General features: G+C 50.1%; 105 protein-coding genes, 1 tRNA gene, 2 pseudogenes and 1 CRISPR repeat array (2 of these 109 running past the window's edge). Of the genes and pseudogenes, 40 read left to right on the forward strand and 68 right to left on the reverse strand.

Annotated elements, in window-relative coordinates; translation table 11 throughout:
- Window positions 1–590, reverse strand: partial view of a glutamate 5-kinase gene (gene proB / locus DW817_RS01975; RefSeq protein ID WP_009016024.1) — the 5' portion only. It extends 535 nt beyond the left edge of the window; 590 of the gene's 1,125 nt are visible here — the first part of the coding sequence; it begins with the start codon at window positions 588–590; its stop codon lies off the left edge, out of view.
- Window positions 591–640: 50 nt separating this feature from the next.
- Entirely contained in the window at window positions 641–1,921 is a 1,281-nt protein-coding gene (obgE, locus tag DW817_RS01980; protein WP_009016023.1) for a GTPase ObgE, read from the reverse strand.
- Window positions 1,922–2,192: 271 nt separating this feature from the next.
- Between obgE and DW817_RS01985 the strand changes: the two genes are divergently transcribed.
- From DW817_RS01985 to DW817_RS02010, 5 genes are all read left to right on the forward strand, one after another.
- Window positions 2,193–2,269 (forward strand) — tRNA-Arg (locus tag DW817_RS01985).
- 147 nt (window positions 2,270–2,416) lie between these two features.
- Window positions 2,417–2,677 carry a heavy-metal-associated domain-containing protein gene (locus DW817_RS01990; RefSeq protein WP_009016022.1) on the forward strand — a complete coding sequence of 87 codons (261 nt, stop codon included), beginning with the start codon at window positions 2,417–2,419 and terminating at the stop codon, window positions 2,675–2,677.
- 3 nt (window positions 2,678–2,680) lie between these two features.
- The gene (locus DW817_RS01995) at window positions 2,681–3,463 is read left to right on the forward strand and encodes a ZIP family metal transporter (RefSeq protein WP_009016021.1); all 783 of its coding nucleotides are present in this window, start codon (window positions 2,681–2,683) and stop codon (window positions 3,461–3,463) included.
- 312 nt (window positions 3,464–3,775) lie between these two features.
- Window positions 3,776–5,197, forward strand: a complete 1,422-nt coding sequence (hydG, locus tag DW817_RS02005) for a [FeFe] hydrogenase H-cluster radical SAM maturase HydG (RefSeq protein WP_009016265.1) — start codon at window positions 3,776–3,778, stop codon at window positions 5,195–5,197.
- A gap of 140 nt (window positions 5,198–5,337) precedes the next feature.
- Window positions 5,338–5,859, forward strand: a complete 522-nt coding sequence (locus DW817_RS02010; RefSeq protein WP_021736412.1) for a hypothetical protein — start codon at window positions 5,338–5,340, stop codon at window positions 5,857–5,859.
- Between the two features lie 110 nt (window positions 5,860–5,969).
- Here DW817_RS02010 and DW817_RS02015 read toward each other — a convergent pair whose 3' ends face one another.
- The 6 genes from DW817_RS02015 to DW817_RS02040 form a co-directional block, all read right to left on the reverse strand.
- Window positions 5,970–6,758 (reverse strand): YgcG family protein, encoded by a 789-nt coding sequence (locus tag DW817_RS02015; protein WP_009016263.1) that lies wholly within the window; start codon window positions 6,756–6,758, stop codon window positions 5,970–5,972.
- A 26-nt stretch (window positions 6,759–6,784) separates the two neighbouring features.
- Window positions 6,785–7,339, reverse strand: a complete 555-nt coding sequence (locus DW817_RS02020; RefSeq protein ID WP_009016262.1) for a LemA family protein — start codon at window positions 7,337–7,339, stop codon at window positions 6,785–6,787.
- A 146-nt stretch (window positions 7,340–7,485) separates the two neighbouring features.
- Window positions 7,486–8,451 carry a GTP-binding protein gene (locus DW817_RS02025; protein ID WP_120110779.1) on the reverse strand — a complete coding sequence of 322 codons (966 nt, stop codon included), beginning with the start codon at window positions 8,449–8,451 and terminating at the stop codon, window positions 7,486–7,488.
- 54 nt (window positions 8,452–8,505) lie between these two features.
- Window positions 8,506–9,564 carry an NAD(P)-dependent alcohol dehydrogenase gene (locus DW817_RS02030; protein WP_009016260.1) on the reverse strand — a complete coding sequence of 353 codons (1,059 nt, stop codon included), beginning with the start codon at window positions 9,562–9,564 and terminating at the stop codon, window positions 8,506–8,508.
- Between the two features lie 212 nt (window positions 9,565–9,776).
- The gene (serC, locus tag DW817_RS02035; RefSeq protein WP_009016259.1) at window positions 9,777–10,862 is read right to left on the reverse strand and encodes a 3-phosphoserine/phosphohydroxythreonine transaminase; all 1,086 of its coding nucleotides are present in this window, start codon (window positions 10,860–10,862) and stop codon (window positions 9,777–9,779) included.
- Window positions 10,846–12,111, reverse strand: coding sequence for a DUF1015 domain-containing protein (locus DW817_RS02040; protein WP_120110783.1), 1,266 nt, complete (start codon window positions 12,109–12,111; stop codon window positions 10,846–10,848). Before DW817_RS02040 ends, serC begins: the two co-directional genes overlap by 17 nt.
- A 1,059-nt stretch (window positions 12,112–13,170) precedes the next feature.
- Here DW817_RS02040 and DW817_RS02050 point away from each other — a divergent pair.
- A pseudogene (locus DW817_RS02050) lies at window positions 13,171–13,421 on the forward strand (AzlD domain-containing protein).
- A gap of 51 nt (window positions 13,422–13,472) precedes the next feature.
- Here the strand turns inward: DW817_RS02050 and DW817_RS02055 are convergent.
- Complete coding sequence (locus DW817_RS02055; protein WP_009016255.1) at window positions 13,473–14,258, reverse strand: IclR family transcriptional regulator; 786 nt, start codon at window positions 14,256–14,258, stop codon at window positions 13,473–13,475.
- Window positions 14,259–14,432: 174 nt separating this feature from the next.
- Here DW817_RS02055 and DW817_RS02060 point away from each other — a divergent pair, with 174 nt between their 5' ends.
- On the forward strand, window positions 14,433–15,398 hold the full coding sequence (locus tag DW817_RS02060; protein WP_009016254.1) for an agmatinase: 966 nt from the start codon (window positions 14,433–14,435) through the stop codon (window positions 15,396–15,398).
- 15 nt (window positions 15,399–15,413) lie between these two features.
- Entirely contained in the window at window positions 15,414–15,926 is a 513-nt protein-coding gene (locus DW817_RS02065; RefSeq protein WP_009016253.1) for a folate family ECF transporter S component, read from the forward strand.
- Window positions 15,927–16,038: 112 nt separating this feature from the next.
- On the opposite strand, the gene DW817_RS02070 is transcribed toward DW817_RS02065, so the two are convergent.
- From DW817_RS02070 to DW817_RS02100, 7 genes are all read right to left on the reverse strand, one after another.
- Window positions 16,039–18,159, reverse strand: a complete 2,121-nt coding sequence (locus DW817_RS02070; RefSeq protein WP_021737361.1) for a heavy metal translocating P-type ATPase — start codon at window positions 18,157–18,159, stop codon at window positions 16,039–16,041.
- A 35-nt stretch (window positions 18,160–18,194) separates the two neighbouring features.
- Window positions 18,195–18,485, reverse strand: coding sequence for a DUF6110 family protein (locus tag DW817_RS02075; RefSeq protein WP_014128069.1), 291 nt, complete (start codon window positions 18,483–18,485; stop codon window positions 18,195–18,197).
- A gap of 284 nt (window positions 18,486–18,769) precedes the next feature.
- Window positions 18,770–19,150 carry a RidA family protein gene (locus DW817_RS02080; RefSeq protein WP_016459829.1) on the reverse strand — a complete coding sequence of 127 codons (381 nt, stop codon included), beginning with the start codon at window positions 19,148–19,150 and terminating at the stop codon, window positions 18,770–18,772.
- A 15-nt stretch (window positions 19,151–19,165) separates the two neighbouring features.
- The gene (locus DW817_RS02085; RefSeq protein ID WP_014128068.1) at window positions 19,166–20,236 is read right to left on the reverse strand and encodes an ABC transporter ATP-binding protein; all 1,071 of its coding nucleotides are present in this window, start codon (window positions 20,234–20,236) and stop codon (window positions 19,166–19,168) included.
- A gap of 18 nt (window positions 20,237–20,254) precedes the next feature.
- Window positions 20,255–21,937, reverse strand: coding sequence for an iron ABC transporter permease (locus DW817_RS02090; RefSeq protein ID WP_009015048.1), 1,683 nt, complete (start codon window positions 21,935–21,937; stop codon window positions 20,255–20,257).
- Window positions 21,938–22,029: 92 nt separating this feature from the next.
- Window positions 22,030–23,079 carry an ABC transporter substrate-binding protein gene (locus DW817_RS02095; RefSeq protein ID WP_009015049.1) on the reverse strand — a complete coding sequence of 350 codons (1,050 nt, stop codon included), beginning with the start codon at window positions 23,077–23,079 and terminating at the stop codon, window positions 22,030–22,032.
- Window positions 23,080–23,132: 53 nt separating this feature from the next.
- On the reverse strand, window positions 23,133–24,014 hold the full coding sequence (locus DW817_RS02100) for an NAD(P)-dependent oxidoreductase (RefSeq protein ID WP_009015050.1): 882 nt from the start codon (window positions 24,012–24,014) through the stop codon (window positions 23,133–23,135).
- Window positions 24,015–24,379: 365 nt separating this feature from the next.
- Between DW817_RS02100 and DW817_RS02105 the strand changes: the two genes are divergently transcribed.
- Window positions 24,380–25,819 carry a sodium/glutamate symporter gene (locus DW817_RS02105; protein WP_014128066.1) on the forward strand — a complete coding sequence of 480 codons (1,440 nt, stop codon included), beginning with the start codon at window positions 24,380–24,382 and terminating at the stop codon, window positions 25,817–25,819.
- A 74-nt stretch (window positions 25,820–25,893) separates the two neighbouring features.
- On the opposite strand, the gene DW817_RS02110 is transcribed toward DW817_RS02105, so the two are convergent.
- From DW817_RS02110 to DW817_RS02125, 4 genes are all read right to left on the reverse strand, one after another.
- Entirely contained in the window at window positions 25,894–26,691 is a 798-nt protein-coding gene (locus DW817_RS02110) for a hypothetical protein (protein WP_009015052.1), read from the reverse strand.
- 95 nt (window positions 26,692–26,786) lie between these two features.
- Window positions 26,787–27,962 carry a type III PLP-dependent enzyme gene (locus tag DW817_RS02115; protein ID WP_009015053.1) on the reverse strand — a complete coding sequence of 392 codons (1,176 nt, stop codon included), beginning with the start codon at window positions 27,960–27,962 and terminating at the stop codon, window positions 26,787–26,789.
- Between the two features lie 503 nt (window positions 27,963–28,465).
- Window positions 28,466–29,740 (reverse strand): serine--tRNA ligase, encoded by a 1,275-nt coding sequence (gene serS / locus DW817_RS02120; protein ID WP_009015054.1) that lies wholly within the window; start codon window positions 29,738–29,740, stop codon window positions 28,466–28,468.
- Between the two features lie 71 nt (window positions 29,741–29,811).
- On the reverse strand, window positions 29,812–30,549 hold the full coding sequence (locus DW817_RS02125; protein WP_009015055.1) for an NAD-dependent protein deacylase: 738 nt from the start codon (window positions 30,547–30,549) through the stop codon (window positions 29,812–29,814).
- A 220-nt stretch (window positions 30,550–30,769) separates the two neighbouring features.
- On the opposite strand from DW817_RS02125, the gene ggt reads away from it, so the two are divergent.
- Entirely contained in the window at window positions 30,770–32,518 is a 1,749-nt protein-coding gene (ggt, locus tag DW817_RS02130) for a gamma-glutamyltransferase (protein WP_120110786.1), read from the forward strand.
- 51 nt (window positions 32,519–32,569) lie between these two features.
- Here ggt and DW817_RS02135 read toward each other — a convergent pair whose 3' ends face one another.
- Both DW817_RS02135 and DW817_RS02140 read right to left on the reverse strand, forming a co-directional pair.
- Complete coding sequence (locus tag DW817_RS02135; RefSeq protein ID WP_120110790.1) at window positions 32,570–33,994, reverse strand: FAD-binding oxidoreductase; 1,425 nt, start codon at window positions 33,992–33,994, stop codon at window positions 32,570–32,572.
- A gap of 292 nt (window positions 33,995–34,286) precedes the next feature.
- Window positions 34,287–35,351 (reverse strand): OmpA family protein, encoded by a 1,065-nt coding sequence (locus DW817_RS02140; protein WP_009015058.1) that lies wholly within the window; start codon window positions 35,349–35,351, stop codon window positions 34,287–34,289.
- A 352-nt stretch (window positions 35,352–35,703) separates the two neighbouring features.
- Here DW817_RS02140 and DW817_RS02145 point away from each other — a divergent pair, with 352 nt between their 5' ends.
- Window positions 35,704–36,729: a branched-chain amino acid aminotransferase gene (locus DW817_RS02145; RefSeq protein ID WP_120110794.1), complete on the forward strand. Its 1,026-nt coding sequence runs from the start codon at window positions 35,704–35,706 to the stop codon at window positions 36,727–36,729.
- A 120-nt stretch (window positions 36,730–36,849) separates the two neighbouring features.
- On the opposite strand, the gene DW817_RS02150 is transcribed toward DW817_RS02145, so the two are convergent.
- Both DW817_RS02150 and DW817_RS02155 read right to left on the reverse strand, forming a co-directional pair.
- Window positions 36,850–38,289, reverse strand: a complete 1,440-nt coding sequence (locus DW817_RS02150; RefSeq protein ID WP_009015060.1) for a carbon starvation protein A — start codon at window positions 38,287–38,289, stop codon at window positions 36,850–36,852.
- Between the two features lie 203 nt (window positions 38,290–38,492).
- Entirely contained in the window at window positions 38,493–39,818 is a 1,326-nt protein-coding gene (locus tag DW817_RS02155; RefSeq protein WP_016459833.1) for a hypothetical protein, read from the reverse strand.
- Window positions 39,819–40,184: 366 nt separating this feature from the next.
- On the opposite strand from DW817_RS02155, the gene DW817_RS02160 reads away from it, so the two are divergent.
- Window positions 40,185–40,490, forward strand: a complete 306-nt coding sequence (locus DW817_RS02160; RefSeq protein WP_009015062.1) for a LysM domain-containing protein — start codon at window positions 40,185–40,187, stop codon at window positions 40,488–40,490.
- A 200-nt stretch (window positions 40,491–40,690) separates the two neighbouring features.
- Here DW817_RS02160 and DW817_RS02165 read toward each other — a convergent pair whose 3' ends face one another.
- From DW817_RS02165 to DW817_RS02175, 3 genes are all read right to left on the reverse strand, one after another.
- Window positions 40,691–41,089, reverse strand: coding sequence for a DUF190 domain-containing protein (locus DW817_RS02165; protein ID WP_014128062.1), 399 nt, complete (start codon window positions 41,087–41,089; stop codon window positions 40,691–40,693).
- A gap of 121 nt (window positions 41,090–41,210) precedes the next feature.
- Complete coding sequence (locus DW817_RS02170) at window positions 41,211–42,023, reverse strand: hypothetical protein (RefSeq protein WP_014128061.1); 813 nt, start codon at window positions 42,021–42,023, stop codon at window positions 41,211–41,213.
- A complete protein-coding gene (locus DW817_RS02175) occupies window positions 42,023–43,522 on the reverse strand; it encodes a class I adenylate-forming enzyme family protein (RefSeq protein WP_009015065.1) in 1,500 nt (499 codons plus the stop codon). Before DW817_RS02175 ends, DW817_RS02170 begins: the two co-directional genes overlap by 1 nt.
- A gap of 152 nt (window positions 43,523–43,674) precedes the next feature.
- Here DW817_RS02175 and DW817_RS02180 point away from each other — a divergent pair, with 152 nt between their 5' ends.
- Complete coding sequence (locus tag DW817_RS02180) at window positions 43,675–44,070, forward strand: thioesterase family protein (protein WP_120110799.1); 396 nt, start codon at window positions 43,675–43,677, stop codon at window positions 44,068–44,070.
- On the opposite strand, the gene DW817_RS02185 is transcribed toward DW817_RS02180, so the two are convergent.
- The 7 genes from DW817_RS02185 to DW817_RS02215 form a co-directional block, all read right to left on the reverse strand.
- Window positions 44,071–44,892 carry a bifunctional 5,10-methylenetetrahydrofolate dehydrogenase/5,10-methenyltetrahydrofolate cyclohydrolase gene (locus DW817_RS02185; protein WP_009015067.1) on the reverse strand — a complete coding sequence of 274 codons (822 nt, stop codon included), beginning with the start codon at window positions 44,890–44,892 and terminating at the stop codon, window positions 44,071–44,073. It lies immediately after the preceding gene.
- 147 nt (window positions 44,893–45,039) lie between these two features.
- Window positions 45,040–47,232, reverse strand: a complete 2,193-nt coding sequence (locus DW817_RS02190) for a penicillin-binding protein (RefSeq protein WP_022227209.1) — start codon at window positions 47,230–47,232, stop codon at window positions 45,040–45,042.
- Window positions 47,229–48,437: an FtsW/RodA/SpoVE family cell cycle protein gene (locus DW817_RS02195; RefSeq protein ID WP_021736723.1), complete on the reverse strand. Its 1,209-nt coding sequence runs from the start codon at window positions 48,435–48,437 to the stop codon at window positions 47,229–47,231. The genes DW817_RS02190 and DW817_RS02195 overlap by 4 nt, the downstream gene beginning before the upstream one ends.
- Before the next feature lie 15 nt (window positions 48,438–48,452).
- A complete protein-coding gene (gene trmB, locus DW817_RS02200) occupies window positions 48,453–49,091 on the reverse strand; it encodes a tRNA (guanosine(46)-N7)-methyltransferase TrmB (RefSeq protein WP_009015070.1) in 639 nt (212 codons plus the stop codon).
- Window positions 49,092–49,236: 145 nt separating this feature from the next.
- A complete protein-coding gene (locus tag DW817_RS02205; protein ID WP_009015071.1) occupies window positions 49,237–51,117 on the reverse strand; it encodes a sigma-54-dependent Fis family transcriptional regulator in 1,881 nt (626 codons plus the stop codon).
- Window positions 51,118–51,137: 20 nt separating this feature from the next.
- Window positions 51,138–51,836: a C40 family peptidase gene (locus DW817_RS02210; protein ID WP_016459837.1), complete on the reverse strand. Its 699-nt coding sequence runs from the start codon at window positions 51,834–51,836 to the stop codon at window positions 51,138–51,140.
- Window positions 51,837–51,920: 84 nt separating this feature from the next.
- Window positions 51,921–52,829: a radical SAM protein gene (locus DW817_RS02215; RefSeq protein ID WP_081690364.1), complete on the reverse strand. Its 909-nt coding sequence runs from the start codon at window positions 52,827–52,829 to the stop codon at window positions 51,921–51,923.
- A 283-nt stretch (window positions 52,830–53,112) separates the two neighbouring features.
- On the opposite strand from DW817_RS02215, the gene rsxC reads away from it, so the two are divergent.
- The 14 genes and pseudogenes from rsxC to cas2 all read left to right on the forward strand — a co-directional run bounded on the left by rsxC (window position 53,113) and on the right by cas2 (window position 66,738).
- A complete protein-coding gene (rsxC, locus tag DW817_RS02220) occupies window positions 53,113–54,480 on the forward strand; it encodes an electron transport complex subunit RsxC (protein WP_016459839.1) in 1,368 nt (455 codons plus the stop codon).
- Window positions 54,481–54,506: 26 nt separating this feature from the next.
- Window positions 54,507–55,517, forward strand: coding sequence for an RnfABCDGE type electron transport complex subunit D (locus DW817_RS02225; RefSeq protein WP_009015075.1), 1,011 nt, complete (start codon window positions 54,507–54,509; stop codon window positions 55,515–55,517).
- Window positions 55,514–56,083 carry an RnfABCDGE type electron transport complex subunit G gene (locus tag DW817_RS02230; RefSeq protein ID WP_009015076.1) on the forward strand — a complete coding sequence of 190 codons (570 nt, stop codon included), beginning with the start codon at window positions 55,514–55,516 and terminating at the stop codon, window positions 56,081–56,083. Before DW817_RS02225 ends, DW817_RS02230 begins: the two co-directional genes overlap by 4 nt.
- Before the next feature lie 5 nt (window positions 56,084–56,088).
- Complete coding sequence (gene rsxE, locus DW817_RS02235; RefSeq protein ID WP_014128056.1) at window positions 56,089–56,682, forward strand: electron transport complex subunit RsxE; 594 nt, start codon at window positions 56,089–56,091, stop codon at window positions 56,680–56,682.
- Window positions 56,682–57,260 (forward strand): electron transport complex protein RnfA, encoded by a 579-nt coding sequence (locus tag DW817_RS02240; RefSeq protein WP_009015078.1) that lies wholly within the window; start codon window positions 56,682–56,684, stop codon window positions 57,258–57,260. The genes rsxE and DW817_RS02240 overlap by 1 nt, the downstream gene beginning before the upstream one ends.
- Before the next feature lie 17 nt (window positions 57,261–57,277).
- Complete coding sequence (locus DW817_RS02245) at window positions 57,278–58,183, forward strand: RnfABCDGE type electron transport complex subunit B (protein WP_009015079.1); 906 nt, start codon at window positions 57,278–57,280, stop codon at window positions 58,181–58,183.
- 48 nt (window positions 58,184–58,231) lie between these two features.
- On the forward strand, window positions 58,232–59,224 hold the full coding sequence (locus tag DW817_RS02250; RefSeq protein ID WP_243634044.1) for an FAD:protein FMN transferase: 993 nt from the start codon (window positions 58,232–58,234) through the stop codon (window positions 59,222–59,224).
- Window positions 59,225–59,235: 11 nt separating this feature from the next.
- Complete coding sequence (locus DW817_RS02255; protein WP_009015081.1) at window positions 59,236–59,613, forward strand: NusG domain II-containing protein; 378 nt, start codon at window positions 59,236–59,238, stop codon at window positions 59,611–59,613.
- Window positions 59,594–60,127: a Gx transporter family protein gene (locus tag DW817_RS02260; protein WP_226828445.1), complete on the forward strand. Its 534-nt coding sequence runs from the start codon at window positions 59,594–59,596 to the stop codon at window positions 60,125–60,127. The genes DW817_RS02255 and DW817_RS02260 overlap by 20 nt, the downstream gene beginning before the upstream one ends.
- A 13-nt stretch (window positions 60,128–60,140) precedes the next feature.
- On the forward strand, window positions 60,141–60,779 hold the full coding sequence (locus DW817_RS02265; protein ID WP_021736734.1) for a uracil-DNA glycosylase family protein: 639 nt from the start codon (window positions 60,141–60,143) through the stop codon (window positions 60,777–60,779).
- Between the two features lie 238 nt (window positions 60,780–61,017).
- A pseudogene (gene cas12a / locus DW817_RS02275) lies at window positions 61,018–64,940 on the forward strand (type V CRISPR-associated protein Cas12a/Cpf1).
- 3 nt (window positions 64,941–64,943) lie between these two features.
- The gene (gene cas4, locus DW817_RS02280) at window positions 64,944–65,504 is read left to right on the forward strand and encodes a type V CRISPR-associated protein Cas4 (protein WP_051296780.1); all 561 of its coding nucleotides are present in this window, start codon (window positions 64,944–64,946) and stop codon (window positions 65,502–65,504) included.
- Window positions 65,501–66,469, forward strand: a complete 969-nt coding sequence (gene cas1, locus DW817_RS02285) for a type V CRISPR-associated endonuclease Cas1 (RefSeq protein WP_165851865.1) — start codon at window positions 65,501–65,503, stop codon at window positions 66,467–66,469. The genes cas4 and cas1 overlap by 4 nt, the downstream gene beginning before the upstream one ends.
- On the forward strand, window positions 66,466–66,738 hold the full coding sequence (gene cas2, locus DW817_RS11000) for a CRISPR-associated endonuclease Cas2 (protein WP_120110819.1): 273 nt from the start codon (window positions 66,466–66,468) through the stop codon (window positions 66,736–66,738). The genes cas1 and cas2 overlap by 4 nt, the downstream gene beginning before the upstream one ends.
- 124 nt (window positions 66,739–66,862) lie before the next feature.
- A CRISPR array of direct repeats spans window positions 66,863–67,818; the repeat unit is 35 nt; unit sequence GTCAAAAGACCTTTTTAATTTCTACTCTTGTAGAT.
- 170 nt (window positions 67,819–67,988) lie between these two features.
- On the opposite strand, the gene DW817_RS02295 is transcribed toward cas2, so the two are convergent.
- Window positions 67,989–69,089, reverse strand: coding sequence for an ISL3 family transposase (locus DW817_RS02295; protein WP_243634045.1), 1,101 nt, complete (start codon window positions 69,087–69,089; stop codon window positions 67,989–67,991).
- 109 nt (window positions 69,090–69,198) lie between these two features.
- Here DW817_RS02295 and amrA point away from each other — a divergent pair, with 109 nt between their 5' ends.
- Both amrA and DW817_RS02305 read left to right on the forward strand, forming a co-directional pair.
- The gene (amrA, locus tag DW817_RS02300) at window positions 69,199–70,593 is read left to right on the forward strand and encodes an AmmeMemoRadiSam system protein A (protein WP_021737371.1); all 1,395 of its coding nucleotides are present in this window, start codon (window positions 69,199–69,201) and stop codon (window positions 70,591–70,593) included.
- A 268-nt stretch (window positions 70,594–70,861) separates the two neighbouring features.
- On the forward strand, window positions 70,862–71,695 hold the full coding sequence (locus DW817_RS02305; RefSeq protein WP_009015085.1) for a radical SAM protein: 834 nt from the start codon (window positions 70,862–70,864) through the stop codon (window positions 71,693–71,695).
- Between the two features lie 59 nt (window positions 71,696–71,754).
- Here DW817_RS02305 and DW817_RS02310 read toward each other — a convergent pair whose 3' ends face one another.
- From DW817_RS02310 to DW817_RS02395, 16 genes are all read right to left on the reverse strand, one after another.
- Complete coding sequence (locus DW817_RS02310) at window positions 71,755–73,218, reverse strand: cell wall metabolism sensor histidine kinase WalK (protein ID WP_243634046.1); 1,464 nt, start codon at window positions 73,216–73,218, stop codon at window positions 71,755–71,757.
- Window positions 73,202–73,876: a response regulator transcription factor gene (locus DW817_RS02315; protein WP_009015087.1), complete on the reverse strand. Its 675-nt coding sequence runs from the start codon at window positions 73,874–73,876 to the stop codon at window positions 73,202–73,204. Before DW817_RS02315 ends, DW817_RS02310 begins: the two co-directional genes overlap by 17 nt.
- Before the next feature lie 450 nt (window positions 73,877–74,326).
- Entirely contained in the window at window positions 74,327–75,787 is a 1,461-nt protein-coding gene (locus DW817_RS02325) for a GDSL-type esterase/lipase family protein (protein WP_009015088.1), read from the reverse strand.
- A gap of 404 nt (window positions 75,788–76,191) precedes the next feature.
- Window positions 76,192–76,821 (reverse strand): V-type ATP synthase subunit D, encoded by a 630-nt coding sequence (locus tag DW817_RS02335; RefSeq protein ID WP_009015089.1) that lies wholly within the window; start codon window positions 76,819–76,821, stop codon window positions 76,192–76,194.
- Between the two features lie 3 nt (window positions 76,822–76,824).
- Window positions 76,825–78,216 carry a V-type ATP synthase subunit B gene (locus DW817_RS02340; protein WP_009015090.1) on the reverse strand — a complete coding sequence of 464 codons (1,392 nt, stop codon included), beginning with the start codon at window positions 78,214–78,216 and terminating at the stop codon, window positions 76,825–76,827.
- Window positions 78,209–79,981 (reverse strand): V-type ATP synthase subunit A, encoded by a 1,773-nt coding sequence (locus DW817_RS02345; protein WP_009015091.1) that lies wholly within the window; start codon window positions 79,979–79,981, stop codon window positions 78,209–78,211. Before DW817_RS02345 ends, DW817_RS02340 begins: the two co-directional genes overlap by 8 nt.
- An 11-nt stretch (window positions 79,982–79,992) precedes the next feature.
- Complete coding sequence (locus tag DW817_RS02350; RefSeq protein ID WP_009015092.1) at window positions 79,993–80,319, reverse strand: V-type ATP synthase subunit F; 327 nt, start codon at window positions 80,317–80,319, stop codon at window positions 79,993–79,995.
- A 25-nt stretch (window positions 80,320–80,344) separates the two neighbouring features.
- A complete protein-coding gene (locus DW817_RS02355; RefSeq protein WP_009015093.1) occupies window positions 80,345–81,340 on the reverse strand; it encodes a V-type ATPase subunit in 996 nt (331 codons plus the stop codon).
- Window position 81,341: 1 nt separating this feature from the next.
- On the reverse strand, window positions 81,342–81,950 hold the full coding sequence (locus DW817_RS02360) for a V-type ATP synthase subunit E (protein WP_009015094.1): 609 nt from the start codon (window positions 81,948–81,950) through the stop codon (window positions 81,342–81,344).
- Window positions 81,951–81,967: 17 nt separating this feature from the next.
- A complete protein-coding gene (locus tag DW817_RS02365; RefSeq protein ID WP_009015095.1) occupies window positions 81,968–82,444 on the reverse strand; it encodes a V-type ATP synthase subunit K in 477 nt (158 codons plus the stop codon).
- Window positions 82,445–82,468: 24 nt separating this feature from the next.
- On the reverse strand, window positions 82,469–84,325 hold the full coding sequence (locus DW817_RS02370; RefSeq protein ID WP_021737370.1) for a V-type ATP synthase subunit I: 1,857 nt from the start codon (window positions 84,323–84,325) through the stop codon (window positions 82,469–82,471).
- Window positions 84,319–84,630, reverse strand: coding sequence for a hypothetical protein (locus tag DW817_RS02375; RefSeq protein WP_009015097.1), 312 nt, complete (start codon window positions 84,628–84,630; stop codon window positions 84,319–84,321). Before DW817_RS02375 ends, DW817_RS02370 begins: the two co-directional genes overlap by 7 nt.
- Window positions 84,631–84,982: 352 nt before the next feature.
- Window positions 84,983–85,657 (reverse strand): energy-coupling factor transporter transmembrane component T, encoded by a 675-nt coding sequence (locus DW817_RS02380; protein ID WP_120110823.1) that lies wholly within the window; start codon window positions 85,655–85,657, stop codon window positions 84,983–84,985.
- The gene (locus tag DW817_RS02385; protein ID WP_035224771.1) at window positions 85,654–86,466 is read right to left on the reverse strand and encodes an energy-coupling factor ABC transporter ATP-binding protein; all 813 of its coding nucleotides are present in this window, start codon (window positions 86,464–86,466) and stop codon (window positions 85,654–85,656) included. The genes DW817_RS02380 and DW817_RS02385 overlap by 4 nt, the downstream gene beginning before the upstream one ends.
- A complete protein-coding gene (locus DW817_RS02390) occupies window positions 86,459–87,325 on the reverse strand; it encodes an energy-coupling factor ABC transporter ATP-binding protein (protein ID WP_016459843.1) in 867 nt (288 codons plus the stop codon). The genes DW817_RS02385 and DW817_RS02390 overlap by 8 nt, the downstream gene beginning before the upstream one ends.
- Window positions 87,318–87,887 carry a tryptophan transporter gene (locus tag DW817_RS02395; RefSeq protein WP_021737364.1) on the reverse strand — a complete coding sequence of 190 codons (570 nt, stop codon included), beginning with the start codon at window positions 87,885–87,887 and terminating at the stop codon, window positions 87,318–87,320. Before DW817_RS02395 ends, DW817_RS02390 begins: the two co-directional genes overlap by 8 nt.
- Before the next feature lie 472 nt (window positions 87,888–88,359).
- Between DW817_RS02395 and DW817_RS02400 the strand changes: the two genes are divergently transcribed.
- On the forward strand, window positions 88,360–89,700 hold the full coding sequence (locus DW817_RS02400) for an MATE family efflux transporter (RefSeq protein WP_120110826.1): 1,341 nt from the start codon (window positions 88,360–88,362) through the stop codon (window positions 89,698–89,700).
- A gap of 46 nt (window positions 89,701–89,746) precedes the next feature.
- Here the strand turns inward: DW817_RS02400 and DW817_RS02405 are convergent, their stop codons facing one another.
- The 8 genes from DW817_RS02405 to rpsF all read right to left on the reverse strand — a co-directional run bounded on the left by DW817_RS02405 (window position 89,747) and on the right by rpsF (window position 97,516).
- Window positions 89,747–90,862: an ABC transporter permease gene (locus tag DW817_RS02405; RefSeq protein WP_021737363.1), complete on the reverse strand. Its 1,116-nt coding sequence runs from the start codon at window positions 90,860–90,862 to the stop codon at window positions 89,747–89,749.
- A complete protein-coding gene (locus DW817_RS02410) occupies window positions 90,859–91,968 on the reverse strand; it encodes an ABC transporter permease (RefSeq protein ID WP_014128042.1) in 1,110 nt (369 codons plus the stop codon). Before DW817_RS02410 ends, DW817_RS02405 begins: the two co-directional genes overlap by 4 nt.
- The gene (locus DW817_RS02415; RefSeq protein ID WP_021737372.1) at window positions 91,968–93,716 is read right to left on the reverse strand and encodes an ATP-binding cassette domain-containing protein; all 1,749 of its coding nucleotides are present in this window, start codon (window positions 93,714–93,716) and stop codon (window positions 91,968–91,970) included. Before DW817_RS02415 ends, DW817_RS02410 begins: the two co-directional genes overlap by 1 nt.
- Before the next feature lie 13 nt (window positions 93,717–93,729).
- Window positions 93,730–94,758, reverse strand: a complete 1,029-nt coding sequence (locus DW817_RS02420) for an efflux RND transporter periplasmic adaptor subunit (protein WP_243634047.1) — start codon at window positions 94,756–94,758, stop codon at window positions 93,730–93,732.
- Window positions 94,739–96,337: an efflux transporter outer membrane subunit gene (locus DW817_RS02425; RefSeq protein WP_021737381.1), complete on the reverse strand. Its 1,599-nt coding sequence runs from the start codon at window positions 96,335–96,337 to the stop codon at window positions 94,739–94,741. The genes DW817_RS02420 and DW817_RS02425 overlap by 20 nt, the downstream gene beginning before the upstream one ends.
- 181 nt (window positions 96,338–96,518) lie before the next feature.
- On the reverse strand, window positions 96,519–96,755 hold the full coding sequence (rpsR, locus tag DW817_RS02430) for a 30S ribosomal protein S18 (RefSeq protein WP_026385409.1): 237 nt from the start codon (window positions 96,753–96,755) through the stop codon (window positions 96,519–96,521).
- Between the two features lie 17 nt (window positions 96,756–96,772).
- Window positions 96,773–97,213, reverse strand: a complete 441-nt coding sequence (locus DW817_RS02435) for a single-stranded DNA-binding protein (RefSeq protein ID WP_035224766.1) — start codon at window positions 97,211–97,213, stop codon at window positions 96,773–96,775.
- Between the two features lie 18 nt (window positions 97,214–97,231).
- Complete coding sequence (gene rpsF / locus DW817_RS02440; protein ID WP_009015739.1) at window positions 97,232–97,516, reverse strand: 30S ribosomal protein S6; 285 nt, start codon at window positions 97,514–97,516, stop codon at window positions 97,232–97,234.
- Window positions 97,517–97,795: 279 nt separating this feature from the next.
- Between rpsF and DW817_RS02445 the strand changes: the two genes are divergently transcribed.
- The 5 genes from DW817_RS02445 to DW817_RS02460 are packed head-to-tail and all read left to right on the forward strand — an operon-like array spanning window position 97,796 to window position 101,733.
- Window positions 97,796–98,950: a cysteine desulfurase family protein gene (locus DW817_RS02445; RefSeq protein WP_035224763.1), complete on the forward strand. Its 1,155-nt coding sequence runs from the start codon at window positions 97,796–97,798 to the stop codon at window positions 98,948–98,950.
- Window positions 98,937–99,293, forward strand: coding sequence for a hypothetical protein (locus DW817_RS02450; protein WP_120110833.1), 357 nt, complete (start codon window positions 98,937–98,939; stop codon window positions 99,291–99,293). The genes DW817_RS02445 and DW817_RS02450 overlap by 14 nt, the downstream gene beginning before the upstream one ends.
- 3 nt (window positions 99,294–99,296) lie before the next feature.
- Window positions 99,297–99,473 carry a hypothetical protein gene (locus tag DW817_RS10585; RefSeq protein WP_014128038.1) on the forward strand — a complete coding sequence of 59 codons (177 nt, stop codon included), beginning with the start codon at window positions 99,297–99,299 and terminating at the stop codon, window positions 99,471–99,473.
- Window positions 99,470–100,543 (forward strand): tRNA 2-thiouridine(34) synthase MnmA, encoded by a 1,074-nt coding sequence (gene mnmA, locus DW817_RS02455; RefSeq protein ID WP_120110836.1) that lies wholly within the window; start codon window positions 99,470–99,472, stop codon window positions 100,541–100,543. The genes DW817_RS10585 and mnmA overlap by 4 nt, the downstream gene beginning before the upstream one ends.
- Entirely contained in the window at window positions 100,540–101,733 is a 1,194-nt protein-coding gene (locus DW817_RS02460) for a DNA polymerase IV (RefSeq protein WP_120110840.1), read from the forward strand. The genes mnmA and DW817_RS02460 overlap by 4 nt, the downstream gene beginning before the upstream one ends.
- Before the next feature lie 37 nt (window positions 101,734–101,770).
- Here the strand turns inward: DW817_RS02460 and DW817_RS02465 are convergent, their stop codons facing one another.
- The 6 genes from DW817_RS02465 to DW817_RS02490 all read right to left on the reverse strand — a co-directional run bounded on the left by DW817_RS02465 (window position 101,771) and on the right by DW817_RS02490 (window position 106,636).
- On the reverse strand, window positions 101,771–102,325 hold the full coding sequence (locus tag DW817_RS02465; protein WP_009015734.1) for a manganese efflux pump MntP family protein: 555 nt from the start codon (window positions 102,323–102,325) through the stop codon (window positions 101,771–101,773).
- Window positions 102,325–102,642 carry a hypothetical protein gene (locus DW817_RS02470; RefSeq protein WP_009015733.1) on the reverse strand — a complete coding sequence of 106 codons (318 nt, stop codon included), beginning with the start codon at window positions 102,640–102,642 and terminating at the stop codon, window positions 102,325–102,327. Before DW817_RS02470 ends, DW817_RS02465 begins: the two co-directional genes overlap by 1 nt.
- Before the next feature lie 65 nt (window positions 102,643–102,707).
- The gene (locus tag DW817_RS02475; protein ID WP_014128037.1) at window positions 102,708–103,943 is read right to left on the reverse strand and encodes a Xaa-Pro peptidase family protein; all 1,236 of its coding nucleotides are present in this window, start codon (window positions 103,941–103,943) and stop codon (window positions 102,708–102,710) included.
- A 73-nt stretch (window positions 103,944–104,016) separates the two neighbouring features.
- Window positions 104,017–105,357: an adenosylmethionine--8-amino-7-oxononanoate transaminase gene (gene bioA, locus DW817_RS02480; protein ID WP_120110844.1), complete on the reverse strand. Its 1,341-nt coding sequence runs from the start codon at window positions 105,355–105,357 to the stop codon at window positions 104,017–104,019.
- A 15-nt stretch (window positions 105,358–105,372) separates the two neighbouring features.
- Window positions 105,373–106,059, reverse strand: a complete 687-nt coding sequence (gene bioD / locus DW817_RS02485; protein WP_120110848.1) for a dethiobiotin synthase — start codon at window positions 106,057–106,059, stop codon at window positions 105,373–105,375.
- Window positions 106,060–106,084: 25 nt separating this feature from the next.
- Complete coding sequence (locus DW817_RS02490) at window positions 106,085–106,636, reverse strand: biotin transporter BioY (protein WP_009015729.1); 552 nt, start codon at window positions 106,634–106,636, stop codon at window positions 106,085–106,087.
- Window positions 106,637–106,830: 194 nt separating this feature from the next.
- Here DW817_RS02490 and larE point away from each other — a divergent pair, with 194 nt between their 5' ends.
- Genes larE through larC form a run of 3 tightly spaced genes read left to right on the forward strand, consistent with a single transcriptional unit; the run spans window position 106,831 to window position 109,648 of the window.
- On the forward strand, window positions 106,831–107,574 hold the full coding sequence (gene larE / locus DW817_RS02495) for an ATP-dependent sacrificial sulfur transferase LarE (RefSeq protein WP_243634048.1): 744 nt from the start codon (window positions 106,831–106,833) through the stop codon (window positions 107,572–107,574).
- Window positions 107,574–108,329, forward strand: coding sequence for a nickel pincer cofactor biosynthesis protein LarB (gene larB / locus DW817_RS02500; RefSeq protein ID WP_120110854.1), 756 nt, complete (start codon window positions 107,574–107,576; stop codon window positions 108,327–108,329). Before larE ends, larB begins: the two co-directional genes overlap by 1 nt.
- Window positions 108,326–109,648, forward strand: coding sequence for a nickel pincer cofactor biosynthesis protein LarC (gene larC, locus DW817_RS02505; protein WP_009015726.1), 1,323 nt, complete (start codon window positions 108,326–108,328; stop codon window positions 109,646–109,648). Before larB ends, larC begins: the two co-directional genes overlap by 4 nt.
- A gap of 213 nt (window positions 109,649–109,861) precedes the next feature.
- Here the strand turns inward: larC and pepV are convergent, their stop codons facing one another.
- Entirely contained in the window at window positions 109,862–111,238 is a 1,377-nt protein-coding gene (gene pepV / locus DW817_RS02510) for a dipeptidase PepV (protein ID WP_009015725.1), read from the reverse strand.
- A 570-nt stretch (window positions 111,239–111,808) separates the two neighbouring features.
- Here pepV and DW817_RS02515 point away from each other — a divergent pair.
- Together DW817_RS02515 and DW817_RS02520 are read left to right on the forward strand one after the other, a co-directional pair.
- Window positions 111,809–112,999, forward strand: coding sequence for an amidohydrolase (locus DW817_RS02515; RefSeq protein WP_021736999.1), 1,191 nt, complete (start codon window positions 111,809–111,811; stop codon window positions 112,997–112,999).
- 3 nt (window positions 113,000–113,002) lie between these two features.
- Window positions 113,003–114,415, forward strand: a complete 1,413-nt coding sequence (locus DW817_RS02520; protein WP_120110857.1) for a YfcC family protein — start codon at window positions 113,003–113,005, stop codon at window positions 114,413–114,415.
- Window positions 114,416–114,813: 398 nt separating this feature from the next.
- On the opposite strand, the gene DW817_RS02525 is transcribed toward DW817_RS02520, so the two are convergent.
- Entirely contained in the window at window positions 114,814–115,017 is a 204-nt protein-coding gene (locus DW817_RS02525) for a DUF951 domain-containing protein (RefSeq protein WP_009015722.1), read from the reverse strand.
- On the reverse strand, window positions 115,007–115,343 hold the 3' portion of the coding sequence (locus DW817_RS02530; RefSeq protein WP_009015721.1) for a CBS domain-containing protein. The gene runs 332 nt beyond the window's last position; 337 of the gene's 669 nt are visible here — the last part of the coding sequence; the start codon falls outside the window, past its right edge; its stop codon occupies window positions 115,007–115,009. Before DW817_RS02530 ends, DW817_RS02525 begins: the two co-directional genes overlap by 11 nt.

Genomic DNA, 115,343 nt, shown 5'->3' on the forward strand with positions numbered 1-115,343 from the left:
GGCACCTCCGAAATGAGGCGGGCATCAGGATGGCTCTGAGGATTGGCAGTATAAAGACCGTCCACATCAGAAAGAAGGATATCGACATCAGCGTCGACGATTCCGGCTACCAAGGCGGAAAGATTGTCATTGTCACCAATCTTGAACTCATCAATAGCGACAACGTCGTTTTCATTGACAACCGGAATGACGCCCCATTCAAGCAGTTTTTGGAAGGTATTGCGGGAATTGGCATAATGATGGCGGTCAAGCGTGTCCGCACGGGTCAGGAGGACCTGGGCCACGGTCTGGCCATACTCGGCAAAAAGCCGCTCATAAATATGCATCAAAATACCCTGTCCCACGGCGGCGCAGGCCTGTTTACCTGGCATGTCCTTGGGCTTTCCCTCAAATTTTAGGCGGCCAACGCCAACAGCACCGGCACCGCTGGAAACAAGGATCATTTCATGGCCGCTGTTCTGCAGATCCGCCATAATCCTTGCCAGCTTTTCAATCTTTTCGTAATTGACCTTGCCATTGGGGTAGGTAATGGTACTCGAACCTACCTTGATGACAATCCGTTTTGCCTTTGCCAGTTTTTCCCTTTCCATCTGCTCACCTTCCTATTCCTACTCGTTTGGGATACCTGCGTTGGGGACCCTCAGTAACGATCCTCAAACTCAAAGATCATGTCACCGATCTTGACTGACTGTCCTTCTTCAATGCCCTTTTCCTTCAGGGCCTTTTCAATGCCGAGACGGCGCCAGATGAGCTGGAACCGGTACACCGCTTCTTCGTTATCAAAATTGGTCATGGCCACAAGGCGCTCAATGTTCTTGCCCTTGACTTCAAAATCAGCGTCCTCTGCATCCGTAAGGATCTCAAATGAATCGGGATCCACTTCCTTGAGGTGCCCCACTTCCAGCATCTCCTCGTCCCGCGGGGCCTTTTGAAGCATTTCAAAAGCCTTATACATGACGGTACGCAATCCATCACCCGTTGCAGCTGATGCTTTCATGATGGGATAGCCCTTTTCCGTAACATATTTTTCCAAGGCAGGATAATTTTCTTCTGCTCCAGGCAAATCCATCTTATTGGCAACGACAAGTTGGGGCCGTTTGACCAGTTTGTCACTGTAAAGGGCCAATTCCTCATTGATTTTCTTGAAATCTTCCACAGGGTCACGTCCTTCACTGCCGCTTGTATCGACAATATGAAGGATGACCCGCGTCCGTTCTATATGACGCAGGAAGTCATGCCCCAGACCGACCCCTTTGCTGGCCCCATCAATAAGTCCAGGCAGATCGGCAAGGACAAATGAGTTTTCCTCATCAAGGCGCACCACGCCAAGGACAGGAGTCAGCGTCGTAAAATGATAGGCCGCAACCTCTGGTCGTGCCGCTGAAACACGGGCAACAATGCTTGATTTGCCCACACTGGGATAGCCCACCATACCGACATCGGCCAATAGTTTCAGCTCTAGGCGCAGCCAACCTTTAGTCCCCGGCTCACCTTTTTCCGCGAAGGTCACGCCCTGTTTGGTACTTGTCACATAGCAGGCATTGCCTTTACCGCCGCGTCCGCCCTTAGCAGCAAGGAAACGGTCCCCTTCGTGGGAAAGGTCCGCCAAGACGACCCCCGTTGCATCATCAATGACAACAGTGCCCATCGGTACCTTGACTTCCACATCGGGAGCCTTGGGACCTGTGCAGTTTTTGGCCGAACCATTGCCGCCGCGGGAAGCAACAAATTTTCGTTTATAGCGAAAATCAACAAGGGTATTGAGATCCTTATAGGCTACCAGATAAACACTCCCACCGCGTCCGCCGTTACCGCCGTCAGGACCGCCGTGAGCGACAAATTTCTCACGCCGAAAACTGGAAGCTCCGTCGCCGCCGCTTCCTGCTTCTACATAGATCCTAGCTTTATCCGTAAATAACATGATTGTATCCTTCCTAAAAACATAAAAATAATGGAAATGTAGGGTTTTATTATACAATAAAGCCAGTAAAATTACCACGAGGAGCCCCTTTTCCCTATGAAATACGGGCCTAGGCGCATAGCAAGTAACAAAAGAAACAAAAGGCCAAGAAAACGGCTTGCCGATAAAAAACAGGGAACCCTTTGCAAGGGAATACTGACCCAGGAAAATATTTTAAAAAAAGCGTTGACAAAAATAAGACCATCGAGTACAATAATGACTGTTCGGTTATGACTCCGTAGCTCAGCTGGATAGAGCGTTTGGCTACGAACCAAAAGGTCGAGTGTTCGAATCACTCCGGGGCCACCAATTGAATTCAGCCGTGGAACAGACGTTCCACGGTTTTTTATTGTCCTTTTCGAAGGTTCCCAATTGACAAAAGGGGCAGGCTGGCTATACTATACTCTTGTTAGGTATAACTAACTTTTCTTGCAATCTAAAGAAGGAGTGACCCTTATGGTAAAAAACATCATCCATATTGAAGGCATGTCCTGTGGGATGTGCGAAGCCCATATTGCCGATACGATTCGGCACGCTTTCCCCCATGCCGCCCACGTATCAGCTTCCCGTTCCAAGAAAGAAGCCACTTTTGTGACAGAAACCCCTGTCGAGGAAGCCGTGATCAAAAAGGCCATTGATGAGACAGGCTACACCTATAAAGGCATGAAGACCGAGCCTTATGAAAAGAAAGGCTTCTTCTCCCGCCTTTTTGGCTAAGCCATGAATGGTTCTGTTTTCTGGGGCGTCATCATCCCCTTTATGGGAACAAGCCTCGGCGCCTGCTTCGTTTTTTTCCTGAAAAAAGGACTCAGCGAAAAAGTAAACCGGGCGCTCACGGGATTTGCGGCCGGGGTCATGACGGCGGCTTCTTTCTGGAGCCTTCTCGCACCGGCTCTGGAATTTTCACAAGCCCTCGGCCGCTGGGCCTTTCTGCCAAGCTTCATTGGCTTTTGGATTGGGGTCTTCTTTCTTCTTATCCTAGATCATGCCATCCCCCATCTGCACCAGATGAGTACGGAACCGGAAGGCCCTGTGACAAAACTCGATAAGACTCTCCTCATGCTCCTTGCCGTCACGATTCACAACATTCCGGAAGGAATGGCGGTTGGTGTCGTCTACGCCGGTTATGCAAGCGGCAATTCCCTCATTTCCCTGTCCGCGGCCCTCGCCCTTTCCCTCGGGATTGCCATCCAGAACGTACCGGAAGGGGCCATCATTTCCATGCCCCTTTACGAACGAGGCTGGAGCCTTAAAAAAGCGGCTTTCTACGGTATCCTCTCGGGCATTGTTGAACCCATCGGCGCGGTTCTAACCATTTACTTTGCCACGCAGATCATTCCTCTCATGCCTTATTTCTTGAGCTTTGCCGCCGGTGCCATGCTCTATGTCGTCGTCGAAGAGCTCATTCCGGAAATGAGCCAAGGCCACCACTCTGACATTGGTGTCCTATGCTTTTCCTTAGGATTTTCCGTCATGATGGTCCTTGACGTCGCCTTGTCCTGATAATCCTCTTTTCTTACTCGGAGCAAAAATCAATCCGATTCGCTGCCATTACGTGCCCCCACTGCTTAAGAATGGAAACAATGCCGTAAAAAAAGAGGCTGTAAAAAGTGCACCGTTCATTTTTCACAACCTCTTTTTGTTGCATAACTTTTATTTTTGCAGTAAAATAACAAAAACTCCCTGCGTACAAGGACCCCCAAGTACTAAGGCAGTGAATGGACCGATTCTGTTTGCATGCCTTTTTGGCATGCTTTTTTTGTGCCCACACCACTGTTTGGGAAATCAACCATCCAAAGGAGAGAATCATCCACTATGACCATTCCCTACAACCCCGCCTCCTCGAAAGCTGATGAATTCATTAACCACGAGGAAATCATGGAAACCCTCGCCTATGCTGACGAAAAGAGTCAAGACAAGGAATTCTGCCTGTCCCTTGTTGAAAAAGCCAGCCACCTGAAAGGCCTGAGCCATCGGGAAGCCTCCGTGCTCCTTAAGAGCGAGGACTCGGACGTGACGGAAGCCATCTATGACCTTGCCCGTAAGATCAAGGATAAGATCTATGGTCAGCGCATCGTCCTATTTGCGCCCCTTTATCTTTCAAACTACTGTATCAATGGGTGTGTCTACTGTCCCTATCATGCCAAGAACCGACACATCGCCCGGAAGAAACTGACGCAGGAAGAAATTGTCCGGGAAGTGACGGCCCTGCAGGATATGGGGCACAAGCGCCTGGCCCTTGAAACAGGCGAGGACCCTGTCAACAATCCGATTGAATACGTTCTTGAAAGTATCCATACTATTTACAGTATCAAACATAAAAACGGGGCTATTCGCCGCGTCAATGTCAACATCGCCGCGACAACCGTGGAAAATTACCGTAAGCTCAAAGAAGCAGGCATTGGCACCTATATCCTCTTCCAGGAAACCTACCATCGGAAAAATTACGAAATCCTGCATCCCCATGGACCCAAGCATGACTATGCTTATCACACGGAAGCCATGGACCGTGCCATGACAGGGGGGATTGACGACGTTGGAGTCGGTGTCCTTTATGGACTCAACAACTATCGGTATGACTTTGCCGGCCTTCTCATGCATAAGGAACACCTGGAAGCCGTCTTCGGTGTTGGCCCCCACACCATCAGCGTTCCCCGCATTCGTCCGGCTGATGATATTTCCGTGGATGCGTTCCCCAACTCCATTTCCGATGACCTCTTCAAAAAAATCATTGCCATCCTTCGTATCACGGTTCCCTATACAGGTATCATCATATCGACCCGTGAATCTGCCAAAACCCGTGCTTCCGTCATCGAAGTCGGGGTTTCCCAGATCAGCGGGGCTTCCCGTACGAGTGTCGGCGGTTATGCCGAAGAAGAGGAAGAAGATTCTGCCCAGTTTGAAGTGAACGACAATCGAACTTTGGATGAAGTCATCAACTGGCTCCTGACGGACGGGTACATCCCGAGCTTCTGTACGGCCTGCTACCGAGCCGGTCGAACAGGAGATCGCTTCATGTCCCTTGCCAAGACAGGGGAAATCTCCAACTGTTGCCAGCCAAATGCCCTCCTTACGCTGAAAGAGTATCTTGTAGACTACGCCTCGGATGATACTCGCAAAAAGGGAGAAGACGTCATTGCAAAGGAGCTGGATAAGATTCCCAATCCCCAGGTTCGGAGTACCTGCCAAGCTTACCTAGATAAAATCATTCACGGGGAAAGAGATTTCCGCTTCTAATATTTTGTAATAAATATTACATAATAATTTCTTATTTTCGTTGTCTTTGCGTCAAATTCGTGAAATTCTCAGCTTTTCATAGTTCCTTCATCTTTCTTATCGTATAATAATTACATGTGATTTGAGAGGAGTGTATATCCATGAACATGAAAAAATATGCTGTAACCGCGGCTGTTGCTGCTGTTCTTTCCGGTACCTTTGCTGGCACCGTCCCCGCCTTTGCTGCTGGCGTTTCTACTACGATTGCAGCCAAACAGACGGCTGTAACAAACGCCCAGAAAGTCGTTCCTGCAGCGGCCAAACTTGTCAGTGCCAAGACTGATGACAATGAATTCGAGCTGGAATTCCTGGATCCTGACACCTTGGAACGCTATGAAGTCGAAGTCGATCGAGCCACCCAGAAAGTCAAGGAAGTCGAAGTCAAGAGCTCCAACTATCCTGGCAGTGTCACCGTTTCGAAGACGGAAGAAGACGTCAAGGAAGCCATCAAGGCTCGTTATGCTGACGCCCGCAACATCGTCGTCACGAAAAAAACCGATGATAAGGATGGCACCCCCTTTGTTGTCTACAAAGCCACCTTTGAAACCGATGCCTTTACGGGAGAAGCCCTGCTGAACCCGGCAACCTGCTACATTGGCTATCAGGAACTGACCTACAAATAAGTCAAACCTAAAAATGGCTGCTCTATTGGGCAGTCATTTTTATTTGTCCAAAAACCCATTCCCAGATAGACAAAAACGTACCCGTGGAAATCCATGAGTACGTTTCTTTGTTACCAGCTACGACTGGAACCGCCGCCCCCACCGGAGCCGCCGCCAAAACTGCCTCCACCGAAGCCGCCGCCCCCGCCAAAGCCACCGCCGCGGCCACCGCCGCGAAAGAAGAAAAGGTAGAGCAAGGTTCGGAAGATGGCACCGCCAAAGAGCAGGCGGTCCACCAAAAAGAGCAGCACAATACCCCCAAAAAGGATAAGCCGCGTCAAAAAAGGCAGACCTTCCGATTGTTCCTGGGGCTGGGGCTGGCTCGTTCCTTCTACGGGAAGGTCCTTGACACTCAGGCCATAGCCTTTCGCCACGGTCTGGAGGACGGCGGAATAGCCGTTCAGGATTCCTTCGTCATAATTACCCTTACGGAAGGAAGGCAGCATGTACTGATCCTGGATTCGCCCTGTGAGGCCGTCAGGAAGGACGCCTTCCAGACCATAGCCCACTTCAATGCGGCTCTTTCGGTCCTTGGTGGCTACAAGAAGGAGAACGCCATTATTTTCTTTTTTATCGCCAATGCCCCATTCGCGCAGAACAGAAAGCCCATAGTCTTCTATGCTTTCCCCGTCAAGGGTCGGCACGGTAAGGACAACGACCTGTGTCTTGGTCCTTTTGGCAAGGGCGGAACTATAGGCGAGGATGATCTGTTTCGTCCGACTGGAAAGGACGCCTGCCTCATCGACGACATAAATATCCCGCGCCGGTTTGGGCGGAATCCCGGCGGCCTGCCCCAAACCCCAAGGCAGGAAAAAAATCACCTGGAGGACAAGGAGCAGCCATAAGAGTTTCTTTTTCATGGGAATGTCTCCTTCCCTCGATGACCTTAGAACTTCACCTGCGGAACCGTCTTGGCCCCTTCATCAGCCTTGAAATAATCCCGGTCCGTAAAACCAAACATACCAGCAAGGATGTTTGTCGGGAAGGATTTGATCTTGGCATTGAAGGTCTGGACGGACTGGTTGTAGTCACGGCGGGCTACAGCAATGCGGTTTTCCGTCCCTGCCAATTCATCCTGGAGCTGAAGGAAGTTCGTATTGCTCTTAAGGTCCGGATAGTTTTCAGCAATGGCAAGAAGACGGGACAGGGCCCCATCGAGTTCTCCGCTTGCTGCCGCGGCATCAGAGACATTCCGCGCACCGGCCAGTTTAGCCCGAGCATTTGCCACATCGGCATAGACCTGCGTCTCATGAGCGGCATAGCCCTTAACCGTATTCACAAGGTTGGGAATGAGATCATTGCGGCGCTGGAGCTGGTTTTCTACTTGGCTCCACTGGCCCGTTACCTGTTCATTGGCACTGACAAGCCCATTGTAACTACCCATCAAGGTGCCCCCGATAAGGACGACAACAGCAAGAAGGACAAGCAAGATTTTTTTCATAGGTTTCCCACACTTTCTAATTGAGTTGAAAAAAGCATACCCCGTATGGGTACATTTCGATTGTAGCGGATTTTGCCCGTTCCTGTCAAGTGACGTTCATGTGACAAACCTCCTCGGCTTGTTAGGCCCAGGAGGTTTCTTGGTCATCAATCGGCTATATTTGCAAAATAATCGCGTACCGCCCCTTCATCAAGTTCTTTTCCAATAAGAGTGACATTCGCGCCTTCCTGCGGGGAAAAGCCGGAAATCATCCAGTGGTCTTCCACGAGGTCAAAGCGGACCCAGTCCCCTCCGCAGGGAAGATACCCCTTGGCCCGGGGAATCCTGCCAAAAGCTCCTTTGGTCACAAGGTCCAAAAAGCGCATGAGATAAAGAGGATGGCGTACAAAAACGTCCGTCAAGGTAACCGTTTCCACAGGATTTTCCTCGTGATGGCAGTCCTCATGAGTGTGTCCAGGGCCATGACTGTGGTGAGCTTCTTCCCCTTTTTCCCCGCAGGTCCCAGGATTTTCTTTTTTCCGCTGCCGCTCCAAACGGCGCCGAAAAAAAGCGTCCGGCAGGGCCGTGTAGTCGCCTGTTATAATTTCTGCCTCGGGAGAAAGCTCATGGAGGGCCTTGTGGAAGCGGGCAATCTCGCTTTCTTCCAGATGCTCTGATTTTGAGAGGATGAGGACGGAGGCATGGCGAATCTGTTCCAAGCGAAGATCACTGAAGCGGTCCTTTTCCATAAAGAAGGTCGTTGCGTCCACAATCGTTATGGGAGGCAGGAGGTCGATGGCGTCATAGAAAAGCCCTTCGATGGCTGCCATGAGGATGCTGAGTCTAGCCGCTCCTGTGGGCTCGACGATGAGGACTTCCGGGTCCAGGGCGGAAAGGATGGTCATGAGGTTTGTGAGAAAATCAGCTTTTCCCGTACAGCAGACGCAGTTTTCCGTCATTTCATAGACGTTCAGGCTCCGTTCCCCCTCCTGGAGGACCTTGACATCGATATCCGTTTCGCCAATTTCATTTTCAAAAATGACAAAATCCACATCAAGGAGGGTGTCCGTCATATGGCGGATAAAGGAGGTTTTTCCAGCGCCGAGGAATCCGGATACAATAAGGACTTTCATGATAGCCTCCTGGATGGAAAAAGGAGGGCCCCATCCCCTCCCCTTTGCTGCTTATTATTTCCAAATGACGACCGGTTTGATGAGATCCCGCGGTTTATCGCGCATCATAAAGAGCGCTTCTTCGACGTGATCCATGCCTTCAAAGACGTGGGTGACTTCCTTATGGAGATCGAGGCGACCGCTCGTGACAAGGCTCGCCAGTTTTTCCATGCGCAGCCGTCCGCCCGGCATGAGACCGCCGGAAATGGTCTTGTTCGACATGCCAGCGCCCCATTCCACGCGAGGGATCTTGACATAGTCTCCGGAACCGAGGTAGTTAACGTTGCCAATCCGTCCGCCTGGCTTCAGGCACTTGATGGCTTCGCTGAAGGTATCCACGTTGCCGCCGGCAATGCAGACGCGGTCCACACCGGCGCCATTTGTCCGTTCCAAGACCTGTGCAAAGATGGGGCCATCCTTGTAGCTGATAAATTCATCAGCCCCATAAGCTTTGGCCACTTCCATACAGACAGGACGCGTCCCCACCGCCATGATACGGCTGGCCCCTCTCAGGGCGCAGGCACGGACCGCCATGAGGCCCACAGGACCAATACCGATGACAAGGACCGTATCGCCAAACTGGACATCAGCCTGTTCGACGGCGTGGAAGCCCGTCGGAACCATATCAGACATGATGCATGCGTCAACAGGATCCATGCCCTCCGGCAGATGGGCCAGGTTGCCATCCGCATCATTGACATGGAAGAAATCAGCAAAGACACCATCTTTATAATTGGAGAATTTCCAACCGCCGAGCATACCGCCTGAATGCTGCTGCCACCCAGCCTGGGCAGCGGCGGAACTCCAATCCGGCGTAATGGCCGGAACAAGGACCCGGTCCCCCGGCTTGAAATCCTTGACCAAGCTGCCCACTTCTACAACTTCAGCGCAGCATTCATGGCCCAAGATCATGTTGTGCCGTTCGCCAATGGCTCCGGACCATAAGGTGTGAACATCGGAAGAACAGATGGCAACCGCGATAGGGCGGCAAATCGCATCAAGAGGACCGCAGACAGGCCGTTCTTTTTCGATCCATCCGGATTCACCGATTTTCAACATAGCATATCCTTTCATGGGAGCACCTCCTTGCTGTCGTAAAGTTCTTATAATTATCGATTTTATCAATTGTTGCTTTTATTATTACAGATACATCAGGTTCCGTCAATGACAAAAATCCGCACGCCCCAACAAGGTTTCATCGACGTTCCGCGGTCCTTACTTTTCGCGGGACATCAAAGACCTCCCACGTACGGAAACTGTACGTAAGAGGTCTTTGATCAACATAATCAGCGGTGGCGCCGATAGAAATCATCCATGAAAGCAGCCAAGGTTTCGCATCCTTCCTGCGGCATGGCATTATACATAGAAGCCCGGATTCCTCCGGAAACGCGGTGCCCTTTAAGGCCCACCATCCCATTTTGGGCGGCGCTTTCCACAAAAAGGGCTTCCAGCTCCGACGTGGGCAGATTAAAGGTCGCATTCATGAGGGACCGACTATCCTTCTGGGCCCGACCTACATAAAAGTCAGGATAAGCGTCGATTACATCATAAACGATCTTGCTCTTTCTGGCATTGCGGACCGCCATAGCTTCCAGCCCCCCTTGTGCAAGGAGCCATTTGGCCACAAGACCGACGATATAGATTCCGTAGACAGGCGGCGTATTATAGGTCGAATCATGATCCATGAACGTCTCGTAGTTCAGCATAAGGGGAAGGCGGCTGTCCCTTCCGCGCAGGAAGCTCTTTTTCCCTATAACGACAGTCACGCCGGCAGGTCCAATATTTTTCTGGGCCCCGCCATAAACGAGGGAGAAGCGATCCATAGGGACAGGACGGCTCAGGAAATCGGATGAAAAATCTGCAATAAGGGGCACATGTCCCGTCTCAGGATATTCATGATATTCTGTTCCATAGACCGTGTTGTTGGAATTGATATAAAGGTATGCCGCCTGATGAGGCATCTGGATCTCGCCCTTTTTGGGCACCCGATCATAACCGGTGCTGCGGCTTGAATAGGCAACGGCCGTTTCTCCAATCTTGTCCGCTTCCAACATGGCTTTATGGGCAAAATTGCCCGTGTCGGCATAGGCACCGACTTTCCCTGGCATCAGGAAGTTCATAGGGATCATGGAAAACTGCAGCGTACCGCCTCCACCCATAAACATGACGCTCCAATTATCATCCAGATGCAAAAGGGTCTTGATATCTTTCTGTGCTTCATGGTTGATGTCTTCAAAAAGATCAGAGCGATGACTAATTTCCATAACAGACATACCACTTCCCTTATAATCAAGCAGTTCTGCTTGGGCCTGTTCCAATACAGGCAGCGGGAGCATGGAGGGTCCTGCACCAAAATTAAAGATTCTTCCCATCTTGTTCATCTCCTATCAAATGAATGGTCATGGCATCCCGCAGTTTTGGCTCGAACCAAGTTGATTTGGGCGGCATGATCAGTCCCGCGTCGGCAACGCGGATGAGTTCTTCCATAGTCGTTGGATACATGGCAATCGCAGCCATAAAGGCGCCGCTGTCTACGGCATCCATAAGACCTTTCAGCCCTCGGATACCGCCCATGAAATCAAGACGGGGATCCTTTCGAGGATCCTTGATGCCCAAGATTGCCGAAAGGAGAAGGTCCTGGAGGATGCTGGTATCTAGGCTCTTAATGGGGTCAGCGGCATCATACGTGCCTTCTTTGGCCGTGAGACGCCGCCATTTGCCGCCAAGATAGAGGCAAAATGTATGGGGAACAGATGGTTCAGCAGGCCGTGTCAGGTCCTCCACGTCAAAAGAAACACTCACTTTCTTCAGGAAATCTTCCGCCGTAAGTCCGCCCAAGTCGCGAATCAAACGATGATAAGGCAGGATATGAAGCATGGATGACGGAAAGATAACTGACAGGACATAATTGTATTCCTCGGTTCCCGTCTGACCTTTTCGAGCGCCCAATTGCTTGGCGACTTGATAGGCTGCTTCACAGCGATGATGGCCATCGGCTATATAAAGCTGCGGGACCTGCCTAAAAAGACGAGTCACTTCCTGGACCTTCAGCGGTTCATTCATGATATACAGGGTATGACGAACTTCATCTTCTCCGGTAAAGTCATAGGTCGGCGTATGGTTTCCCATATAGTCCAACAGGAAAGCAGAAAGCTGTCCTTTGCTCTTGTAAGCAAGAAAAACAGGTCCCGTTTGGGCCTTGGTCGCTAGGATATGCTGAACCCGATCCCGTTCTTTCTTTTCCCGCGTAAGTTCATGTTTGCGGATGACCTTGTCTTCATATTCCTTAAGTGAAGCGACTGCCACAAGGCCGATCTGGATATAAGGACCCATTTGCTGCCGATAAATATAGTAGCAGGGTGTCGAATCTTGGATCATCTCCCCACGACTGATATACGTCTCCAGGTTTTCCCTTGCTTTTTCATAAACCTGGGGATCATCCTCCGCAATAGATTCCGGCAAAGCCGCATCTGAACGGGTCACTTGCAAAAAGCTCAAGGGATTTTGGCGAAGCATGTCCCGGGCTTCTTTTTGATTCATCACATCATAAGGCAATTCAGCAATCTTACAAATGAGTTCCGGAATGGGGCGCAGAGCCCGAAACGGTCTGATTTCTGCCATATTATCTTCACTCCTATTCTTTAGCGGTCAAGAAAGAGGATAGGGTCTAATTAAAGGAATCCTAGGCTCTATCCGAATAATTCAGGTTCTTTTTGCAAAAATATCCGACAAAGATATTATAGCATAAGAGGAACTTTTCCTTCAAAAGACCTTTCAATAATTAACTTATTAAATATAATTCATTTATTTTTTTAATGCAAGTAAAATTTTTTTTGTATTTCTTAGACCACACAGATTTCCTTCCTCTCAAACAAAATCGTAAAGTGTTTCATTCGCTTTGTTTTTCTGCTCATGTATTCCAAAAAGGCCTACCCATTCTCATAGGCTACACGGTCCTGGGGTTCGCCTGCAGCAGGCTTGATCAAAAAGCAGGACTCATGCCGGCGACCCTCTTTGCCATGAGGATCCCTATCTATGGCGACAGTCCCGAGTTCATTGGTATGGCCATGATGATGGGGCTTCCTTCTTATCCATCATTTTGACGGTCTTTGTCACCAGTCTTCGAAACGCTTTGTTTACATCAGTCCTGGCCCCCTATGTTCGCAAGAAAAGCGGGATCTTTCCCCCCTTTTTGCTTATGGACTGACGGATGAATGCTTTGCCTTCAACCTAGTAGCTGTTAAGGGTAATGAAGACGGATCACCGGAGGAGGACCAAACAATCAACCTCATCAGTATGCTGGACCGGTCCATTTCCAGTTCCTTAGGCTACTATTTAGGGATCTTTCTCCAACTTGTGCCTGGCCCTTGTTTCCTATATCCTTACGGCCATGTTCCTTGGCATCGGGTCAAACTATGTGGGTTCACGGATCCTTGTCACGGCAGGCATTGCCTCCGGTCTCATATCTGTCTTTTTTCAACGTTCATTCCCTTCAAGCTGCACATCGTTCTGACAAACCTAACAGCCTCCATTTCCTTCACTGTCCTTACTAGGAAAAAGGAGGCACGCCATGAATGATTTTTGGGAATCCTTCCGTCTTGCTAATAGCTACACAATACCTATGCAATGGGTGCCATCTTTGCCATGGCCCTTGCCACGTTCCTGCCCCGCTTCTTTCCTATGGTACTGCTCAAAACCCGCACACTTCCCCTTTGATCTACCAAGTGGCTCCATTTTGTCCCGCTTGCCATTTTGGGATTTTGGTTTTCCCCGATCTTTTATTAAAAGATGGAGCGATCTATCTTTCCCTTGACAATATTCCCCTGTTAACGACCCTCTTCATTGCTCCCATCGTCATTCGGGCAAAGTCCTTGGGAGCTGCTACCATCTGCGGTGGTACGGTCTATTATATCCTGCAGGAATGGCTATAAGATAACTCAAAAGGCTATGAAGATGCAATGACACCTTCATAGCCTTTTGAGTTATGACTTCAGCATACGTCCTTTTTGTTCCAGGTTCCTGACGGTCTTAAGCAGTGTATCCCGGATGCGGGAAAGACCAATTGTTTCAAGGCGCGCTTCCGGCCCGGATAGACTGATGACATATCCCTTCTGTCCCAAATGAAGGGGCACAGCTACAGCCGCCACGCCTTCGTCAACTTCGCCCCGGGAAACAGCATAGCCATCCTGGAGAATAGCAAGGAGCTGATTTTTGAGGATCCGCTGCTTGGTCTTTTCTGTAAAGAGCTCCCCAATGAGCGTATCCCGAAGGCTTTCATCCTGCATAGCAAGAAGCATCTTACCCGACGCACCAATATGAAGGGGCACGATATACCCCTTATGGCCCATGACAGAAAGGCGGTGCCGGGACTGAACCATATCCACGCAGACACCTTGGTGCCCAAGAAGCGTCGAAACGACAACGGTCTCATTAAAGCAATCGGACAAATCGTTCAGGGCTTCTGTAATGAGGTCCTTTACGGTATTGTGAACAGAAACAGCGGAGGCGACCATGAGGATTCCCGTTCCGAGTCTGTATTGACCGCTTTTTTCGGACTGTTCAATCCAGCCGGCATGCTGCAGGGTTCGCAGAATCCGATATACAGTCGTCTTATGCAGGGAAAGGGCCCTGCTGATTCCCGTAAGGGACAGGGATTCCCGACGCTGGGCCGCATAAAGTTCAAGAATCCTGACTGCATGCAGTACCGAATTGACATAAGGGGAAGAAGATTGATCCACCATGAGCAGGCTCCTTTCCAAATAAATCATGATTTTTCCTCATTATAGGAAATCGTCATTTGTCTTGTCAATGATTTTGTTTCATTATAGTGTCTATATTGCAAAATCGTGTCCAATTTCATTGACTTCCCCTGCGCCACTTCCTATAATGAGAGCACAGCAAAAGAAAGACCTGCGATGCAGTTAAAAGGAGCATGATGAAATATGGATAACTATAGCCTTCAAAAACCTCTCAATATGGCCCCTACAGGGATTGCGACCTTTGCAAAAAGTGACCTGGCAACAGATATCTATCATCTGAATGCTGATGTTGCCGTCCTTGGCGCCCCCTTCGATCTGGCTATCCAAGGCCGCACGGGCTGCCGTCTTGGCCCTCGCGGAATCCGGTTGGGTTCAACCCGCTTTACCTACAAAAAGGGCGGCACCTATGATTCGGAACGCAAGCAGTACTATATGGATGCCAGACGTTGGCATGTTGTAGACTGTGGGGATGTGGACTATATCCCCGGTGACCTCAAAGGCACCATGGCAAACTTGGAAAGTGCCGTTTCCATTATCCAGAAACAAGGGGCCCTTCCCGTTGTTCTAGGCGGTGACTGCGCCGTTGACTTCCCGGTCCTGCAAGGTCTGGAAGGCATTGGGAACTTTGATATCGTTCATATTGATGCTCATCTAGATTGGACCAAACCTCTTGACGGTCAGAAATTCTTTAACGGCTCCCCCATGAGAAATGCCGCTGGGCTTCCCTATGTGGGACGAATCCTCCATCTGGGTGTCCGCGGCATTGGCAGCAGCGGTCCCGATGATTTTGAAGAAGCCCGCGAACATGGAGATCAAATCTATTCCTGCCGCGATGTCCGCCGCTTGGGCATTGACCGGATTCTCAAGGAATTTGGGCTTGCCAAACAGTTTGTCGTATGTTTTGATATCGATGCGATGGATGCCGTTTATGCGCCGGCTACGGGTTCCCCCATGTTCGGCGGTTTCAATTACGATGAAGCGGTCGATATCCTTGAAGCCATTGGCTCGTCAAGCGACCTCAAAGGAATTGTCATGACAGAAGTAGCCCCGCCTTTTGACGATATCGGAGGCACGACGGGATACCTCGCCGCCCGCCTGATTTCTGACCTCTTGGGCTTTGCCATGAAAAGGAAAGAAGCCCTTCGCTGACGAAAGGAACCTGCCATGGACCAGAAGCATTCCTACCATTCCGGCAAATGGATCACCCTTATTGGGTTTTGCACGGCCATGGAAATCATCCTTGCCCGGTTTCTCTCCCTTCACACATGGAACTTGAAGATTGGACTGAGTTTCCTGCCTGTCGCTGCCGCCGCCCTTATCGGCGGCCCCCTTGCCGGCGGCCTGACAGGCGCCTTGGGTGACCTCATCGGTGCAATTCTTTTCCCCGTAGGGCCCTACTTTCCCGGCTTTACACTCTCCTCCTTTCTCGATGGCTATATTTATGGCCTGATTTTTCGTCGCAGCCTAAGCCGAAAAGCCATCCTGCTTGCCGTCTTCCTTACCCAAATCGGCGTCAGCCTCGTCCTCAACACCTACTGGCTGAGCGTACTCTTCCACACACCCATGATGAACCTGCTGTATCCCCGCCTCTTCCAGTGCGCGGTCGGCGTTGTCACAAAAACGGTTCTCCTTTCCATTGTCCTGCCGCCTCTCAAGAAGCGTCTCTCCCTGCTTTGATTGACAAGCGGGCACCAGAAGAAGTTTTTCTTCTGGTGCCCGCTTTTTCATGACAAAAAAGGACCGTCCATCGGCCCTTTTTAGGCTCTTTTAGTCTCTTTTATCCGCTTTTTTAGACAAATTTCTTGAGATTCGTCATGCTGTGAAGGCTGAGGGCAATGGTCGACCCATTGTGCAGCAGTGCTGTTGTCGCTGGAGGCAGGATACCGGCTACACCAAGGGCAATCAGCGCGGCATTAAAGGAAACAACAAAATCATAGTTGAAATTGACACGCTTCATGAGCAGGTTGCTCAGTTCCTTTAGAACGATGAGCTGATGCAAGTCGCGGGCCGAAATGGTGATATCGGCAATTTCACGGGCAATATCAGCCCCTTCGGCAATGGCAATCCCAGCGTCTGCTTCAGACAAGGCAGGGGAATCATTGATACCGTCGCCTACCATGACGACACGGTGTCCTTCGGCCTTGGCGGCTTTGACGAACTGAGCCTTTTCCTCAGGCAGGACTTCCGCGTAAAACCGATCAAGCTCCAACGTCGCGGCTACATTTTCTGCTGTCCGTTTGCTGTCTCCCGTCATCATGACAAGGTTCTGGAAGCCAACGCGGCGCAGCGCCTTCATGACCTCCACAGCTTCCGGGCGCAAGGGATCGGAAATGCAGATGATGGCCATAAGGACCCCGTTCAATGCCATAAAGACATGGGAATAAGCTGGGGAACGGCTTTCGAAGAGGTCTTCCTGACCCTCCGGGACACGGCAGTGCTCATCTTCAAAGATGAAGTGATGGGACCCGATGACAATCCGTTTGTCCCCGACACGGGAAGCAATCCCATGAGCTACGATGTATTCCACTTTACTATGGAGTTCATCATGGGTGATGCCTTCATCGGCAGCTTGACGCACAATGGCATTGGCCACAGAGTGGGGAAAATGTTCTTCCAAGCAGGCGGCATAGCGAAGGACCGTTTCCCGACTGTAACCATCAAAGCAAATGACGTCAGCAACCTTCGGCTTGGCAAGGGTCAGTGTTCCCGTCTTATCAAAGACAATGGTATCCGCCTCTGCCACCGCTTCGAGGAACTTGCCACCCTTGACCGTGATCTTGTAGGTACTGCATTCACGCATGGCTGACAACACCGCCAGCGGCATGGAAAGTTTGAGCGCGCAGGAAAAGTCAACCATGAGGACCGCCATGGCCTTCATAACATTGCGCGTGATCAGATAGGTCAGGAGGGTTCCGCCTAGGCACCACGGCACAAGACGGTCAGCCAAATGATTGGCCCTTCCTTCGAGGTTCGATTTAAAAGCTTCCGAATCCTCGATCATCTTAACGATTCGGTCAAAACGAGTATCCCCCACCGTTCCCGTCACCCGGATGCAGATTTCCCCATCTTCCACAACGGTTCCAGCAAAGACTGTTCCATCGACGGTCTTACGAACCGGCATCGATTCACCTGTCATGGAGGCCTGGTTCACGAGGGCTTCACCGCCCGTCACCAACCCATCAAGGGGAATGGTGCTTCCCATCTTGACACTGATGACATCGCCCTTTTCCACTTCAGTTAAGGGCACTTCGATTTCCGTTCCATTTTCAAGGACCTTCCATGCGGTATCCACGTTAATGGACATATGGGAAGCCAGATCATGAACGGATTTTTTTAGGGTCCACTCTTCCAGGATATCTCCAATTCCAAGCAGCAGCATGATCGAGCCGGCTGTACCAAGGTCGTTTTGAAGCATAGCCGCCGTAATGGCTGTTGCATCAAGGACCGGTACATCGAGTTTGCCTGAAAGAAGGCTCTTGACACCCTTACGGATAAAGCCTAGGGTGTGATACCAGGCACGGAGCATGCGCACAGGCATGGGCAGGAACCACTTACAGGCAAAATGACGCGTCACATGGGAAATCAGACGATTGCGGTAGGTCCGATTGAGGATCAGGGCATCCGCCTGATGCTTGCTGGACTTTTGGAGGCCCGGATCATTGGGGTCAAGATAGGCCAAGGTGTCCAAAAGAATAGGACGAAGAGAAGCCCTCTTGTCCGGAGCAAAGGTAATCGCAACTTCGCCCGATGCACTGTAAAGCTTAACCTTGTAAACTCCACTGATCCTTTCCAGGCGGGAAAGGATCACAGCGCCCTGCCGGGCATCAAACCCACGGAAGAGGACTCCTTTAGCGGACAAGCAGCGAACATGGATCCGGTCCCGGACCTCATGAATCATTTGAAATTTCACGATTGTCCCATCCTTTCTTCCTAGGAAATAGGGGTTTAGGCCTTATCTTCCACAGGTGTCAAGGCGTCTTCTTTAGCCTTCATTTCAGCAAGTTCCGCTTCTTCCCGTTTACGATTTTCTTCCTTGGCTTGGGCCACGATGTCATCAGCCTGGGCATTGAGGCAGGCCGCACTTTTTTCAGCGCATTTCTGTATGCGCAGGGCAGCAGCCGTCGCGCCAACGGCTGCTTTTTTCATGCATTTGCTCTTGAAAAAGACACGGGCCGCAAGCCCCAGAGCAGCACCGCTCACAACCATACCAACATGCATCCAATCTTCTCTTTCCATAGATAGCACCTCTCTCCAAGATAATATACAGCTAACTCATTAGGAGATTCTTTAGTTTTGAATCTCTTTATCTTGTCATTATAGCCTTTTCTTTCTCCTGAAACAAGCCAAAATCTTGATGATTCTTACGAGAAACTCTAAACGTTCCTCAATTTTTGCTCATCTCCATTACATTTTATTGTAATAATTCATGTATTCTTTATTGTTATATAAATTAGGATTAACTAACATGTATCCCAAATAAAAAAAGACCGCTGCAAAAAGCAGCGGCCAAACGAAAGCTCTTATTTAACGGCAAAGGCCTCAATTTCCACAAGGGCACCTTTAGGAAGCGCCGCTACCTGGAAGCAGGCACGAGCCGGACAAACACCTTTGAAGAATTCCCCATAGATTTCATTCATAGGTCCAAAGTCCTTGATATCCGCAAGAAGGACCGTCGTCTTAACGACATCATCAAGGCTGCAGCCAGCTTCAGCAAGGATATTCTTGACATTCGTCAAGGATTGTTTCGTCTGGGTGACGATATCATCGCCAGCAAACTCGCCCGTCTTAGGATCGATAGGAATCTGACCGGATACATAAACCGTCGTTCCGGAAGCTTCAATCCCCTGGGAATAGGGTCCAATCGCGGAAGGGGCATTTTTGGTAGCAATCTCTTTTTTCATGAAAAGTTCCTCCAATCAAGTGATAATATAGTTGTTTCTTTCGTTACCCAATAGAATTATATCACGAAAATCAAGATAAATCTCCTCTCCATCTTTCCAAGTATGGTACGCACTGCCATGGGTCATGACGCGGATCATACCGGCTGCGGTCTCAATGCGGTAGTCAACAGCATCCCCCATATAGAAACGATGCCGTACCGTCCCCTTAAGCATCCCTCCGTTCTTGGAAAGGCTTACATTTTCAGGACGAACAGCAATAATGCCATCTCCTTCAGGAATTCCCGCCTCATTAGGGAAAGAAACGGTAGTATTCTTGATAAAGGCCCTATCACCCCGCATCGCAGCAGGTACGAAATTGACAAGACCAATAAAATCAGCCACCATCTTATTGGCAGGATGGGTATAGACATCAAAAGGGCGTCCAATCTGCTGGATTTCGCCACCATTCATGACGACAATGCGATCACTCATGGTCATGGCTTCTGATTGATCGTGGGTGACGTAAATAACCGTAATGCCCAGCTCTTTTTGGAGTGTCGAAATTTCAAAGCGCATGCTTTCCCGGAGCTTGGCATCAAGATTTGAAAGAGGTTCATCCAAAAGGAGTAGGCCAGGATGTGCAATGAGCGCACGAGCAAGAGCCACGCGCTGCTGCTGCCCGCCAGAAAGTTGATTGGGATAGCGTCTTCCATACTGGTCAAGGTGAACCATCTTAAGGGCTTCTTCCACACGGCGGTCCCGTTCGGCCTTGCTGACGCCCTGGATTTTCAAAGGATAGGCTACGTTTTCTGCGACCGTCATATGGGGCCAAACAGCATAAGATTGGAAGACCATGCCTATATCCCGTTTTTCCGGTGCCATAAAAAGTCCTTCACTTGCACTGGAAACAACAGTATCCCCCAGGATAATGGAGCCTTCCGTGGGACGTTCAAAGCCGGCAATCATCCGTAGGGTCGTCGTCTTGCCACAGCCCGAAGGTCCTAGGAACGAGATGAACTCCCCATCTTTCACGTCAAGATTGAAATCTCCCACAGCCGTTACATTTCCAAAACGTTTATAAAGATGCTCGAGTTTGACTTGAGACATAATTTATTTTCCTCCTTGCTAAATGGCAATGTGCCCTTTTGACACTTTGTTCAAGATGAGGTTCCCCACCATAACAATGATGAGAATGATAACAGACATAACCGAAGCATTCTGCGTATCAGCATAGGTCTGCAGTTCGTAAAGAAGGACACCAATGGTCTGGGTATCACTGCCATAAAGCAGATTCGACATGGTCAATTCATAAAAGGAAGGCATAAAGATGAGGAACCAGCCCGCTACAATGGAAGGAGCAATAAGCGGCATGATAATATCCTTACAAATGCGAAGCCAGCCCGCACCAGAGTTCAGCCCTGCCTCTTCAAGACTTGAAGAAACCTGGCTTAGGGAAGCGGCAATGGTACGAACACTCATGGTCATATACTTCACAAGATAGCTGACAATGAGGATCCACATGGTGGAATAAAGGTTTAAGCCGTAGTTACCCGAGAAGGTTATGATGAGAGCCAGTGCAATAACAACGCTGGGCGTACTGCCGCCGACCATCACAAGCAGATCTGGGAGACTGCGCCCCTTCACGTGCGTTTTAACCGATAGATAAGCCACAAAAAGGGAAAGGATCGTGCCAATCGTTGCAGCAATGAAAGCATACCCCAAAGAGCGCCAAATGCAATCGAGATACTGACTGTTTTCAAGAACCGGTATCCATGCGTCAAAGCCAAAATTATCAAGACTGAGGCCTTTGGACATGCTCACCATGAAGCTTGTAATGACAATGGATCCTAACGGCAGGATTACGGCTATAAAAGCATAGACGGCTACAAGAAAAGTAGCAAGACCTTTCCATTTTCCCAATTCCACCAAGGCTGGCCGGGTGCTTTTTCCGCCAATGGTCGTATAATCCTTGCGTCCCATGAACCAAGTCATGAAAAAGAGCAGACCATTGGCAAGAATCATAAGCGATACGGCAAGGGTTGTCGCATTGCGGATACCGCTGTCGTTGCCCATATAGACGAAGGATACAATGCGCGTTGTCAGGACTTCAATGTTGCCTGGCATGCCCACAATAGCCGGGATTCCAAAAGCAGAACCAGCCCCAATGAAGACCAAGAGGCCGCCGGCGAGGATACTCGGCGCCATGAGCGGCAGTGTCACATCCCACAGGACACGAAGCGGCGAAGCGCCGGAAACGCGGGAAGCTTCTTCCAGTGTGGGATCCATTTTTTCCATGGCACGGGAAATGGTAATAAAAGCAAAAGGGGAATAAAAGAGGGTCAAGACCCAGATAAGTCCACCTTCCGTATAAATATTAAAAGGGGCCTTGCTCAAGGAAAAGATGGTTTTCAATAGGGCATTGAGATATCCTACATCAGGATTAAGAAGCTGCGTCCAAGCAATGGCCCCAACATAAGGGGGAATCATATAACTGGCAACAAGGATGGTTCGGAACTTTTTTCGTCCCGGCAAATCCGTTCGGCCGATAAGCCAGGCCAAAGGAAAGGTTATCAGGACGGAAAGAATCATGACGAGAATAGAGATTTTCGCCGTATTGGTCAGGGCCCTCATATTGACGGCCTGTCCATAGACAGTAAGATAACTCGACACGTCCAGGTGTCCATCAACAACAACGCTGTCGATAATAAGTACAGCCAGAGGCAGTACAATGAAATAAAGAAGGATGAGGACAGATAGCGCAATGACCATAAACTTACTGTCAAGGCGCGGCATTTGATATCGTTTCACTGTAAACTCCTTTTCCGCTTGAAAAAGCGGGGAGGCCAGAGGATGTTCCCCAGCTCCCCGCTCACAGTCCGATGGCTGCGGAAGGTGATCTTTTATCTATCGAGGACGCGAGATCGGAATTCTTCCTTGATTTGGGCTTCATTCTTAGTCAGCTTATCCCAATCTACCTTAATGGCATTCTGGAGCAATTCCTTCAGCGTATGTTTGGATCCCTGCGGTTTTTCCACATCATCCCGGACCGAATACATCCAGCCAGCAGTTACGGCTTCCTGACCTTCTTTGCTGAGCCACCAATCCGTAAGAGCCTTGGCACCGTCTGGATTCTTTGTCGCTTTGAAGATGCCGATCGGTGAAGAAATGAGGATGCACCCTTCCTTCGGATACACAACTTCCAACGGTTCCTTCTTGGTCTGCTGGAGTTTCAGCACGTTTTCTTCCAAGATGATGGCAGCCATATATTCACCTGTGAGAAGTTTATTTTGGATGGCACTGTTGCCTTCTTCAACACGGAGTCCATTGGCTTTCAAACGATCAAAATACTCCCAGCCAAATTTATCAGCAAGGGCTCCAACAGCAACATAAGCAGTCCCGGACAGAAGCGGGTTCGGCATGGCAATACGGCCTTTATACTTTGGATTTGTCAAGTCTTCCCAGCTTGTCGGAATATCTTCCTTTGCAATCTTATCCTTATTGTAGGCAATAATCATATTGCAGACACGGACGGAAGTCCAAGCGCCATCCTTATCCACTTCCATGATATGATGTTTGATTTCAGGGGACTTGTAATCCAGAAGGAGACCCTTTTCCTTGAGATAGATATAATAGGATGGGTCAGCAACCATGAGGACGTCGTCGCTGATCTTGTCTGCCTTGATTTCCCCGGCAATCTTTGTCTTGATCTTTTCTGTACCGCCTTGGAACCAATTAACCTTTAAGTCGGGAAACGCCTTTTGAACAGCTGGTTTCACACGGGAATTGACGACATCAGGATACATGGACGTATAGACCATGACATTGCCTGAAACTTTCTTGCCGCCCGAAGCGGCTTCTTTCTTGTCACCGCCGCCACCGCAGCCTGCTGCAAGAAGGCTGCCGCAGGTAAGGGCAAGAGCTGCTAGTTTACACCATTTTTTCTTCATCATGTAGATTCATCCTTTCTGGAGTGGATTCCGCGGGGAGACCATCCCGCCTCGATTTATTTTTCTTTGTCAGCGTAGTAGGTAAAAAGCGCCTGCGTTCCTAAATCCCCCATTCCTTTTGCCTCGAGGGTCCGGTATTCCGCAAGGACCTGTTTGAGAACGGGCAGGGCAAGGCCCATCTTGCTCGCTTCTTCATCGGCGAGATTCATATCTTTGATGAAGTGTTTCAGGAAAAAACCCGGTGCGAAATCACCATGGACCATCTTGCTTCCAAAAGCATTGAGCTGAGCACTGCCCGCCGCCCCGGTGGACACGGCAGCTAAAAGAGTATCCAGATCAAGGCCCTCCTTTTTTGCATAGTTCAGGGCTTCACAAATGCCGCTCATGGTGCCGGCAATCATGATCTGGTTGGCCATCTTGGCATGCTGACCGGAACCAGCCGGTCCCATGTAGTTGATGTTGGTTCCCATCCCCTCAAAGACAGGGCGCATGGCCTGAAAATCCTCTTTTTCACCACCGACAAGGATGGAAAGGGTTGCGTTTTTAGCGCCCGTATCCCCACCTGTAACCGGTGCATCGAGGACATGAAGGCCAATGGCAGTTCCTTTTTTGCAGAGTTTTTTTGCAAGGGTTGGACTTGTCGTAGTCATATCAATGATATATTGTCCGTGGTGGGCACTATTAAAGATGCCCCCTTCTCCGAAATAGACCGCTTCCACATCTTTAGGAAAACCGACAATGGAAATCATGACATCGACCGCTTTGACGCAGTCAGCAAGCGTTTCATGAAGGGCAACCCCTTCGGATTCAAGGTCCGCAATCTTCTCAGGGTGCCGAGCATAGGCATGCATTTCATAGCCCTTTTTTCCAAGGTTACAAAGCATGGATTTTCCCATGATGCCCGTCCCTACAAAACCAATCTTCAGCATTTCCGTCATATGGAATTCCTCCTTTTTCCCCAGCACTTGACTAAGGAACACACTCATTATATATAATTTGAATCGCTATGGCAACGAATTATCCCTATAATTCTGATAATTGCATCATTCATCGCACTTTTTCCATTACAAAAGATGCCTATACATCAAAATTCTTAAAAACTCCCTGTAACATGGACACTGTGCTGATGATAACCTTTTTTTGTAACAAGCAGCCTTATTCTCCGTCTAACTTGAATGGAATAGTAAATTCGCCTTTATTTTATATTGCGTCCATTACACAAAAACAAATCATAGACAAAGTAGTAAATTATTGATACGATATAATTGATAATTCTGTATTTTATATCAAAGGAGGCCTTTTCATGACCAGCAAGATCCTGCAAGAACTTCTCAAGAGTACTGCTTTCCTAGGTGTTCTGCTCCTTATCGGACTCTATCTTCGAGCCAAGATTTCCCTATTCAGACGTTTCCTGGTTCCCGCGTCTGTCATCGGCGGATTCCTCGGACTTCTTTTAGGGCCTGAAGTCCTTGGTCTTACAGGCTATTCCCCCATATCCCCTGAATGGAACAAGACGTGGTCCCTGCTTGCAGGGATTCTCGTCGTTCCCATGTTTGCCGGGATTCCCTTGGGAAACTTCGTCAAGAAAAAACGGCTCGATCCTCAAGAAAACCGCAAAGAAGCCGCTAAGATTGCTATTGTGAGCGGCATTGCAAGCGGAGCCTTTGGCTTTCAGATTATCCTAGGCGTCGGACTTCCCCTACTTTTTATGGCCTTTATTCCCGGTCTAGAATTCTACAACCAATTCGGCTACGAAATCTGTCAGGGCTTTAACGGCGGTCACGGTATGGCCGGGGCCATTGGGAGTCTGCTCATGGAAGGAGGCGCCAGCTACTGGGAACTGTCCCAAGGCGTTCTTACCACCTTTGCCACGATTGGCCTGCTTGGCGGGATCCTGCTAGGCGTCATGATTATCAACCGCGCTGCCGCAAAAGGGGAAACGGCCTTTTTGAAAGGATCCGCCTCTCTCCCGACAGAAGATACCTATGGATTTACAAAGGAAATAAACAAGCAGGGACAAATGGGACGGGAGACCACCCAAAGTGCTGCCATTGAACCATTGACCGTTCACCTTGCCATTATCCTTGCCGACTGCGGACTAGCTTATTATCTGCGCGGCCTATTTGTCAAATATCAGATCATCGGACTTCAGGACGTACCTGTTTGGCCCTATGCCCTGCTTCTCATGTATGCCGTCAACTATGGCATTCAAAAACTGCATTTGGAATGGATGATTGACGTTAAAATAAAGAACCATATTTGCGGCATTTTTGCTGACTTCTCCATTATCGCTGCCATCGCCAGCATGCCGATTCGCGCCGTCTTGGATTATATTCTCCCCATCCTTGTCATTTCTGCGGCGGGCTTTGTTCTGGTCTACTATACGACCATCAAGATGTTCCAATATTTCCTTCCTGACAGCTATCCTTTTGAACGGGGCATCCTCAGTTTTGGCATCAATACCGGCGTCATGATGACAGGTGCCACGCTGCTTAAAATCTGCGATCCCAATTTTGACTCCCCTGTTATGACGGACTACTCCCTATCCTACGCCATCCGGCAGGTCATTGAGCTTGTAAGCACACCCATCATGTATGCTATCCTCGTTAAAGGAACAGCCATGGATATGCTGAAATTTGGCATCATCTATACCGTTTGCTGTTATCTGATTGCTTTTATTGGGAAAAAGCTCTATGGATCCCCTCGCAAGGAGAAGATGAGGGAAACCGTTCTGGCTGAGTGATTCTTTTTTCCATCCAAAAAGACCGCTGCTCTTCATGCAGCGGTCTTTGTTCTTTATCAGAAAAGGACGATTTCTTATGGAAGGAGGGCCTTGACCTTATCAAGAAAACTATCTTTCGCCGCCGACTTCGACGGTATTATGGCAAGGGTTCTCACAATGTTCCTAAGTTTCCGCCCGTCATCATTCCAATAGGCTTCCTCCTCCTTAGGATAGGAGGCCGTCAAGATATGGATGCGGTCATTATTGAGGAAGGTCCAGCGCAGGGTGTGGACCGTCACAAGGGGAACGCCTTCCTGTAGGATGGTCTTATCGTAGGCCGTAAAAAGATGTTCCACACCGTTTATGATTTCCGTCTTCATTGGGCTCCAGTTACTGTAAGTGACAGTATACCCATCTGGAAGGCCCTTTCCATCACTGAATTTTATGCCGTCCATGGTGGCTGTGCCAAATTCCTGGAGGGCCTTTTCATCCATACCTAGATTCTGTCCATACCGAGGAAGCTTCATAGGACTTCCCACGGTTTGAAACGTAATTCGCGCCGCATGGTTTCCGGCCTCAAGGAAAGCCGCTCCTTGATCTGTTGTCACAAGGACGATGCTTCCTTTTTTGGAATATTGGGCCCGATCCTTTTCAAGGAGGGCCTTTACATAGGGATCTGTTTCTTCAGCTTCCATCTTTTTCCGAATTGCTTCCGTTTCCTCAAAAAAAACGGAAGGAACCGAAAACCGGGCATCCGGATCCAATTTGACTTCAATCCAGCCCGGATACTGGACCGGCTCAATCTTAGGCGCTGCCGCTTTTTTCCCGCATCCAGCTGCCAAAAGAGCCAGGGTGCAAACAAGAAAAAGGAAGGGGCGCAGTAATTTTCTCATAGAAATCCATCCTTTCCATGCGTCATTATACCATGTTTTTCAAAACAAGGCGCAAAAAACCGGCCCCCCGCAGGAGACCGGTTGCGGTTCAAAGGTTATACAGCAAGGGAAAGCTGCTCATTTCCCAAGCCAAGTTCATCCCGTACATCCTCCCAAATAACCATACGGGCCTTTTTGAACCCATTGAAGGTCGTTGCTGAAGCCGATGTATAGGCACCGCAGACAGGAACAAGGAGCAAGTCATCCACTTCAAGGGGTTCGGTCATCTTGCCGCGGAACATAATATCCAAGGAATCACAGCTCGGGCCAGCAAAGGTTGCCGGGATCTTCTCCCCTTCCTTGAAGCTGATAAGCTTGTAGTCCCACTGATCGAAGATTACGCCGGAGAAGGTCCCATAAATACCATCATCGAGGAAATACCAGACCTGACCATTGCGTTCATTGACGCCAATGACCTTGGTAATAAGATTTTGAGCCGTGCCAGCCATATAGCGGCCGGGTTCACTCCAAATGATCTTATCGGAAAAGTCTTCCCGCAAGCGGGCTGCTATCTGATCCAAGATAGCCGTCAAGTTGTAATGGACACCCGTTTCCGGAATGGGGAACCCGCCACCAATATCCATGATGGGAAGGTCAAACCCCTCATTTTTTGCTTCTTCCAAGAGTTCATGGACAACATCAAAGGCGTGGAGATAAGAATCGGCCGTTGTAACCTGACTGCCGACATGGAAGGCAATTCCAGCCATGTCAAGGCCAGCCTGCCGTGCCAGTCTCATAAGGGACAGGGCCTTTTCCCGCGGCGCGCCAAATTTCTTGTTAAGGTCCACATGGGCCTTGGGATTATCAATGCGCAAGCGCAGAAGCACGGTCGCATGGGGTACCCATTTGGCAATTTTGCAGATTTCCGATTCACTGTCAAAGGTCATACGCGTTACACCAGCATCGACGCAGGCCTTGAGGCCAGCTTCCGTCTTGATGGGATTGGCATAGATCATCTTTTCCCCCGGAACACCAAGGCTTGCCAAGGTACGGATTTCCCCGTCACTTGCAACGTCAAAATCAGCGTTTTTATCAATCATGGTCTCCAGGATTCTCAAATCCGGATTGGCCTTCATTGCGTAATGGATTCTCATCTGCGGGATATGGGTCCGCAGGATGTCATAATTTTTTTCAATCTGTTCCAAGGAAAGCACCAGCAAAGGAGTGCCGTATCTTTCAGCTAACCGGCTGACTGCATCTTGACTCAATTGAAAAAAAGCTTGTTCGTTCATCTATCCATCCCCCTCTGGCGTCAGCGACGCATATTTTAGTTCGCTGTTAATTATACTACAGAGCACAGAAAAGACAAGAGGAAAATAGAGGAAATTGAAGGAGATTTGAGGAGATTGAAGAAAAAATATGAAAATCGCTGGATAGTCCTATAAATTAAATGAATAAAAGCAATTATTCTATTTACTCCCTCATACTATCTCTTACGGCCTCATACGGCTCCATACGGAGCCAAAGCTCTTTAGGAGAAAAAGGGCTTATGAATATTTTTAAATCTGTACCATCTTTTACAACTTGATAACGTCTTTTGCATACACCCCTATACTCCTTTTTTCATTGAAGCAGAGCTATACTCTTCTTTTTTCTCTTAATAAGAAAGAGGCGTCCATGAATAAATATTCACGGACGCCTCTTTCTTATTAAGAGCTAAAACAAGCAAATTATCCCAACAAAAAGCAAAAATGGGATTCCTTTCCTCAAAGGAATCCCATTCATTTCATCCGACTTAGGGTTTAGCAATGACATCGCAGCCCATGTACGGTCTCAAGACTTCAGGGACCACGATACTGCCGTCTGCCTGCTGATAGTTTTCAAGAATAGCGGCCACCGTACGTCCAACAGCAAGGCCGGACCCATTGAGGGTGTGGACAAACTCCGGTTTGGATTTGCTGTCACGGCGGAACCGAATATTGGCACGACGCGCTTGGAAATCTACACAGTTGGAGCAGGAAGAGATTTCACGGTACTTGTTCTGTGCGGGGAACCAGACTTCGATGTCATAGCATTTGGTGGCCGAGAACCCAAGGTCACCCGTGCAGAGGCAAACCACATGGTATGGCAGTCCAAGGGCCTGAAGAATCCCTTCGGCATCATGGGTCAGCTTTTCCAACTCATCAAAGGAATCTTCCGGTTTAGTGAATTTCACCATCTCCACCTTATGGAACTGGTGCTGGCGGATCAAGCCGCGCGTGTCACGTCCGGCGCTCCCGGCTTCTGCACGGAAGCAGGGGGTAAAGGCCGTCAAATAAATCGGCAGTTTGGCGCCGTCAATAATTTCATCACGGTAGTAGTTCGTCAAGGGAACCTCCGCCGTCGGGATAAGATACATCTCCATCCCTTCAAGGCGATACATATCTTCGTGAAATTTTGGGAGTTGACCTGTACCGGTCATGGTCTCCCGATTGACGATATAGGGCGGGATGACTTCCGTATAGCCGTCTTTTTGGGTGTGCTGATCAAGCATGAAGTTATAGACCGCACGTTCCAGACGGGCCCCCAGGCCCAGATAATAATAGAAACGACCGCCCGAAACCTTGGCTGCCCGATTGGAATCGAGGATGCCCAGGTCTTCCCCAAGATCCCAATGGGCCTTGGGTTCAAAATCAAAGTGCGTCGGTTCACCCCATTTACGGACTTCCGGGTTTTCCGTATCATCCTTGCCAACGGGAACACTGGCATCAGGCATATTGGGGATTGTCAGCATGATGTCACGCAGTCCCTGTTCCACTTCCTTGAGTTTCTTGTCCGTTTCAGCAATCTTATCTCCAAGGGTACGCATGGAAAGGATCTTCTCCGAAGCGTCTTCACCATTTTTCTTCATCTTGCTGATTTCAGCACTGACGCTATTGCGCATGCTCTTATCCGCTTCCACTTCCTGGAGCAGGTCACGGCGCTCTTGGTCAAGCTTCCTGAACGCATCAAGATCCACTTCTGTGTGACGGTTCTTCATGGCCTCGGCCACTTTATCTAGATTTTCCCGAACAAACTTCAAATCTAACATCGACATTACCCCCCAAATCAAAAGGACATTTTAGGCCATTATATCACAAATTGCGTGAAAAAATCATCTTTTCAAGGCAATTGTTCCATGACTTTTCCGATGGCTGCTGAAATGACAAGTTGGGCATCCTGATCGTAGGCGGTTGTCCCTTTATTGATGAGGACCAGTTTCTTACCTTGATAATATCGGATAAGGCCGGCTGCCGGATAGACCACAAGGCTCGTACCGCCTACAATCAGTATATCAGCCTGGCGGATGTAGGAAACCGCCCGCTCCAAGGTTTCCCTATCAAGGCCTTCCTCATAAAGGACCACATCAGGTTTGATGACGCCGCCGCAGGTGTCGCAACGAGGAATGCCGACATGGGCTCTCATATAGGCAGCGTCAAAAAATTTGTGGCATTTTTGACAGTAATTACGGTGTACACTGCCATGCAGTTCAAGGACATTCCGACTGCCTGCCGCCTGATGCAGACCATCGATATTCTGGGTAATGACAGCCTTTAGACGACCGTCCCGTTCCCACTGGGTCAATTTCTTGTGGGCTGCGTTTGGTTTGGCATCAAGGCAGAGCATCTTATCATGATAGAAGCGATAGAATTCGTCGGGATGCGCTTCAAAAAACGTATGGCTCAAAATCGTTTCCGGCGGAAAATCATACTTTTGGTGATAAAGGCCATCGATACTGCGAAAGTCGGGGATCCCACTTTCCGTCGAAACCCCAGCTCCGCCAAAAAAGACAATGTTTTGACTTTCCCCCACCCACTTAGCAAGGGTTTTGATTTTTTCTTCTACTTCTTGAGATTCCATAAGGATCGACTCCTTTCTCTATCCTGCTCTTCCATTATAGTATGGTCCGGAAGAAAAACATACCCCTTGCAGCGTCCTTTTCCCCTGCCGCACTGTATCTTTTCATACATCTTTCCATAAGGAGTTTTTTGCTTTTTCCCGTTTGTTGTCTCCTTCCATCTTGTCCCCTATAATGGATTTATCGAAGCTTTTCCCGATTCTTTTCCAAAAGGAGGTTTGTATGATTACTTGGTCAAAGGCAAAAGCGAAAAAGAAAGCCCTTGCTGCCGTGGCAATGGCACTTTCACTCTTGGGTCCAACGACAGCTTTTACGGCACCGGCCAATCCCCTAGTCACCAGCAAAGGAAAAGGAATGGTTGTTTCCTCCCAAGCCCTTGCCGATCGGATTGGGCAGGATGTCCTTGATCGGGGCGGCAATGCCGTCGATGCCGCTGTCGCTGTAGGCTATGCCCTAGCTGTCTGTCATCCGAATGCAGGCAATATTGGCGGCGGCGGATTTGCAGTCATCCATACGAAGGATGGAGAGGACATTGCCCTTGATTTCCGGGAAACAGCCCCTGGAAAGGCTACAAAGGATATGTACCTTGATGAAAAAGGCAATGTAGACAGTAATAAGAGCCGTCTGGGCTATCTTTCCGTTGGCGTACCGGGCACGGTTGCCGGGATGACTGAAATGCTGAACAAATATGGCACCAAGAGTCTAAAGGAACTCATGGAACCATCCATCGAAATGGCAGAAAAAGGATTTGCCGTTTCCCGGAATATGGCAGGAACCCTGAAAGATGTTGGGACGGAACGCTTCACGCCTTACAAAGCCTCCCGCAACTATTTTCTCCACAAGGACGGCAGTCTCTATCAAGAAGGAGAAATCTTTGTCCAAAAGGACCTGGGAAAAGTCCTGCGCCGCATTGCCGATGACCCGAGAGATTTCTATACGGGCAAAACAGCCAAACTCATTGTCAAGGATATGAAGAAAAATGGCGGCCTCATTACAGCCGCTGATCTGGCCCAATATAAACCGGTCTGGCGGAAGCCAAGTGAGACCACGTATCGGGGATACAAGATCATTTCCATGGCCCCACCCTCTTCCGGCGGGCCCATTATCGCGGAAATCCTGAACATCATGGAAAATGCGGACATCGAAAAGAGTGGATTCCAAACGCCTGAAACCATCCATATCATGGCCGAAGCCATGCGGCGCGCTTATGCTGACCGCAGTGAATATTTTGGTGATCCTGACTTTGTAAAAGTACCTTTGAAGGAACTCACCGATAAAGCTTACGCCAAGCGGCTTTATGAAAGTATCGATGAAAAAAAAGCCACACCCAGTGATCTTGTAAAGCCAGGTCTTATCCCCCTGAAGGAAGGCACACAGACCACGCATTACTCCGTTGCAGACCGTTTTGGCAACGCCGTTTCCGTCACATACACCATTAATGACTGGTACGGCAGTGGGGTTGCCGTTGAAGGGGCCGGATTCCTCCTCAACGATGAAATGGATGATTTTTCGGCAAAACCAGGCGTACCTAATATGTACGGCGTCATTGGCGGTGATGCCAATGCCATTGCCCCCTATAAACGGCCCTTAAGTTCCATGAGCCCTTCCATCATTTCCAAGGATGGTAAGATTTTCATGGTTGTCGGAAGTCCGGGTGGAAGCCGCATCATTACAACTGTTCTTCAAGTCATTTCGAATGTCATTGACCATAAGATGCCTGTCAACGAAGCTGTTTCGGCACCGCGCTTCCACATGCAGTGGCAGCCTGATGAAATTCGTCTGGAACCGGAAAACGGACTGACTGAGGCCCAAAAGAAAGACCTCGTGGCACGGGGCTATCACCTGACCGTTAAACCGTATATGGGCGACGTCAATGCCATCATCATCGATCCTGTCTCGGGAGAGATGACAGGAAGCCATGATTCCCGCAGCGACCTAAGTTTCATTGAAGTTGCGCCAACAAAGAAATAACGAAAGAAAGAGGAACCGCGGAGCTTTGCTCCGTGGTTCCTCTTCCTTTTCCTAAGCAATAAAGTCGCCATTCATATCAACCAGTTTCCCAGGGTTCATGATGTTATTGGGATCAAGGGCCCGTTTGATGGCCTTGATGATCTTCACTTCCCCTTCCGGCGTATTGCGGGCAAACTCTTCCAGCTTCTTATAACCGACCCCATGCTCGCCGCTCATCTTTCCTCCCAGGGCATAGACGCGTGGGAAGAGATCGGCATGGAAAGCCTTGATCTTTTCAAACCATTCATCCGGTGTCAGGCCATATTTATTAAGGGGCAGGACATGGATGTTGCCATCACCGATATGGGCAACGGTTACGCAATAAAGACCGTATTTTTCCCGCAGTTCCGGAATTTGTTTGGTCATATCGCCAATTTTGTCGAGAGGAACCACAAAGTCCTCGGTCTGGAACATCTTATCAATGGCCCTGGCCGCTTCGGCAAATTCCTTACGCAGTTTCCAGATGCGTTCGTCAGCTTCAAATTCATCGATGGATCCATTTTCTTCGGCAAGATCACACAGCAGCTCCATCTTCCGGTCAAGTTCATCTTCCGTAAAGGTCTCAACGGTCACGATAACATAGCAGGCCCCTTCATCTGCATGAGGAAAGTGCATATCAAGGTACTTTTCCGTCATGATAATGGCCTCGTTATCCATATATTCAAGGCTTGTCGGATCAACCCCGGCTTTAAGGATCTTATTGGGCAGGGCAAAGGCTTCTTCATCCGTCTTGAATACACAGACCATATTGAAACTGTATGGCGGCAGGGGACGCAGCTTGACCGTAATTTCCGTAATGATGCCGAGCGTTCCCTCGGAACCAGCAAAAAGCTGTTCCAAAGCAAGGCCAGTCGAGCATTTTTGCAGCCGTGCCCCAACATCAACGATATCTCCTGTCGGCGTCACCACTTTGAGGGCATAGATCTGGTTGCGCGTCGTCCCGTACTTGACAGCCTTGTTGCCGCCTGCATTGTTTGCAACATTGCCGCCGACCTGGCTGGAAGATGCAGAAGAGGGATCAGCTGCATAGAGCAGGCCATGTTTTTTAGCTTCTTCCTGCAGCTGGGCGCAATAGACGCCCGTCTGTACGACCGCGTACATAGCATTTGCATTCAGTTCCAGGATCTTGTTCATCCGTTCCAGTTCTACAACCATGCCATGGTAGATAGGAATGGCGCCACAGGCCACGCCGGAACCTGCAGCCCGCGGCGTAATGGGGACAAGGTATTGGTTGGCAAGTTTGACAATGGATGCAACTTCCTCTGTAGAGCCAGGGAAAACGACGACTTCTGGCTTTTTGAAAAAATGAGGATTGCCTTCCTCGTCGGTTTGGTACTGATCCAGAGTATCTTCGTCGTAACGAACATATTTCTCCCCCACCACTTTTTTAAGATCATCGAGCAGTTCCGGCGTCACCGGATGAAAACAACTTGCCATGCTAAGAACCTTCTTCCTTATAAAATAGACTCTATATTGTATACCGAATACAAAGTTTGAGATGTCCTTTACTATACCACTTTTTTCTTATTTGTAAATAAATTTATTACATAAATTTTGCAACATTCCACATTATATGTAATATTGTTCTATTCTTTACAGGAATATTCCCGGTATTACTTGTCTCTTCGTCCTTCTTTTAAGGACAGAAGCATATGGAACAAAAATAGCAGCAAAAAACGCCCCAGGAATAATTCCTGAGGCGCGTTTACGGATTTGGATCCGCATAAAATTATTTATGTTCCCACACATCCACACGACGGTTATCGGCTTTGCCCTGTTCCGTCGCATTGGAAGCAACCGGATCCTTTTCACCCTTGTAGTTGAGTTTCAGACGATCGCTAGAAACCCCATTATTGGAGACGTACTGGGCGACATGGTCAACACGGCGCTTGGAAAGATCTTCATTGTAGGCATCAGAAGCATCAGAATCCGTATTCCCAACCAGTTTGAACGTAGAATCCGGATGATCCTTGGCAACCTGGACAAGATGGTCCATCTTGTCCCGTTCAGAAGGAAGTGGCTGATCATCATCAGAGGCAAAATGAATGCTGTCCAGATAGTAGTCATTGTAGACATGGGCCGGTTCTTGGACCGGTTCTTCCACAACAGGAGCCGGTTCTTCCACGACAGGAGCAGCTTCTGCCTTATGCCCGCCAAAACGATAGGTCAGGCCGACCAAGAAACCTCTGTATTTGATATTGTTATCATCATCCAGCTTGGTGTCAAGGTAACGATACCCAGCATTCAGATCCCAATCCTTGGCAATGGTATAACTAAGACCCGCTTCCCACATAGAAGTCTTCTTCGTTCCCAAAGCGCCTTCTGCGTACAGAGCGAGGTTCTTAGCAAGGTCAGCCTTCACAATGGCACCAAACTGGGCCACATTGTTCACAACACTGTCAGAGCTGTCAATCCCATAGGTGCCTCGTGCCACGCTGCCATCGAAATCATTGTTGATGCGGGCCCAGCCTGCAAAAAGGGCGGCGTTCCGTCCCAGGCTGTACATCAAGTTGACTTCATTTTCATCGCCGGCCGTCTTGAAATCGCCAGCTTCGGTCTTTAGCCCATGATAATCATAACGCAAGGCCCATTTATCAGAAAGGGCGTAGCCAAGACCACCATTAAAGTTCCATTTCGTATCGCTTTCCAGTCCATCAAATTTTGCTTTGGGATCAGATGCCCCCAAATCAACTTGCCATTGGCCCTGTTCCCAACTCGTTGCGGGAGCTGCGCTTGCAATGGAAGTAAAGGCGGCAAGAGCGGCAACCGTCATGACCAAAGACTTTTTCTTCATTCCAGATTCCTTCTTTCCCTCTCATTGATTTAGCTCATGAAAACCAGTGAAACACTGATTGTTCTATTTATTTTACTGCCCAGAAAATGAAAGCTAAATGAAAAATATGTGTCAAAAATGCGAAATCGGACATTTATTTTTGTTTGGGATGAATTGTCTCTTCCCATTATATACAGAAAAGCATTCGTCCTTTATTTGTGGATAGTGTAAAGATTAAGTCATTTATATCGTTTTTAGAACACAAAATCATCCATATGTCTTTAAATAATTGACAAATTATAACATTATGGCTATTATATTCGGGTACTTATTCAATTAAGTTACAAGTTACTGGAAAGGATCTGAATGACTTATGACAAAGGTATCACTTGATTGGTCCAGCTTGGGTTTTGGTTATATGCCAATTTCCAAACGGTATGTAGCGACCTATAAAGATGGGAAATGGGGTCCAGGTGCTCTGACAGATGATCCCACCGTTCCCCTTAACGAATGCGCTGGAATCCTTCAATATTGCCAGCAGGTCTTTGAAGGACTGAAGGCCTACAAGACCAAGGATGGCAGAACCGTTACGTTCCGTCCGGACCAGAACGCAAAACGCATGGTAGATTCAGCAAAACGTATTGAAATGCCTCCTGTTCCGGAAGCCATGTTCATGGAAGCTGTCGATGAAGTCGTGCGTGCCAACAAGGATTGGATTCCTCCCTTTGAATCAGGCGGAGCCCTTTACCTGCGGCCCTACCTTTTTGCAACCGGTTCCGTCATCGGGGTCAAGCCAGCCGATGAATATCAGTTCCGTTTGTTTGGCACCCCTGTAGGCAACTATTTCAAAAATGGAGTCAAGCCAATCACCATTTGTGTTTCCGACTTTGACCGTGCAGCCCCTCGTGGGACAGGCCATATCAAAGCTGGCCTGAACTACGCCATGAGTCTTCATGCTTATATGACCGCCCATGCTAAAGGCTTTGACGAAAACATGTACCTTGATCCGGCTACTCGCACTTATGTCGAGGAAACGGGCGGTGCTAACTTCCTTTTTGTCACAAAAGACGGTACCCTTGTCACACCTAAATCTGACTCCATCCTGCCGTCCATCACGCGCCGCAGCCTGATTACCATTGCGGAAGATATGCTTGGCATGAAGGTGGAACATCGGCCCGTAGCCTTCTCGGAAGTGGCTGATTTTGCAGAAGCTGGCCTCTGTGGTACTGCGGCTGTCATCTGCCCTGTCGGCCGCGTTGTCGATCATGGCAAGGTCATCAATATCAAAAGCGGCATGGATGAAATGGGCCCTGTCTTAACCAAACTCTATAAGACCCTTCGCGGAATCCAGATGGGCGAAATTGAAGGTCCCAAAGGCTGGATCCACGAAGTCAAATAACAGGTTCAATTCCCTGAAACTATCAAAGGACCGGTACGGAACAATATGTTCCGTACCGGTCCTTTGACATGAAAAAATCACTTGGAAGGCAATGCCTTCCAAGTGATCCTACGATTTCAATCAGCCTTCAACCGGTTTATCAGCCAGGTCGATTTCACCGCGTTCAACTTTCTTTGCGCGCTTCCAGAAGAGGATGTTTGCAATGACAGCCACAGCAATACCAGCAGGATAAGCAATGCTGGTCGAAAGGCCAAGGCCTTCCTTAGCCATGAGGATGTACGTGCAGGATACAGCGCTCATGAATGTACCTGGAACCAAAGCAATCACATAGTTGCCCTTGTTAGCCAGGAGGTACATGGCACCAGCCCAGAGAACGAAGACAGCCAAGGTTTGGTTCGTCCAGGAGAAGTATCTCCAAAGGATGGTCACGTCAACCTGGGTCAGGATCCCACCGACAGCAATGATAGGAATGGAAAGTTTCAGACGGCTTGCTACCGTGTGCTGGTCAATCTTGAACCAGTCGCAAATGGTGTAGCGGGCAGAACGGAAAGCCGTATCGGCAGAGGATACAGGGCAAGCAATTACACCGATCATGGCAATGATTGTACCAACCGTACCCATCAGGCCGGAGCAGATATCATAAACAACACCGCCAGCGCCCTTATAGGTAACAAAAGCCTTGGCAAGGCCCTGCGTACCATCATAGAAGGTCGTACCAGCAGCAGCCCAAATCAGGGCAATGATGCCTTCGCAAACCATGGCACCATAGAAAATCTTATGGCATTCACGTTCACTCTTGATGCAGCGAGCCATCAGCGGAGACTGGGTAGAATGGAAGCCAGAGATAGCACCGCAAGCAACGGTGATGAACATGATCGGCCAAATCGGGGTTCCTTTCGGATGCATGTTAGTGAAGCTGATTTCAGGAATGGTATATCCCTTCGCAAAGAGCATGGTCCCAACACCAACAGCCATAAAGATCAAGCAGAAACCAAAGAACGGATAGAGCTTACCGATGACCTTATCAATCGGCAGGAAGGTTGCAATGAAGTAGTAGATCAACAGGACAACCAGCCAGAAGTTGAAGCTCTGGGTCGTGATCTTGGTCAGAAGGCCAGCAGGGCCCGTCGTGAAAGCAACACCGACGAGGATCAGGAGGATAACGGAGAATCCACGCATGATATGTCTCATGGTATCGCCGAGGTACTTCCCTACGATTTCGGAAATGGAGGCACCATCATTTCTTTCAGACAGCAACCCAGAAATAAAGTCGTGGACACCGCCTGCAAAAACCGTACCAAAGGTAATCCAAAGGAACACAGCAGGTCCCCACATAGCACCGGCCAAAGCACCGAAGATCGGGCCCAGTCCAGCGATGTTCAGCAGCTGGATCAAGAAGACACGGCCCGTTCCCATCGGAACATAGTCGACACCATCTTCCAGTCTGTATGCCGGAGTCTTTCTGTCATCGATAGGAGGACGGAAACAACTCTCGACATAGCCGCCGTAAATGAAGTAGCCGAGAATTAAGATTGCAAGACACACAAAAAAGCTAATCATTACATAAACCCCCTTCTGCGAATTTACTTCGCGTTTCTTACCTCTTATTATAGTCCCTTTGTCACACAAATGCTACAATATTTTAAAACTTTCTGAAAAAAACTGTCCTTGAGAATGTACTTAATTAGGAATAGTTTTCTATAAAAAGAAATAAATAAAACCGCGGAAAACAACATTTTCCGCGGTTTTATCTTTTTTCGTCATTATTTAATCAATGTCCACTTGCTGCATACCTTGAGTCCTGATTCTTCCGGGACAAGGCCAGTAAGGGTAACAATGTCGAATAGATTACGGTCCTTGATTACAAACTGAGCTGCTTTGCTCTTTTTGATGACATCTGTAAAGTCAACCGTCAGCGTATTGTCACTGTAAGTGCAGACAATGTCATCCTTGCTGATGGTCTTCATATTGAAGACCGCATTGACAAGACTCATGATGAGGCGCGAGCCAAGAAGCTTTACGACAAGCTCACCAATCTTGTTCTCACTGACCGCAAAATCATGGATGCGGAAGCGCCCATAAGAAGCACTGCTCGTAAGGGCAAACGCTTCAATTCCTGCATCGATGGTGATGGTGCCATATTTTCCATGTTCCACGACAAGTTCCAAGAGTCCATCCTTGGCATAGTGGCAGCCGCCGAACCTAAACTCACTGTCCTTCATGGCTTCGCGGATCCCTTTTTCGAGATCTTCATAAGGAACAACAAGGGTCCCAGACCGCAGTTCATCCCAGGTCTGGGCCTCAATCCAGCGCAGGGCCATTTCCTTATAAGGCTGAAGGGCGAGACGGGCCTGCTCTGCTACATCACTTGCCGCATCCATTGCGGAGGCAAGCTTGCCTTTCGGTCCTTCCTTGCTGGACCGGATATCTTCCACCGCAGCCGTAACCTTATCCGTGGCCGTATCGGCAGCATTCTTGATTTTATCAAAAAGCGGACCTGCTTTTTCCTTCATCATATCCTTTGTTTCATCTCCTAAGGGAAGGTTCCTTGTCGGATCTTCCTTAAATTCCTTAAAACGCGCTATCCCTTCCTTGCGAGCGGCTTCAAAGATTTCCTTGATTCGGTCCATATCCTTGGGCTGGCCCGCCTTCAGCCAGGCATCAGCCGCCTTCCCTACACCATAGGTGATAGCAACAGCCATGGGTACCTGAAGCGGTGGGAATGGAATGAGGGTAAAGAGGGTCTGTCCCACAAAAGAAGCACCCAAAGAGCCAATGAGACCGGCAATGGCACCCGTTTCAAGTTCCACACCATACAGATCGCTTAATCTCGTAATCATATAGACTTCATTGGCCATAAGGGCAAGGGAGCCCAAGAAAGGGGTCATGACAATGACGCTGGCCCTTGCAGCACCCCAGCGGCAGATATATTCTGCTTCCTTTTCATAATCCACGGGCTGCTCGGTTTCAATAAGTTCTCCCTTGACGGCCTCCTTTTCCCTTTCTTCCAAGGGGCGGACATCGGTTTCCACCAGATCTTCCTGATCGACAGGGTCTTGGTGAGCCATCTGGTTCTTATCTTCCATCATTAAAAATCCCTCCTGACTGCTTTGCCAAGGAACTGCAGCTAAAAATGAACTTCCAAAGGCAAAAAATGGTCTTTTTATCATTATACCATATCAGTAAGGAAAAAATGTGACAAATAGGGACCTCTTCAAGACAGGCAGGCAAGCATTCCCACTATCCAGACACGACTGGATCTGCTGCCTATTCTTTTGTCAAGACCAATTTGGCAAAAAATCCATGCAGTCCAAAAAGATGAACACGCTTCCTATCTTTTTATTTTTAACGAACATATTTTTGATTTAGCTATTGAAAAACGAAATTTATCATGATATCATACAAACAAATAAACAGTAGTTCAGTTTTATGATGTATGAACGTGAGGTGGAATCATGATGATGAAACAGATGATTGGATCATTATTCGTGCTTTTGATTGGTTTTTTTCCCTTTGGAATCCTGCAGATGAACGCCGCTCCGTCTGCCTTTCTTCATAAACAGCAGGTCACCGTCTACACGGGTGACAGCCTTTGGTCCATCGCAAGCCGCCATACAGAAGACGGCGAAGATGTGCGAAACGTCATTGAACGGATCATTGATGCCAACAAGCTGGACCGCAAAGCAGCCCTTCAGCCAGGTCAGAAATTGATCATCCCTGTCCGGGGGGATAAAGACCAGAAACTGGCTTCAAACCAATAAAAAAGGCGGTCAAGAAAGGAGAAGATCCTTTTTTGGCCGCCTTTTTACGTTCTTTCCAGCTAAATGAATTATGGAACCGCCTCATCCATGATGGGGCCTTCATCTTTCTGCAGCAGACTTTCCTTGATACAAAAAGACAAAGAGACCCCCCAGCGATACACATATATAAAAACACGTAACGCCATCCGATGATGACTGGTTTATTCCTGAAGGCTTGGATCGCGGCGCTCTTCCACAGGTTTTTCAAAACGTTCCTTGACAAAGTCTGTCGCTAGCATCTTGACGTCATCAAGGGTTGCCACACCATGAGTCAGGTTCTTTTCAAGGAATGGCAAGACGCGCTTAATCTGTTCTTCCGTATCAATAATGGTAATGATTACAGGAAGATTGATAGCCTCCGAAACACTGATGAGAAGCCGCCGTTCCCTTCCGCGGACACGGCTTCCGTAGCCTTGGAGGCCGCGGAACACCGTGCAGCCAGCAAGTTTGAGTTTAGCTGCCTTTTCCAGCATGACTTTGTAGAATGGACGATCTCCACAGAAAAAGTCCTCTCCTACAAAAATTGTCAGTTTTTTTAATTCCAGAAATTCAGTTGCCATATTTGTCCCTCCAGCTCCTATGAAATACCCATACAAATAACCCACAACTGCCTTTATTTATCAATTCTATTGTAACAGAATTTGGACGGTCATGCAAAAGAAACGGCAGATAGCGGATCTTTCAGGACAACTTGGTCTTATCGCTTTGTTTCTTTTCTAACGCTTCAAGGGCCTTTTCCCGGCGTCGTTTCCGGAAGTAAACAGAGCCTAAGCCACCTAAGATCCCAATCAGGACAATCCAGCCTGCCGCTTTCATGGGATTGAGATAGGTCACGGAGGCATCAAGATCGGAATCCTCTCCCAAGGGCAGACGCCACATAAGGACCCGGCCATCCTCACTGACGCTCGTTGCATTGGCACTGTCGACGCGGGTCGGCAGCTTCAGGATGAAGCGCAGGTCAAACTGACCCATGATGCTGCGCAGGATCCCCGCCGTACGGGGATCTTTCATCGCCTCACGGGGGCTGAGCTGGACGGTCTTATGAACGCTCACCGTATCAAAAAGAAGCCCTCCATGATAGGTCACAACAGGCGCATGCCGTTCTGCTGGAAGGGCGGGACGCAGGGCCTTATCTTCGGACCCCGATCCAGCAGCCCCGTTATTTTTCACGGCATACTGGGCCGCATGGGACCAAGTTTCAAAGTCATAGGTCCGCAGCAGCTTGGATTCTTTGATGTCCGAAAGCTGGTTGTAATGACGATGGGCGACAAAGCCCTTATATTCACCTTCATCGACTTTTTGGACCGTATAGCCATCTTTTTTGAAGTCCTCTTCAAAAGTCTCTGCCGTTGGCTGCAGGATGGGGAGCGTGACAAGCTTGGCCGTAAGGTCCGCCGCTCCTAAGCGGGAAAGTTCTACCGTAATCTCTCCACGGGCGCATCCTGATAGGAGAAGGGACGCGGCAAGCGCCATAAGGATAAGGAACCGTTTCATCACAGGGCCCTCCCGGCAAACTTGTTTTTCGATAGGATGGCCACGGTCTCATCGCGCAGGACATTCTTGCGCACCTTGCCTAACGCTGTTTTGGGAAGGGATTCGACAAGAAAATACTCCCGCGGCACCTTATAAGGGGCAATGCGACCAATCAGATACTGGCGCAGGGCCTTCTTATCGATGGTCTCCCCTTCCCGAGGAACCACATAAAGACAGATGGCCTGGCCCCGCAGGGCATCAGGAATACCAATGACGGAACACTCCGCCACGCCAGGATAGGCACTTACAACTTCTTCAATTTCCCGCGGGTACACATTTTCACCGCTTGAAATGATCATGTCCTTGACGCGATCGACAAGGAAAATAAATCCATCTTCATCCATGTACCCTACGTCACCGGTATGAAGCCAGCCATCTTTTTCAATGGCCTTAGCCGTCGCATCCGGTAAGTTGAGATAGCCAAGCATGACATTGGGGCCCTTGACAAGAAGTTCTCCCCGTTCGAAATGAGGAACTTCCTCCCCATGGGCATTGATGATCTTTGCCTTGACGTGGGCAATGGTAGGACCAATGGAACCGACCTTTACCTTATGGGGCAGGTTGACGGAGACAACAGGCGAGGCTTCAGAAAGGCCATATCCCTCGAGGACAGGACGGCCGAACTTAAGGGCAAAACCGCGGGCAAGGTCGAGGCCCAGAGGCGCCCCGCCGCTGATGAAATAACGGACAGAATCGACAGAATCAAGATCGCGGCTCTCATGAAGGAGACGATATACGGCTGGCACGCCGGTAAACATCGTTACACCGTACTGCTTTACAAGCCGCATGGCGGCCTTGAACTGATAGACCGCCTGGATAACGATTCGTCCGCCGCAGAGCAGGGGACCGGCCACGCACACGGTCCAGGCAAAACAGTGATACATGGGAAGGACGCACAAGGCCGTATCTTCTGCCGTCAATGGAATCGATTCCATAAAATCACGGGCATTGGCGTAAAGGTTCCCGTGACTGAGCATGGCCCCTTTGGGTTTGCCCGTTGTTCCCGATGTGTAGATGATGGTCGATGGATCGGTTTCCGTAAGGGACACGGGCACAAATTCCTGCTCTGGCGCATGATGGAGCTCATCAAAGGTAATCTGCATCAGAGACGGAGCAGAAAGCTCCTGCAGCGGTTCTGCAAGAGGCAGCGCCTCCTTTACGACAAGAAGCTTCATCGCTGTATCCTTGACGATATAGGCAATCTCCCGCGGCACGAGCTGAAAATTGATGGGAACAATGACGCCGCCAGCCTTGATGACAGCAAAATAGGTGACAATGAATTCCAAACAGTTCTTGCTGACAAGACCGACACGGTCTCCCTTTTTTACACCTAGGGCTTCGAAATAAGCGGCCCAGCGCTCCACCAGATCCTGAAACTCACCATAGGTAACGCTGCGGTCCTGGTCGATGATGGCTTCCCGCTCCTTAGGATGATGGGCAAAAATATCGTGGAACAACATGGTTCTCCCTCCTTATAGCATAAAGGCAGGCCCCTATCTCCACGCCTTGCGGAAACAGGATGGAATGCTCCCCTCCCTTGCCTAAACACCTAAAAATGAATACAATGATAACGAATGGATTTTAAAAACATTGCAGAAAGAAGTGAATTGTTATGACAGAATTTCGGATTGGTTCCGCTGCTGAAGCAACGGTCATGGTCATGCACACAAACACAGCAAAAGCCATGAAGAGCGGCAGTCTCGATGTCTTTGCTACACCGGCCCTGGTTGCCCTCATGGAACAGGCTGCCTGCAACTTGGTAGAACCCCTCCTCGATGAGGATACGACAAGTGTCGGCATCAGCCTCAACATCTCCCATGACGCGGCAACCGCTGTTGGCCGCCAGGTAACCGCTAAAGCTGTTCTCGTCGGTATTAACGGGCGCAAGCTTTCCTTTAAGCTCACGGCTTCCGATGAACACGGAATCATTGGGCAAGGATCCCATGAACGTTTCCTGGTCAAAAAGGAAAAATTCATGAATAAGCTCAAAACAAGATACGACCGCTGATCAAAGGTTCCGCGTCAAGGTCTCCATAACCATAAGATTGCTGAGGACCCCGACCCCACCAGGAACGGGCGTATAGGCAGCAGCCTTCTTGAGCTTTGCCCCTTCAGAAATATCGCCCACCATTTTCCCATCAAGGGAAGAAAGCCCAATATCGACAAGGACGCAGTTTTCGCGAACCATATCTTCAGTGATGAAGTTTGGCTTGCCGACAGCACTCAAAATCACATCTGCCTGACTGAGAATGTTAGGCAGATTTTTTGTTTTGGAACGGCATACAGTGACTGTCGCATGGCGATCGACGAGCATGAGCGTGAGCGGACGGCCGACCACATCACCGTACCCCACCATGACGACCCGTTTGCCTACAAGGGGAATATGATAATAGTCAAGCAGGGCAATACAAGCCCGCGGCGTGCAGGGACCCCAAGGACTGATGCCCAGATAGAATTCCCCACTGTTCAAGGGATGGAGGCAGTCCATGTCCTTTTTGGGATCAAGGCAGCTCATGAGCGTCATCTGCTTGATTTGGGGCGGTACCGGCATAAGGGGCAGGATCCCCGTCACAGCCGGGTCATCGCTGAGAGCACGAAGGGAGGCCTCAGCCTCCTGTTGAGTCACGCTCTCGGGCAATTCCACATCCCGCGTCCTGACGCCCAGGCTTTCGGCGCATTTCAAAAGACTCCGCTTATAGACATGGGCTGGTGCATTGTTTCCTATGATAAAAGTGGCCAAGGTCGCTTCGCATTCGGAAAATTGGGAGACCAATTTCTCGCGAATTGCGTCAGCCACGGGCTTACCTTCAAGGACAAGCTGTCGTTTCACGTTGATTCATCCTTTCTTCAGGAACAAGGAGAGAAGACCTCTCCCTATAAAAAAGACTGCAACAGTTTCCTCCAAGAAGACTGCTGCAGTCTGATAAGAATCCACTTAATTTTATTCTACTACAAGGAGCACCACTGTGACAACGCTTTACCGGAACCAAACCGTTACAGCATCCCCTTCATTGAGGGTCGTCCCTGGCGGCGGGGATTGCTTGAAGCTGATTCCGCTGCCAATGGGCAGGAGCTGAAGCCCGCCCTTTTGAAGGATCTCCATCGTCTCCCGCAGGGACCAGCCGGCGAGGTTGGGCAGGCGAACTGTCTTTTCCCCACTGGGAGCAAGACTAGGCAGGGTTCCTTCCTTTCCTCCATCCTTTTCCGCAAGGGAATCCATGGTCTTAAGATCAGCCTTATTGCTCGGCTGGACGCCTTGAGCCACAAGGATCTGCTGCAGCGTGTCGCGGAAAATCGGCGCTGAGACCTGTGCCCCATAATAGGCACCCTTTGGAGAGTCAATCATGATGATCATGGCATAGCGAGGATTATCACTAGGCACAAAGCCTACAAAAGAAGCAATATAGACACCGGGGATATACCCGCCTTTAGGAGAAAGCTTTTCTGCGGTTCCCGTCTTGCCTGCAATCTTGTAGCCTTTGATCTGGGCCGATTTGCCGCCCCCTTCAGAAACAACCTTCTCCATCATGGCCCGCATCTGGGAAGCAACTTCCGGCGTAATGACCTGCCGGTCTACTTGGGTCTTATTTTCCTTGATGACCTTACCATCAGGTCCGGTCACTTTCTTTACGACATAAGGGCGGACGAGGTTCCCCCCGTTTGCAATGGCGCAGATGGCCCGCAGCATCTGAAGCGGTGTGACGGCAATCCCCTGACCGATTCCCATGGTGGCAACGTCAGAGGGGACCATGTCCTTCGGATTATAAAGGATTCCCACTTCTTCGCCCGGTACATCCGTTCCCGTAGCCTCGCCAAAGCCAAAGCGCTTGGCATACTCGGTTTCCTTTTCTCCGCCGAGCTTGAGTCCTAGAGAAGCCATGCCCGTATTGACGGAGAACTTGATGATATCCTCGAACTTGATATTGCCCAATCCACGGCCGTCCCAGTTACGGATGCGCCGGCCGCCAACGTCGATGGATCCTTCATCATGGAAGGGTGTATCCGGCGTAATGATCTTTTCCATAAGACCGGCCGAACCCATAATGGGTTTAAAGACAGATCCAGGCTCATAAATGATTCCTACACCGCGGTTCATATAGGCCTCGCTGGAGGCGTCGGCAAAGTGATTGGGATCAAAGGTCGGCCGGCTTGCCATCCCCAGGATTTCTCCCGTATTGGGATCCATAAGGATTGCCGCGGCGCTTGCCGCCTTTGTCTTTTTGATGGCGTCGTCAAGTCCGCGCTCCAAGATGAACTGCATGCGCGCATCAATGGTCAGCTGTACAGTATTTTTCCGCTGGATCTGGACCTCATTCAAACCGGAGGGTCCAATGAGGTTGCCCTTGGCATCCGTGTAATTGGTCTGCTTTTCCTTGACGCCGCGCAGATAAGTATCCATGGAAGCTTCCACGCCCTCAAGTCCTTTATCATCGATTCCAACAAATCCGATGACTTGCGCTGCAAGGTTATCTTTGGGATAATACCGTTTACTTTCCTCAATAAAATGGAATCCAGGGATCTTTTCTTCGTCCAACACCTCAGAGACTTCCTTAGCAACATGGGGATCCAAGGTCCGTTTCACCCAAAAGAACATATGCTGCTTATCGGTAAAAAGCTCCATGAGCTTTGAAGCGGGCATCTGCAGGATAGGGGAAAGGCGGTTGGCAGCGACTTGACGCACATCGCGAACCGGCATCTGGCCCTTTGGCCAACGGTCAGGATCATCAACCAGTTCCTGAGGATTGACGGCAAGTGACCGGGAAACAACACTTACGGCCAGTTCTTCCCCATTACGGTCTACAATGCTCCCACGGGGGACAATTTCAAGGTTTTCCCCACTGATTTGATTCAAGGCCCAGTGGGCAAGAAAATCCTTTTGGACGAACTGCAGGTTCACAAGCTGCAGGATAATGGCACCGACAAATAAGACCATAGCAAGGCACAAGACGCGGCTGCGCCGCTGGCCGCGCTTCAAAGCACCGCGATCCCTTTCCAAGGTTAGGATCCGGCGACTGTGTTCATGCGCGGCAGACGCTGAAAAAGCGTGGTCATTATCCAGGGACTGCCGGTTCCTTCGTCCCGATGGACGGTTCCACTGAGGAAAGGAAGGACCCTCAGTCGCCTTTTTTTGTTTCTTTCTGCGGAAAAAATTGAAAAATGAAAGCTTCATTTTTTCCACCTGTCTTTCTGATAGCGCGGCGTTCCCACAAAGGGAGGCCGCTGTGAATGGCGGAGGGGCAGGGTCGGCGGGGCTTCCTTTTCTTCCCGACGCACTTCGTCATGATAGACAGAGAAAACAAGCCCCATAGCAAGGAGTGTCGTGACAAGACTCGTTCCCCCATAACTAATAAAAGATAGCGGCACCCCAATGACGGGCAGGATTCCGCAGACCATAGCCATATTGGCAAAGGCCTGTCCAACGATAAGGAAATTGGCGCCCATGACAAGGAGAAACCCTTGATGGTCGCGCGTCCGGCGTGCGACCGTATAGATTACATATCCAAGCATGAGAAAAAGGACAATGAGGACGAACGCGCCCAAAAAACCGTGTTCCTGACAGAATACGGAAAAAGCAAAGTCCGTGTGGGCTTCAGGAAGATAAAAATATTTTCCCAGCCCCTGGCCAGGCCCAAGACCGCCAAATCCACCACTGCCAATGGCCACCTTGGACTGGACCATTTGGTAGCCGAGACCTTGGGGATCTCGGAAGGGGTCAAGCCATACATAAATGCGATTCAGCCGGTAGGGAGCAATGACAACACCGACTACGGCCCCCACCGCACCGATAAGGATTGTCCCGATGACCATGAGGGTCGGCAGTCCGGCAAGAATATAGAGAAAAAAGGCAATGGCAATCAAAATAGCACTGGTTCCCATATCAGGTTGCTTGAAAACAAGGAGGCCGATGATCACCACAGCAAAGGAAAAATGATTCACAAGAGAGGGTTTCTTCCCCTGTTCCATGACCTTCCCGAGGTAAGCGGCACCTAAAAGGATGATGGCAAGCTTTGCCAATTCCGAAGGCTGGAAACTGACAGGGCCAAGGGACAGCCAGCGTTGGGCGCCTTTAGCCGTATGACCGGCCAGATCGACGGCAACGAGCAAAACGATATTGATAAAAGCAATCGCCATTTCCGCCCTCCGTCCCAGGAGTTGATGATAGTCCATTTTCCAGCCCAACCATCCCATTAAAATCAGGCCGATGACTCCAAAAAGAAGATATCTTGCGATATAGCCGCTAAAATACCCTTTTCCATAGCCCATCATAGCAAAACTGGCACTATAGACATTGAGGGCGCCGGCAATCATCAGAGCCATGACGAGGATCACCATCGCGATTTTAGGATTTTTGAAGATGCATTTCTCCTTCATCATCCGATTCCTTTCCCACTAAAAAACAACTTCGCAGAAATTGATATTCTTTCCCAAGGCACTGAAGCGCTGTTCGTACTCTGTCTGTGCTTCGTTGAGGATCTCCGTGTGGTGGAGATCCCTGCTTACGGTGAGAAGGGGAAGGCCAAATTCCTTGAATTCTTCCAAGGAAAACTCAAAAAGCGCATCGTTATCGGTCTTGAACCGCAGATGCCCCGCGGGTTTTAGGATTGTCTTATAAAGAGCAAGGAAACTGCGGTAAGTAAGGCGTCGTTTTGCATGACGAGCCTTGGGCCAGGGATCGCTGAAGTTGAGGTAGAGCCCTTCCACTTCCCCTTTTTCGAACCAGTCAAGCAGATGGGCCGCATCAGCCCGCAGAATACGGGCATTATCAATTTCCTGATCCCGCAGTTTTTTCACAGCATAGTAACAGACATCCCGCTGGGTTTCAATGCCAAGGTAGGCATTTTCGGGATGAAGCTGGGCCATTTGGCTGATAAACTGCCCCTTGCCACAGCCAATTTCAAGGTAAAGGGGTTTATCGCCCAGAAGGGCGCGCCATTTTCCCTTGTATGCCTCGAGACCGTCCTCGAGCAGTTCTTTTCCTTTATAGTCTTCCAAGGCCTGGGATATCCAGGGCTTTTTTCGTAAACGCATGGGTCTGGGCTCCTCCTTAGGGTGATCTGCTCCTGGCTTTTTGCAGCCTTTTACGAGGCATTCACAAAAAGCACGAAAAGATGCGTTTTGTCGATGGCAAAGCGCACCTTTCCCGGGACAGATGCGTCCCTATAATGTCCTTGATTTATTTTTTGGGACCTAGGTCGTATTTTTTCAAGTAGCGGTAAAGTGTCACGCGGCTGACTCCGAGCATAATGGCCAGTTTGCTGATGTTGCCACCGGCCTGTTTCCAGCTTGCAACAAAGGCATCCTTATCATGCTTCCAGGATTTTTCAATGCGGTGTTCCCCAGGCAGCTTGATATGGCTGGCGTCGATGACACTGCCTGCCGTATGGAAGAAGGCCTGTTCAATGACTCCCTGGAGCTGCTTGATATTGCCGGGCCAGTGGCAGCTGTTGAGAAGTTCCATGGCCTCGTGGGAAAGCGTCTTTGTCGGCATGCTGTGACGGGCCGCCATTTCCGTAAGGATATGGTTGGCAATGACTTCCACATCTTCCACCCGCTCCCGCAGGGGCGGTACCCGGACGACGGTGCCAATGACCAGTTCATAGAGGCTCTTGGAAAAGAGGCCTTTATCGGTCAGACGTTTCAAGTTGGAGTCACAGGCCGCAATGATGCGGACATTGAATTTCCGGCGAACGCCTGTCTCCTTGTTGAGAACACCGTTTTTCAAAGCATCAGCCAAGACATCGCCCAGCTTCGTCGGGAATTTTTCCACTTCATCAAGGAAAAGCGTTCCCCCATTGGCCAGTTCCAAACTGCCGGCTGCCAGATGGCCCGTACCATCGGTCTTGCCAAAAAATTCTTCTTCCAGTTCCTCTTCCGGTCCTTCGTGACCGCGCACCGTAATGAGCGGAGCCGCAGCCCGTGGACTTGCCTGATGGATACCGTGGGCAAGACGCTGCTTGCCCGTACCCGGTTCGCCTTGGAGCAGGATGTTATTATCCCCGCGGGCGACGCGGGCGGCCTTATGCTGCAGGGCCTGGAACTCGCTGGAATTACCGACCATACTGTAAAGGCTGTAGCGGGAACTGTATCCCGTGGCGTGGGCAATGGTGGTCTTCAAATCCTCGATGGACATGGTGATGACGACGACACTGTCGACACGGCCGCTGTTATAGACGGGCAGGACGCTCGTCACATCTTCATAGGTACGGTCCTGGGTAATCCACGTGATTTCCTTACGGATCGTCTTCTTGCCATCAAAACCTTTTTGTACAGGAATATGTTCATAGTTCAGGAAGACATCTTCCATACGGGCCCCCTCATCCATGCGCAGACGGGCCCGGTCATTGGCGTAGCGCAGGGAGCCATCCCGGTTGACCCAGAAAATAGCTGCAGGGATGTCTTCGGAGATGATGTTGCAGACCTTCCAGTATTCAATCATCTTGAGGTAATTTTCAACGGAATACTTCATGGTCATGAGCAAGCTGAGCAGGATGTCATAAGGCAGGTCATTCTGGTCCAGGCTGAACATGGACAAAAAGTATCGATTCTGTCCATCCACACTGATGGGGGCGGAGCAGGCATCACCGGAATGGCATTCGCGGACCCACATTTCCGGTCCGAACATCAAGAAGGGAACATTGTGGCTGCGGGCCACAGAAAGGCTCGACGTACCACAGTCCTCTTCGAGCACACGCATGCCCTGAATATCATCAATGCTCCGCTGGAAGAACGGCAGGGCATAGTTTTTGAGGACATACCCCTTTTCATCAACGATGATCATGGACAGGTTATGGGAGTTAAAATACTGCTTATTCTGTTCAAAAAGTCCATCCACATAAGTCAGGACATCTTTATGCAGCTCCAACTGCCGGGCCAATTCATTGGCCGAAAGGCGCACCCCATTAGCCGGCATGGTCTCATGGTTCTGTTTACGGGCATCGCAGCGACGCCACGACTCAGCGACCCACGGATGGACATTGGGATCGATGATGCCCTCTTCAATGAACTTATTATAATAACTCGTCAATTTTTCCTTATTGCGTCGTTCCCTAATCATGAACTTCCTCCCTCAACTTGTTAACGATAAGACCGATCCCCAGAAACAAGGACCCGTTTGGCACCGTAATAACGGGACCGCCAATACGGCTCGGAAAGGCTGCACAGACGGACCCCTTTCGACGAAGTCGCACTCCAGAAAAGCCCATTGCCCGCATAGATTCCTACGTGGGAAGCCCCCGGTTCATAGGTCGTAAAGAACACCAGGTCGCCGGGCTTTAGCTGCCGCATGGTCACGAAAAGACCTTTTTCATACTGAAGGTCTGCCGTTCTCGGCAAGTCAGCCTTATGTTTCTTGAAGACGTACTGGACAAACCCCGAACAGTCAAAGGCACGCGGCGTTGTCCCGCCAAAACTGTAAGGGACTCCCTTATATTTGGAAGCGGTCCTTACCACATCTTTGCCCTTGACGCCATGGATTCCCTCTTTTTCAAAAGCAGCTTCATTGATGCGGAAATAGGTCTTATCATCCACCTTCCCTGTAACGGGCAACTTATGGGTCTTTTGGAAGATCCGCACCTGCTTTTCCAGGTCCCGGGAATATTTTCCCGTCAGCGGTGTCTTAAGGCCAAGGGTGTTCAGCTTGGTTTGGACGGTCTTGACCTTCCATCCCTTATCCCCGACTTTGAGGGGGGCATTCTTCTTTGCCGCAAAGCCCAGCGACACCGGCAGGGCAATCATAGCAACGAGAAATGCCGTTAACAGTCTTCGCATTTTCATTTATAGACGCCTCTTTCCTAAAAGCTAGCTGAAAGGGGGAGCTCTCCCCGATGGTAAAAAGGCCAACTGCCTCTTGAAATCTCCTTAATACTCCATATTAGTATAAACTTCCCAATCCGTCAATTTCGAAAGCTTTCCAATGGAAACATCCAGTTCCTGAAGCAAGCGGTCCCGGTCCTTGGGCAGCGTGCCCTTGAGGGGAACATAATTGGAAATATGATTGCTCCTAAAAAGACAGTGCCGATTCGGCGGCAGCTCAATATGGCTGAGGAAGGTCCTCACTTCTTCGGCCAAGCCACAAGGCGAAAGCAGCTCAAATTTGCCTTCTTCAAACTCCCTTAACATCTGCGTTCCTTTATATAGACGCAGCGTCAGGACACTCAGCATGTCAGGCTGAATCTGGGATACTGCATATGCGGTCTTAAGGGCATGACGTGCAGACCCCGCCGCGCCGCCGAGACCAGCAATGACCATCATGGACAGCTTCATGCCGCTTCGTACGACTTTCTGCCCGGCCGCGATGGATTCTTCGGCGGTTACCCCCTTTTGAATCTGCTGCAGGAGCTGCGAGTCCCCTGTTTCAAGGCCAAAATAAAGCATCTTGAGTCCAGCTTCTCGGAGACGCAGCAGCTCCTCATCGCTCTTGCGGAGGATATCCTTTGGCCCCGCGTAGCTTGTGACGCGCTGGAGATTGGGAAAGGTCCCGTACAGGCGGGCCAAAAGAGCAAGGAGCTTTTCCGTCGGAAGGACAAAGGCATCTCCGTCAGCAAGGAAGATGCGCCGTACTTCATCGCCGGCATAGTGGGCGGCCATGGCAATCTGCCGGTCCACAGCCTCGTCCGTATAGACTGAGAAGGGAACGTCCTTATACATGGCACAAAACGTGCAGCGATTGTGGGCACATCCCCGAGTGACACGAAGGATGAAACTGTTTGCTTCACTGGGGGGCCGGAAAACCGGCGTCTCATAATCATCAAAGTACAGTCCAAACATGAAGATTTCCTTTCTCACACAAAAACTCTTCCAATAAATATAGTCAGTATATTCAAAGCATTATCGCAATTCTTACAGCTGTACAAGTCCACCTGTATCGTGTTCATTATTATAAACTATTTTACACTTTTTTACATTACGTTTTGTAAACTTTTTGAGAAAAATTTTCCATTATAAGGGATATCTTATCCACAGGAGACTTCCTCCTTCTACTTGTAATTTACTTCTTAACCATATATAATTTTGTTTTGAAGTTGAACATGAAAGGTTAGAGGTGAACTACATGTCTACACAAGAAGCAACTTTTATGGGTGGTGTCCATGTACCTCCCAGCAAGTCCTTGACTGACAAAGTGGCCATCGAAAGATGTCCCGCACCTGACATGGTCTACATTCCTCTCTCCCAGCATATCGGCGCACCGGCCAAGCCGGTCGTCAAGGCAGGAGATAAGGTAACCCTAGGTCAGGTCATCGGTGAGGCAGGCGGTTTCGTCAGTACCAACATCCATGCCAGCGTCAGCGGCACGGTCCTGCGCATTGAAAATCGTTACATGCCCCAAGGGACAATTTCCCAGTGCGTCGTCATCAAGAACGACAAACTCGATACGCCCTGCGAAACCATCAAGGAACGCAGCGACGAGGAAATCACGCCGGATGTCATCCGCACGGCCTTGCGGGAAGGCGGTTCTGCCGGTCTTGGCGGGGCAACGTTCCCGACAGCGGTCAAGTACGCGCCTCCGAAGGAAGGGGCCCGTCCTATTGACACGATCCTGTTAAACGGCATCGAATGCGAGCCTTTCATTACGGGTGACCATCGCATCATGCTCGAATGGGCTGATGAAATGATCCAAGGCCTGAAATATTTCATGATGGCCTCCGGTGCCCAGAAAGGCATCATCGGCATCGAAGACAACAAACCCGATGCCATCGCCCTTGTTAAGGAAAAAGTCGCTTCCGAACCGAATATCGAAGTCTGCGTCTGTGCAGAAAAGTATCCGGAAGGTTCCGAAAAACACCTGATTTACGCGGCCACCGGTCGTACGGTTCCTGACCGTGGACTGCCTGCCGATGTCGGCGTCATCGTCGACAATGTCGGGACTGCGGTTGCCTGCTACCGTATGGTGAAAAAGAACATTCCTCTATATGAACGCGTCACGACCATCAGCGGTGACGGCGTCAATAAACCGGGCAACTACATCTGCCGCCTGGGCACGCTCTACAGCGATGCCGTGGAACTGGCTGCCGGCGGACTCAAAGGCACTCCGGGCAAGTTCATTTCCGGCGGGATGATGATGGGCTTTTCCACGCCGAGCCTCGATTACCCCATTGCTAAATGGTCCGGTGCAGTCCTTATCTTCAATTCCGAATCTCCTTTTGCTCAATATGTCGAACCCAGCCCCTGCGTCCATTGCGCTCGCTGCGTCGACGCCTGCCCCATGAAGCTGGAACCGACGGAAATCGTTCAAGCCGTCAAACGCCAGAACTGGGAAGAAGCAGAACGGTTCTCCTGCCATGCCTGCGTCGAATGTGGATCCTGCGCCTTTGTCTGCCCTGCCCACATTCCTCTGGTCCAGTACATCCGCATGGGCAAACAGTTCATCAGGGGAAAAGGCCATGGCGGTCACAACCCGTTCTATAAACTGGATAAATAATTACGCGAAAGGACTGGATATTGATTATGGAACCTATTAAAGAGCCTACGCCATTGGTTCTTGTCACCTCCTCCCCGCATATGCACTGCGGGCTGACCATTGGCAAGTCCATGAGAGAAGTCATGTTGGCCCTTGTACCGGCTATCATCGCTTCTGTTTATTACTTCCGCATGAGCGCCGCCATTGTCATGGTGACTTGTGTTGTTTCTGCCATTGTCTTTGAAACCATCTGCAATAAAGTCATGCACAAGCCTAACACCGTACAGGACGGCAGTGCAGCCCTGACGGGCCTGCTCCTTGCGATGTGCCTGCCAGCCTCCATGCCGCCCCTGTTTGCGGCCATGGGCAGCATGTTCGCCATTGTTGTCGGCAAGGCTGTCTTCGGCGGTCTGGGCTGCAACATCTTCAACCCGGCCCACATCGGCCGTGCCATCCTACTGGCGTCCTTCCCGCAGCAGATGACAAACTGGGTTCTTCCGGCTACAGCAGCTGCTTCCGACGCAGTCAGCACAGCCACCCCGCTTGCTGTCATGCGGGCTACGGAAAAGATCTGGCAGGCCGGCGGTGCCGCCAGTGCGGCCAAGCTTCCTGACCTCATGAACCTTTTCTGGGGCAATGTCGGCGGCTCCCTCGGTGAAACCTGTGTACCGGCCCTCGTACTTGGCGGTCTTTACCTCATCTACAAGAAACTCATTGATTGGCGTATCCCTGTCTTCTATCTCGTCACCGTGGCCATCCTGACAGGTGTGTACGGTGCCGTTATGGGCTATCCCAGCACCTTCCCCCTGTATCATCTGTTTGCCGGCGGTCTCATGATTGGTGCCTTCTTCATGGCAACTGACTGGGTCACGAGCCCGATTACCAAAAAAGGCAAGATCATCTATGCCATTGGCCTGGGTGTCCTGACCTCCCTGATCCGTCTGCGTGGCAGCTACACCGAAGGCGTCTGCTATTCCATCCTGATGATGAACATGGTCACCCCGATGATTGACCGGTTCGTCCGGAACGTATCCTTCGGAGGAGGTCTCAAAAAATGAGTAATTTCTTCGTAAAACTGACATCCACCCTTCTCATCACCTGCGCTGCCAGTGTTGCCCTCGTTGCCGGCGCTCATGAAGGGACCAAGGAAATCATTGCCAAAAAGCATGAAGCTGATACAAAAGCAGCTTACAAGCAGGTCCTCCCTGACCTGGGCGACCTCCAGAAGGAAAAGGCCCCGGGAGACCTCATCAGCGATATCCAAAAATCCAGTAAAGGCGGCAAAGCCAACGGTTATATCTACACTGTCGATCCCAGCGGGTACGGCGGCAAGATCAAACTCATGGTCGGCATCGACGCCGAGAAAGGGACCATTACGGGCATCAAGGTCCTGAGCCATTCGGAAACCCCGGGTCTGGGTGCCCGCAGCACCGAACCGGAATGGCAGGCTCAGTTCAAAGGAAAATCCCTGAAAAATGACCTTGTTGTCACCAAACAAGATCCCACGAAGGACAATGACATCCGTGCCATCACGGCTGCCACCATCACTTCGAGAGCGGTCGTTACAGGCGTTAACGCGGCACGCGACCACTACATGAAGAATTTTGCTAACGGAAAGGGCTGATCGGCATGCTGTCAGATTTGACAAAAGGTATCATTAAAGAAAACCCGCTGTTTGTCCAGCTCCTGGGTGTTTGTCCCTCCCTGGCAACAAGCGGATCTTTGGAGAATGCGGTCGGTATGGGCTGTGCTTTTACCTTCGTCCTGTTCTTCTCCAACATCATCATTTCCCTGATCCGGAAACTCATTCCCGATCAGGTCCATATCCCGGCTTACATCGTCGTCATCGCATCCCTCGTAACCATCCTGGAAATGCTGATGAACGCCTTTGTTCCGGCCCTGTATGAATCTCTGGGTGTCTTCGTTCCCCTGATTGTAGTTAACTGCATCGTTTTGGGCCGTGCAGAAGCTTTTGCCTGCAAACACGGCGTTGTTTCCTCCGCCCTTGATGCCATTGGTATGGGCATTGGCTTTACTTTCGCCCTGAGCCTCATTGCCCTCTTCCGTGAACTCATCGGTTCCGGCAAACTCTTTGGTCATGTCGTGCTTGGCAGTGCCTACACCCCGGTCCTCATCTTCATCCTGCCGGCAGGTGCCTTCCTGACCATGGGCTTCGTCTTTGCTATGGTTAACTACTTCCGTCAGAAAGGAGATGCTCGTTAATGGGAGACAGTATCTTTGGAATCTTATTCAGTTCCATCTTCGTCAGCAACATCATCTTATCCCGGTTCCTGGGCATGTGCTCCTTCTTGGGCGTTTCCAAGAACTTCAATAACTCCCTTGGCATGGGGGCAGCCGTAACCTTTGTTATGCTTCTTGCTACCATGCTTTCCTATGCCCTGTACCACCTCATCCTGGTCCCCTTCGATCTGACCTACTTGAAGACCCTTGTCTTCATCCTGTCCATCGCGACCTTGGTCCAACTCGTTGAAATGTTCATGAAAAAGACGATGCCTGCCCTTCATAAGGCCATGGGGATCTACCTGCCCCTGATCACCACGAACTGTGCCATCCTGGGTATCGCCCTTATCAACGTTGAATCCAACTATAACTTCCTGCAGTCTGTTGCCAACTCCATCGGCACGTCCCTGGGTTACACCATGGCCATCCTGCTCTTCTCCTGCATCCGCGAAAAGCTCAATGAGGATATGATCCCCAGCTGCTTGAGAAACCTGCCGATTGCCTTGATTACGGCCGCCTGCATGTCCATCGCCATGATGGGAATGAGCGGTATTCATTGAGTTAGGAGCTGAAAGATATGGAAACTGCTGTTATTATCATTGCCATCCTAGGCGGCGTCTTCGGTGCCATCCTTGCCATCGCCGGCAAGAAACTGGCCGTTGAAGAAGATCCCCGCAAGGATGAAATCCTGGCCCTCCTGCCGGGCGCCAACTGCGGCGGCTGCGGCTATGCTGGCTGTGCTGCCATGGCAGATGCCATCGTCGCCGGCCAAGAAGAAGGCGCCATGAAATGTGCAGCCTGTGCTGCCGAAAACAAAAAGGCCATCAAAGCGGTGATGGGCCTTGCAGCTGACGACGACGAAAATGCCGTCCGCATGATTCCCCGTCTCCACTGCAATGGGTGCAAAGAAAACCGCCCGGCCAAATACAAACGGGAAGGCGTCAAGAACTGCTTCCTCGCCGCGGCTACCGCTGGCGGCCCTGGCCAGTGCAACTTTGGCTGCTTTGGCTGTGGCGCCTGCGTTGATGCCTGCAGCTTCGGCGCCCTGGCCATGGGAGAAAATGGCCTGCCCCAGTTCGACTATGATAAATGCGTTGGCTGCGGTGCCTGTGCCTCCACGTGCCCGCAGTTCCTCATTGAAATGATGAAGGCTTCGAACAAGGTTCTGGTCCAGTGCAACAACCGTGAAAAAGGCAAAGCCGCTATGACTGACTGCGGCGTTTCCTGCATCAGCTGCGGACTGTGCGCAAAGAACTGCCCGAAACAAGCCATCACCATGGAAGACGGTGTCAATGGCAGCATCCCTGTCATCGATTACGATAAATGCGTTGGCTGCGGACTGTGCGTACAAAAATGCCCGCGCAAGTGCCTGGTCAAGATCACACCGCTTGAAGCTCCCCAGCCTTCTGCAAAAAGACCGGATCCGGTGGGCTGTGTTGCCTGCCAGACGGCAGAAAACCTCAACCAAGAAGCCCAGCAGTAAGCTAGGCGCCATTTCAAAAAGAATGGATCTATGATGAGAAAAATATGGATGATTCTTTTAAGCAGCCTGTTTCTTCAAGGCTGCTTTTTTCAAGACCAAAACAGCACCATCCATCATGAAGATACACGCTTCATGATGGATACCATCGTCACCATTGAAACAACGGGGAAAAGTGAGGACACCCTCAAAAGTACAACCGACAAGGCCTTTGCCGCCTTCCAAGAGATTGCTGATGAAACGGATTCCTACGCACCCCATGGTCCTAAGGACCTTTATGCCATCAATGAAAAGGCAGGGACGGGGCCCCAAAAAGCGGCCCCCCACCTCCTTGCCATCCTAAAAAGCGCAGCTAGCCATCCCCATCAGGAACTTTCCCTCACCTTAGGACCTGTCATCAAGATCTGGAACGACAATCGAGAGAAAAAGACCGTGCCTTCCAGAGCTGAAATTGCTGACGCTCTCACCCTCACCAAAGGTTCCCGCGTCAGGATCGACGAAACAACGGGCACCCTTACCCTCATGCCGGGGACCCAGATCGACCTGGGAGCTGTGGCAAAGGGCTACGCCGTGGAAGAAGCGGCCAAGGTCCTCCAGAAGGAAGGCGGCTTCCAAACCGCCCTCATCAACGCCGGCGGCAACATCAAGGTCCTTGGGGAAAAGCCTGATCACAAACCTTGGCGCATCGGCATCCAGGACCCGAAGGATCCGGAAAAGGTCCTGGGAACCCTTTCGGTTCCTCCCGGTACAGCCATTGCAACAAGCGGCGACTATCAGCGCTATTACGAAGTAAGCGGCGTCCGCTACCATCACATCCTCAATCCGCAGACGGGCTGGCCCAGCCGCAATGCCCATTCCGTTACAGTCGTTACCCAATCGGCCTTTTGGGCAGATTTTTATTCCACCCTGCTCTTTGTCATGACACCTAAGGACGCCATGGCCCTTGTTGAAAACAATCCGTCCCTTGAAATGGTCTATCAGGACCTGGATGGAACGCTCCACATTTCCAGCGGACTCAAGGACCTTTTCGTCCAAGGTCAATAAAGGAGGTTTTCATGCGCAAAAATGATGGACGGCTCATTGCCGTCATGGCTCTTGCAGCCGTACTCAGCTTCCTCTTCATCAATATGACCCAGAAGGGAACCCATAAAGAACTGGTCATCCAAAAGGATCGGGCCGTCATCAAGCGCGTGGATCTGGGAAAAGTTACGGCTGATACGAAACTGACCATTGATGTGGATGACGGACAGATGGTCATCGTCTATAATAAGGATGGAGCTTGGGTCGAATCATCACCCTGCCCCGATAAAATCTGCATTAAGGAAGGCCGGATCCAGAAACCGGGAGAGACCATTGCCTGCGTCCCGGAAAAGGTGCTTCTGACCCTCCAAAGTGCTGCAAAGGAGCGTGAACATGATGCCATCCTCCGCTAAGGGGTTCAGCGCCCACGACCTGACCCAGCTTGGGATCCTTTTGGCAGCCGCCATTGCCCTGCGATTTGCCGAATCAACCGTAGCCTACCTGCTGCCTTTGCCGGGAGCCCATTTGGGCCTTGCCAATGCCGTGACCATCATCGTCCTCTACCTCTACGGAACGAAACGGACGGCCCTTTTTCTTGCAGCGAGGATCCTTTTGACAGGCCTCCTTTTTACCGGCCTTTTTTCCCCAGGCTTCAGCATTGGACTTGCCGGTGCTGTCCTGAGTTTTCTTTTCATGGCCCTTGCCGTCCAGAAGGATTGGTTTTCCAGCGTCGGCGTTGGCGTCCTCGGTGCCTTCACCCATAACTGCGGTCAAATCCTTGCGGCCATGGTGCTCATGCAGAGCACAGCCCTTGTGAGCTACCTGCCCTTTCTCATCGGCATTGGAATTCCCACAGGTATCTTTACGGGACTTGTTGCGGGCATTTTCCTGAAACGGGTCCCAGCCAACGAATGCCTGCGTAAATAAGGAGGTCTTTTGGATGGAAGAACTGGACATACTCCAAAGAAAAATGGAAGATTGTACAGCCTGTCCCCTGCGCGGTGACTGTATTGCTCCGGTTGGCTGGTTTGGGGATCCCCACAGTCCCCTCGTCATTGTCGGCGAAGGACCAGGCGGCGTCGAGGATGACTATGGCTGTCCCCTTATCGGCCCCAGCGGACAGCTCCTGGATAAGGCGCTCTGGTCCGTCAAAATCACACGGGACCATGTCCTTACAACAAACGTCATTAAGTGCCGGCCTAGGAACAACCGGACACCAACGCCGGAAGAAGCCGCTTTCTGCGCCCATCGCATCCTTGACGAGGAGCTGCGCCTTATTGCGCCCAAAGTCATCATTGCCTTGGGCGGCGTAGCCCTCAAATACTTCAAAGGTCCCGAGGCCCGCATCACCAAGGAACGAGGCCAATGGTTCCGGACAAACCAAGGCTTTGACGCCATTGCCACCTTCCATCCCTCCTATCTCCTGCGCCTATCGGGAAAAGCCCAGATTGACGCCAAGTGGCAAGTCTTCCATGACCTTGAAGCGGCAAAAGCCAAAGTCCTTGAATCCGTTCCCGATTATCCCTTTTGTTCCGACCATCCGGTCAATCTCTTTGCCCGCTTCCGCAAGCGGGAATAAGTCCGAGAAGGATGGGAAGTCATCATTGATTTCCTGTCCTTCTCTTTTTATTTTCACTTTTGTCCCTACGTCAAGACCTTTTTTGTAAAAAAAGAAAACAAGCCCCATATTTTTCCCATTAATTTGACAGTTCATTGAAGTGTGTTAAGATAGAACTGACACGAATAGAAAGCATCAGGCTAAGCCATCCAGAAAGAATGATACCAAGTCAGGCAGACTTACCAAGGAGGAATAATTTATGACCCAATTTGAAGATTTTACCAATTTATACCAAGTTTCGAAGACCCTTCGTTTTGAACTGATTCCCCAAGGAAAAACACTCAAACATATCCAGGAGCAAGGGTTCATTGAGGAGGATAAAGCTCGCAATGACCATTACAAAGAGTTAAAACCAATCATTGACCGCATCTATAAGACTTATGCTGATCAATGTCTCCAACTGGTACAGCTTGACTGGGAGAATCTATCTGCAGCCATAGACTCCTATCGTAAGGAAAAAACCGAAGAAACACGAAATGCGCTGATTGAGGAGCAAGCAACATATAGAAATGCGATTCATGACTACTTTATAGGTCGGACGGATAATCTGACAGATGCCATAAATAAGCGCCATGCTGAAATCTATAAAGGACTTTTTAAAGCTGAACTTTTCAATGGAAAAGTTTTAAAGCAATTAGGGACCGTAACCACGACAGAACATGAAAATGCTCTACTCCGTTCGTTTGACAAATTTACGACCTATTTTTCCGGCTTTTATGAAAACCGAAAAAATGTCTTTAGCGCTGAAGATATCAGCACGGCAATTCCCCATCGAATCGTCCAGGACAATTTCCCTAAATTTAAGGAAAACTGCCATATTTTTACAAGATTGATAACCGCAGTTCCTTCTTTGCGGGAGCATTTTGAAAATGTCAAAAAGGCCATTGGAATCTTTGTTAGTACGCCTATTGAAGAAGTCTTTTCCTTTCCCTTTTATAATCAACTTCTAACCCAAACGCAAATTGATCTTTATAATCAACTTCTCGGCGGCATATCTAGGGAAGCAGGCACAGAAAAAATCAAGGGACTTAATGAAGTTCTCAATCTGGCTATCCAAAAAAATGATGAAACAGCCCATATAATCGCGTCCCTGCCGCATCGTTTTATTCCTCTTTTTAAACAAATTCTTTCCGATCGAAATACGTTATCCTTTATTTTGGAAGAATTCAAAAGCGATGAGGAAGTCATCCAATCCTTCTGCAAATATAAAACCCTCTTGAGAAACGAAAATGTACTGGAGACTGCAGAAGCCCTTTTCAATGAATTAAATTCCATTGATTTGACTCATATCTTTATTTCTCATAAAAAGTTAGAAACCATCTCTTCAGCGCTTTGTGACCATTGGGATACCTTGCGCAATGCACTTTACGAAAGACGGATTTCTGAACTCACTGGCAAAATAACAAAAAGTGCCAAAGAAAAAGTTCAAAGGTCACTAAAACATGAGGATATAAATCTCCAAGAAATTATTTCTGCTGCGGGAAAAGAACTATCAGAAGCATTCAAACAAAAAACAAGTGAAATTCTTTCCCATGCCCATGCTGCACTTGACCAGCCTCTTCCCACAACATTAAAAATCAGGAAGGAAAAGAAATCCTCAAATCACAGCTCGATTCGCTTTTAGGCCTTTATCATCTTCTTGATTGGTTTGCTGTCGATGAAAGCAATGAAGTCGACCCAGAATTCTCAGCACGGCTGACAGGCATTAAACTAGAAATGGAACCAAGCCTTTCGTTTTATAATAAAGCAAGAAATTATGCGACAAAAAAGCCCTATTCGGTGGAAAAATTTAAATTGAATTTTCAAATGCCAACCCTTGCCTCTGGTTGGGATGTCAATAAAGAAAAAGATAATGGAGCTATTTTATTCGTAAAAAATGGGCTCTATTACCTTGGTATCATGCCTAAACAGAAGGGGCGCTATAAAGCCCTGTCTTTTGAGCCGACAGAAAAAACATCAGAAGGATTCGATAAGATGTACTATGACTACTTCCCAGATGCCGCAAAAATGATTCCTAAGTGTTCCACTCAGCTAAAGGCTGTAACCGCTCATTTTCAAACTCATACCACCCCCATTCTTCTCTCAAATAATTTCATTGAACCTCTTGAAATCACAAAAGAAATTTATGACCTGAACAATCCTGAAAAGGAGCCTAAAAAGTTTCAAACGGCTTATGCAAAGAAGACAGGCGATCAAAAAGGCTATAGAGAAGCGCTTTGCAAATGGATTGACTTTACGCGGGATTTTCTCTCTAAATATACGAAAACAACTTCAATCGATTTATCTTCACTCCGACCTTCTTCGCAATATAAAGATTTAGGGGAATATTACGCCGAACTGAATCCGCTTCTCTACCATATCTCCTTCCAACGAATTGCTGAAAAGGAAATCATGGATGCTGTAGAAACGGGAAAATTGTATCTGTTCCAAATCTACAATAAGGATTTTGCGAAGGGCCATCACGGGAAACCAAATCTCCACACCCTGTATTGGACAGGTCTCTTCAGTCCTGAAAACCTTGCGAAAACCAGCATCAAACTTAATGGTCAAGCAGAATTGTTCTATCGACCTAAAAGCTGCATGAAGCGGGTGGCCCATCGTCTTGGGGAAAAAATGCTGAACAAAAAACTAAAGGACCAGAAGACACCGATTCCAGATACCCTCTACCAAGAACTGTACGATTATGTCAACCACCGGCTAAGCCATGATCTTTCCGATGAAGCAAGGGCCCTGCTTCCAAATGTTATCACCAAAGAAGTCTCCCATGAAATTATAAAGGATCGGCGGTTTACTTCCGATAAATTTTTCTTCCATGTTCCCATTACACTGAATTATCAAGCAGCCAATAGTCCCAGTAAATTCAACCAGCGTGTCAATGCCTACCTTAAGGAGCATCCGGAAACGCCCATCATTGGTATCGATCGTGGAGAACGCAATCTAATCTATATTACCGTCATTGACAGTACTGGGAAAATTTTGGAGCAGCGTTCCCTGAATACCATCCAGCAATTTGACTACCAAAAAAAATTGGACAACAGGGAAAAAGAGCGTGTTGCCGCCCGTCAAGCCTGGTTCGTCGTCGGAACGATCAAAGACCTTAAACAAGGCTACTTGTCACAGGTCATCCATGAAATTGTAGACCTGATGATTCATTACCAAGCTATTGTCGTCCTTGAAAACCTCAACTTCGGATTTAAATCAAAACGGACAGGCATTGCCGAAAAAGCAGTCTACCAACAATTTGAAAAGATGCTAATAGATAAACTCAACTGTTTGGTTCTCAAAGATTATCCTGCTGAGAAAGTAGGAGGCGTCTTAAACCCGTATCAACTTACAGATCAGTTCACGAGCTTTGCAAAAATGGGCACGCAAAGCGGCTTCCTTTTCTATGTACCGGCCCCTTATACCTCAAAGATTGATCCCCTGACTGGTTTTGTCGATCCCTTTGTATGGAAGACCATTAAAAATCATGAAAGTCGGAAGCATTTCCTAGAAGGATTTGATTTCCTGCATTATGATGTCAAAACAGGTGATTTTATCCTCCATTTTAAAATGAATCGGAATCTCTCTTTCCAGAGAGGGCTTCCTGGCTTCATGCCAGCTTGGGATATTGTTTTCGAAAAGAATGAAACCCAATTTGATGCAAAAGGGACGCCCTTCATTGCAGGAAAACGAATTGTTCCTGTAATCGAAAATCATCGTTTTACGGGTCGTTACAGAGACCTCTATCCCGCTAATGAACTCATTGCCCTTCTGGAAGAAAAAGGCATTGTCTTTAGAGACGGAAGTAATATATTACCCAAACTTTTAGAAAATGATGATTCTCATGCAATTGATACGATGGTCGCCTTGATTCGCAGTGTACTCCAAATGAGAAACAGCAATGCCGCAACGGGGGAAGACTACATCAACTCTCCCGTTAGGGATCTGAACGGGGTGTGTTTCGACAGTCGATTCCAAAATCCAGAATGGCCAATGGATGCGGATGCCAACGGAGCTTATCATATTGCCTTAAAAGGACAGCTTCTTCTGAACCACCTCAAAGAAAGCAAAGATCTGAAATTACAAAACGGCATCAGCAACCAAGATTGGCTGGCCTATATTCAGGAACTGAGAAACTGACAGATGGAAGACGATTGGATTCAAATCTCCCAATTGAATGATTTTATCTTTTGTCCGGCGTCCATATATTTTCACAATCTCTATGGACGCCAGGCAGTCCTGACTTATCAGAGTCCTGACCAGCTCAAAGGAACTGCCGCACATTCTGCAATCGATCAGCGCCGATATAGTACCCATAAAAATATCTTACAATCACTGTTCGTTGAATCCTCAACATATGGACTGATTGGAAAAATAGATTTATTTGACAGCTCGACAAAAACTCTGATTGAACGCAAAAAACAAATTAAGACCATCTATGATGGCTATATTTTTCAAATTTATGGTCAATATTTCTGCATGATAGAAATGGGATTCCAAGTAGACCATCTACAACTCTATAGTTTGGATGATCATCGAAAATATGACATTTCCTTACCGAAGGACGATCAACCTATGTTTCAAAAATTTGAACAACTACTTAAGGAAATGCGCCAATTTTCACTGTCTTCCTTTAAGCAACAAAATCAAAAGAAATGTCTCCACTGCATTTACGAGCCAGCCTGCGACAGGTCCCTATTATGATGACAATTAACGATTTTTGCGCAAAGCAAATTGCCTTTATTTTTTTAGGGCAAGGAGAAAAGCTTTCATTTCGCAATGATAACCTTCTTATTCTCGATAAAGACAAAAAAATAAAATACCAAATTACGTGTTATCGCATCTTTGCCCTTTTCATAGTAGGACACTTCGTCCTAACAAGCGGATTGATTCAACGCTCCCATAAATTTGGATTTCCGATTTACCTCATGACAAATTCCCTAAAACTTTATGAATCCTTTGGTGGACAGATGGATGGAAATGTACTTTTAAGGAAAGCGCAATACGAATACGAGGGACTTTCCATTGGAAAACATATCTTGTCTAACAAAATTCTTGTACAAAGATCCGTCCTTAATCTGCAAAGAAAAAAAGATGCTTCCTTACTAAATGCTATTCACCTATTGGCTGACTATAATCAACGAATTCATGATTATGAAGGGCCCTTGGATGGATTATTAGGATACGAAGGAGCGGCAGCGCGCCTTTATTTCAAGCATGAGTTCAACAATATTTCTTGGACAGCAAGACATCCCCGTATCAAGCCAGATTATATCAATGCCACTCTTGATATAGGGTATACCATTCTTTTTAACTTTATTGACGCTCTCCTTCGTCTCTACGGGTTTGATACCTATTGCGGTGTCCTTCATCGCCAGTTTTATATGCGAAAATCCCTGGTCTGTGACATCATGGAACCTTTTCGGCCTATCATTGATCACCAAATTCGTAAAGCAATCAATCTCAATCAATGTAAAGAAACTGATTTCACTGAAGTCAACCGCCAGTACCTATTACAGTGGAAAAAGAATAAGGATTACGTCGCATTTCTACTTAAAGCAATTTTAGACTACAAACGTGACATTTTCTTGTATATCCAGCAATATTACAGGGCTTTTATGAAACACAAAAACCCTGACGAGTTTCCCCTCTTTATAATAAAATCATGATTATCCTAAGCTATGATATTTCAGATGATAAACTGCGGGCACGTTTTGCCAAATATATTCTAAAGTTTGGTCATCGCATCCAATATTCAGTTTATGAAATTGATAATAGTAAGCACATATTAGATAATATAATTTGCGAAATTCAGAACCATTTCATGAAAAAGTTTGATCAATCGGACAGTATCCTCATCTTAGAATTGACTTCATCGTGCAAAGTAATTAAAATGGGATATGCAGCTAATGAAGACTCTGATATGGTCATTGTCTAACCTGCAAACCTCCAACTTACTATTGCTAAGGAGTATATATTTTGTATAAAAGGTCTTTTGTCAGCATATTTTTTCAATATATGGTCTTACTTGGCGCCAAAAATGCATTCATATGCAGATAGGGGTCAAAAGACCTTTTTAATTTCTACTCTTGTAGATCGGCACGCTTTCCGGATCCAGCTTTAGTCAAAAGACCTTTTTAATTTCTACTCTTGTAGATGCAAAGATGCCGATTTCCCTGGAAACAGTCAAAAGACCTTTTTAATTTCTACTCTTGTAGATTCAAAACCAGTGCCGGCGAAAAGATTGTCAAAAGACCTTTTTAATTTCTACTCTTGTAGATGCAATCCGCTTTGATAGTAATTGCCGGGTCAAAAGACCTTTTTAATTTCTACTCTTGTAGATTTAAGGCAAGAAATAGTAGCAATCAGCGTCAAAAGACCTTTTTAATTTCTACTCTTGTAGATAAAAAGGTGTTGACATATACCGCCAGTCAAAAGACCTTTTTAATTTCTACTCTTGTAGATAAAAATACATTCGGGGACACGGCAGAAGTCAAAAGACCTTTTTAATTTCTACTCTTGTAGATTCTTGTGCGTCACCAGCGCCAATAGAGTCAAAAGACCTTTTTAATTTCTACTCTTGTAGATAAGGGTTTCCTTACGGAGCTTCTTTTGTCAAAAGACCTTTTTAATTTCTACTCTTGTAGATACCGCTATTACGTCAAAAAAGGCGATGTCAAAAGACCTTTTTAATTTCTACTCTTGTAGATTCCATCAGTTCTTTCCCTCCTTTTCTGTCAAAAGACCTTTTTAATTTCTACTCTTGTAGATTAGATCGATTTTTTCAAACTCAAACAGTCAAAAGACCTTTTTAATTTCTACTCTTGTAGATGGAAAACGTACCGGGAGCCTTTTCAAGGTCAAAAGACCTTTTTAATTTCTACTCTTGTAGATAACTGTGTGGCGTCCTGGGCGTGGGTGTCAAAAGACCTTTTTAATTTCTACTCTTGTAGATTGTTTCTGAGTCTAGCGAGCTAAGAAAAGTCAAAAGACCTTTTTAATTTCTACTCTTGTAAACGATAGCCATTGCTCCAATGCAATGCCAAAACATTTTTTGTTTTTGACTCTTTTGGATTTGAATTTTCCTTTTCCTATCACGCCTTTATCTATTCAACAAAACCCTTTCGTTCTTCCTGTAGCGGAAGGGCCTTTTTCGGTTCTTTGTCAAATTTTGGGGTGCTAAAGTGTCTATGCACTTCTGGAGAGGACATGCACTGAATACAGTGCGTGTCCTTTTTCGTTGCGTGTGTTAATGTACAAGCTCCTATGACGAAAGCGCTCAAAATTGCGCAGACCAAATGAAATCCGTTTCAATACCTTGATTTTATTGCTGCAGCCTTCAGTAAAACCGTTGGAGTAAGGATATATAAGGGCGCTCCTGATTTCTTCGTACCAATAGGTAAAGGACTTAACCAGAGAGTTCATTTCCGGTAAATCAGCGCTTTTTACTAGGTTTCTCCATGCTGAAAGTGCCCAAGAAATGTTGGCATGATCTTTGAATCGAAGCACCTTGGAAAATGCGTATTTTAGCGCGTAAGCACATCTTAGACGAGGGAAGCAGCGAAGGATTCCCTCCAGCTTTATAAGCTCTTCTTCGGCTAATTTCTCATATGGTTTCGTTAAGATTGTCTTGTTGGACTTAAACATTCGGCTATGGTGACAAAGGCGCTTTTGCTCTGCTTTGCGAACGCGCTCCATGGCCCATTGGACTAAGCGGATCATATGAAAACGGTCTGCCACGATGCGCGCCTTGGGGAAGATCGTTTTTATGACTGAACGGAACTGCATAGACATGTCCATTGTGACAAATTCTACTTTTCGTCGTTCACTCATTGGAAATTGATAGAAATACTGGAGCAGAGCCGGTGTGGTTCGAACCGGAAGAATGTCCATTATACGCTTGTTTTCAGAGTCAGTGATGATGACTTGGTACTTCTGACCGGCAGCATTTCCTTTACATTCATCGATGGAAAGCACGCGAGGAAGGTGACTGGGACGAGGAATATGGACTTCATTAAAGACGCGAATGACCTGACTGGTGATGACATGGCATCGTCTGGCCACTTCTTGGAAAGAAAAAAGGTGTTGACGCAGCTCCTGAAGCATGACTTGTTGAAGCGAGGAAGAGGTTTGGAAATACGGAGAGGCAAAGGGGCTCTTCTCGTTAAATGTGTGACCACAGCTGCATATATAGCGTCTCTGGCGATACAGGAGATGCAACTCTTTATGGAGAAGTGGGGAATGTTTGATGAGGCGCGTATAGTAGCCCTTTATGCGTCTTAAAGACACGCACCTGGACGGTCACTTTAGCGCCCCAAAATAAATTATAGAACACCTTTTTCGTGCTACAATAGAAAAAAGCGTCTTGCGGCGCTCACGGAAAAGGAAAGGTACTGCCATGATCCTTGCAGCCTACGCGGTTCCTCATCCACCCATCATTGTCCCTGAAATTGGAAAAGGGGAAGAAAAGAAGATTGCCCGCACGAGCGCCGCCTATGATGCGGTCATGGCGGAAGCCGCGGCCCTTCATGCCGATACACTCGTTATTACAAGTCCTCATGCTGATGCCTATGTGGACTACTTTGCCATTTCCCCAGGAACGGAGGCCGAAGGCAGCTTTGGACAGTTTGGTGCCCCTCAGGTACGCATCAAGGTAAGCTATGACAAAGCCCTGGCGGCTGCAATCAGTGAAAGGGCAGAGGATAAGGGCCTTGCAGCAGGGCTTCTGGGAACTCATCACCCAGAGCTTGATCATGGAACCCTCCTGCCGCTTTACTTTTACCAAAAGCATGGCGATGTAAACACCCTCAAGATTGTCCGTATCGGTCTATCCGGCCTTTCTCCGGAAGCCCACTATGCTCTGGGAAAGACCATCGCCGAAGCCGCGTCCTCCCTGAAACGCCGGATCATTTTCATTGCCAGCGGGGATTTATCCCACAAACTCCGGGAAGATGGCCCTTACGGCTATGCCCCTGAAGGTCCCCTTTGGGACAGGGACTGCTTGTCTTTTCTTGAAAGGGCGGATTTTGTCTCCCTACTCACCATGGACCCCACTTTTTCAAGGAAAGCCGCCGAATGCGGGCTCCATTCTTTTTGGATCATGGCAGGCGCCTTGGATGGCCTTACCGTTTCCACGACGCGCCGCTCCTACGAGGACATTTTTGGTGTCGGCTACGGCATTGTGAGCTTTTCCGTCACAGGGGCTAATCCCGAGCGCCAACTGGCAGGCGTCCTGCATCAGCAGCTTGCAGAAAAGCGAAAGACCCAAAAGCAGCAAGAAGACCCCTATGTGACCCTTGCCCGCAGAAGCGTTGAAACAATTGTCACAACGGGGCGCCCCCTGCCTTTGCCGGAGCATCTCCCAAAATCACTGACAGGAAGCCGTCACGGCGTTTTTGTGTCCCTCCACCTTTACGGAAATCTTAGGGGCTGCATTGGGACCATTGCCCCGACGAAGAAAAGCACGGCCCTTGAAATCATAGCCAATGGCATCAGCGCAGCCCTGCACGATTCCCGCTTTCCGGCAGTGCGCAAAGAGGAACTGCCGGACCTTGTCTATTCCGTCGATATTCTTGGCGTCCCAGAACGCATAGCAGATGAATCCAGCCTTGACCCCAAACGCTATGGCGTCATCACCGAAAGTCTAGATGGAACGCGGCGGGGGCTCCTCCTTCCCGATCTTGACGGTGTGGAAAGTGTGTCCCAGCAAATCCAGATTGCCCGTCAAAAAGGCGGCATCGGGGCCGATGAACCGATCTTACTCTACCGCTTCACAGTGACGCGCCACGCCTAGGCTCCCATCCTTCAGGGAAGGGAAGCCAGCCTTTTTCCCTACGCGTCCCGCCTTTCCAAATGGGTGCGCCGCTTTCCAAAAGGAACCCCCTAAGGACCCGGAACAAAAGGGGCCATCTTTCAGAAGCATTTTTCTGTTATGCCGTCCCTCAAAATGCTTTATAAGCTTTTTTTCTTTTTATGCGAACCATTCATCATATTTCTTCTTTGCACGCCTTAAAAATGAAATATGAGCCTTTAGGAGCCATTTCAAAGGAGGTGTGTTCGTGATGTCTCCCATCCTGACCTGCCTGCTTTGTCATCATCACTGCTGCCTTGCTGACGGTGAAATCGGCTTTTGCCGCGCACGGCAGCACCAACAGGGACGACTGGTAAGCCTGTCCTATGGAAAGCTCACCAGTCTTGCCCTTGACCCCATCGAGAAGAAACCCCTCTATCACTTCCACCCGGGAACGCACATCCTTTCTGCCGGCAGTTTTGGCTGCAATCTTGCCTGCCCGTTCTGCCAGAATCACGAAATTTCCCAACATGGCAGGGAAGCCACCCGCTTTGTCCTTCCCCCGGAAAAACTTGCTGCCCTTGCGGGAAAGATGCATAAAGAAACAGGCAGCATCGGCCTTGCTTTTACCTATAACGAACCCCTCATAAACATTGAATATGTGCTGGATACCTTTCGGCTCATCAAGGAAACAGGCCTTGCAACGGTCCTTGTTACCAATGGCAGCCTCGCCCCCGCTCGCTTCCATGATCTGCTGCCCCTTACAGACGCCATGAACATCGACCTCAAATGCTTTACTGAAAAAGGCTGCCGCAGCCTTTCAGGAAACCTTGCGGAAACGAAAGAAAACATCGTCCAAGCCGTCCGTTTCGGGACCCATGTGGAGCTGACGACCCTCATTGTTCCCGGGTTAAACGATCGTCTTCTTGAGATGCGAGACGAAGCCCAATGGATTGCTTCCCTTTCCCCAGAAATTCCCCTTCATCTGACCCGCTATTTTCCCCGCTATCACGCCTGCCGCCCAGAGACCTCCCTATCCTGTCTTGCGGCGCTTTCCCGTGAGGCCAAACAATACCTCACATGGGTCCACCTAGGAAATGTATAGCCGTCCCCAAAACCAAAAAGACTGCACAGGATCCTTCCTGTACAGTCTTTTTTACTGCCCTATCTCTTAAAAACAAGATAAAAGGTGCTTCCCACACCAGGCGTGCTTTCAGCATAGGCCCGGCAGTCCAGGAGCTTTGCCGCCGCAGCCACAAAGGATAAGCCAAGCCCCAATCCAGCATTCAACTTCCGGCTGCGCGACGCGTCCGCTTGATAGAGACGGTCCCAGATCTTTTTCAAGGTGGATTCATCCATCCCCGCCCCATCATCGGATACGGTCAAATAGACCTTGTTTCCCTTTCCATATAGGCAGACCTTAACCCGCGAACGGGTAAACTTCATGGCATTATCCAGATAATTGATAAAGATCCTCATGAAAAGTGATTGATCCGTAGGCACCGTAATATTCGGTTCAATCTGGATATCCCACGTAATGTCCCTGCTTTCCGGAAGTTTCTGGTAGTCCGTTACGATATCTGCCACATAGGCTGAGATATCAAGGGGCGAGAGGGGAACAGACCGCTTGTTGCCGAGTCGGGTCAGTTCGAGGAGCTGCCCAATCATGCGGTTCATGTGACGGGCCTGGTCAAAGATCCTGCCCATTTCCTTTTTCGCTTCTTCTACGTTTTCCGCGTAATCCTTACCGAATTCACTTTCTGCCATAATGACAGCAATGGGCGTCCTGAGCTCATGGGAAACATCGGAGGTGAAGCGTTTTTCACGGCCCATGAGATCCTCAATCTGATCAAGCATGTGGTTCATGGTGCGTCCCATCTGATGGATTTCATCACTTCCTTCGCCAACGGGAAGCCGCTGGGATAGGTCCCCCGTTTCCCCAATGGCCCGGGCTGCCTTGCTCATGGAGGCCACAGGTGCAAAAGAACGGCGGACAATCCGGTAGCCCCCGACGATAACAAGAATCAAAAAGAGAGGAAAGAACACCAGATAGGTCACAATCAGGGTCCGCCATCTGCTGGAAGCAGCTTCCCCGGACATAATGCCCCGAACCCACAGATGATGTCCATATTTTTCTCCCGACACAAACGGTCCCTGACGCGGCTGCTGGAGATCAAGCCCCATGCCCGTCAAGGAAGTATCCGTCCTATCACCCCGCAGCTCCCGCGGAGGCCGAACTGGAATATCCACATAGCGGTATTCCACACCTCCAACCTTAATAGATTGGGGGCCTTCCCCAAAATGGGGGCGCTCCTGAGGAAACCCTTCCGGCATGCCGCCGTAGACAATCTTATCTTCATGATTGTGGATGGAAAGATAGACATTTCGATCATAGACATCAAAAGCTTTTTCGTTGCGCGAGGCCCGGACCGTCACCTCTAGGAGCACTTTGTCCATTTCCTTGATTTCAAGGTACTTAGCCATTTGAAACCCGCTCATGGTCACAAGCAGAAGCAATAACCCCAAAAACAGGGTATAGTAGGCCGTGACCTTGATGGAAACGGGCATATCCTTCAAAAAATGTATGACAGAAGCAGAAAAGGAAACCAGCTTATTCCTTAAGGACATAACCGGCACCTCGTACGGTGTGAAGGAGCTTAGGCTCAAAATCATGGTCGATTTTCTTTCGTAAGGTCTTGATGTATACATCTACCATGTTAGAAGCTCCTTCATAGGAAAAATCCCAGGCATGTTCCAGGATCTTATCCCGGGACAGAACAATCCCTTGGTTCCGAAGCAGGTATTCGAGCACAGAAAATTCTTTGGGGGTCAACGCGATTGGCTTCCCGCCGCGGGTAACCGTATGGGCACTCTCCGACAGGACAAGATCGGACAGCTGCAATTCATTCTTGGGCACCGCCGTCCCCCCAGAGCGGCGCAAGAGGGCCCGAACCCGGGCAAGGAGCTCTGAAAATTCAAAGGGTTTGACCAAATAATCATCCCCTCCGGCATCAAGGCCCTTGACCTTATCTTCCGTCCCATCAAGGGCCGTAAGGAAAAGAACCGGTACGGTCACATTCTTTTCCCGCAGCGTGTGGACAAGGGTCAGACCATCCATTTCGGGCATAAGGATGTCCACGATGAGCAGGTCGTATTCGGCCAGCGCCACAAACTCCAAGGCATCACGGCCATTTTCTGCTTGATCGACGGAGTAGCCTTCGATCTTGAGCCTCTTGGCAATAATCTGGTTTAAGGAAGGTTCATCTTCTACAACGAGGATTTTCATGGAATTCCTCCTTTCCGATATAGGAAACCTGCAAAAAGAAATCTGTTATGATGGGATAAACCACTTGAGTGACGTCTTATTTTACACCTTTTTCGTGAAAAAAGAATGAAAATCATCGCGATGATATAAACCATCAAAAAAAAATGAGCCCCCAACATGGGGACTCCGGATATGGGGATGGTAATCCGAGCGGGGAAGCTCTGGACTACCTGGGGAAAAATAGAGGCTTGCATGACAAGAAAAGAAACGCCGGAGAGGAGTCACCAACGGATCCATGCTGCAGGGTCTGGAGTCACCCTGCTTTCTTGCCTTCCTCTAGGGCTTATTATAAAAAAAGAAAATGAAAGTTTCATGAATAAGTGGGTACAAACAGAAAAAATCATAAAATAGTATAAACAATCAGTATCATTTCCCTATGTGGGAAATCCCCAGCCAATGCACCTCCAGCGACTATTTTTCCGCAAATTGGGCCAGAACCTTTTCCCACTGCTCGTTGACCGCTTCTGCCATCAGTTTCTTACCGGGCGGATCGAGATGAATGCCATCAAGGCCGAGTTCCGTCGGAAGGTCCACCCCTTCGGGGATTTTTCCCGCAAGATCGATATGGATCTGGGTCCTGATATAAGCATTGACAGCAGCAAAGCGCTCCTTCCAATCCTCAGCCGTCGGTTCATTGAAGGCCCGGGCAATATTCTGGGGATTGATTGGTGGCAAGGTCATAAAAATTGGGCAGATCCCGTTTTGTTCACATTTTTCCTTGATGGCGGCAAGGTCGGAAATGACATCATCTGGATCCACGCCAGCCCGCAGACTGTTGGTTCCCGTCATGATGATGAGATAGTGGGGATGGAAAGGCAGGACATCATCATCAAAGCGGGCCAAGGTGGCCCCGCTCGTATCCCCGCTTTGGGCCAGGTTAATGGAATCAAACTTCAAATAGTGCTGGAAGCTGTATTCCCAATCACTCGGTGAATAGGAAAGGTTCCCGCCGCCATGGTAAATACTGTCGCCCAAAGTCGCAACCTCCCAGTGGTCAGATGGATTTATTACCATTTTCTGGGGCTCAGAAAATACGCCAATGGGCTGACCTTCGTCATCAAGGGCGCGGACCCGCCAATAAAGGGGATAAGAAGCCACGCGCTTTGTATCGTCATACCAATCAAAGCCAGTCGCCTTGCCCCGTCCTAGGGTAATCGCCGCGTCTGCCCGCTGATCTGGACGCTCCGGCAAGCGGCTGAGAATCTCCACTTCGTAGTTTCGGGCCCCGTGGACAGGAATCCAGTTATAAACAGGATAAAGAAGGGTCGTCCCTATGCCTTCATTGAAGCGGTTGGTCGGGACAGGACGCTGGAGGGAAGGCATTTGGGGATCTACATAGACCGTTTCCCACGCGGAAAAGGGAGTCATCGGGACACGGTCCAAATTAAGGGCGCGGACCCGGAATTCAAAATGGTCAGCCGCATAGTCGTCAGGAAGGACGGCATGATAGCCGTTAATAAAGACATAGCCATCAGTCTGAAATACAGTTCCATCCTTAGCAAGCTGGACCTCATAGACTACGGCATCATCCGCCTTTTCCCATCGCAGGACCGGTTTCAATGAACTGGGATGGTCCTTGGGAAAATGGCTCAGGATATGGGGGGCTTCGCCGTAGGGCGTAGTCACTTGGTTTGACACGGCAATCTCTCCTGTACCTGAGCTCCGGATGGTTTCCGGACTTGGCAGGACGACAAGTTTTGATGAGGCCTCACCGATGGCGCCTTTGGGTTCACTTCCGGCTTCTGCACAATTTTCATAAGGCTCCCTCCCAGAGATAAAAACCTCCTTGAAGCAAGGCAGATACCGGTAGACACCTGATACAGCGACAAACATCATGATGACGACTAGTAGGATCTGCTGGGTACGTTTCATCGCAAACGCGAGCTGGCATTCCTTTCATAGGGAAAAGATGGCTCGCCTCACCTCTCTTTCCAAAATGATTGTCAAGGTCAATCCGACCCACAGGCTGATTTACGTTCTTAGTCCAAGCCAAAAACCCCATTTCTGTCATGGTGAAGTGGCGTCAGCGAAAAAACGCTGATCTTTCAGGAAGGTAGAAAAAAGGGAATTGACAGATTGGGTAAAAAATCCCTGCCTGAAATCCTTAGGATACCGGCAAGAAGACTGGCAGCTGCCACTGTCTTTCAGCTTCCCTAGATTGGATAATTCCATTGTAGCGGGTTCCATAGGTTCCGTCCAATACTTCCTCCTGCCGGGTTTCCATACGGGTAAGGCATAAGAAAAGAAGGACCCCTGCTGCCTGCAGGGGTCCCTCCTTATTTGGCCATGATTTCCTTGGCTTTCATGAGGCGTACCGTACTGGCACGTTCATTTTCCGAAAGCTTCATGGTAATATACTTGATATTTTCCTGCATTTCCGGAATCATGACATATTCCAGGGCGTTGACGCGCCGCCGAGTCTTTTCGATTTCATCGGCGAGCATATTGCAGGTCTTTTCCACCTCAGCAAGCTCCAACAGATCGGGCAGGTACGAGGTAAGATTTACGACGGCATTATCAAGTTCTGCCGACGTAAAGGTAAAGGCATAGGGCACGCGGGTCTCATCATCCGTTGTCGCGCCCGTGTATTTGATGGTCGGGACGTCAACGCTCATGACGTTTTTCGTCCCTACTTCAAATTCAGCGCTCCGTGCCGGATAGAGAAGGGCTTCACTCATATAGAGGGACCCCATCTGAGCCTTTGCCTGGACAAAATGCTGGGATACATCGGACAGAGCTTTTTCCATCTTCTGTCTGAGTTCGTGGTTGCGCCGGATGTAAAGCATAAACTGGCGCACCATTTCATCCCGTTTGTCCTTTAGGAGCTTATGCCCCCGCACTGCCGTCGCGAGCCGCTTCTTGAGGCGGGTCAGCTCCATTCGTGTCGGGTTCACAGTTGTAGCCATGGGTTATTCCCCCTCAGAGCCATCCGCAGGTTTGTAGTACTTATCCAAGTATTCGTCACGGATACGTTTCAGTTCGCCCTTCGGCAGGATGCCCAAAAGCTTCCATCCGATGTCGAGGGTCTCCTCGATGGAGCGGTTGGTTTCATACCCCTGGGAAACATATTCCCGTTCAAAAGCGTCGGCAAATTTTGCATAAAGCTTATCTACGCGGCTCAGGGCAGAATCACCAAGGATCGTGGCCAATTCTTTTGCCGATTTCCCACGGGAATAGGCAGCAAAGAGCTGGTTCATCGTATCCGCATGATCTTCACGGGTCTTTCCCTTACCAACGCCCTTATCCTTCAGTCGGGACAGGGATGGCAGGACGTCAATCGGCGGTTTGAGTCCTTTCCGATACAGCTCGCGGGAAAGGATGATCTGACCTTCCGTAATATATCCCGTAAGGTCAGGGATTGGATGGGTCTTATCATCTTCCGGCATGGACAGGATTGGGATCATCGTAATGGAGCCCTTCTTGCCGCGGATCTTCCCTGCCCGTTCGTACATGGTGGCAAGGTCCGTATAAAGGTAGCCAGGGTAGCCGCGGCGGCCCGGAACTTCCTTACGGGCAGCAGAGACTTCACGCAGGGCATCGGCATAGTTGGTAATGTCCGTAATGATGACAAGCACATGCATGTCCATTTCAAAAGCCAGATATTCGGCTGCCGTAATGGCCATACGCGGCGTGGAAATACGTTCGACAGCCGGGTCATTGGCAAGGTTGATGAACATAACGGCACGGCTCAGGGCACCGGTACGGTTGAAGTCTTCCATGAAGAAGTTGGCTTCTTCGAAGGTAATCCCGACAGCCGCAAAGACAACGGCAAATTTTTCATCCTTGCCGAGGACCTTGGCCTGACGGGCAATTTGGGCAGCCAGCTGGGCATGGGGCAGACCGGAACCGGAGAAAACCGGCAGTTTTTGGCCGCGTACCAGCGTGTTCAGGCCATCGATGGCACTGACGCCGGTTTGGATAAATTCGGCAGGATAGTCACGGGCAGCCGGGTTCATCGGAGCCCCATTGATATCGAGATATTCCTGGGGAATGATCTTGGGCCCACCATCAATGGGGTTGCCCATACCGTCGAAGACGCGGCCCAGCATATCCGGAGAAACACCGAGCTGGATCCCGTGTCCTACGAAACGAGCCTTGGCCGTGGAAGCCTGCAGACCCTGAGAACTTTCAAACAGCTGGACCAAGGCACGGTCCCCATCAATCACAAGGACACGGCCGCTGCGGACTTCGCCGTTAGCCTGATGGATTTCCACCAGCTCGTCATATTTCACGCCAGCTACATGATCCACCGTCATCAGGGGGCCGACGACTTCCCGGATTGTCTTATAATCTTTACGCATTGTCGCCACCCTCTTCCGTCAGATCGGCAAAGGCCTGATCCAAATCTTTGAACAGCTGGGCAAACTTCTCATCCCGTTCACTTTCAGGAATATACTTGGCACGGCCAATCTGTTCCCGGACGGGCATATCGATGATACGGTCCAGCGCAATATGTTTGCCAGAAAGGTCCAAGGCCTTCTGGTACCACGTAATGATCAGTTTCAGCATATCGTACTGTTTTTCCAAGGAAGTGTAGGTATCCACTTCATGGAAAGAGTTCTGGTGAAGGAAATCTTCACGGATGGAACGCGCACATTCCATGGTGATGCGGTCCTTGAAGCCCAAGGCATCGATACCAACCAAGCGGACAATTTCATTGAGGTTGGCTTCTTCCTGAAGGATTTCCATGGTGGTTCCAACAAGCTTTGACCAGTCAGGAGCTACTTTGGCATCGTAATACTTACGCAGGCGGTCCGAATAAAGGGAATAGCTCTGCAGCCAGTCAATGGCCGGGAAGTGACGCGCATAGGCAAGGGCCGAAGACAGGCACCAGAAAACCTTGACAATGCGAAGCGTCGCCTGGGAAACCGGTTCAGAAATATCACCGCCCGGAGGAGATACAGCGCCAATGGCCGATACGGCCCCCACACGCTCATCCTTACCCATACATTCCACTTCACCTGCCCGTTCATAGAATTCAGCTAAACGGGAGGCAAGGTAAGCCGGGTAACCTTCTTCGCCCGGCATTTCTTCCAGACGGGAGGACATTTCGCGAAGAGCTTCTGCCCAACGGGACGTGGAGTCAGCCATAATGGCGACTTTATAGCCCATGTCACGGAAATATTCCGCCAGCGTAATGCCCGTGTAGATGGAAGCTTCACGCGCGGCAACAGGCATATCGGACGTATTGGCAATAAGGACCGTTCGCTTCATCAAGGGAAGGCCCGTTCTCGGGTCATTTAGTTCCGGGAATTCGTTCAGTACGTCCGTCATTTCGTTGCCTCGTTCACCGCAGCCGACGTAAATGATGATATCGGCATCAGCCCACTTGGCAAGCTGGTGCTGCGTAACGGTCTTGCCCGAACCAAAAGGCCCCGGAATGGCGGCCACACCGCCCTTTGCAATCGGGAACAGTGTATCGATGACGCGCTGGCCCGTGACCATCGGTTCATCAGGAGCCAGTTTCGACTTATAAGGGCGGGCCTTACGGACAGGCCAGGTCTGGAGCATAGGATATTCCTTGACAGTTCCATCTGCTTCCTTTAATTTATAGACCGGTTCCGTAATGGTAGCTTCACCGCTAAAGACCCATTCCACAACGCCGCTCTTACCAGGCGGCACCATGATCTTATGAAGGACGGCCGGGGTTTCCTGGACCGTACCGATGACATCACCGCCGGAAACTTCGTCGCCTACCTTGGCCACGGGGACAAAAGCCCATTTCTTTTCCCGGTTCAGTTTCGGCACATCAATGCCGCGGGTAATGCGGTCGCCTTCTGATTGATAAATGACTTCCAGCGGGCGCTGGATGCCGTCAAAAATACTTTCGATCAGGCCTGGGGCCAGTTCCACGGACAGCGGGGAACCTGTCGATTCCACCGGTTCGCCCGGACCAAGGCCGGCCGTTTCTTCATAGACTTCGATGGAAGCCTTATCGTCTCTTAATTCGATGACCTCGCCGATCAGTCGCTTTTCACTGACGCGGACCACATCATACAGTTCCACGTCCTTCATGCCTTCAGCAACGATCAACGGGCCGGATACTTTAACGATCCTTCCGCTCATCGGTTATCTCCCTACCCTTCTTTGAATAGAATATCGGCACCAACGGCTTTTTCCACATTTTCCTTGACCCGCTTCATCCCAAGTCCCAAGGACTTGCTGCCAGCAGGAATCGGAATAATAGCCGGGAAAGTCGCCGTCGCATATTCATCGATGACATCAGCCGCAAGACTTGCTGCCATTTCCGTAATGTAAATGACGACATACCCTTCATCAGCCAGTGTGTGGAGCCGTCGTTTGATCTGGTCCGGCTCTTGTTCATAAAATACATCAAAGCCTACTGCCTTGAAGATCATAACGGAGCTGGGATCACCGACAACAGCAATCTTATTCTTATCCATATCTTTCCTCCCAAGCTTCGCGATCTTATGTGTAGATTTCAGGCAGCTCTGCTTCAAAGCCGCCGGCAAGGGCCCCAAAAATCAGGCGCAGGGCCTCGGCTTCAACCTCGCGGGCATATAGGTACCCTACAATAGGCCCTAAGGAGTCCGTCTCCCATTTGGCAAGGCGGATGATCTGCATCTTGCCTTCCTGCATACGGCGGGCAATGATGCCGAGGTCTCCGGTCTGGGCAAATTCGTTGATAGCCTGGACGAGATCCGCACCATGGGCGCCCTGATTGAGGCGCGCCCCAAGCTGTTCAGGCGGCGTATCAAGGCATTCTTCAAAGACAGTCCGGGGAATCTCGCCGGCGTCGACGAGGACGAGGCGGAGCTGACTGAGCTCCCAATGGAGATTCTGGGCCCGGATCAGGCTCAGTGTATTTTGGAAATCGGCCCACAGGGAGAAATATGCTCGAATGAATCCTTTTTCGTGCTTTGCGTCCATGATTGCCTTGGCATGGCGGAACATCGCCCCATCCACCATAGCGCTGAAAACAAGGGGATCGGCCTCACGGCCGAGTTCCGACTCGATTTCATTCAGTGTATCGCGGTAGACTGGGGGCATGTCCTCGTAATACTTGGTCTGGATCATATCCTTTAGCGTATCAAGGGGGAAGTTTCCTCCATCACGAAGGATCTCGTCGGCACTTGTCCCCAAAAGGCGGGCCTTCAAAAGGGCCTTGATATTATGGGTATCGACGGGCAGGAGAAAAAGTCCTGTCAGTTCCGGATCGGGCGTCAGTTCCTTAATTCGTTTCCTCGTCAGCTGAAGCTGACCGCGGATGATGAGATCGATCTCGCCCGTGGCCAGTTCCTGCTCCGTTGCCGCATTTTCACCGTAACCGGTTTCCAAAAGCAGTTTCTGTGCTTCCTTAGTGGAACCGGCTTCGGCAATGCGGCGAAGCTGGGACGCCGATAACAAATGCGTGGAAAGGACGCTGATCCGGCCCAGGGCAAATTCAAAACTGGGCTGGGCCATGTTACTTCACCTCCGCGTCAAACAGGATCCCTGCTACGCGATATTCCTCCTCGCTGCGTACATCTCTCAGGAGCGTGGCGAAAGAGCCATCGTAGTCACAATCCTTCCCTCGGATGAGGATCCCTTCCTTGAAGGAAGCCGTCTCGCTGTCCAAGGTCATTTCACCTTTCTTTCCCTGGTCCACAAGGGTCTTGTTGATCTTAGAAAGAAAACCATTTTCATAGACTGCGCGGTCCTTAGCGGGTACAACCAGCGTTTCCGTCCCTTCCACATCACTTTGGGTGACGATGGCAAGGATCAGCTTTTCCCAGGTTTCTTGGGGAAGCTGGGACAAGCGGAGCGCTGCTTGGTCAAAGGCCTCCTGGATAACGGCCCGCTGAGCGGCAAGGCTGTCCTTGCGGCTCTTGAGGTCAGCAATCAGCATGAGACGGCCGGCCGCTTCCTTGGCATCTGCCTGGGCCTTTGCTTCAATCTCCGCTGCGGATTCCTTTGCTTTCCCGAGGATACGGCTCTTTTCCGCTTCCGCTTTTTGCTTTGCTTCCGCTTCAATCGCCGCCGCGCCCTGTCTAGCTTCTTCTTCTATCTTTTCAATGATTTTGTTGCCTGCCACGACGCGTCCACCTCTCTTTACAGTTTCACACCGTTGACCATGATGAAGGAAATCAGAAGGCTCAATACGGCGTACGTTTCAACCATAGCGGTCAAAATGATGCCTTTACCGGTTTCTTCCGGACGTTTTGCCGTCAGGTAGATACCGGAAGCAGCTACCTTGCCCTGATAGATACCAGAAAGCAGGCCGCCAATACCCATCGGCAGACCAGCAAAGAGAAGGGACAGGCCCTGATAAAGGGTGAGGTCCTTCGGAGCTCCGCTGACAAGACCAATATTCATGATGATGACAAACCCAATCAATAGACCGTAAATGCCCTGCGTACCAGGAAGGGCCTGAAGCACGAGAACCTTACCAAACTTATCCGGATCTTCACTGACAACGCCGCTGGCAGCCTGGCCGGCAATCCCGACACCCATGGCGCTGCCAACGCCGGCAAGGGCAGCCGCAATGGCGGCGCCGCAGATAGCAAGAGCTGTTCCTAAACTAATCATGATTCATATCCTCCTTAAATTGGCTTATTTCACGATATCCGTGTATTTGGTGCGAAGCGCCAGCGGAACAAACGCGCGGCCGCCTGCTTCATAGAACTTACCAAAGAATTCAATGTACTGCAGCCGGGAGCTGTGAACAAAAGCACCCAGGATGTTGATGATGATATTGAAGAAATGACCGCCTACAAGAACGACCACAGCGGCGGCTGTTCCCACAGGTCCAGCCGCAATGAGCATCTGGGCAACCGTATTGATGACCATGGCGATGACGCCCGTTGCTAGACCTAAGGCAAAGATACGGGAATAGCTCAAGAGGTCACTGAGGTAGCCACTGATGTTATAAAGGCTCAGGACACCGCCAATCAGGCGGCTCACGATTCCCTTCTTATCCCGTCCCCCAAATAGGACGATGATGGCAGCGCCCAAAAGGGCGATATCTTTTCCGATACTGCCTGGTACAAACGGCATGAGGAAAAGACCGGTAAAGAGGATGAGCCAGCTGAACTGGTCGCAGACAGCCCCCATGATGTCGCCATCGCGAATCAGGAGATAGGCCTTGGTCAGCATCCCCAGCGCCAGATGAAGGATGCCAAGGCCAAAGCAGAGGGCAAGCATCTTCAGTGGTTCATTCATAGGGACAAAAAGCAGCGGATGCCATTCCAGGCCAAACCAGCCGCCAAAAAGTGCCCCCCAGATAATGGTTGAGATACTGCCAAAGAGGCAGACCATAACGAGCTGACCGCCCAATCCCTGGGGTTTTACTTTCTTCATGACAAGATAAAGCAAGATCGTCAGGACAAGACCGTAGCCTGCATCAGAAAGCATCATTCCAAAGAAGATGAAATGGAACGGTGCCATTAAAAAATCAGGGTCGAGGGTCCCGGCCTTAGGAAGGGAGTAAAGCCCAATGACGGATTCATAAGGTGCCACAAGCTTGTTGTTTTCAAGGACCGTCGGTGGGATTTCCCCTTCGTTAGGATTCCGGAAGGTCAGCTGGTAAGCATCCGTTACCCCGCTGATGACCTGTTCCACATGTGACTGCCTATCCCCGCGGATCCAGCCTGTTAGGACAAAGGCACGTTCTGTTTCGATGCCGGCATCGGCAAGGCGGTCCTTTTCCGCACTTAGCTGATCATAATAGAGCTCAACGGAGGCTTTTTCCTTAGCCGCTTCCTTTGCTTCAAAGCGCAGTTTTTCGGCTTCGATTTCCCTGCCCTTCGCCTCTTCCGCCAGTTCTTTTGCCACGCACCGGGCAAGGCCGCTGCGCTTAGGAAGAACGGCTTCCGTAAATTCATGGTCCTTGAGGAGGTGTTTGACCCCTTCTTCCGCATCCTTGTGAGCAAGGACAACGAGGGCCTGTCCATCGGGAGCAAGGCCATAGGTCTTCATTTCCGCAAGAAGCGGTTCAAGGCCTTCCCGAACAGCGTCCACTTCCTTATCGGGCACAAAGCCTACAAACAGGCGGGTATCTTCCGTAAAACTCAGCTGTTCCAAGGGAATATCAAGGTCCAGCCAAGGATTCAGGCTCTCTATTTGGGTACGGAGGGCGGCTGCTTCACTGTCAAGAGAGGCCACCCGATTAGCCAAGGTATCCACCCGTTCCGTGACCTTCTCACCCGTTTGACTGGGCGTTAGGAAAGCATCATAGGACAGTTCCGTTCGCTTGGGAAAGAGACCTCCCTTGGCCCCGTTCTGCGCCATAAAACGCAGGACCTGACCGGTCTTTTCCAATTGGGCGCTCACTTCTTCCGCGCCTTCAAGGCCTTTTTTCTCCCCTTCGGATTCAATCATGACACTGCCATCTTTCTGCAGGGCCATGAGCAGGGCGTCGCGATCTTGCTTGAGCGCATAAAGCGTCCATTTTTTCATTTTGACTAGCATTCGATCACGACCTTTTCCATAATGTACTTCACCGCATTGTCAAGACGGGCGCGGGCGGCCTCCGCCTTTTGCCGGTCTTCTTCGGCCTTTCGGGCGACAAAGGCATCAGCTTCCTTATGGGCCTTTGCTTCTGCTTCCGAAACGGTCTTCTGCGCTGCCTCCCGGGCCTTTGCCACGAGGGCGTCCGCTTCCTTCCGGGCTTCTTCCTGGGCATCGCGCAAAAGCGTGCGGGCAGCTGCCGTCTTTTCTTTCTTCAGTTCATCAGCAGCCTTTTCTGCAGCTTTGATATCTTCTAACATGGACATGGTCTCACCACCTTTGCTCCATTAATGTGCAGCGTAAAACTGTACATTTTCCCCTACTTCCTCGCAAAAAGAAGATGAAAAACATAACAGCTTATTTCATTATACAATATTTCAGTCAAGAATTGTCAAAAATTCTTCGGATTTTTTAAAATAATTCTATTTTAAGAACTTATATTATTTCCCTTTATGACCTGCCATCGCGATAAGGTCCGGAAAACAGTGGGAAAAGTGCTGAAACCCCGCATTCCTCCTTATTTTTTAAAGCGAATTGTTCACAAAAAATCCATAAAAAAACTGCCGCTTCACGCAGCAGTTTTTATCCACAAAGAAACGAACCCTGTTTTAGCAGAGGTCAAAGACCTACACGATGGCTCCACAGCGGATAAGCACACAGGAGCACGGTCACAAGGAGCATGAAATAATCCCACACGCCAAGTTTCATAGGCCGGCGATTGCGGTACGTATTGGGCCCAAAGCCCTTAAGTTCCATAGAAAGGGCAAGCGTGTCCGACTTGGCGACAGCCCGAATGACAAGGGGTTTGACAACAGCCAGATAGGCAAATAGACGTTTCAAGGCATTGCCGCGGTTGGAATACCCCCGACAGGACTGGGCGTCAAGGGTGATGGCGCTGTCTGACAGGAAATCCGGTACAAAGCGCAGGGCAGTCGTGAGCATAAAAGCATACTCATAGGGCATATGGAACTTTTCTACAAGAGCCTGGGCAATATCCTGGATCTTCGTCGATGCCAAAAGGCAGAGGAAGGCCGTTGTCATAACAAACATCCGCAGGCCGCCCGTCAGGGCCACTTCAAGACTCGAGCCAAAAAGCATCTGGAAGATGATCATGAGAGCCGTAAAGACCGTCAAGGTTCCGATGGCCGCCATGGTAGCGCGGTCCCGTTTAATATAAAGAAGGATGACAAGTTCCAAGGCAAGGATCATGGCAACAGCCGGGATGGGAAGCAAAAAGACCCAGGCTGTGACAGCAAGGACGAGGACAAGGCGCGTAAACGCGGTCAATTTCATTTTCCCTCGCCTCCTTTCAGCGCAAGCTTGCTGCAGAGCTCTTCCGGCGTCGTCACACCCGTTACTTTCATTTGCGCGCAGATGCGGGAAAGAATAGGCTGTTTCAGTCCCCACGCCTCAATGGGACGCTTGCCGTCAAAAAGCTCCGCTGTAGAGCCATCATAGACGAGGTCCCCATGGGACAGGACGAGGGCCCGTGTTGTATAAATCCGGGCAATATCCATATCATGGGTAATGAGGATGAGTGTCATATGGCGCTCCTGCTGAAGTCTGCCAAGATACGCCATCATATGACGCTTTTCCTGTTCATCCTGCCCGTTGGTGATTTCATCAAGAATCAAGGTCTTAGGCTGAAGCGCAAGGGCCGTCGCAACGCCAAGGCGGCGTTTCTGACCAAAGGAAAGGGCCCGCGGGTAACGGTCCAAAAAAGGCGTCAGTCCCATGGCCTCTACGGCATCCCGCACCTGACGGTCAATGGTGGATCGAGGAAGCTTCTTATTGGCGAGCCCATAGGCCACTTCTTCATAGACCGTATCCCCCAAGATCTGCAGGTCTGGATTCTGGAATACGTAGCCAATCTGATCGGCCAGGTCTGCCGGTTCAAAATTGACAATATCCCGGCCATCGATGAGGACTTGCCCGCTGCGGGGATGATTGAGGGCCATAAAAAGACGGCTCAGGGTTGTTTTGCCGCTTCCATTATGCCCCAAAAGGGCCACCGCCTCCCCATCATGGATGGTACAGCTGATATCGTTCAAGACGGGTATGCCCCGCCGATAGGCAAAGGTTACGGTTTTTGCTTCAATCATGGTCTTTCTCCTTTTCAAAGCGTTCCGCAAGTTCCTGCAGGGCTGCCGCTTCACTGCGCCAATCCTGCAGTGTTACGGGGTACTTTGCTTCAAGGCCCAGTTTGATGCGCCACAGTTCAGGGAGGTTGGCCCGGAGTGATTCCTGGGGAAAGGCCCGGCGGGCGGCTTCCTCAAAGGGACCTTGAACCTTGATCTTTCCTGTTTCCATAAGCACCATATGAGTCATGTAGGGCAGCAGATAATTAAGGTCATGTTCCACAACGACAACGGTCATTCCGTGGGCTTTATGGATCCGGTCCACAAGGGCATACAGGGAACGAGCCCCATCAGGGTCCATGGCCGAAACCGGTTCATCAAGAATAAGGATATCAGGACGTGTCGCAAGGACGGAGGCCAAAAGCAGGCGCTGCCGCTGTCCGCCCGACAGCTCATCAAGCTGGTAGTTTTCCCGGTCCGGCAATCCGACGTCATTTAAGGCCTCTTTGACGCGGGCGTCGACTTCATCAGGACTGAAACCGTGATTCAAAAGGCTGAAACTGATTTCCTCACCTGCCGTGAGGGAGACCATCTGGCTTTCGTAATCATCAAGCATAATGCCAACGCGCATGGCAAGATCCGAAATCTTTTTATCGCGGATATCTTCGCCGAGCACTTCTACCGCCCCGGCATAGCGGCCGCCATAGTAGGTCGGCACAATCCCCGTCATGGCCCGGCAGAGAGTCGTCTTGCCGGCGCCGCTGGGTCCTGCGATGGCCGTAAAGGAACCTTTTTCAACGGAAAGATTGATATCCTTCAAAAGAACATCGCTCTGGGGATAGGCGTAATAAAATCCCGAAAGACGGATGACACTGTCACTCATGGTCTTCACCTCCTGTCGTATGGAATACCTTTTCTACCGGCCTATAAAGGACCTGTGTAATGAGTGCATTGAGGACAGCAACGACAAGCACGACAGGCAGCATGACCTTGAGCCACGTGGAAAAGGGAAGACCCAGGACAATACAGAGGATGTTCGTGAAAACAGAACCACTCACAAGGGTGGCAAAAAAGCCGATGATAAGGGGGCCCAGACGAAATTTTCCCAGATGGAGGGAGACAAAAGCCTTCACAAGAAGGCAGGCTGTCAAGGACCCTGCAATTTCACTGGCAATGTTGCCCAAAGGAAATGCCGATTTGGAAGAAGGCACAATGGTAAGCCCTGCCACAAATCCCGTCCCCAGGGCGCGCAAAAGACCAGGATGAGTCAAATTGGTGGTTATGGAATACATGGCAATGGTCCAGTTGGGCGTCACCCCGCCCACATTGGGACTGATGGTATGCAAAATGACACCAATGGCAAGCAGCAGGGCTGTAATGGCCACCCAGCGGTGGCTGTCCCTCGCAGCTTCCACGGTGATGAGTTCCGGTACTTCTTTTTCCATCTCCTATCCTTCCTTTCTTCCGTTGTAATGGATTATCTTCCTAGTGTATTTTTTTCAGATGGCAATGTCAATGGCATTTCCCCCAGATTGGCAAAAATCCACGCAAAAAGGAAGTCCGCCCAAAACAGTCCTTTCTCTCCTCATTCGTCATGAAGGCAGTAATGGCAGCCTGTGTCCATCTCGACGAGATACCCTGTATTCACTTTCCTTTTGGCCAAAACTGTTTTTCAGCCAATTCATGATTTTGCGGCAGACACGAATGGTTAATGATGATAACCATTCGGATTAGGAATGTTATATTAAAAGATGGGGGACCTTGACAATCTTTTTTAGGTCCCGTATAATAAGTTCACTCATCAGAGGGTACGCTGTTCAAAAGAAACAGTACGCCGGATAAGATGACAGGCTGAAATGCCTGTTTTCTTATCCGGCGTTTTTTATTCCCGCTTTCTCTGCAGAAAGGAGCCTTTTCATGTCTTCACGAATCGATTTTACCTCGGGCAGCGTTCCCCGCGCCCTCATCCACTTTGCCCTTCCTGTCATGTTTGCTCTTTTTCTCCAAGCCATGTACGGCACCGTCGATCTTCTTATCGTCGGTCAGTTCGCTTCCAGCACGGACGTTTCCGCTGTGGCTACAGGATCCCAGATTATGCAGACTGTGACGAACCTCATCAGTTCCCTTGCCACGGGAACGACAGTCCTTTTGGGACAGAAGATCGGTCAAAAAAAGCCTTCAGAAGGCGGCAAAATTGCAGGAGCCTCCCTGATCCTTTTTGCCCTCATCGGCATTGCCTTCAGCCTCTTATTGACCCTGGGTGCGGCCCCCTTGAGCCGCGCCATGAATGCTCCGGAAGCCGCTTTTTTGAAGACGGTCCATTATCTATCCATCTGCGGCGGCGCCCTCATCATGATCTTCTATAACCTCATTGGCGGACTCTTCCGCGGTATGGGGGATTCCCGCACCCCCTTTATTGCCGTAGCCATTGCCTGCGTGTCAAACATCGTTCTTGACCTCCTTATGGTCGCCGTCTTTTCTTTTGGTGCCGCCGGCGCGGCCTTGGCAACGGTCCTCTCCCAAGCCATCAGCGTCCTTGTTTCCTATCACCTCATCTCCAACCGGCCCCTGCCCTTTGCAATGACGCGGGCCCATGTCACCTTCCATAAGGAAACAATCAAACGGATCCTTTCCTTGGGAATCCCCCTTGCCGTGCAGGATCTTTTTGTCGGCCTGTCCTTCCTCATCATCCTCGCCATTGCCAACAGCCTCGGGGTTAATGCTTCGGCCGGCGTAGGGGTCTCAGAAAAAATCTGCGGCTTCATCATGCTGGTCTCTGCTGCCTTTATGCAATCCATGGCGGCCTTTACGGCACAAAACAAGGGGGCTGGCCGCATGGACCGTGCCATCAAGGGCCTTCAGTGTGCCATGGGCCTTTCCTGCGGCTGCGGCCTTATCATGGGCTTTTTCACCTTTTTTCACGGCGACATCCTGGCCGGCCTGTTTACCTCTTCCCCATCCGTTATGGCAGCGGCGGCAGACTACCTAAAAGCCTACGCTTTTGATGCTTTTCTTACAAGTTTTCTCTTCTGTTTCATTGGCTTTTACAATGGGCTGGGTCTCACCTCGTTTGTCATGGCTCAAGGGATATTGGGATCCTTTGGGGTCCGCGTTCCCCTTTCCTATCTCCTGAGCCAATTCCAACCGGTGTCCCTTTTCCATATTGGTCTGGCAACACCGTGCTCAACCCTCATCCAGATTGTTCTTTGCCTTGGCTGCTGGTCCTTGCTCAAAAAGCATCACCCGCACCTACAGTAAAAGGGTCTGTGAAGAAATGATTGGTTCTTCCTGCACAGACCCTTTTTCACGTATGATGGCGGAACAAATAGCCCGCAAGGATCAAGGTCACAATAGCGACGACGGTCAGGGGCAATAAATTCCAGGAAAGACTGGTAAGGGGCAGCCCCTCCAGGTAAATGCGCCGGATGAGTTCCAGGCCAAAGCGTAGGGGATCGATATAGGTCACGGTCTGTAGGAAGACCGGCATATTCTGGATTGGCGTAATGATTCCCGAGAGAAGGGCCATAGGGACCATCATGACAATGACGTAAACGAGTACCTGCTGCATATTCTTTGAAATGGCGGAAACGCAGAGCCCAATCCCGGTAGAGCTGAGGACATAGAAGAAAACCGCGGCATAAAAATCAAGAAAGGACCCTGCAAAAGGCACCTTGAACCAGAAAAGACTGATAAAAAGCAGGATCGTACACTGGATGATGCCGACAATCATGGGTGGAACGGCTTTGCCGATGAGGATAATGGGCTCTGAAATGGGCGCCACCAAGATCTGCTCGAACGTTCCTTCTTCCCGTTCCCGGGCGACGGAAAGGCCCGAGAGCAGAAAGACCTGGGAAAAACTCAAGAGTCCAATGATGCCTGGCAGAAAGAACCACCGTGTAATCTGGTTGGGATTGAACCAAGTCCGCATTTCCAAGGCCACGGGGCTTTTGCTTCCGCTCCTTTCCTGATTGTACCGACTGATGATCTGCCCCATATGGCCTATGACCTGGCCAGCAATCACCGTGTTGCGTCCATCGGCAATAACTTGTACGGGGGCTTCCTGAGCGTGGTTCAGTCGCCTGGAAAAATCAGGAGGAATTGAAACAGCCATGACAACCTCGCCCCGGTTGATATAGTCACTGATTTCCTCGGCATTTTGAAGCGTCACAGCCCGCTGGAAAAATCCCGTTCCATCAATACGGGAAATCAGCTCAGCCGATTCCTTGCTGTGACTTAGGTCGATCACAGCATAAGGGGCTTTCTCCAAATTGTAGTTGGCTGCATAGCCAAAGAGGAAACCCAGGATGATACAGGGCACGACAATGATGAGGCGTGTCGCCTTATCCTGCCAGATGGCCAGGATTTCCTTGCGGCAGATGACGGCCAGCTGTTCCAAATAAAGCTGTATGCCTTCCATCATTCCACCTTCTTTCTGGTCATCCCAAAGGCCGCGCCAATAAAGAAGATTCCATATAAGAGCAGCAGGCCGCCCTCCTTAAGGAGAATCCCCCAATGGGTGCCGGAAAGAAAAAGGGCCCGGATGCAGGTCAAATAGTGACTGAAGGGAAGGATGGCACCGATAAGCTGGACCCCTATCGGAGTGGACCGCAAATCAAAGATAAACCCTGAAAGGACAAAGCAGGGAAGGAAGCTGATCAAAAGGGAGGACTGGCAGGCAAGGAACTGATTCTTGGTCACTTCAGAGATGACAAGCCCGATGCCAAGGGCAACCATAAGATAAATCATGGAAATCAAGATCACCATCGCAAGAGAGCCCACAAGGGGCACCTCAAAGAGGAACCGCGAGAAAAAAAGACAAAGAAAGACCCCCACCATAGCCACACAAAAATAAGGGATAATCTTGGCAAGAATCAGTTCCAAAGGACGGACGGGCGTAACAAAAAGGGATTCAAAAGTGCCCCGTTCCCACTCCCGAGCCATGACGATAGCCGTCAACATGATGCCCACAAGGGTTACTATCAGCATAATCAGCCCTGGCAGGAAAAACCAGGTACTGGAATTGGCATCATTGAACCACATGCGGGGTTCAAGGACGACCTGTGCCGATCCTGCCACTCCCTTCTGCCGCCTCAAAAAAGAAGCTATCCCGCTTTCAATATAGGTCTGGGTCGTCATGGCCGTGGCTGTTTCCACCCCATCGAGAGCGACAAAGATTTTTGCCCGGCCCTGAGAAAGCCTGGATGTGAAATCCGGCGGAATATCGATAATGACACTGGCCTTTCGATCGAGCAAGAGGGCTTCGGCTTCCTTGAAAGAGGTGACGTAAGTAGGAGAAAAATAGCGGGATCCATTCAGGAAACTCACCGCATCCTGGGCTTTAGGAGAAGGATCTTCCAAAACAACTGCCGTGGAAATATCCCGGATATCAAGGGAAATGCCATACCCGATAATCAGGATCAACGCAATGGGAAGGACAATCCCCAGCAAAAGGGAACTGGAATCGCGGGAGAGCTGGAGAAACTCTTTTTTGATCAAAGCACCCATCCGCCGCAGGAATCCATTCATCACGAGTTCTCTCCTTTCCTTCGCGCCTGTTCAACAATCGTCATAAAGATTTCATCCATATCCGCCCCCTCCTTATGGAGGGTTTGCCGGATTTCCGCAGGACTTCCAATGGCCAATAGATGGCCATTGTCCTGAATCATGAAACGGTCACAGTATTCAGCCTCTTCCATGAAATGGGTCGTAATGATGATGGTGGTTCCTCGAGCCGCTAGGGCCGTGATCTGCCGCCAAAAATTGCGCCGCGTAAGTGGGTCGATTCCCGATGTCGGTTCATCGAGAAAAAGGATCTTGGGTTCATGAAGGAGTGCGCAAGCCATGGAAAGCCGCTGTTTATATCCGCCCGGGAGGTCACCAGCCTTACGGTCAAGACAATCGGACAAGTAAAATTCATGGGTAACAGCCTCAATCCGCTGAGCCAATTTTTTAGGGCCAAGTCCATAGACGCCCCCAAAAAAGAGCAGGTTTTCCTTGACGCTCATATGGCGATACAGCGAAAATTTCTGCGCGACATACCCAATATGGGCCCTTGCCTGTGTCCGGGCCTGCCGCAGGTTGACGCCCGCCACAGAAAGAAAACCGCTTGTTGCTGGCAATAGCCCGCAAAGCATCTTGAAGGTCGTTGTCTTACCCGCCCCGTTCGGCCCCAAAAGTCCAAAGATTTCCCCTTCATGGACTTCAAAGGAAGTATTGGAAACCGCTGTAAAGTCCCCAAATTTGCGGACCAGATTCTTGACAATGATATTCACGTTCCGAGGGCTGGACAGCGCTTCCTGATCAAGGGATCCACCAGCTTGGGAAAGGGGAAGGGAATCTTCTTCCGCTTTTTTCAAAAGGATCATGAAGCCATCTTCCAGCGTGGAAGGAACCGGCTCTGCCTTGATCCCGCGTTTTTCGAGATAAGGAACACCAGTCACGCCTTCCTGGAGGATAAAATGAACCTTCCCGCCGCGGGGCACGGCATCGACCACATGGTCCCGGTCATCGATGAGCTGGGCCTGCAGGAGACGGGTCGGCTGCTTTTTAGGGGATTCAAGGGCATAGCAGCGGCCCCTAGCAACCTCCGCAAGACCGTCTGGAGTCCCGCTAAAAAGAAGCTGTCCCTTGTTAAGGACATAGACCTTTTGACACAGTGCCGCTTCATTCATATAAGCGGTACTGACAAGGACGGATAAATTTTCTTCATGGACAAATTCCTGAAGGATTTCCCACAATTCCCGCCGGCTGAGGGGATCGACACCGACCGTAGGTTCATCTAGGAGCAAAAGTTCCGGCGATCGAACCAAGGTGCAGGACAGACCAAGTTTTTGTTTCATTCCGCCTGACAGATTGCCTGCAAGACGATCGGTAAAACGTTCCAAGCCCATCATGGTCAGCAGTTTATGAAACCGTTCCGGCCTTTTTTCTTTGGGCACGCCATGAAGGTCGGCATAAAGTTCCATGTTTTCCTGTATGGTCAGGTCCTCATAAAGGCCAAATTTTTGTGGCATATAGGAAATGCGGCGCTGGATTGTTTGCGCCTCTTTGACGCTGTCCAGCCCCAATACGCACAGCTTTCCTTTTGTAGGATCCATCAATCCCGCTATAAGCCGCATAAAGGTGGTTTTCCCGGCTCCATCAGGACCAATAATGGCTGTCAGCTCCCCTTTTTTCACAGTAAGATCAAGATCCTTAAGGGCTTCCACACGTTTTCCCCGTTTAAGGGAAAACGTCTTATTCAGTTCTTGGGCACGGATTATGACCTCATCCATGACGCTTCACCCTTTACAGTTTGATTTTGACCGTAGCCGGCATTCCCATGCGAAGCAGATTATCAGGGTCTTCTACATAGACCCGGACTTCATAAAGAAGGGCCGAACGCAGGTCCTTTGTTTCCACATTTTTAGGCGTAAATTCGGCTGTTCCTGAAATATAGCCTACTTGTCCCTGAATCGCGTGATTGGGGAAACTATCGATATAGACGCTGGCCTGACTGCCTTCATGAAGTTTTCCTAAATCAGATTCCTTGACATAAACGCGGACCCATTTTTTTGTGTTGAGGGAAATTCGAAAGACCGGTTTCTGCGGGGAAGCCATATCCCCCACTTCAAGGAGCCGTGAACGGATCACCCCATCTTGAGGGGCCTTGAGTTCATATTGACCGAGGGTATACTGAAGTTCTTTCAATTCCTGGGTCAGACTCTCCAGTTTGGCTTCTCCCGACGCAATGTCCTCTTTTCGGGGACCGGCCAGAGCAAGCTCATAATTGGCCTGGGCCTCATTGGCGCGGGCCGTAGCCGCGTCAAGCTTGCTTTTTACATCATCGAGGGATTCATCACTGATGGAGCGGCCCTGGGACGCATCGTAAGCCGCTTGCTTGCGTTCATATTCACGTTGGAGAAAATCTCGATTCGCCGCTGTTTCCTGGGCTTTGGCAACAGCCTGATCAAGTTCCTGCCTGCGGGTCCCATTATGCAGCTTATCCACAACGGCCTGTTGGGCTGCCACTCGGGCTTCCGCAATTTTCACCTTATATTGGAGCGCATCCGAATCAAGACGGGCAAGGACCTGGTCTTTCTTGACCGCATCCCCTTCCTCGACCAGGATTTCAGCAATGCGGTCACTGTTCTTGAACGCAAGGGAAACTTCCCTCAGGTCGACATTTCCATTGAGGGTCAGCGTCTGGGCAGCCAGTTTCGCTTCATGCCGCTCATATAAGGTCACACCGCCACCAATGATAAAAAGGGCAGCAAGGATTCCTATAGCGGCCTTTCCGGCCTTTTTCCCCCAAAGGCTATTGATGAATTCTTTCATGAGCCTCGTTTCCTTTCTCTTCATACGGTCCGCCGTCTGTCAGCGCCGACTGATGACGCTTGACAGCGCTCCCGTTTCCTTCCTCAAGCGGTCCCCAACCACCTCCAAGGGCCTTGAAAAGGGAAATCAAGGAAGACAGTTCCTTTCCCTTAGAGACCGTATATTTCTGGTCAGCCTGCAGATAGGCCCGCTGGGCATCCAGCACATCCAGATAGGTCCCCAGCCCGCTGTGATAGTTATGGCGGACCAGTTCATAGGCTTTATGGGAAGCGGCCCGTCCTTTCTGGAGGGTCAGGGCGGCAGCATGATCTTCAGCAATGGCAGCCATGGACGATCTGACTTCCCCCGCTGCTTTGAGGACCATCTTTTCATAAAGGGCTTTCTTTTCCTTTTCCGCGGCCTTTTGGACAGCTACATTCTTTTTGAGGGCTCCGCCATAAAACAGAGGATAGGAAATCTGGGGAACCAGGGAAAATCCCTGACTGCCGGCTGAGAAAAGCCCCCCGCCAAGGGTCGCAAAGCCAAGCAGCCCTAGGATGGAAAATTTAGGTTTCAGTGCGGCCCGTGCTTCATCAGTCCGGGCTATCTGAGCCGCCCAAGCGCGTTCAGCGGCATGGATATCCGGCCGCTGCCTCAACAGGTCCGCCGGAATGGCCCCATAAAGACGTGCATCAATATCGGGAAGCGGCTGAGGTGTCCGCAGCTTCTGGTCAAGAAAGCCCGGGACAGTGCCGGTCAAAAGGGCAATCCGCGAAAGGGTGCCGGCAATTTCCTTATCGAGGGCGGGCAATTGGGAACGGGTACTATAGAGGGTATATTCCGACTGCTGAAGGGGCACATCGGAAAGAAGCCCCGCCTTGCGGTTGACCTGCAGCAATTCCAAGGTTTCTTCCTCACTGGCAATGTGGGATGCCGTAACCATCCGCTCTGCCTGCAAAGTCCGCAGGGTGATGTAGTTTAAAGCCAGTTCAGCCGATAAACTGACCCACACTTCATATAGTTTGGCGTTTTGGGCCTGAAGGGTATCGGAAGCTGCCCGCACCTTGGCTTTTGTCCTTCCAAAAACGTCTAGTTCCCACGACGCGTCAATCCCGGCAAAGGATCCGTCTGTCTGCGGGTCAATCCCCATCTGGTCCCGTACAGGACCTTCGGGAAGCACCCCGTCAACCACGTGATCCGGCACGTTTCCCCGCATCCATCCCCCATTCAGATTAATCCAGGGAAGCCGGGCAGACTCTGCGATCCCAACTTGGGCCCGAGCTTCAGAAAGCCGGGAACGGGCGGCTTCAAGATCTTTATTGTTCTCAAGGGCCAAAGAAATGAGTTCTGTCAGCGTGTCATCATGGAAGAGTTCCCACCAGCTAGCCAGCTGTTGCTGCGATAGCGAAGCATCCACGTCATCCCGGACGTACGGGTTCCCATAAGACGTCGCCAAATCGATCCAAGAAGGATCCTTTTGCCCCGCCGCTCCAGAAAAAGTCTGCGGAGCGGATTTGGCCGCTGAGGCAAGGGCCGGAGCAAAGGACCCTACAAGCCAAAGAAAAGACAGGCCAAGGGATGTCTGTTGAAGGAAGTTCACCCCATCCACCTCCCACCAATTAAAAAAATGATATATTATCAACAATTATCTATTCAAAGTATAGGGTTTTATGTAAAGAAATTCAAGGTGGAGTCTCTTTTCTTCTTTCAGCCAAGGCATAGGCACAGAAAAAAGGGCTGTACAATGAAGCAACGCTTCATTGTACAGCCCTTTAAGCTCCTTATTCTGCCGTAAACGGCAGCAGAGCAACGTTTCTGGCGCGCTTGATAGCAATCGTCAGCTGACGCTGATGCTTTGCGCAGGTACCGGTAATGCGGCGCGGCAGGATCTTGCCACGTTCGGTGATGAACTTGCGCAGTTTTGCGACATCCTTGTAGTCGATTTCTTCGACTTTATCAACGCAGAAGGAGCAGACCTTTCTTCTCGGTCTTCTGTTTCCGCGGTCACGCTTGTTAATCATGTATTTCCCTCCTATCAGAATGGGATTTCTTCGTCAAAACCCATGGGAGAGCCAAAGCTTTCCATGCCCCCTTGGTTCTGGGCATTTCCGCTCTGGGAAGGCGCGCTGCCTTGAGAAGAAGGAGCCGGGGAACCCGAACCCTTTCTTTCAATGAATTCAACCCGATCTGCGATGACTTCCGTGACCCAATGACGGTTCCCGTCCTTGTCATCATAGGAACGGATCTGCAGGCGTCCTTCCACGAGGGCCCTTTGTCCCTTGAGTAAGCTGTTCCCACATAATTCAGCGGTTTTATTCCAAGTTACGATGTTGATAAAATCCGCTTCGCGCTGGCCGTTCTTCGCAGTAAAGGGACGGTCCACCGCCAGAGTAAAGGTGCAGACGGTACGTTCCGTAGGAGTTACCCGTACTTCCGGATCGCGTACGAGCCGGCCTAACAAAAATATCCTATTCATACACCAAATCCTCCTTGCTTACTCGCCCTTGCGGATGATCATGTGACGCAGAATTTCGTCGGTAATCTTCATCACGCGGTCCAATTCCTTAACGGCGGCAGGTTCAGCACTGAAAGTGGTCAATACATACAAGCCATCTTGGATGTCCTGGATGGGATAAGCCAGGTGCTTTTTGCCCCACTTATCGGTCTTTTCGATAGTGGCGCCGTTAGCCGTCAGAAGGTCGTCGAATTTCTTTACGACAGCGCTATAAGCTTCCTCTTCAACCGGCTTTACGATGTACATGACTTCGTAGTTATTCACGAAATCACCTCCTCCTTTGGATTTGCTTCCCTACGATGGGAGCAGAAGAAGTATATACTTTCATATATACAGCTTGACTATTTTACCATGCTTCATGAAACATTTCAAGAACTTTTCCACGGCATTTTTTCTAGGAAAATGGCCGTTTCTTGCCATCTGATTGTCCCTTTGGCAAAGGGGCAGTACCTAGAACAGCCACTTTGGTGTATAATAAGGAAACCAAAAACCGGGATCCTTCCCTTTCAAGGAAGTTTTTCCCCTGAAAAAAGGAGTTCCATCATGTTCTACTATTTGGATCAAGCGGCCACCACCGCCCTTTATCCCGAAGCCCTCAAGGCGATGATGCCCTATCTTACAGAAGCTTACGGCAATCCTTCAAGCCAGCATCCCAAGGGGCAGGAAGCGGCCCGCGCCCTTATTATGGCACGGGAACAGGCAGCCCGCGCCCTATCCGTCCACCCGTCAGAAATCACCTTTACGGGCGGCGGCAGCGAAAGCGACAACCAGGCCTTGATTACAGGGGCCCATATAGGCGCCCAAAAAGGAAAGCGTCATCTTATTTCCACCGTCATGGAGCATCATGCCGTGCTCCACAGTCTGAGGCGCCTCAAGGAAGAAGGCTTTGAGGTCACGCTGCTTCCCATTTCAAAAGATGGATTCGTCAGTCCCGAAAGTGTCAAAAAAGCCCTGCGCCCAGATACGGCCCTCGTCAGCGTCATGGCGGCCAATAACGAGATTGGCACCATCCAGCCCATCGAGGCCATAGGGACCCTGTGCCATGAAAAAGGCGTTCTCTTTCATACGGATGCCGTACAAGGGGCGGCCCATATGGACCTTGATTTTACAAAAGGGGTCATTGACATGGCGTCTTTTTCAGCCCATAAGTTCCATGGACCCAAAGGTGTTGGAATCTTATATGCAAGGCAGGGCATCGAGCTTGAAAGCCTCATCGAAGGCGGGGCCCAGGAACGGGGCAAACGGGCGGGAACAGAAAATATCCCGGCCATTGTCGGTATGGCCGCAGCCCTTGAAAAAGCCATGCAGGAAAAGGCTGCGGAAAGCGCCCGCATCCGGTCCCTCAAAGAGCGTCTGCGGAAAAAACTGCTGGCCCTTAAAGGCGTGCGGCAAAACGGCGCCCTTTCTCCCAGCCTTCCGGGAACGCTCAACATGACCTTTGACAGCGCCCCATCAGAAGCCCTCCTGCCCCTATTGGGCATGGACGGCATCTGTGTTTCGGCAGGCTCCGCCTGTGCTTCCGGCTCACCGGAACCTTCCCATGTGCTTCTTGCCTTGGGGCTTTCAGCCAAACAGGCCCGCTCGTCCATCCGGTTCAGTCTTGGTGCAGACCTTGACGAAAAAGACATCGATACCATTGCGGAAATTGTCATCGGTCACGTTACGGCCCTACGAAACCTGCACCATGCTGACCAATAAGGAAATACAAATCTATGGTCCCCTTCAAAAGCTAAAGATTCTCTATGAGGGTTTCCCTCATCCGCCCATCGTGACCCTTGACGAAGGCCTTGCCCTTGCGGAAACCATGAAGGCTGTGGCGGTAAAGGACCTTTTTGGGGAGGCACCCAAAAAGAAGCTGTTCTTCCTGTTTCTCCTTGCTGAAGGAGAGTTCTTTACAGGAAAAGCCCTTCAAGAAACGCTTGGAGCAGGACATCTTACTTTTGGAGATAAAAAGATAAAAAGGCCCTTTCCCGTCTCCTTTGCTGTGAAAAAGGGGCTGTATCGGCCTTGGAACTGCTTTTTGGTACGAAACAAGCCGTAACACTTGCTCATTTCCCGTATCCTCTTATCGAAAAAGGACCTAATCTTCCATCCCTTCCGTAATGATAAGTCCCTCAAGATTGCCGCAAAGGACCTTATCAGCCGATTCTGGCCCACTATGGGTCACATTCCCCGCATCATCGATGCGTCAATTATAGATGCCAAGGAGGAATCCCTATGAAAGCACTCATCGCCATGAGCGGCGGCGTTGATTCATCCGTAGCCGCAAAACTTATGCTTGATCAAGGATATGAATGTGTAGGCTGCACCATGAAGCTCTACAACAACCCCGATGCCGGCTGCAGTAGCAAGACCTGCTGCAGCATCCGGGATGTGGAAGACGCCCGCAGCGTCGCTGTCCGTCTGGGCATGCCTTATTTTGTCTTTAACTACATGGACGAATTCCGTCGGGATGTCATGGAAACCTTCGCCCGTTCCTACACCCTCGGGAAAACACCAAATCCCTGCATTGACTGCAACAAGTTCCTGAAATTTGGCGCCCTATACGAACGGGCAAAGGAACTAAGCTGCGACACCATCGTCACCGGTCATTACGCCCGCATACGGAAACGCAATGGCTGCTATGAACTGCTCCGCGCCAAAGATCCAAAAAAAGACCAGAGCTATGTCCTGTATAACCTCACGCAGGAACAGCTCGCCCACACGCAGTTTCCTTTGGGCGACTATGAAAAGACCCATACCCGGGAAATTGCCGAAGAAAGCGGCTTCATCAATTCCCACAAGCCTGACAGCCAGGACATTTGCTTTGTGCCCAACGGAACTTATACAGAGGCCGTACAGCGCATCCTTTCCTATGAGCCCCAACCAGGTCCTTTCCTCACCTTGGACGGGAAGGAAATCGGCACACATAAAGGCATTATCTACTATACCATTGGACAGCACAAGAAGCTGGGACTTCCCCAACCCGATGGACCGCTTTATGTCATAGCCATCGATCCTAAGAAAAACGCGGTCATTGTAGGTCCTTCACAGGCTCTTTTCCGCCGCGATGCAGCCGTAAAGGAAGCCAACTGGATTTCCGGCAAGGTCCCGGACGCACCTTTTGCCTGCCTTGTCAAGGTCCGTTATCGACAGGAAGCGCAGCCGGCCATCGTCACCCCAACCGGATCCGATACCTTCTCCATCCTTTTTGACGAGCCCCAGCGCGCCATTACACCAGGGCAGTCCGCTGTCCTCTATGGCCTTGGTGATGAAACAGACGTCGTTATAGGCGGCGGGATTCTCCAATGAAACCCGTTTCTTCCAACAGACCACGCTGGATCATGCACGTTGATATGGACGCATTCTTTGCCTCCGTTGAGCAGCTGGATCATCCAGAATACCGCAACAGACCCGTCATCGTCGGCGGGCTTTCCGGAAGGGGCGTTGTCTCCACGGCCTCTTATGAAGCCCGGCGCTTTGGTGTCCACTCGGCCATGCCCATGAAGGAAGCCCTGGAGCGGTGCCCTAAGGGCATCTTTGTCGAAGGCCGCTATGGAAGATACTTGGAACTGTCCCAAAAGATCCGTCAAATCTTCCATGAATTTTCTCCCCTTGTGGAACCGCTTTCCATTGACGAGGCTTTTTTGGACCTAACAGGCATGGAACGCCTTGTAGGTGACATCCCCGCCCTTGGCCTCCGCATCAAGGAACGCATCAAAAAGGAAACGGGCCTTACAGCATCTGTTGGCCTTGCTCCCAATAAGTTCCTCGCAAAACTCGCCAGCGACCTCAAAAAACCCGATGGCCTTGTCATCATCCGGCAGAGCGAGGCAGCCTCACGCATCGCCCCTCTTCCGATTTCCCGCATCTTCGGCATTGGAGCAAGGTCCGCCTCCCTTTTAACGCGCTTTGGCATCAGGACCATCGGGGACCTTGCCGCCTGTGACGTGTTCCTTCTTTCCCCCCTTTTCGGGAAAAATACGGAAACCATCCTACGCTTTGCCCACGGTCTTGACAACCGTCCCGTCATTCCTGATGAAAAGCGTCAATCCCTTGGCCGGGAACTGACCTTTGAAAAAGACCTGCGAGATCATGCAGTCATCCTGGAAATCCTTTGGAACCTCTCCCAAGAAGTGGGCTTTCGTCTTCGAAGTGCTGGCCTTTCCGGATATACGGTCACGCTAAAGATGAAGACACAGGATTTCAAGGTCCATACGAGAAGCCTTTCCTCTGACCTGCCCCTGCAGCTGGATGAAGAAATCATGGAACGCGTCAAGATCCTGACCCGCAGGAACCCCCTACGGGATCCTGTAAGGCTCCTTGGCGTAACCGTGAGCCACTTGGTCCCACAGGAAAGTTCTGAGCAAAATCTCTTTTCCAAAAGCGACCGCAATACCCAGCGAAGCCTTGCTGTGGATGCCCTGAAGAAACGATTTGGGGAAACCATCATCAAAAAAGGGGCCCCTCCCATCCCCTATAAAAAAAGCCACGATCTTTGAACGCACTCAAGCGTCCAGATCGTGGTTTTTCAATCTCTCAAAAAAAGTAATGGCCAAGGAGACTCTTTATCCCTAAGCCGACAAGTACAAGGCCGCCCATCAATTCCGCTTTGGCTTTTCCTTTCATTCCAATATAGGATCCAAAAACACAGCCCATAAAGGATAAACAAAAGGTGATTGTCCCAATTTCAAGGACCGTAGGTCCAATGTCGAGCCCTTCAAAGGCAAAGCCCACACCGACGCCCAAGGCGTCGATGCTGGTAGCAACCGCAAGGCCCAACATCGTCAAAGGTCCTGTAATGACCTTGCAGGAGACTTCTTCATGTGCCTCCTTGATCATTCCAATGCCAATCCAGGAAAGGATCAAGAAAATGATCCAGTGGGCATAGGCATCTACCCAAGCGGCAAAATACAGGCCCAAATGATAACCTAAAAAAGGCATCAAAGCCTGAAAGATACCAAACCAAGCCCCGTACTGAAGGCCGCCCCTAAATTTCCGATCCTCGGCAAGGCGCATGCCGCCGCAGACAGAAACTGCAAAAGCATCCATCGACAGGGATACAGCAATGAGAAAAATCGTCAGTGCTGTCATCAGCGGCGTTTCCCATAAAGGGCCTCATATACCACCATGGTCAGTGCCCGAAGGACCTTCAGTTCCTTTTCATTGTGGCGTTTATCCTCACTCATCTTGCCAAAGATAGGCAGGCTCACCTTCATCATCTGTTTGGTGATCCCGTGCTGCCGGACGCCGCCAGCCATGACGGATTGACCGATTCCGTCCAGGACGGTAAGGGCCATGCGTTTTTCCCGGCCTTCCAGTTTTGTGTTGCCCAGGATCTGTTTCTTGATGACTTCCTGTTGTTCCTGGAAATCCTCTTTTGTCAGGATATAGGTTTCTTCATCTGCCATAAGGCTCCCCCCTCAGGTTGGACTCATGCCCTATATTGTATCACGGAGTGTCCTTTTTGGCGAGTTCATTTGATGACAGCAAGGGGAACCGGGCCGCCCGTAAGGCAAATAGGCCCATCCTTCCCAATGAAATAGGTATTTTCCGTGCCCACCATGCCAATACCGGGAAGGCCAATCTTCGGTTCCACGGCAAGGACCATGTTCTCCTTGACCATATCCTTCACACCGTGAGTGATGACGGGGGTCTCATCCATAACAAGACCGATGCTGTGGCCCAAGAAACGGCCGCCATTCATGAAATACGGTTCGTAGGCTGGATCAAAATGTGCCATGACCGTATCATAGACATCGCCAAAAACAGCTCCGGGCTTCAAAAGGGAAACGGTTTCCTTTTCAAGGGCCAGACAGTAGGCATAGGCCTTCAGGATCTTTTCGCGGTCAGGATCCCGATTCAGGTCCCCATAGTAATAGACCACGGTCTTATCCGTATTGTAGCCATCGACCCCGCAGGAAATATCAAGATAGACAAGGCGACCCCGTTTAAGGAGACGGAAGGCCGACCCAATGCTCTGGACAGCCACGCAGGTTCCGCCCGTGCCGCCAGGACCGTCAAAGGCCGTACGGACAAGGGCACTTTTCCCAAAAGAGGCCAGCCCAATGACATCTTCCCCGGTCGGTCGATTGGTCCGGGCCACACCATGGCTTCCCAGAAGGAGCATCTTGAGATAAAGACGGACGGCCAGTTCCGCCTCGCTGATGCCTTCGTGAAGGAAGGGGGCCACATCATGGATCAGAACCTGTTCGTGGATGCGTCCCGCCCGCGTCAAAAGTTCCAGTTCATAATCACTCTTGATGCTGCGCAGCTGTGCAAGGACAGGGGTCAGGTCCCGCTGCTGCTTCATGGGAAAATACTTCTGGAAAAATCCCAGCCATTCAAGGCTGGTATGCTTGTTATCCAAATAGATGACAGACGGTATATCTTTTCCGTAAAACTCTGCTGGCTGGCGAAAACTGTGCATGCGGCGAAGCATGGATTCCGGCAGGAGAGATTCATTTTTGGCCCGGGCAAGGCTCCGCCGAACCCAGAGGATGGCATCCTCCGGCCGGATGATGAAGGCCCCATCCTGCATGGTTCCCGCAAAATAATACATATCGATTTTATCCGTAATGACCGCCATTTTCCATGCCGGGTCGCGTTCTGTCATAACGCGGCGGAAAGAATCCAGACGGTTTGTCAGTTCCTTTAGGGGGACACGACGCAGCTCATCACTCATAAAGGCATCATGTTCAAGGATGGCCATTTTCCATCAGCTCCTTTTTTTACAAGGGTACGGCCCTTATTATAGGAGCTTGAGCCAAAGAGTGCAATGCCTCTTAAGAAAGGCTTTGGAGTACGTCTTCAAGGACATCCAGGGCAAAAGTCAGCTCTTCCCGGGAAATCGTAAGGGGCGGATTGAAATAGATCACATCTCCCAAAGGCCGCAGCAAAAGCCCCTTGGAAAGCGCTTTCTGATAAAGTTCATAGCCCATGCGGCGGGAAGGATCATACGGCGTCTTCTTCTTTTTATCCGCCACCAGTTCCAAGGCATGGATCAGTCCGATATGCCGGATTTCCCCGACATGGGGATGTTCCCCTACGCGCTGGGTAAGCTGCTCCGTAAGCCAGGGGGCAAGGGTTTGGGCCTTTTTGAGGACACCATGGTCCATAAGTTCATCCAAGACGCCATGAGCCGCCGCGCAGCCCAAAGGATTTCCTGCATACGTGTGGCTGTGGACAAAAGCCTTGTGCTCGCTGTAATCCGCATAAAAAGCATTGTAGACAGCATCCGTCGTGAGCGTGATGGACATAGGCAGATAACCGCCGGTAAGTCCTTTGGAAACGGTCATGATATCCGGCGTGATTCCTGCATGGTCACAGGCAAATAGTTTTCCCGTCCGGCCAAATCCCGTGGCAATTTCATCACAGATAAGAAGCACATTATAGGCATCGCACAGCGCCCGCAGTTTTTTCAGATACACGGCCGGATAAACGCGCATACCGGCGCAGCCCTGCAGGAGTGGTTCCACGATGAGGGCACAGGTTTCCTTGGCAGATTGGGCAAAGGTTTCCTCCGCGTACTGGATGCAGTCTCCCTGGCAGTTTTCCCGCGTCTTATGAAAAGGACAGCGGTAGCAGTCCGGGGCCTTTACATGGATATTATCCATCATCATGGGCTGATAGAGCCTTGCAAATTGATCCATGCTCCCTACGGAAAGGGCCCCGATGGTCTCGCCGTGATACCCATCGGAAAGGCACATGAAGCGGGTCCGTTCACCGTGGCCTGTCTGGAGTTGATACTGGAAGGCAATCTTGAGGGCGGCCTCAACCGAGGAAGATCCATTATCGTTGAAATGGAATTTTGTCAGCCCCTTAGGCAAAAGGGGCAGGAGCCTTTCTGTAAGGGTAATGGCCGCTTCATGGGTGCAGCCGGCAAAGATCACATGTTCGAGCTTTTCCAGTTGGGCCTTGATGCGTTCATTGATGACGGGGTTGCCATGCCCCAGGAGATTGGCCCACCAGGAACTGATGATATCAAGATAGGCCTTCCCCTTTTCATCATAGAGCCAGGCCCCTTTTGCGTGATCCACAAAAAGGGGCGGCAGGCTTTCATAATCTTTCATTTGGGAGCAGGGATGCCAGATATGAGCAAGATCCCGCTGCTGATAATCATTCATGGAATAGCTCCTTTCTTATTCGTATAGGGCGGCAAGGCGGTCTGCAGACAAGGAAAGATCCCTATCGCCGTCCTTGATGCCGGCAAGGATGGGAAGCCCCGTGAGCGCCTCTGTCATGGCCCAATTATCTTGCTGCATGGGATCGGTCTCATCCCAATGGTTAAAGAAGAACCCTTTTGCACGGATTCCCCGTTCCTTCAGATAACGCGCCGTAAGAACCGACGCATTGATGGTTCCAAGACCTGCGTCCGCCACAATGACACAAGGGAGCTTCAAGGCAAGGATTACATCTTCGAGCAGCAGCCGCTTTTCCGATTCCCAAGAAAGAGGGCAAATAATGCCGCCGCTGCCTTCCATAGTCAGATAGTCATGACGGGCCAAATGGCGGGCGTAATCTTCCTGGATCCTTGTAAGGTCAATGGAATCCTTATTCCAGCGGGAGGCCAGATGAGGTGATACGGCCTCTTTGTAGATATAGGTCACAAGATCCCCCGCCGCTTCGGAAAGCCCGGCCGCCATTTTCATAAACTGGGCATCGCCGGGAATCAGTCCCCCGTCTTTTCCTGTTTCGGCTCCGCTCAGGGCCGCTTTATAATAGCTTCCGTCATACCCATGCTCCCTCAGTTTCTTCACCATGAGGGCTGTGACGAAAGTTTTTCCCACATCCGTTCCTGTACCTGTAACAAACAATCCTCTTCCCATGTTCTTCCTTCTTTCTTTTCCTTTTTTACTTGATCCAAAGACCGATCCGGTAGGCCCGCTCCCCAATAAGGGCGGCCACGGCACAAATGACAAGGTCGGGGACAATCTGCAGCACCGCACAGTACCAAAGCATGACACCGAAAGTCATGGTGCTTTGCAGCAAATATCGGCTCACTGCATAAAAATAAGCGATGCCTACGGTGTAAACAATGACAAGGCCGATGAGATGCGCTGTCAGCTGCTTTTTGAACGTAATCGGGCCGCTGCGCCGGATGTACGTTCCCCCAACATAAGCCTGAAGCATGAAAGCCACAAGATAGCCGAAAGTCGGCTGCAGGATGTAGCTGGGGCCGCCCCCTGAAGCAAAGACTGGCAGACCAACAAGGCCCATCACCGTATAGGTCAGGACAGCAAGCGCCCCTAAGCGGCCGCCGAGCAAGGCGCCGGCAAGAAGGGTGGCTAAAAACTGTAGGGTATAGACCGTTGAGCCAAGAGGAATACGGATAATGGCACCGATGGCAATAAGCGCTACAAAGAGGCTCGAGAGGACGAGTTCACGTAGATTTCTTGTTTGCATGGTTTCACCTCGATTCGAAATCCTTTTTACTCTACGGCGCCGCCAGCCTTTAGTCAACCTAGTATTTTACTATGGTTAACGCATTAATTGATAGAGGGCCTGTCTAAAAAAATTCACGCTTCTTTTTTCCTGAAATCCAGCTCATCAATGATATAATGGGGACAGAAAAAAGTCCTTAAAAAGGAGTGATTCCCATGGACCTCAAAGCCTTTTTTGAGGCACATCCCCGAGTTGCCATTGCCTTTTCAGGCGGTGTGGACTCTACCTATCTTGTGACAGCCGCGGCCCAGTATGCCCAGTCTGTCCATGCCTATACGATTGATTCCGCTTTTGTCCCCCGCTTTGAGCTGGAAGGGGCCAAAGCGCTGACAAAAAAGATTGTCATTACTCACACGCTCCTTCCCATTGATGTCCTGCAAAATGAAACCGTTGTCCAAAATCCGAAAGACCGCTGTTATTTTTGCAAGAAAGCCGTTTTTTCCACCATTTGGAAAGCCGCCAAAAAAGACGGCTACAATCTTCTCCTTGACGGCACAAACGCCTCCGATGACGCTTCCGATCGGCCGGGCATGAAAGCCCTTGCAGAACTGGACGTCCTTTCACCCCTGCGCCTGTGCGGCCTTACCAAATCCTTGATCCGGGAAAGAAGCAGGGCCCTAGGGCTTCCCACCTGGAACAAGCCCTCCTATGCCTGCCTTGCCACGCGGATTCCCACAGGGGAACCCATTACGAAAGAAAAATTGGAACGGACTGAATGGGCGGAGACCTACCTCATGGGCCTTGGGCTTTCCGATTTTCGGGTCCGGCTCTTTGCTGACTGTGCCAAGCTGCAGGTAAAGGAAGCTCAGATCCCTCTGCTCTTACAGCACAGGGAGGATATCCTTGCCGTGCTCCGAACCCGCTATGACGGGGTCTTCCTGGATTTGGAGGTGCGCTGATGGCTGCCCTTGAAAAGATTCTTCAGCAAGTCAAGGAAGGAACCCTATCCATTGAAAAGGCCTCCCTCAGCCTGCGCAAGGCACCCTTTGTCGATTTGGGCTATGCCCAAGTTGATACGCAGCGGGGCCAGCGGCAAGGGATTCCGGAAGTCATCTACGGAGCCGGAAAAACCGCCGCGCAGATTGAAGGCATTGCCCAAGTCCTCAAAAAGGAAAGTGACAGTCCTGTCCTCATTACCCGCCTGTCCCAAGAAAAAGCCGAACAGATTCAAAAGACCCTGCCCCTCCATTACGAAGCGACGGGACGCATAGGCATCCTAGGTTCTTTTCCCGAGCCAACGGGGCATGGAACCATCCTGATCCTTTCAGCCGGAACCAGTGACCTTGCCGTAGCTGAAGAGGCACGCCTCACAGCCCTCGCGCTCGGAAACCGGGTCAAAGCCATCCAGGATGTGGGCGTTGCCGGTCTCCACCGCCTTCTTAGCCATCTCGATGACTTGATGGAAGCCTCCGTCATCATTGCCATTGCGGGCATGGAGGGCGCGCTTGCCAGCGTTGTCGGCGGCCTTGTCCGCTGTCCCGTCATTGCCGTCCCCACCAGCGTTGGCTATGGAGCTAACTTCAAGGGCGTCACGGCCCTTTGTGCCATGCTGACAAGCTGTGCCAGCGGCGTGTCCGTCGTCAATATCGACAATGGATTTGGTGCCGCCTACCAGGCCCACCTCATCAACCATGTGAAAGGAACAAACTCATGAAACTGCTCTATTTTGACTGCTCTATGGGAGCTGCCGGTGATATGATCACAGCTTCCCTCCTTTCCCTTTATCCCCATCCAGAGGAAATCCTTCCCCGCCTGAATGCCATAGGCATCCCCAACGTTACCTATACCCTTCTTCGAGGGGAAAACTGCGGAATTTCCGGACTCATGATGCGTGTCCTAATCGGTGGCAAGGAGGAAAAGACCCTCGATGTCCTGGACCATGAAGCCCTTGCGGGCCTTTCTCCTACGGGCCCTGTACCAACCGGGGACGCAGGGCATCACGAGCACCACCATGAACATACACACCATCATGAACACAGGGAACCTGGGCATCACGACCATCACCATTCCCATCATAACCTGTCCGATATCAAAGCCATTGTAAAGGACCTTCATTTGACAGATTCCGTCAAGGCCGATGTCCTTGCTGTCTATGATGCCCTTGCCGAAGCTGAAAGTCGGGCCCATCAAAAACCAGTCTCGGAGATTCATTTCCATGAAGTCGGAAACCTTGACGCCATTGCCGATATTGCGGCGGCCTGCTACCTCATCCATGATCTGGCGCCTGAAAAGATCATGGCCTCTCCCATCCACATTGGCTCTGGCTTCGTCCATTGCGCCCACGGCATCCTTCCCGTACCGGCGCCGGCCACGGGCTACCTGCTCGAAGGGATTCCCATCTACGGCGGGACCATTCAAGGGGAACTATGCACACCGACAGGAGCAGCCATCCTGAAGCATTTCGTTCAACACTTTGGTCCCCTTCCCGTCATGACCACAAAAGCCATTGGCTATGGACTCGGCCACAAGGTCTATCCCGTGGCCAATGTACTCCGTACCCTTTTGGGAGAAACGGGGGAAAAGGTCCGCAGCTTATGGCATCTTACCTGCCAAATTGATGATATGACAGGCGAGGAAGCTGCGTTTGCCATGGAAGCATGCCGCAAAAACGGGGCTCTTGACGCCTACATGACTCCCATCTACATGAAAAAATCCCGCCCCGCCCTTGCCCTGACGGTCCTTTGTGAAGAAACGGACAAGGCTGCCCTTGTTCGGACCCTCTTTGCCCACACCTCTACCTTGGGCGTCCGGGAATATCCTTTTTCCCGCTACGAAATGGAGCGTTCCACCTATTCTATTTCTGTTGAAGGAAAGCAAATTCATATCAAACGGGCTTCCGGCTACGGTATATCGCGAGAAAAGGCAGAATATGAGGACCTGTCACAGCTTGCCGCAACTGAGGGAATTTCTCTTCGGCAGGCCAGGGAACGGGTACAGCAGGCTTTATGGCTGGCGCGTCAAACAGCAAAATAACGGCTTGTACTAAAAAGCAAAAAAGCTGCGGAGCAAACGCTCCGCAGCTTTTTTGCAAGAATAAGACATCATCCGGTACCCCAGCGAAAATCAAATGGGGTTTGATGTAAGAAAAAGTTGCAGTCTGAAGACAAGGTTCGTAGGAAAGGGATCTATGTGGGTACGATTAGACAGGGAATGCCAAAGTGCCGGATGAAGAAAGCAGGGTCAAGCCTATTTAGCCAAACGATACATAGCTTCGGCGTAAATCTGGGCATTTTTCATGAGGATCTCAATTTCCCAGAATTCGTTGGGGAGATGTTCACGAACCGTATCACCCGGGAAAATGGGTCCAAAGGCAACGATATTAGGAATGGCCTTGGCATAGGTGCCGCCGCCGATGCTCATGGCGCCGCCCGTAAGACCCGTCATTTCATGATAGACATCGAGCAGGGTTTGGACATAAGGGGTCTTTTCATCTACGTAGAGGGCACCCTTGTGTTCTTCGCTGGTCAGTTCAAAACCAGCCTTCTTAAAGGTTTCGGTCAGCTTGGGAGCACAATCTTCATAAGTCTTTGTTACAGGATACCGATAGTTGATCTTTACGGTCAGGTGATCGGCATCTCCTTCCAGGATACCCATGTTGAAGGACAGTTTGCCCGACACTTCATCTTCCAGACCAATGCCAATCTTTTCACCATAAGGATCCATCCCAATCTTGTCAGCAAGGAAAGTCACCGCCTCTTGGAGGCCCTTGGACAGAGGGAACTCCTTGATGCCAAGGAGCAGCTTGCCAATCGCGTTTTCACCCAGTTCCGGATGGGAACCGTGTGCTTCCTTACCGTGGGTCGTAACCTTGAAGCCGCCTTCTGTGAGTTCGACGGTCATTCCGTCTTTCCCATTAAAGCGGGAGACAAGCGCTTTAGCTTCTTCACTGGGCGCAGCAAATTCCGCTTCACACAGGGCAGGAACAATATTGTAGGCCGTACCGCCTTGGATACGGACAAGCTTTACCTCGCCATCCTGCGTGAAGTGCGTCGTATAGTCGGCATTGACGATTCCTTTTTCCCCGTTGATGAGAGGATATTCTGCATCGGGCGTAAATCCGCAAACTGGGACCTCTCCGCCTTTTTCGAGATAATAATCCATATCGGCAGCACCGGTTTCCTCATTTGTTCCAAAGAGGATACGGATACGGCGTTTCAGGGGCAGGCCGGCATCAACGATGGCTTTCATGCCATAAAGCGCCGCAATGGCTGGCCCCTTATCATCCATGGCACCGCGTCCATAGACATTCGTGTCATCAACCTCACCGCTGTAGGGATCCTTATCCCAGCCTTTGCCTTCAGGAACGACGTCCAAATGGCCAAGGATGGCCACCATTTCATCACCTTCGCCAATTTCGGCCCAACCCATGTAGTTATCTACGTTCTTGGTACGGAAGCCCATGTCTTCGCAGACTTTCAGCATATAAGCAAGGCACTTGGCAGGGCCTTCACCAAAAGGCATTCCCGGTTTAGCTTCTTCCTGGACGCTGCGGATCTTGATTGCTTCCGACAGGGTCTTGAGCAGCGCTTGTTTTTGACGAGCAACGGATTCTTTGAGTTCCATCGTGATTCCTCCTCTATATGTCCATTCCAAAATGACAGGGCTGAAAAGAAACAGCAGGCTGAAGGCTGCATCCCAATTCGTCAGCAAGCTTCAAAAAAAGGAAGCTCATTCCCATCATAAAGGGGATTTCTAAAACTTCATGACTCTATTGTATCCAGTTTTCAGAATTATGTCAATAATATCGTATCATTTGTAATAATATCGTTATTTTTCTTTCTTTTTCTTCTCTTTTTACCAAAACTGTCCACTTTTCCCAAAAAGAGCCTCCCGGCATCCTTCAAAAACCTTCAAATAAAGGGGATTGCAGAAAATCCTTCCTTAATGTCCGCATAAAAAGGACAAAGCTTTTTCCCTTTTCTTCTATTTTTTTCTTTTTTAGAAAAATCGGCCACTAAAAGAGAAAGGCTTTTCCTGTATCAATTGATACGATTTTCAAGAAAGGTATTGTCAGAATTACCCTTTTTTAGGAAATTTTTACTTTAGTAAGGTACTTTGTGCTATCATGGGACGTATCAAAAACTGAGCATCAGGACAAGGTCTTGAAGCCATTAAAAGGAAAGGAAGTCTATCATGAACAAAATCATCATAGAACAAGTCGCCAAACACCGCAAAGAAGCCGAAACCTTGGTCCGCGCTTTTTATGACCATCCGGAGATTTCCATGGAAGAAACCGCTTCCAGCCGTGCCATTGTTGATGCCCTTGCCCCCTATGGCTTTACCATTGAATACCCCTTTATGGAAAAAGAGCTCGGCTATGATACGGCCTTTCGCGCCACACTGAAACGAGGGGAAGGTCCAAAATGTTCCATCATGGTCGAATACGATGCCCTGCCAGGCATTGGTCACGGCTGCGGGCATAACCTGCATGGTCCCCTGTCGGTTCTTGCAGGCATTGTTCTTAGTGAGCTTCCAGAAGACGCATTTCACGGGACGCTCGAAGTCATTGGGACACCGGCGGAGGAAACCGTTGGCGCCAAACTCATCTTTGCCAAAGAAGGAGTCTTTGACGGGGATGCCCTTGCCATCATGATGCACAGCACGTCAGGCGGCATAAGCCGCACCAATACGCAGGCCAATGCCCTGCGTGCCTACGAAATCACCTTTACGGGGAAAACGGCCCATGCGGCTGGCGATCCTTGGGATGGACACAACGCGCTGACTGCCCTGCGCAAATTTCTCGATCTGGTAGACGCCCGACGGGATTCCTTCCATCCCTTTACCATTGCCAGCGGCATCATCACTGAAGGCGGCAAGGCCCCCAATGTCGTGCCTGATCGGGCCGCCCTCCGCTTTGAATTCCGCTATCCTGTCAAACGGGAAATTGAACGCTTGGACCGGATCGTCAAAAACTGTGCCAAAGGAGCCGCCCTTGCCCTTGACTGCAGTGTGGAATTTACCCTCGCAGGGCCTGACTTTGACGACATGGTGCGGGTTCCTCTTTTAGAAGAAAAGATTAAGGAACTCTTCACCTCCTATGGGGAACCTGTTGGGGACCCCCTGCCACCGGGCGGCTCGACAGATGCCGGCAATGTAAGCTACCGCTGTCCGACGCTCCATGCCTATATCTCGATTTCGGACAAGGCCTGTCCCGGCCACTCGACAGCCCTGCGTGATGCCACTATAACCCCCCACGCCTTAGATCAAATGGCCAAAGGGGCTGCCGTCATCGCGGAAATGGTCCTGACCGTATTTAACGACGCCGGATACCGTGTGGCCGTGCAAAAAGAATTTGAGCAATCCGTTACAGGAAAGGAAGGATGACCGATGTCTGAAGAAACGGAAAAAACCCCCGATCAGAAAAATTCCCGGTGGGCCCTGCCCCATGTTTTTGTCCTGCTGTTTGGCATTATTGTCTTTGCAGCCATCATGACCTGGATCCTGCCGGCTGGCGACTTTAACCGCGTCACCAACAGTGCGGGCCAAAAGATTGTCCAGGCCGGTACCTATCACCTTGTCAAAGCTCATCCGGTCAGTTTTTTTGAAATGTTCAAATGTATTTACCTTGGCATGAAGGACGCGGCGCCGGTCATTCTCTTTCTCTTCATTGCCTACGGCTTCATTGGCCTCATCATTGGCTCCGGTGCTTTTGACGGGCTGGTTGCCAAGCTCCTGCGCGTGGTCCGCGGCAGGATGCGGGTCCTCATCATTCCCCTTTTCATGACAGTCATCAGCTTTGCCTCCTCGACAGTTGGAATTTCCGAAGAAGCCTTGCCCTTTATCCCAATTTTTGTAGGCATCACCATTGCCATGGGATATGACGCCATCGTTGGCCTTGCCATCGTTTCCTGTGCCACAGCCATCGGCTATGCAGGTGCCTTTATGAACCCCTTCACCGTAGGAACGGCCCAAGCCATTGCGGAGCTTCCCATCATGAGCGGCTCGGGCTTTCGGATTCTCTCCCACCTTGCCATGATTGCCGTGGCTTCCCTTTATACCATCCGCTACGCGCTCAAGGTAGCTAGGAATCCCCAAAAAAGCCTTGTCTACGGGACCAAGAATGAATTTGCCATCACGGAAGAAGAACTGCAAAAGCATCCCTTCACCTTCCGTCATATCCTCATCCTCCTGGTCTTTTTCGCTGGGGTCATTGCCTTGGTCTATGGCTGCAAATATTACGGCTGGTACTTTACGGAACTATCCGCCCTCTTTATGATCATGGGACTCATTTCCGCCATCCTTGTCGGTTGGAATCCGAACCAGATTGCCCGCAGCCTTGAAAAAAGCTTCCGGGACATTTCAGCAGCCTGCATGATGATCGGCTTTGCCCGTGGCATCCTCATTGTCATGCAGACAGGCCATATTATGGACACCTTCGTCTACGGCATGTTCATGCCCCTGTCCGCGCTGCCTCAGCTTGCCGCTGCGGAAGCCATGCTGATTGTCCAGACCCTCCTCAATTTCCTCATCCCCTCCGGATCCGGCCAGGCCGTTGTTTCCATGCCAATCATGGCCCCCTTGGCAGACCTGCTCGGTATGAGCCGCCAGCTTGCCGTCCTCTGTTTCCAGTTTGGTGACGGCCTTTCCAACATCATGTGGCCTACAACCACGCTTCCCATCGCCTGCGGCATTGCCGGCGTTTCCATGATGAAATGGTGGAAGTTCTTTACCCCGCTGTTCATCATGCTCGTCGGGGTCCAGGCCATCATGGTGGCCATTGGGTTTGTCATTGGCTACTGAGCGTCAACGGAGCTGCCTCAAATCAGCCCAACAACTAGACCGATTTGAGGCAGAATATGAGCCCCTTGCCTTAGCTAACGCAAGGGGCTCATTGCTTATCCTGCAACGTAAGCGCAGGTTTGGGTTAAGACTCTTGGCTTTTATTTGGCTGCTGCAAGGGGCTGGTCTTTTAAAAGATAACGATGGCGCTTGGAATGATCCGCATTCCTATTCTCCCTCTTGCTTTCTGCACAACAGCTATGTTGTCTTAGACACATTTCGTATTTATGGGTCAGCTCAATACATAAAGAAAAAAGACGGCAAAGAAATGGATCTTTCATTTTTTCACAGCCTTTATTTCCTGCCCTTTGAACACACAAAAACCCCCAACCGTGCGGCGGGGGCTTGTTTGCTACCTATCATGATTCTTCCTGATGAACCAGGATATCACGGACGCTTTTCATGAATTTGGCTCGTGGCAGCATCACAAAATGGCCACAGCCCCGGCATTTGATGCCTATATCCATGCCCGTACGGGTAATCTCCCATTCATAAGAGCCACAGGGATGCGCCTTTTTCATTCGTACGACATCTCCTGTGTGGAGCGCAACATCATCCTTCATGGCCTGCCTCCACTCTCAAGGTCGAAACTTCCTTGATATCATAGCCGGCATCGCGGATCCGTTCCACAATATCCATGGCCTGCGTGAGATCAGCGCGGATTGTGACTTCCCGTTCATCGCCAGCAAGCGTCCGGGAGAGGATTGAGATGATGTTTACCCCCCTTTCCGTAAAGATCTGGGATAGTTCGGCAATGACACCCACTTTATCCTTCGTATCGATAACAACCTTCGTTGATGTTTGATTATATCCCATGATATCTACAAAAGCCTTAAAGATATCCGTATCGGAAATGATACCCGTAATATGGTTCGTCCCGTCTACAACA

Source organism: Acidaminococcus sp. AM33-14BH (assembly GCF_003603525.1).
GTDB classification, from domain to species: Bacteria; Bacillota; Negativicutes; order Acidaminococcales; family Acidaminococcaceae; genus Acidaminococcus; species Acidaminococcus intestini.

Bases quoted from the DNA above. Each gene is read 5' to 3' on its own strand.
- obgE (WP_009016023.1), bottom strand. From the start codon at position 1,921: ATGTTATTTACGGATAAAGCTAGGATCTATGTAGAAGCAGGAAGCGGC.
- DW817_RS01990 (WP_009016022.1), top strand. From the start codon at position 2,417: ATGGTAAAAAACATCATCCATATTGAAGGCATGTCCTGTGGGATGTGC.
- DW817_RS01995 (WP_009016021.1), top strand. From the start codon at position 2,681: ATGAATGGTTCTGTTTTCTGGGGCGTCATCATCCCCTTTATGGGAACA.
- hydG (WP_009016265.1), top strand. From the start codon at position 3,776: ATGACCATTCCCTACAACCCCGCCTCCTCGAAAGCTGATGAATTCATT.
- DW817_RS02010 (WP_021736412.1), top strand. From the start codon at position 5,338: ATGAACATGAAAAAATATGCTGTAACCGCGGCTGTTGCTGCTGTTCTT.
- DW817_RS02015 (WP_009016263.1), bottom strand. From the start codon at position 6,758: ATGAAAAAGAAACTCTTATGGCTGCTCCTTGTCCTCCAGGTGATTTTT.
- DW817_RS02020 (WP_009016262.1), bottom strand. From the start codon at position 7,339: ATGAAAAAAATCTTGCTTGTCCTTCTTGCTGTTGTCGTCCTTATCGGG.
- DW817_RS02025 (WP_120110779.1), bottom strand. From the start codon at position 8,451: ATGAAAGTCCTTATTGTATCCGGATTCCTCGGCGCTGGAAAAACCTCC.
- DW817_RS02030 (WP_009016260.1), bottom strand. From the start codon at position 9,564: ATGAAAGGATATGCTATGTTGAAAATCGGTGAATCCGGATGGATCGAA.
- serC (WP_009016259.1), bottom strand. From the start codon at position 10,862: ATGGGAAGAATCTTTAATTTTGGTGCAGGACCCTCCATGCTCCCGCTG.
- DW817_RS02040 (WP_120110783.1), bottom strand. From the start codon at position 12,111: ATGGCAGAAATCAGACCGTTTCGGGCTCTGCGCCCCATTCCGGAACTC.
- DW817_RS02055 (WP_009016255.1), bottom strand. From the start codon at position 14,258: ATGATTTATTTGGAAAGGAGCCTGCTCATGGTGGATCAATCTTCTTCC.
- DW817_RS02060 (WP_009016254.1), top strand. From the start codon at position 14,433: ATGGATAACTATAGCCTTCAAAAACCTCTCAATATGGCCCCTACAGGG.
- DW817_RS02065 (WP_009016253.1), top strand. From the start codon at position 15,414: ATGGACCAGAAGCATTCCTACCATTCCGGCAAATGGATCACCCTTATT.
- DW817_RS02075 (WP_014128069.1), bottom strand. From the start codon at position 18,485: ATGGAAAGAGAAGATTGGATGCATGTTGGTATGGTTGTGAGCGGTGCT.
- DW817_RS02080 (WP_016459829.1), bottom strand. From the start codon at position 19,150: ATGAAAAAAGAGATTGCTACCAAAAATGCCCCTTCCGCGATTGGACCC.
- DW817_RS02085 (WP_014128068.1), bottom strand. From the start codon at position 20,236: ATGTCTCAAGTCAAACTCGAGCATCTTTATAAACGTTTTGGAAATGTA.
- DW817_RS02095 (WP_009015049.1), bottom strand. From the start codon at position 23,079: ATGATGAAGAAAAAATGGTGTAAACTAGCAGCTCTTGCCCTTACCTGC.
- DW817_RS02100 (WP_009015050.1), bottom strand. From the start codon at position 24,014: ATGACGGAAATGCTGAAGATTGGTTTTGTAGGGACGGGCATCATGGGA.
- DW817_RS02105 (WP_014128066.1), top strand. From the start codon at position 24,380: ATGACCAGCAAGATCCTGCAAGAACTTCTCAAGAGTACTGCTTTCCTA.
- DW817_RS02110 (WP_009015052.1), bottom strand. From the start codon at position 26,691: ATGAGAAAATTACTGCGCCCCTTCCTTTTTCTTGTTTGCACCCTGGCT.
- DW817_RS02115 (WP_009015053.1), bottom strand. From the start codon at position 27,962: ATGAACGAACAAGCTTTTTTTCAATTGAGTCAAGATGCAGTCAGCCGG.
- serS (WP_009015054.1), bottom strand. From the start codon at position 29,740: ATGTTAGATTTGAAGTTTGTTCGGGAAAATCTAGATAAAGTGGCCGAG.
- DW817_RS02125 (WP_009015055.1), bottom strand. From the start codon at position 30,549: ATGGAATCTCAAGAAGTAGAAGAAAAAATCAAAACCCTTGCTAAGTGG.
- ggt (WP_120110786.1), top strand. From the start codon at position 30,770: ATGATTACTTGGTCAAAGGCAAAAGCGAAAAAGAAAGCCCTTGCTGCC.
- DW817_RS02135 (WP_120110790.1), bottom strand. From the start codon at position 33,994: ATGGCAAGTTGTTTTCATCCGGTGACGCCGGAACTGCTCGATGATCTT.
- DW817_RS02140 (WP_009015058.1), bottom strand. From the start codon at position 35,351: ATGAAGAAAAAGTCTTTGGTCATGACGGTTGCCGCTCTTGCCGCCTTT.
- DW817_RS02145 (WP_120110794.1), top strand. From the start codon at position 35,704: ATGACAAAGGTATCACTTGATTGGTCCAGCTTGGGTTTTGGTTATATG.
- DW817_RS02150 (WP_009015060.1), bottom strand. From the start codon at position 38,289: ATGATTAGCTTTTTTGTGTGTCTTGCAATCTTAATTCTCGGCTACTTC.
- DW817_RS02155 (WP_016459833.1), bottom strand. From the start codon at position 39,818: ATGATGGAAGATAAGAACCAGATGGCTCACCAAGACCCTGTCGATCAG.
- DW817_RS02160 (WP_009015062.1), top strand. From the start codon at position 40,185: ATGATGATGAAACAGATGATTGGATCATTATTCGTGCTTTTGATTGGT.
- DW817_RS02165 (WP_014128062.1), bottom strand. From the start codon at position 41,089: ATGGCAACTGAATTTCTGGAATTAAAAAAACTGACAATTTTTGTAGGA.
- DW817_RS02170 (WP_014128061.1), bottom strand. From the start codon at position 42,023: ATGAAACGGTTCCTTATCCTTATGGCGCTTGCCGCGTCCCTTCTCCTA.
- DW817_RS02175 (WP_009015065.1), bottom strand. From the start codon at position 43,522: ATGTTGTTCCACGATATTTTTGCCCATCATCCTAAGGAGCGGGAAGCC.
- DW817_RS02180 (WP_120110799.1), top strand. From the start codon at position 43,675: ATGACAGAATTTCGGATTGGTTCCGCTGCTGAAGCAACGGTCATGGTC.
- DW817_RS02190 (WP_022227209.1), bottom strand. From the start codon at position 47,232: ATGAAGCTTTCATTTTTCAATTTTTTCCGCAGAAAGAAACAAAAAAAG.
- DW817_RS02195 (WP_021736723.1), bottom strand. From the start codon at position 48,437: ATGATGAAGGAGAAATGCATCTTCAAAAATCCTAAAATCGCGATGGTG.
- trmB (WP_009015070.1), bottom strand. From the start codon at position 49,091: ATGCGTTTACGAAAAAAGCCCTGGATATCCCAGGCCTTGGAAGACTAT.
- DW817_RS02205 (WP_009015071.1), bottom strand. From the start codon at position 51,117: ATGATTAGGGAACGACGCAATAAGGAAAAATTGACGAGTTATTATAAT.
- DW817_RS02210 (WP_016459837.1), bottom strand. From the start codon at position 51,836: ATGAAAATGCGAAGACTGTTAACGGCATTTCTCGTTGCTATGATTGCC.
- DW817_RS02215 (WP_081690364.1), bottom strand. From the start codon at position 52,829: ATGTTTGGACTGTACTTTGATGATTATGAGACGCCGGTTTTCCGGCCC.
- rsxC (WP_016459839.1), top strand. From the start codon at position 53,113: ATGTCTACACAAGAAGCAACTTTTATGGGTGGTGTCCATGTACCTCCC.
- DW817_RS02225 (WP_009015075.1), top strand. From the start codon at position 54,507: ATGGAACCTATTAAAGAGCCTACGCCATTGGTTCTTGTCACCTCCTCC.
- DW817_RS02230 (WP_009015076.1), top strand. From the start codon at position 55,514: ATGAGTAATTTCTTCGTAAAACTGACATCCACCCTTCTCATCACCTGC.
- rsxE (WP_014128056.1), top strand. From the start codon at position 56,089: ATGCTGTCAGATTTGACAAAAGGTATCATTAAAGAAAACCCGCTGTTT.
- DW817_RS02240 (WP_009015078.1), top strand. From the start codon at position 56,682: ATGGGAGACAGTATCTTTGGAATCTTATTCAGTTCCATCTTCGTCAGC.
- DW817_RS02245 (WP_009015079.1), top strand. From the start codon at position 57,278: ATGGAAACTGCTGTTATTATCATTGCCATCCTAGGCGGCGTCTTCGGT.
- DW817_RS02250 (WP_243634044.1), top strand. From the start codon at position 58,232: ATGATTCTTTTAAGCAGCCTGTTTCTTCAAGGCTGCTTTTTTCAAGAC.
- DW817_RS02255 (WP_009015081.1), top strand. From the start codon at position 59,236: ATGCGCAAAAATGATGGACGGCTCATTGCCGTCATGGCTCTTGCAGCC.
- DW817_RS02260 (WP_226828445.1), top strand. From the start codon at position 59,594: ATGATGCCATCCTCCGCTAAGGGGTTCAGCGCCCACGACCTGACCCAG.
- DW817_RS02265 (WP_021736734.1), top strand. From the start codon at position 60,141: ATGGAAGAACTGGACATACTCCAAAGAAAAATGGAAGATTGTACAGCC.
- cas4 (WP_051296780.1), top strand. From the start codon at position 64,944: ATGGAAGACGATTGGATTCAAATCTCCCAATTGAATGATTTTATCTTT.
- cas1 (WP_165851865.1), top strand. From the start codon at position 65,501: ATGATGACAATTAACGATTTTTGCGCAAAGCAAATTGCCTTTATTTTT.
- cas2 (WP_120110819.1), top strand. From the start codon at position 66,466: ATGATTATCCTAAGCTATGATATTTCAGATGATAAACTGCGGGCACGT.
- amrA (WP_021737371.1), top strand. From the start codon at position 69,199: ATGATCCTTGCAGCCTACGCGGTTCCTCATCCACCCATCATTGTCCCT.
- DW817_RS02305 (WP_009015085.1), top strand. From the start codon at position 70,862: ATGTCTCCCATCCTGACCTGCCTGCTTTGTCATCATCACTGCTGCCTT.
- DW817_RS02310 (WP_243634046.1), bottom strand. From the start codon at position 73,218: ATGTCCTTAAGGAATAAGCTGGTTTCCTTTTCTGCTTCTGTCATACAT.
- DW817_RS02315 (WP_009015087.1), bottom strand. From the start codon at position 73,876: ATGAAAATCCTCGTTGTAGAAGATGAACCTTCCTTAAACCAGATTATT.
- DW817_RS02325 (WP_009015088.1), bottom strand. From the start codon at position 75,787: ATGAAACGTACCCAGCAGATCCTACTAGTCGTCATCATGATGTTTGTC.
- DW817_RS02335 (WP_009015089.1), bottom strand. From the start codon at position 76,821: ATGGCTACAACTGTGAACCCGACACGAATGGAGCTGACCCGCCTCAAG.
- DW817_RS02340 (WP_009015090.1), bottom strand. From the start codon at position 78,216: ATGCGTAAAGATTATAAGACAATCCGGGAAGTCGTCGGCCCCCTGATG.
- DW817_RS02345 (WP_009015091.1), bottom strand. From the start codon at position 79,981: ATGAGCGGAAGGATCGTTAAAGTATCCGGCCCGTTGATCGTTGCTGAA.
- DW817_RS02350 (WP_009015092.1), bottom strand. From the start codon at position 80,319: ATGGATAAGAATAAGATTGCTGTTGTCGGTGATCCCAGCTCCGTTATG.
- DW817_RS02355 (WP_009015093.1), bottom strand. From the start codon at position 81,340: ATGGCCCAGCCCAGTTTTGAATTTGCCCTGGGCCGGATCAGCGTCCTT.
- DW817_RS02365 (WP_009015095.1), bottom strand. From the start codon at position 82,444: ATGATTAGTTTAGGAACAGCTCTTGCTATCTGCGGCGCCGCCATTGCG.
- DW817_RS02370 (WP_021737370.1), bottom strand. From the start codon at position 84,325: ATGCTAGTCAAAATGAAAAAATGGACGCTTTATGCGCTCAAGCAAGAT.
- DW817_RS02375 (WP_009015097.1), bottom strand. From the start codon at position 84,630: ATGTCCATGTTAGAAGATATCAAAGCTGCAGAAAAGGCTGCTGATGAA.
- DW817_RS02380 (WP_120110823.1), bottom strand. From the start codon at position 85,657: ATGAAATTGACCGCGTTTACGCGCCTTGTCCTCGTCCTTGCTGTCACA.
- DW817_RS02385 (WP_035224771.1), bottom strand. From the start codon at position 86,466: ATGATTGAAGCAAAAACCGTAACCTTTGCCTATCGGCGGGGCATACCC.
- DW817_RS02390 (WP_016459843.1), bottom strand. From the start codon at position 87,325: ATGAGTGACAGTGTCATCCGTCTTTCGGGATTTTATTACGCCTATCCC.
- DW817_RS02395 (WP_021737364.1), bottom strand. From the start codon at position 87,887: ATGGAAAAAGAAGTACCGGAACTCATCACCGTGGAAGCTGCGAGGGAC.
- DW817_RS02400 (WP_120110826.1), top strand. From the start codon at position 88,360: ATGTCTTCACGAATCGATTTTACCTCGGGCAGCGTTCCCCGCGCCCTC.
- DW817_RS02405 (WP_021737363.1), bottom strand. From the start codon at position 90,862: ATGATGGAAGGCATACAGCTTTATTTGGAACAGCTGGCCGTCATCTGC.
- DW817_RS02410 (WP_014128042.1), bottom strand. From the start codon at position 91,968: ATGAATGGATTCCTGCGGCGGATGGGTGCTTTGATCAAAAAAGAGTTT.
- DW817_RS02415 (WP_021737372.1), bottom strand. From the start codon at position 93,716: ATGGATGAGGTCATAATCCGTGCCCAAGAACTGAATAAGACGTTTTCC.
- DW817_RS02420 (WP_243634047.1), bottom strand. From the start codon at position 94,758: ATGAAAGAATTCATCAATAGCCTTTGGGGGAAAAAGGCCGGAAAGGCC.
- DW817_RS02435 (WP_035224766.1), bottom strand. From the start codon at position 97,213: ATGAATAGGATATTTTTGTTAGGCCGGCTCGTACGCGATCCGGAAGTA.
- DW817_RS02445 (WP_035224763.1), top strand. From the start codon at position 97,796: ATGTTCTACTATTTGGATCAAGCGGCCACCACCGCCCTTTATCCCGAA.
- DW817_RS02450 (WP_120110833.1), top strand. From the start codon at position 98,937: ATGCTGACCAATAAGGAAATACAAATCTATGGTCCCCTTCAAAAGCTA.
- mnmA (WP_120110836.1), top strand. From the start codon at position 99,470: ATGAAAGCACTCATCGCCATGAGCGGCGGCGTTGATTCATCCGTAGCC.
- DW817_RS02460 (WP_120110840.1), top strand. From the start codon at position 100,540: ATGAAACCCGTTTCTTCCAACAGACCACGCTGGATCATGCACGTTGAT.
- DW817_RS02465 (WP_009015734.1), bottom strand. From the start codon at position 102,325: ATGACAGCACTGACGATTTTTCTCATTGCTGTATCCCTGTCGATGGAT.
- DW817_RS02470 (WP_009015733.1), bottom strand. From the start codon at position 102,642: ATGGCAGATGAAGAAACCTATATCCTGACAAAAGAGGATTTCCAGGAA.
- DW817_RS02475 (WP_014128037.1), bottom strand. From the start codon at position 103,943: ATGGCCATCCTTGAACATGATGCCTTTATGAGTGATGAGCTGCGTCGT.
- bioA (WP_120110844.1), bottom strand. From the start codon at position 105,357: ATGAATGATTATCAGCAGCGGGATCTTGCTCATATCTGGCATCCCTGC.
- bioD (WP_120110848.1), bottom strand. From the start codon at position 106,059: ATGGGAAGAGGATTGTTTGTTACAGGTACAGGAACGGATGTGGGAAAA.
- DW817_RS02490 (WP_009015729.1), bottom strand. From the start codon at position 106,636: ATGCAAACAAGAAATCTACGTGAACTCGTCCTCTCGAGCCTCTTTGTA.
- larE (WP_243634048.1), top strand. From the start codon at position 106,831: ATGGACCTCAAAGCCTTTTTTGAGGCACATCCCCGAGTTGCCATTGCC.
- larB (WP_120110854.1), top strand. From the start codon at position 107,574: ATGGCTGCCCTTGAAAAGATTCTTCAGCAAGTCAAGGAAGGAACCCTA.
- larC (WP_009015726.1), top strand. From the start codon at position 108,326: ATGAAACTGCTCTATTTTGACTGCTCTATGGGAGCTGCCGGTGATATG.
- pepV (WP_009015725.1), bottom strand. From the start codon at position 111,238: ATGGAACTCAAAGAATCCGTTGCTCGTCAAAAACAAGCGCTGCTCAAG.
- DW817_RS02515 (WP_021736999.1), top strand. From the start codon at position 111,809: ATGAACAAAATCATCATAGAACAAGTCGCCAAACACCGCAAAGAAGCC.
- DW817_RS02520 (WP_120110857.1), top strand. From the start codon at position 113,003: ATGTCTGAAGAAACGGAAAAAACCCCCGATCAGAAAAATTCCCGGTGG.
- DW817_RS02525 (WP_009015722.1), bottom strand. From the start codon at position 115,017: ATGAAGGATGATGTTGCGCTCCACACAGGAGATGTCGTACGAATGAAA.